Source organism: Paenibacillus sp. 23TSA30-6, assembly GCF_014858585.1.
Lineage (GTDB): Bacteria > Bacillota > Bacilli > Paenibacillales > Paenibacillaceae > Paenibacillus.
This window is the reverse complement of sequence record NZ_SLTL01000008.1, coordinates 1-115,343: the sequence shown is the minus strand read 5'-3', so window position 1 is coordinate 115,343 and position 115,343 is coordinate 1. Positions and strand designations below refer to the sequence as shown.

Annotated in this window: 108 protein-coding genes and 5 pseudogenes (1 of these 113 running past the window's edge); 27 read left to right on the top strand and 86 right to left on the bottom strand. The window is 45.8% G+C overall.

Features of this window, described 5'->3' with window-relative positions; genetic code table 11:
- The 15 genes from cydB to E0698_RS09495 all read right to left on the bottom strand — a co-directional run.
- Positions 1 to 644, bottom strand: the 5' portion of a protein-coding gene (cydB, locus tag E0698_RS09565) for a cytochrome d ubiquinol oxidase subunit II (RefSeq protein ID WP_134912569.1). Its footprint begins 370 nt before the window's first position; the window shows 644 of its 1,014 coding nt (coding positions 1-644); its start codon is at positions 642 to 644; its stop codon lies off the left edge, out of view.
- A complete protein-coding gene (locus tag E0698_RS09560) occupies positions 631 to 2,037 on the bottom strand; it encodes a cytochrome ubiquinol oxidase subunit I (RefSeq protein WP_192511407.1) in 1,407 nt (468 codons plus the stop codon). The genes cydB and E0698_RS09560 overlap by 14 nt, the downstream gene beginning before the upstream one ends.
- 409 nt (positions 2,038 to 2,446) lie before the next feature.
- Entirely contained in the window at positions 2,447 to 4,015 is a 1,569-nt protein-coding gene (locus E0698_RS09555; RefSeq protein ID WP_192511406.1) for a response regulator transcription factor, read from the bottom strand.
- Entirely contained in the window at positions 4,008 to 5,798 is a 1,791-nt protein-coding gene (locus E0698_RS09550) for a sensor histidine kinase (RefSeq protein ID WP_192511405.1), read from the bottom strand. Before E0698_RS09550 ends, E0698_RS09555 begins: the two co-directional genes overlap by 8 nt.
- Positions 5,799 to 5,961: 163 nt before the next feature.
- Positions 5,962 to 6,543, bottom strand: coding sequence for a peptide deformylase (gene def, locus E0698_RS09545; RefSeq protein ID WP_044644521.1), 582 nt, complete (start codon positions 6,541 to 6,543; stop codon positions 5,962 to 5,964).
- 289 nt (positions 6,544 to 6,832) lie between these two features.
- Positions 6,833 to 9,349 (bottom strand): glycoside hydrolase family 3 N-terminal domain-containing protein, encoded by a 2,517-nt coding sequence (locus E0698_RS09540; RefSeq protein WP_192511404.1) that lies wholly within the window; start codon positions 9,347 to 9,349, stop codon positions 6,833 to 6,835.
- A 2-nt stretch (positions 9,350 to 9,351) separates the two neighbouring features.
- Positions 9,352 to 10,617, bottom strand: coding sequence for a PTS sugar transporter subunit IIC (locus E0698_RS09535; RefSeq protein ID WP_192511403.1), 1,266 nt, complete (start codon positions 10,615 to 10,617; stop codon positions 9,352 to 9,354).
- Positions 10,618 to 10,652: 35 nt separating this feature from the next.
- Positions 10,653 to 10,967, bottom strand: coding sequence for a PTS lactose/cellobiose transporter subunit IIA (locus tag E0698_RS09530; protein ID WP_044644523.1), 315 nt, complete (start codon positions 10,965 to 10,967; stop codon positions 10,653 to 10,655).
- A 43-nt stretch (positions 10,968 to 11,010) separates the two neighbouring features.
- Complete coding sequence (locus E0698_RS09525) at positions 11,011 to 11,325, bottom strand: PTS sugar transporter subunit IIB (RefSeq protein WP_192511402.1); 315 nt, start codon at positions 11,323 to 11,325, stop codon at positions 11,011 to 11,013.
- 16 nt (positions 11,326 to 11,341) lie between these two features.
- Positions 11,342 to 13,279 (bottom strand): BglG family transcription antiterminator, encoded by a 1,938-nt coding sequence (locus tag E0698_RS09520; protein WP_192511401.1) that lies wholly within the window; start codon positions 13,277 to 13,279, stop codon positions 11,342 to 11,344.
- 215 nt (positions 13,280 to 13,494) lie between these two features.
- On the bottom strand, positions 13,495 to 14,469 hold the full coding sequence (locus E0698_RS09515) for a polysaccharide pyruvyl transferase family protein (RefSeq protein ID WP_044644526.1): 975 nt from the start codon (positions 14,467 to 14,469) through the stop codon (positions 13,495 to 13,497).
- A complete protein-coding gene (locus tag E0698_RS09510) occupies positions 14,444 to 15,823 on the bottom strand; it encodes a lipopolysaccharide biosynthesis protein (RefSeq protein ID WP_192511400.1) in 1,380 nt (459 codons plus the stop codon). Before E0698_RS09510 ends, E0698_RS09515 begins: the two co-directional genes overlap by 26 nt.
- 72 nt (positions 15,824 to 15,895) lie before the next feature.
- Positions 15,896 to 16,849 carry a glycosyltransferase family 2 protein gene (locus E0698_RS09505; RefSeq protein WP_192511399.1) on the bottom strand — a complete coding sequence of 318 codons (954 nt, stop codon included), beginning with the start codon at positions 16,847 to 16,849 and terminating at the stop codon, positions 15,896 to 15,898.
- Positions 16,850 to 16,889: 40 nt separating this feature from the next.
- Positions 16,890 to 17,831: a glycosyltransferase family 2 protein gene (locus E0698_RS09500; protein ID WP_134912560.1), complete on the bottom strand. Its 942-nt coding sequence runs from the start codon at positions 17,829 to 17,831 to the stop codon at positions 16,890 to 16,892.
- A 202-nt stretch (positions 17,832 to 18,033) separates the two neighbouring features.
- Complete coding sequence (locus tag E0698_RS09495; RefSeq protein WP_192511398.1) at positions 18,034 to 18,834, bottom strand: DUF1836 domain-containing protein; 801 nt, start codon at positions 18,832 to 18,834, stop codon at positions 18,034 to 18,036.
- A 223-nt stretch (positions 18,835 to 19,057) separates the two neighbouring features.
- On the opposite strand from E0698_RS09495, the gene E0698_RS09490 reads away from it, so the two are divergent.
- Both E0698_RS09490 and bacA read left to right on the top strand, forming a co-directional pair.
- Positions 19,058 to 20,428, top strand: coding sequence for a hemolysin family protein (locus E0698_RS09490; protein WP_192511397.1), 1,371 nt, complete (start codon positions 19,058 to 19,060; stop codon positions 20,426 to 20,428).
- 128 nt (positions 20,429 to 20,556) lie between these two features.
- Positions 20,557 to 21,354 (top strand): undecaprenyl-diphosphate phosphatase, encoded by a 798-nt coding sequence (gene bacA / locus E0698_RS09485; protein WP_134912555.1) that lies wholly within the window; start codon positions 20,557 to 20,559, stop codon positions 21,352 to 21,354.
- A gap of 128 nt (positions 21,355 to 21,482) precedes the next feature.
- Here bacA and E0698_RS09480 read toward each other — a convergent pair whose 3' ends face one another.
- The 7 genes from E0698_RS09480 to E0698_RS09450 all read right to left on the bottom strand — a co-directional run bounded on the left by E0698_RS09480 (position 21,483) and on the right by E0698_RS09450 (position 27,565).
- The gene (locus tag E0698_RS09480) at positions 21,483 to 21,809 is read right to left on the bottom strand and encodes a thioredoxin family protein (protein WP_044644532.1); all 327 of its coding nucleotides are present in this window, start codon (positions 21,807 to 21,809) and stop codon (positions 21,483 to 21,485) included.
- A gap of 207 nt (positions 21,810 to 22,016) precedes the next feature.
- A complete protein-coding gene (locus E0698_RS09475) occupies positions 22,017 to 22,928 on the bottom strand; it encodes an aldo/keto reductase (RefSeq protein WP_134912553.1) in 912 nt (303 codons plus the stop codon).
- A gap of 243 nt (positions 22,929 to 23,171) precedes the next feature.
- Positions 23,172 to 24,155, bottom strand: a complete 984-nt coding sequence (locus E0698_RS09470) for a siderophore ABC transporter substrate-binding protein (protein ID WP_192511396.1) — start codon at positions 24,153 to 24,155, stop codon at positions 23,172 to 23,174.
- A 12-nt stretch (positions 24,156 to 24,167) separates the two neighbouring features.
- Entirely contained in the window at positions 24,168 to 24,926 is a 759-nt protein-coding gene (locus E0698_RS09465) for an iron ABC transporter ATP-binding protein (protein WP_192511395.1), read from the bottom strand.
- On the bottom strand, positions 24,920 to 25,870 hold the full coding sequence (locus E0698_RS09460; RefSeq protein ID WP_192511394.1) for an iron chelate uptake ABC transporter family permease subunit: 951 nt from the start codon (positions 25,868 to 25,870) through the stop codon (positions 24,920 to 24,922). Before E0698_RS09460 ends, E0698_RS09465 begins: the two co-directional genes overlap by 7 nt.
- Positions 25,860 to 26,813 carry an ABC transporter permease gene (locus E0698_RS09455; protein WP_192511393.1) on the bottom strand — a complete coding sequence of 318 codons (954 nt, stop codon included), beginning with the start codon at positions 26,811 to 26,813 and terminating at the stop codon, positions 25,860 to 25,862. The genes E0698_RS09460 and E0698_RS09455 overlap by 11 nt, the downstream gene beginning before the upstream one ends.
- Before the next feature lie 221 nt (positions 26,814 to 27,034).
- Entirely contained in the window at positions 27,035 to 27,565 is a 531-nt protein-coding gene (locus E0698_RS09450; protein WP_192511392.1) for a GNAT family N-acetyltransferase, read from the bottom strand.
- A gap of 238 nt (positions 27,566 to 27,803) precedes the next feature.
- Here E0698_RS09450 and E0698_RS09445 point away from each other — a divergent pair, with 238 nt between their 5' ends.
- Entirely contained in the window at positions 27,804 to 28,775 is a 972-nt protein-coding gene (locus E0698_RS09445; protein ID WP_192511391.1) for a ring-cleaving dioxygenase, read from the top strand.
- 163 nt (positions 28,776 to 28,938) lie between these two features.
- Here E0698_RS09445 and E0698_RS09440 read toward each other — a convergent pair whose 3' ends face one another.
- The 6 genes from E0698_RS09440 to E0698_RS09415 form a co-directional block, all read right to left on the bottom strand.
- Positions 28,939 to 30,636, bottom strand: coding sequence for a M3 family oligoendopeptidase (locus tag E0698_RS09440; protein ID WP_192511390.1), 1,698 nt, complete (start codon positions 30,634 to 30,636; stop codon positions 28,939 to 28,941).
- Positions 30,637 to 30,832: 196 nt separating this feature from the next.
- Positions 30,833 to 31,642 carry a pyridoxine/pyridoxal/pyridoxamine kinase gene (pdxK, locus tag E0698_RS09435; protein WP_134912533.1) on the bottom strand — a complete coding sequence of 270 codons (810 nt, stop codon included), beginning with the start codon at positions 31,640 to 31,642 and terminating at the stop codon, positions 30,833 to 30,835.
- A 187-nt stretch (positions 31,643 to 31,829) separates the two neighbouring features.
- A complete protein-coding gene (locus tag E0698_RS09430; RefSeq protein WP_192511389.1) occupies positions 31,830 to 33,236 on the bottom strand; it encodes a DNA-binding protein in 1,407 nt (468 codons plus the stop codon).
- A gap of 128 nt (positions 33,237 to 33,364) precedes the next feature.
- Positions 33,365 to 33,679 carry a copper amine oxidase N-terminal domain-containing protein gene (locus E0698_RS09425; RefSeq protein ID WP_238353928.1) on the bottom strand — a complete coding sequence of 105 codons (315 nt, stop codon included), beginning with the start codon at positions 33,677 to 33,679 and terminating at the stop codon, positions 33,365 to 33,367.
- 4 nt (positions 33,680 to 33,683) lie between these two features.
- Positions 33,684 to 33,830 (bottom strand): hypothetical protein, encoded by a 147-nt coding sequence (locus E0698_RS09420; RefSeq protein WP_192511388.1) that lies wholly within the window; start codon positions 33,828 to 33,830, stop codon positions 33,684 to 33,686.
- Between the two features lie 29 nt (positions 33,831 to 33,859).
- Entirely contained in the window at positions 33,860 to 35,821 is a 1,962-nt protein-coding gene (locus E0698_RS09415; protein WP_192511387.1) for a bifunctional 2',3'-cyclic-nucleotide 2'-phosphodiesterase/3'-nucleotidase, read from the bottom strand.
- A 236-nt stretch (positions 35,822 to 36,057) separates the two neighbouring features.
- Here E0698_RS09415 and E0698_RS09410 point away from each other — a divergent pair, with 236 nt between their 5' ends.
- The 4 genes from E0698_RS09410 to phnE (E0698_RS09395) all read left to right on the top strand — a co-directional run bounded on the left by E0698_RS09410 (position 36,058) and on the right by phnE (E0698_RS09395) (position 39,581).
- Complete coding sequence (locus E0698_RS09410; protein WP_192511386.1) at positions 36,058 to 37,026, top strand: phosphate/phosphite/phosphonate ABC transporter substrate-binding protein; 969 nt, start codon at positions 36,058 to 36,060, stop codon at positions 37,024 to 37,026.
- A 133-nt stretch (positions 37,027 to 37,159) separates the two neighbouring features.
- Positions 37,160 to 37,930, top strand: a complete 771-nt coding sequence (phnC, locus tag E0698_RS09405; protein ID WP_025686132.1) for a phosphonate ABC transporter ATP-binding protein — start codon at positions 37,160 to 37,162, stop codon at positions 37,928 to 37,930.
- Positions 37,927 to 38,787: a phosphonate ABC transporter, permease protein PhnE gene (phnE, locus tag E0698_RS09400; RefSeq protein WP_192511385.1), complete on the top strand. Its 861-nt coding sequence runs from the start codon at positions 37,927 to 37,929 to the stop codon at positions 38,785 to 38,787. The genes phnC and phnE (E0698_RS09400) overlap by 4 nt, the downstream gene beginning before the upstream one ends.
- The gene (phnE, locus tag E0698_RS09395; RefSeq protein WP_025686134.1) at positions 38,784 to 39,581 is read left to right on the top strand and encodes a phosphonate ABC transporter, permease protein PhnE; all 798 of its coding nucleotides are present in this window, start codon (positions 38,784 to 38,786) and stop codon (positions 39,579 to 39,581) included. Before phnE (E0698_RS09400) ends, phnE (E0698_RS09395) begins: the two co-directional genes overlap by 4 nt.
- A 90-nt stretch (positions 39,582 to 39,671) precedes the next feature.
- On the opposite strand, the gene E0698_RS09390 is transcribed toward phnE (E0698_RS09395), so the two are convergent.
- The 13 genes from E0698_RS09390 to E0698_RS09330 all read right to left on the bottom strand — a co-directional run bounded on the left by E0698_RS09390 (position 39,672) and on the right by E0698_RS09330 (position 51,758).
- Complete coding sequence (locus E0698_RS09390) at positions 39,672 to 39,923, bottom strand: hypothetical protein (protein WP_238353927.1); 252 nt, start codon at positions 39,921 to 39,923, stop codon at positions 39,672 to 39,674.
- A gap of 136 nt (positions 39,924 to 40,059) precedes the next feature.
- Positions 40,060 to 40,935 carry a sulfate ABC transporter permease subunit CysW gene (cysW, locus tag E0698_RS09385; RefSeq protein ID WP_134912521.1) on the bottom strand — a complete coding sequence of 292 codons (876 nt, stop codon included), beginning with the start codon at positions 40,933 to 40,935 and terminating at the stop codon, positions 40,060 to 40,062.
- Between the two features lie 75 nt (positions 40,936 to 41,010).
- Positions 41,011 to 41,844, bottom strand: coding sequence for a sulfate ABC transporter permease subunit CysT (gene cysT / locus E0698_RS09380; RefSeq protein WP_149095220.1), 834 nt, complete (start codon positions 41,842 to 41,844; stop codon positions 41,011 to 41,013).
- Positions 41,845 to 41,871: 27 nt separating this feature from the next.
- Positions 41,872 to 42,933: a sulfate ABC transporter substrate-binding protein gene (locus tag E0698_RS09375; RefSeq protein ID WP_238353926.1), complete on the bottom strand. Its 1,062-nt coding sequence runs from the start codon at positions 42,931 to 42,933 to the stop codon at positions 41,872 to 41,874.
- Positions 42,934 to 43,308: 375 nt separating this feature from the next.
- Positions 43,309 to 43,992, bottom strand: a complete 684-nt coding sequence (locus E0698_RS09370; RefSeq protein ID WP_192511384.1) for a hypothetical protein — start codon at positions 43,990 to 43,992, stop codon at positions 43,309 to 43,311.
- 120 nt (positions 43,993 to 44,112) lie between these two features.
- Positions 44,113 to 44,607: a hypothetical protein gene (locus E0698_RS09365; RefSeq protein ID WP_192511383.1), complete on the bottom strand. Its 495-nt coding sequence runs from the start codon at positions 44,605 to 44,607 to the stop codon at positions 44,113 to 44,115.
- 340 nt (positions 44,608 to 44,947) lie between these two features.
- The gene (locus tag E0698_RS09360) at positions 44,948 to 46,249 is read right to left on the bottom strand and encodes a pyrimidine-nucleoside phosphorylase (protein WP_192511382.1); all 1,302 of its coding nucleotides are present in this window, start codon (positions 46,247 to 46,249) and stop codon (positions 44,948 to 44,950) included.
- Positions 46,250 to 46,281: 32 nt separating this feature from the next.
- Positions 46,282 to 46,989: a purine-nucleoside phosphorylase gene (gene deoD / locus E0698_RS09355; protein WP_044644556.1), complete on the bottom strand. Its 708-nt coding sequence runs from the start codon at positions 46,987 to 46,989 to the stop codon at positions 46,282 to 46,284.
- 65 nt (positions 46,990 to 47,054) lie between these two features.
- On the bottom strand, positions 47,055 to 48,236 hold the full coding sequence (deoB, locus tag E0698_RS09350) for a phosphopentomutase (protein WP_192511381.1): 1,182 nt from the start codon (positions 48,234 to 48,236) through the stop codon (positions 47,055 to 47,057).
- A 32-nt stretch (positions 48,237 to 48,268) separates the two neighbouring features.
- Positions 48,269 to 49,447, bottom strand: a complete 1,179-nt coding sequence (locus E0698_RS09345; RefSeq protein WP_149095225.1) for a NupC/NupG family nucleoside CNT transporter — start codon at positions 49,445 to 49,447, stop codon at positions 48,269 to 48,271.
- A gap of 76 nt (positions 49,448 to 49,523) precedes the next feature.
- Entirely contained in the window at positions 49,524 to 49,919 is a 396-nt protein-coding gene (locus E0698_RS09340; RefSeq protein WP_044644559.1) for a cytidine deaminase, read from the bottom strand.
- 30 nt (positions 49,920 to 49,949) lie between these two features.
- On the bottom strand, positions 49,950 to 50,612 hold the full coding sequence (gene deoC, locus E0698_RS09335) for a deoxyribose-phosphate aldolase (protein WP_192511380.1): 663 nt from the start codon (positions 50,610 to 50,612) through the stop codon (positions 49,950 to 49,952).
- A gap of 210 nt (positions 50,613 to 50,822) precedes the next feature.
- Positions 50,823 to 51,758: a sugar-binding transcriptional regulator gene (locus E0698_RS09330; RefSeq protein WP_134912505.1), complete on the bottom strand. Its 936-nt coding sequence runs from the start codon at positions 51,756 to 51,758 to the stop codon at positions 50,823 to 50,825.
- Between the two features lie 221 nt (positions 51,759 to 51,979).
- Here E0698_RS09330 and E0698_RS09325 point away from each other — a divergent pair, with 221 nt between their 5' ends.
- A complete protein-coding gene (locus tag E0698_RS09325; protein ID WP_192511379.1) occupies positions 51,980 to 52,393 on the top strand; it encodes a chemotaxis protein CheW in 414 nt (137 codons plus the stop codon).
- A 99-nt stretch (positions 52,394 to 52,492) separates the two neighbouring features.
- Here E0698_RS09325 and E0698_RS09320 read toward each other — a convergent pair whose 3' ends face one another.
- Together E0698_RS09320 and E0698_RS09315 are read right to left on the bottom strand one after the other, a co-directional pair.
- Complete coding sequence (locus E0698_RS09320; protein WP_192511378.1) at positions 52,493 to 53,611, bottom strand: slipin family protein; 1,119 nt, start codon at positions 53,609 to 53,611, stop codon at positions 52,493 to 52,495.
- A 222-nt stretch (positions 53,612 to 53,833) separates the two neighbouring features.
- The gene (locus E0698_RS09315; protein ID WP_238353925.1) at positions 53,834 to 54,106 is read right to left on the bottom strand and encodes a hypothetical protein; all 273 of its coding nucleotides are present in this window, start codon (positions 54,104 to 54,106) and stop codon (positions 53,834 to 53,836) included.
- A 409-nt stretch (positions 54,107 to 54,515) separates the two neighbouring features.
- Here E0698_RS09315 and E0698_RS09310 point away from each other — a divergent pair, with 409 nt between their 5' ends.
- The gene (locus E0698_RS09310; RefSeq protein WP_192511377.1) at positions 54,516 to 55,934 is read left to right on the top strand and encodes a helix-turn-helix domain-containing protein; all 1,419 of its coding nucleotides are present in this window, start codon (positions 54,516 to 54,518) and stop codon (positions 55,932 to 55,934) included.
- A 988-nt stretch (positions 55,935 to 56,922) separates the two neighbouring features.
- On the opposite strand, the gene E0698_RS09305 is transcribed toward E0698_RS09310, so the two are convergent.
- Positions 56,923 to 57,555 (bottom strand): hypothetical protein, encoded by a 633-nt coding sequence (locus E0698_RS09305; protein ID WP_192511376.1) that lies wholly within the window; start codon positions 57,553 to 57,555, stop codon positions 56,923 to 56,925.
- A gap of 107 nt (positions 57,556 to 57,662) precedes the next feature.
- On the opposite strand from E0698_RS09305, the gene E0698_RS09300 reads away from it, so the two are divergent.
- The gene (locus tag E0698_RS09300; RefSeq protein WP_192511375.1) at positions 57,663 to 57,992 is read left to right on the top strand and encodes a DUF3139 domain-containing protein; all 330 of its coding nucleotides are present in this window, start codon (positions 57,663 to 57,665) and stop codon (positions 57,990 to 57,992) included.
- Between the two features lie 389 nt (positions 57,993 to 58,381).
- Here the strand turns inward: E0698_RS09300 and ribD are convergent, their stop codons facing one another.
- The 3 genes from ribD to E0698_RS09285 are packed head-to-tail and all read right to left on the bottom strand — an operon-like array spanning position 58,382 to position 61,379.
- A complete protein-coding gene (gene ribD, locus E0698_RS09295) occupies positions 58,382 to 59,482 on the bottom strand; it encodes a bifunctional diaminohydroxyphosphoribosylaminopyrimidine deaminase/5-amino-6-(5-phosphoribosylamino)uracil reductase RibD (RefSeq protein WP_192511374.1) in 1,101 nt (366 codons plus the stop codon).
- Entirely contained in the window at positions 59,479 to 60,243 is a 765-nt protein-coding gene (locus E0698_RS09290) for a GTP cyclohydrolase II (RefSeq protein ID WP_192511373.1), read from the bottom strand. Before E0698_RS09290 ends, ribD begins: the two co-directional genes overlap by 4 nt.
- A gap of 32 nt (positions 60,244 to 60,275) precedes the next feature.
- Positions 60,276 to 61,379: an FAD-dependent monooxygenase gene (locus E0698_RS09285; RefSeq protein WP_192511372.1), complete on the bottom strand. Its 1,104-nt coding sequence runs from the start codon at positions 61,377 to 61,379 to the stop codon at positions 60,276 to 60,278.
- Positions 61,380 to 61,732: 353 nt separating this feature from the next.
- Between E0698_RS09285 and E0698_RS09280 the strand changes: the two genes are divergently transcribed.
- Positions 61,733 to 62,065, top strand: coding sequence for a winged helix-turn-helix transcriptional regulator (locus E0698_RS09280; protein ID WP_044644569.1), 333 nt, complete (start codon positions 61,733 to 61,735; stop codon positions 62,063 to 62,065).
- A gap of 128 nt (positions 62,066 to 62,193) precedes the next feature.
- Here E0698_RS09280 and E0698_RS09275 read toward each other — a convergent pair whose 3' ends face one another.
- The gene (locus E0698_RS09275; protein ID WP_192511468.1) at positions 62,194 to 62,577 is read right to left on the bottom strand and encodes a winged helix-turn-helix transcriptional regulator; all 384 of its coding nucleotides are present in this window, start codon (positions 62,575 to 62,577) and stop codon (positions 62,194 to 62,196) included.
- A gap of 160 nt (positions 62,578 to 62,737) precedes the next feature.
- Between E0698_RS09275 and E0698_RS09270 the strand changes: the two genes are divergently transcribed.
- On the top strand, positions 62,738 to 63,256 hold the full coding sequence (locus E0698_RS09270; RefSeq protein WP_192511371.1) for a DJ-1/PfpI family protein: 519 nt from the start codon (positions 62,738 to 62,740) through the stop codon (positions 63,254 to 63,256).
- A gap of 35 nt (positions 63,257 to 63,291) precedes the next feature.
- Here the strand turns inward: E0698_RS09270 and E0698_RS09265 are convergent, their stop codons facing one another.
- Positions 63,292 to 64,359 carry a DUF1835 domain-containing protein gene (locus E0698_RS09265; RefSeq protein ID WP_192511370.1) on the bottom strand — a complete coding sequence of 356 codons (1,068 nt, stop codon included), beginning with the start codon at positions 64,357 to 64,359 and terminating at the stop codon, positions 63,292 to 63,294.
- A 115-nt stretch (positions 64,360 to 64,474) separates the two neighbouring features.
- Here E0698_RS09265 and E0698_RS09260 point away from each other — a divergent pair, with 115 nt between their 5' ends.
- Positions 64,475 to 65,179: a DUF1275 family protein gene (locus tag E0698_RS09260; RefSeq protein ID WP_192511369.1), complete on the top strand. Its 705-nt coding sequence runs from the start codon at positions 64,475 to 64,477 to the stop codon at positions 65,177 to 65,179.
- A gap of 7 nt (positions 65,180 to 65,186) precedes the next feature.
- On the opposite strand, the gene E0698_RS09255 is transcribed toward E0698_RS09260, so the two are convergent.
- Together E0698_RS09255 and E0698_RS09250 are read right to left on the bottom strand one after the other, a co-directional pair.
- The gene (locus tag E0698_RS09255; RefSeq protein WP_192511368.1) at positions 65,187 to 66,362 is read right to left on the bottom strand and encodes an alanyl-tRNA editing protein; all 1,176 of its coding nucleotides are present in this window, start codon (positions 66,360 to 66,362) and stop codon (positions 65,187 to 65,189) included.
- 22 nt (positions 66,363 to 66,384) lie between these two features.
- The gene (locus E0698_RS09250) at positions 66,385 to 67,260 is read right to left on the bottom strand and encodes a LysR substrate-binding domain-containing protein (RefSeq protein WP_192511367.1); all 876 of its coding nucleotides are present in this window, start codon (positions 67,258 to 67,260) and stop codon (positions 66,385 to 66,387) included.
- Positions 67,261 to 67,377: 117 nt separating this feature from the next.
- Between E0698_RS09250 and E0698_RS09245 the strand changes: the two genes are divergently transcribed.
- From E0698_RS09245 to E0698_RS09230, 4 genes are all read left to right on the top strand, one after another.
- On the top strand, positions 67,378 to 68,538 hold the full coding sequence (locus tag E0698_RS09245; protein WP_192511366.1) for an MFS transporter: 1,161 nt from the start codon (positions 67,378 to 67,380) through the stop codon (positions 68,536 to 68,538).
- 118 nt (positions 68,539 to 68,656) lie between these two features.
- Positions 68,657 to 69,187 (top strand): MarR family winged helix-turn-helix transcriptional regulator, encoded by a 531-nt coding sequence (locus E0698_RS09240; RefSeq protein WP_192511365.1) that lies wholly within the window; start codon positions 68,657 to 68,659, stop codon positions 69,185 to 69,187.
- Positions 69,188 to 69,319: 132 nt separating this feature from the next.
- Positions 69,320 to 70,639 carry an HlyD family secretion protein gene (locus E0698_RS09235; protein WP_192511364.1) on the top strand — a complete coding sequence of 440 codons (1,320 nt, stop codon included), beginning with the start codon at positions 69,320 to 69,322 and terminating at the stop codon, positions 70,637 to 70,639.
- Complete coding sequence (locus E0698_RS09230; protein ID WP_192511363.1) at positions 70,623 to 71,873, top strand: ABC transporter permease; 1,251 nt, start codon at positions 70,623 to 70,625, stop codon at positions 71,871 to 71,873. Before E0698_RS09235 ends, E0698_RS09230 begins: the two co-directional genes overlap by 17 nt.
- An 88-nt stretch (positions 71,874 to 71,961) precedes the next feature.
- On the opposite strand, the gene E0698_RS09225 is transcribed toward E0698_RS09230, so the two are convergent.
- Positions 71,962 to 72,522 (bottom strand): NAD(P)H oxidoreductase, encoded by a 561-nt coding sequence (locus E0698_RS09225; RefSeq protein ID WP_044644578.1) that lies wholly within the window; start codon positions 72,520 to 72,522, stop codon positions 71,962 to 71,964.
- A gap of 164 nt (positions 72,523 to 72,686) precedes the next feature.
- On the opposite strand from E0698_RS09225, the gene E0698_RS09220 reads away from it, so the two are divergent.
- Positions 72,687 to 73,082 carry a winged helix-turn-helix transcriptional regulator gene (locus tag E0698_RS09220; protein ID WP_192511362.1) on the top strand — a complete coding sequence of 132 codons (396 nt, stop codon included), beginning with the start codon at positions 72,687 to 72,689 and terminating at the stop codon, positions 73,080 to 73,082.
- 100 nt (positions 73,083 to 73,182) lie between these two features.
- Here E0698_RS09220 and E0698_RS09215 read toward each other — a convergent pair whose 3' ends face one another.
- Positions 73,183 to 73,767, bottom strand: coding sequence for a LysE family transporter (locus E0698_RS09215; RefSeq protein ID WP_192511361.1), 585 nt, complete (start codon positions 73,765 to 73,767; stop codon positions 73,183 to 73,185).
- 112 nt (positions 73,768 to 73,879) lie between these two features.
- Here E0698_RS09215 and E0698_RS09210 point away from each other — a divergent pair, with 112 nt between their 5' ends.
- On the top strand, positions 73,880 to 74,434 hold the full coding sequence (locus E0698_RS09210; RefSeq protein ID WP_134912472.1) for a helix-turn-helix domain-containing protein: 555 nt from the start codon (positions 73,880 to 73,882) through the stop codon (positions 74,432 to 74,434).
- 3 nt (positions 74,435 to 74,437) lie between these two features.
- On the opposite strand, the gene E0698_RS09205 is transcribed toward E0698_RS09210, so the two are convergent.
- Positions 74,438 to 76,027 (bottom strand): alkaline phosphatase family protein, encoded by a 1,590-nt coding sequence (locus E0698_RS09205; protein WP_192511360.1) that lies wholly within the window; start codon positions 76,025 to 76,027, stop codon positions 74,438 to 74,440.
- Between the two features lie 139 nt (positions 76,028 to 76,166).
- Here E0698_RS09205 and E0698_RS09200 point away from each other — a divergent pair, with 139 nt between their 5' ends.
- The 3 genes from E0698_RS09200 (at position 76,167) to E0698_RS09190 (ending at position 78,938) form a co-directional block, all read left to right on the top strand.
- The gene (locus E0698_RS09200; RefSeq protein WP_337916194.1) at positions 76,167 to 76,826 is read left to right on the top strand and encodes a class I SAM-dependent methyltransferase; all 660 of its coding nucleotides are present in this window, start codon (positions 76,167 to 76,169) and stop codon (positions 76,824 to 76,826) included.
- Positions 76,783 to 77,556 (top strand): alpha/beta fold hydrolase, encoded by a 774-nt coding sequence (locus E0698_RS09195; RefSeq protein ID WP_192511359.1) that lies wholly within the window; start codon positions 76,783 to 76,785, stop codon positions 77,554 to 77,556. Before E0698_RS09200 ends, E0698_RS09195 begins: the two co-directional genes overlap by 44 nt.
- 155 nt (positions 77,557 to 77,711) lie before the next feature.
- Positions 77,712 to 78,938 (top strand): sugar efflux transporter, encoded by a 1,227-nt coding sequence (locus E0698_RS09190; RefSeq protein ID WP_192511358.1) that lies wholly within the window; start codon positions 77,712 to 77,714, stop codon positions 78,936 to 78,938.
- A 9-nt stretch (positions 78,939 to 78,947) separates the two neighbouring features.
- Here the strand turns inward: E0698_RS09190 and E0698_RS09185 are convergent, their stop codons facing one another.
- Positions 78,948 to 80,165 carry a macrolide family glycosyltransferase gene (locus E0698_RS09185; protein WP_192511357.1) on the bottom strand — a complete coding sequence of 406 codons (1,218 nt, stop codon included), beginning with the start codon at positions 80,163 to 80,165 and terminating at the stop codon, positions 78,948 to 78,950.
- A 237-nt stretch (positions 80,166 to 80,402) separates the two neighbouring features.
- A pseudogene (locus tag E0698_RS09180) lies at positions 80,403 to 80,891 on the bottom strand (pectinesterase family protein); the annotation flags it as partial.
- Between E0698_RS09180 and E0698_RS27450 the strand changes: the two are divergent.
- Positions 80,868 to 80,945: pseudogene (locus tag E0698_RS27450) on the top strand (AraC family transcriptional regulator); the annotation flags it as partial. The pseudogenes E0698_RS09180 and E0698_RS27450 overlap by 24 nt on opposite strands.
- Positions 80,946 to 81,174: 229 nt before the next feature.
- On the opposite strand, the gene E0698_RS09175 reads toward E0698_RS27450, so the two are convergent.
- From E0698_RS09175 to E0698_RS09115, 13 genes are all read right to left on the bottom strand, one after another.
- On the bottom strand, positions 81,175 to 82,212 hold the full coding sequence (locus tag E0698_RS09175) for a threonine aldolase family protein (protein WP_192511356.1): 1,038 nt from the start codon (positions 82,210 to 82,212) through the stop codon (positions 81,175 to 81,177).
- Positions 82,199 to 82,627: a MarR family winged helix-turn-helix transcriptional regulator gene (locus E0698_RS09170; RefSeq protein ID WP_192511355.1), complete on the bottom strand. Its 429-nt coding sequence runs from the start codon at positions 82,625 to 82,627 to the stop codon at positions 82,199 to 82,201. Before E0698_RS09170 ends, E0698_RS09175 begins: the two co-directional genes overlap by 14 nt.
- 208 nt (positions 82,628 to 82,835) lie before the next feature.
- The gene (locus E0698_RS09165) at positions 82,836 to 83,303 is read right to left on the bottom strand and encodes a hypothetical protein (protein WP_134912458.1); all 468 of its coding nucleotides are present in this window, start codon (positions 83,301 to 83,303) and stop codon (positions 82,836 to 82,838) included.
- A complete protein-coding gene (locus E0698_RS27445) occupies positions 83,296 to 85,335 on the bottom strand; it encodes a prolyl oligopeptidase family serine peptidase (protein ID WP_192511354.1) in 2,040 nt (679 codons plus the stop codon). The genes E0698_RS09165 and E0698_RS27445 overlap by 8 nt, the downstream gene beginning before the upstream one ends.
- Before the next feature lie 56 nt (positions 85,336 to 85,391).
- Positions 85,392 to 86,396: an ABC transporter ATP-binding protein gene (locus E0698_RS09155; protein ID WP_192511353.1), complete on the bottom strand. Its 1,005-nt coding sequence runs from the start codon at positions 86,394 to 86,396 to the stop codon at positions 85,392 to 85,394.
- The gene (locus tag E0698_RS09150) at positions 86,393 to 87,370 is read right to left on the bottom strand and encodes an ABC transporter ATP-binding protein (protein ID WP_192511352.1); all 978 of its coding nucleotides are present in this window, start codon (positions 87,368 to 87,370) and stop codon (positions 86,393 to 86,395) included. Before E0698_RS09150 ends, E0698_RS09155 begins: the two co-directional genes overlap by 4 nt.
- Before the next feature lie 26 nt (positions 87,371 to 87,396).
- A complete protein-coding gene (locus E0698_RS09145) occupies positions 87,397 to 88,329 on the bottom strand; it encodes an ABC transporter permease subunit (protein WP_192511351.1) in 933 nt (310 codons plus the stop codon).
- A 17-nt stretch (positions 88,330 to 88,346) separates the two neighbouring features.
- Positions 88,347 to 89,264 (bottom strand): ABC transporter permease, encoded by a 918-nt coding sequence (locus E0698_RS09140; RefSeq protein ID WP_134912448.1) that lies wholly within the window; start codon positions 89,262 to 89,264, stop codon positions 88,347 to 88,349.
- An 85-nt stretch (positions 89,265 to 89,349) separates the two neighbouring features.
- On the bottom strand, positions 89,350 to 90,903 hold the full coding sequence (locus E0698_RS09135) for an ABC transporter substrate-binding protein (RefSeq protein ID WP_192511350.1): 1,554 nt from the start codon (positions 90,901 to 90,903) through the stop codon (positions 89,350 to 89,352).
- A 70-nt stretch (positions 90,904 to 90,973) separates the two neighbouring features.
- The gene (locus tag E0698_RS09130; protein WP_192511349.1) at positions 90,974 to 92,158 is read right to left on the bottom strand and encodes a M20 metallopeptidase family protein; all 1,185 of its coding nucleotides are present in this window, start codon (positions 92,156 to 92,158) and stop codon (positions 90,974 to 90,976) included.
- A 50-nt stretch (positions 92,159 to 92,208) separates the two neighbouring features.
- Positions 92,209 to 92,934, bottom strand: a complete 726-nt coding sequence (locus E0698_RS09125) for a FadR/GntR family transcriptional regulator (protein WP_192511348.1) — start codon at positions 92,932 to 92,934, stop codon at positions 92,209 to 92,211.
- A gap of 245 nt (positions 92,935 to 93,179) precedes the next feature.
- Positions 93,180 to 93,350 carry a hypothetical protein gene (locus E0698_RS09120; protein WP_023990428.1) on the bottom strand — a complete coding sequence of 57 codons (171 nt, stop codon included), beginning with the start codon at positions 93,348 to 93,350 and terminating at the stop codon, positions 93,180 to 93,182.
- A gap of 19 nt (positions 93,351 to 93,369) precedes the next feature.
- Entirely contained in the window at positions 93,370 to 93,564 is a 195-nt protein-coding gene (locus tag E0698_RS09115) for an H-type small acid-soluble spore protein (protein WP_025723179.1), read from the bottom strand.
- A 199-nt stretch (positions 93,565 to 93,763) separates the two neighbouring features.
- Here E0698_RS09115 and E0698_RS09110 point away from each other — a divergent pair, with 199 nt between their 5' ends.
- Positions 93,764 to 94,951 carry a macrolide family glycosyltransferase gene (locus E0698_RS09110; RefSeq protein WP_192511347.1) on the top strand — a complete coding sequence of 396 codons (1,188 nt, stop codon included), beginning with the start codon at positions 93,764 to 93,766 and terminating at the stop codon, positions 94,949 to 94,951.
- Positions 94,952 to 95,026: 75 nt separating this feature from the next.
- On the opposite strand, the gene E0698_RS09105 is transcribed toward E0698_RS09110, so the two are convergent.
- From E0698_RS09105 to E0698_RS09075, 7 genes are all read right to left on the bottom strand, one after another.
- Positions 95,027 to 96,442: a glycoside hydrolase family 32 protein gene (locus tag E0698_RS09105; protein ID WP_192511346.1), complete on the bottom strand. Its 1,416-nt coding sequence runs from the start codon at positions 96,440 to 96,442 to the stop codon at positions 95,027 to 95,029.
- Positions 96,443 to 96,525: 83 nt separating this feature from the next.
- Entirely contained in the window at positions 96,526 to 97,353 is an 828-nt protein-coding gene (locus E0698_RS09100; protein ID WP_192511345.1) for a carbohydrate ABC transporter permease, read from the bottom strand.
- Positions 97,353 to 98,237 carry a carbohydrate ABC transporter permease gene (locus E0698_RS09095; protein WP_134912438.1) on the bottom strand — a complete coding sequence of 295 codons (885 nt, stop codon included), beginning with the start codon at positions 98,235 to 98,237 and terminating at the stop codon, positions 97,353 to 97,355. The genes E0698_RS09100 and E0698_RS09095 overlap by 1 nt, the downstream gene beginning before the upstream one ends.
- Before the next feature lie 40 nt (positions 98,238 to 98,277).
- Entirely contained in the window at positions 98,278 to 99,603 is a 1,326-nt protein-coding gene (locus tag E0698_RS09090; protein WP_192511344.1) for an extracellular solute-binding protein, read from the bottom strand.
- 163 nt (positions 99,604 to 99,766) lie between these two features.
- On the bottom strand, positions 99,767 to 100,744 hold the full coding sequence (locus E0698_RS09085) for a LacI family DNA-binding transcriptional regulator (protein ID WP_192511343.1): 978 nt from the start codon (positions 100,742 to 100,744) through the stop codon (positions 99,767 to 99,769).
- Between the two features lie 163 nt (positions 100,745 to 100,907).
- Positions 100,908 to 101,216, bottom strand: coding sequence for a hypothetical protein (locus tag E0698_RS09080; RefSeq protein WP_149095258.1), 309 nt, complete (start codon positions 101,214 to 101,216; stop codon positions 100,908 to 100,910).
- Positions 101,217 to 101,347: 131 nt separating this feature from the next.
- Entirely contained in the window at positions 101,348 to 102,700 is a 1,353-nt protein-coding gene (locus E0698_RS09075; protein ID WP_192511342.1) for an alkaline phosphatase, read from the bottom strand.
- A gap of 764 nt (positions 102,701 to 103,464) precedes the next feature.
- Between E0698_RS09075 and arsM the strand changes: the two are divergent.
- The 3 genes and pseudogenes from arsM to bglS form a co-directional block, all read left to right on the top strand.
- A pseudogene (arsM, locus tag E0698_RS09070) lies at positions 103,465 to 103,764 on the top strand (arsenite methyltransferase); the annotation flags it as partial.
- Between the two features lie 24 nt (positions 103,765 to 103,788).
- On the top strand, positions 103,789 to 104,274 hold the full coding sequence (locus E0698_RS09065) for an arsinothricin resistance N-acetyltransferase ArsN1 family A (RefSeq protein WP_192511341.1): 486 nt from the start codon (positions 103,789 to 103,791) through the stop codon (positions 104,272 to 104,274).
- A 377-nt stretch (positions 104,275 to 104,651) separates the two neighbouring features.
- The gene (gene bglS / locus E0698_RS09060; RefSeq protein WP_149095261.1) at positions 104,652 to 105,365 is read left to right on the top strand and encodes a beta-glucanase; all 714 of its coding nucleotides are present in this window, start codon (positions 104,652 to 104,654) and stop codon (positions 105,363 to 105,365) included.
- Positions 105,366 to 106,167: 802 nt separating this feature from the next.
- Here the strand turns inward: bglS and E0698_RS09055 are convergent.
- The 10 genes and pseudogenes from E0698_RS09055 to E0698_RS09005 form a co-directional block, all read right to left on the bottom strand.
- Positions 106,168 to 106,431 (bottom strand): muconolactone Delta-isomerase family protein, encoded by a 264-nt coding sequence (locus E0698_RS09055; protein WP_134912408.1) that lies wholly within the window; start codon positions 106,429 to 106,431, stop codon positions 106,168 to 106,170.
- Between the two features lie 14 nt (positions 106,432 to 106,445).
- Positions 106,446 to 107,144 (bottom strand): SDR family oxidoreductase, encoded by a 699-nt coding sequence (locus E0698_RS09050; RefSeq protein ID WP_192511340.1) that lies wholly within the window; start codon positions 107,142 to 107,144, stop codon positions 106,446 to 106,448.
- 94 nt (positions 107,145 to 107,238) lie between these two features.
- Positions 107,239 to 107,978: pseudogene (locus E0698_RS09045) on the bottom strand (SDR family oxidoreductase).
- Between the two features lie 130 nt (positions 107,979 to 108,108).
- Positions 108,109 to 108,246, bottom strand: coding sequence for a hypothetical protein (locus E0698_RS09040; protein WP_192511339.1), 138 nt, complete (start codon positions 108,244 to 108,246; stop codon positions 108,109 to 108,111).
- Between the two features lie 162 nt (positions 108,247 to 108,408).
- Positions 108,409 to 109,191, bottom strand: coding sequence for an SDR family NAD(P)-dependent oxidoreductase (locus tag E0698_RS09035; protein ID WP_192511338.1), 783 nt, complete (start codon positions 109,189 to 109,191; stop codon positions 108,409 to 108,411).
- Between the two features lie 580 nt (positions 109,192 to 109,771).
- Positions 109,772 to 110,350: a TetR/AcrR family transcriptional regulator gene (locus E0698_RS09030; RefSeq protein WP_134912401.1), complete on the bottom strand. Its 579-nt coding sequence runs from the start codon at positions 110,348 to 110,350 to the stop codon at positions 109,772 to 109,774.
- Positions 110,351 to 110,553: 203 nt separating this feature from the next.
- Entirely contained in the window at positions 110,554 to 110,757 is a 204-nt protein-coding gene (locus tag E0698_RS09025; protein ID WP_192511337.1) for a hypothetical protein, read from the bottom strand.
- Positions 110,758 to 110,988: 231 nt separating this feature from the next.
- A complete protein-coding gene (locus E0698_RS09020) occupies positions 110,989 to 111,513 on the bottom strand; it encodes a hypothetical protein (protein ID WP_192511336.1) in 525 nt (174 codons plus the stop codon).
- Between the two features lie 479 nt (positions 111,514 to 111,992).
- Positions 111,993 to 112,831: pseudogene (locus tag E0698_RS09015) on the bottom strand (IS4 family transposase).
- A 581-nt stretch (positions 112,832 to 113,412) separates the two neighbouring features.
- Positions 113,413 to 115,343, bottom strand: a 1,931-nt coding sequence (locus E0698_RS09005) for a condensation domain-containing protein (RefSeq protein WP_238353924.1), incomplete at its 5' end; no start/stop codon positions are given.

The following is a 115,343-nucleotide window of genomic DNA, read 5'->3' as shown; positions in this document are numbered from 1 at the left end:
TAAGTCCACACCACCATACCAGCCAGCAAAATACCTAATATCGGAAGGAATTTAGACGCAATCACACGGGCACGATCCCGCACTTCTCCAATCGTCCGTAGGGAAATAAACGTCAGCCCATGCATCAGGCACATCCCCACCACGGTCAGTCCAATCCATACCGTATATCCGTTAAACACATCGGAGAATCCGGCTTTCAAGTCCATGTTTTGCTGAATAGGTACACCCTTTACCAAAGCCGCAAAAGCCATACCGAACAGCATCGGCGGCAGAAAGCTGCCAATCAGAATGCAGGCATCCCACGTCCCTGTCCACCATTTTCCTTCTGCCTTACCCCGGAACTCAAAGGAAACTCCGCGTAAAATCAAACCAAGCAGAATAAGTACAAATACCAGATAATATCCGCTGAACATCGTCGCATACCAGTGTGGGAAAGCCGCGAACATCGCACCCGCTGCTGTGATCAGCCATACTTCGTTTGCATCCCAGAATGGACCAATCGTATTGATCATCAAGCGTTTTTGCTGGTCATTACGCGGCACCAGACCTGTAGCCATACCCACGCCAAAATCGAAGCCCTCCAGGAAGAAGAAGCCGGTGAACAGCACAGCAATCAATAAGAACCACAAATCATTTAACGTCAATGGTGTCACCCCCTTGAGCGAATGGATCATGGATTACCGTTTCCTGATATGGTTCGATATCCGGACCTTTGCGAGCTGTACGGACAAACAGGAATGCCAGCACACCCGTTAAAATTAAATACAATGCGGTAAACGAGATCAGTGAGAACAGCACTTCCCCTGCCCCAACGGTAGGCGAAACCGAATCTTTGGTTTGAAGTAAACCAAAGACAGTCCAAGGCTGACGCCCCACTTCCGTCATGATCCAACCCGCAGTATTCCCAATGAATGGAAGTGATATACCGAGCATCATCAAGCGGAAGAACCAGCGATGCGAACCCTCCAATTTTTTACGGAATGTCAGATAAGCTCCGTACAAGGCAAGTGCAATCATCGCACATCCGGCTGCAATCATAATGCGGAAACTCCAAAATGTAGTACGTACCGGCGGGATATAGTTGCCCGGTCCGTAAGCTTGTTCATATTGTGCCTGAAGCTCATTCATCCCCAATACCGCGCCGGACAGCTTGTTATACGACAACAAACTCAGGGCAAAAGGAACTTTAATCTCAAAGGTATTTTCCTTCTTTTTAGGATCAATACGTGCGATAACCGTCCAAGGGGCCGGATCGCCGCTGTTTTCCCACAAAGCTTCACTGGCAGCCATCTTCATTGGCTGTGTTTCTACCAAATATTGAGCCTGTCCGTGACCAAACATCGGAATCAGCATCGAACTAATCAATGCGACAATAATACTCACTTTGAAAGAAGGCTTGAAAAAGTCCAGATTCTTTTTGTGCATCAGCTTCCATGCGCTAATTCCCGCGACGAGAAAAGCACCTGTGGCAATAGCTGCAAACAGTGTGTGTGGAAACTCCCACAACAGTTGTTCGTTCGTCAACAGAGCGGCAAAATCTTTCATTTCTGCGCGGCCATTTTGAATCTCATATCCTACTGGACGCTGCATGAATGAATTGGCTGCCAAAATCCACAAAGCAGACAGCATCGTACCGATGGATACCAGCCACATACAGGTTAAATGGACTGCTTTGGACAGACGTTCCCAGCCGAATACCCACAATCCGATAAAGGTTGATTCCAGGAAAAAGGCAAGCAGTGCCTCAATCGCCAGCGGCGTACCGAACACATCACCGACAAACCGGGAAAAGTCCGACCAGTTCATCCCGAACTGAAACTCTTGCAAAATTCCGGTGACGACGCCCACTGCAAAGTTAATCAGCAGAAACGTTCCCCAGAATTGAGCCATTTTTTTGTACAAATCATTTTTTTTGATTACATACATGGTCTCCATAATTGCCACCAACAACGACAATCCAATGGAGATCGGCACATAAACAAAGTGAAGAATCGTTGTGGTCGCAAACTGCAACCGTGCCAATTCTAATATGTCCATAATGTTATTCCTCCCCCTGCGCTTCTCTTAAGAATGAATGTTAATAATTAGGTTCTGAAGCCTTTCTTCATCCTTGTGATAGTATTCACATTATTACATATGGAACGATCACTTTTTAGGAATAGCCCCCTCAGGCATCTTCATTACGGAATCTCATAACCCGGCTTAAGAATATCATCATTATATAGAATAGCTTTGAATGAAATAGAATCGAAAGTGTGAACATCGTGTCAAAACTGTGTCGTAACGATGGCGAATTTATGAAAACAACTCAAATCTTCTAGTTAGTGTGACATTTTCGATTGATCTGTCCAATTTTTTTTCCATGAAAAAAAGCCTCTCTTCGTTCGGAGACTTTTGCTCCGACATCCGCAAGAGAGACTTCATCAATTTAACCTATGGGAGCCCATCAACTGCCATCCGTCCCTTCGTTCTTCTGAACCCGATTACGGTAGGAGGAAGGCGACATCCCCGCATATTTTTTGAATTTGCCATGAAAATAATCGGCATTGGCATATCCGACCCGTCCTGCCACCTGATGCACCCTGATTCCCTGTGCAAGCAGTTCCCTTGCCCGCTCGATCCTCACCTTGTCCAGGTAAGCGTTAAAGGCTTCGCCTGTATGACTTTTGAACAATTTGCCCAAATAGCCGCTGTTGTAATTAAACATATCCGCCAACAGCTCCAAGCGCAGGTTCTCATCATAATGGCTGTGAATGAAATCAATCAATTGTTTCATGATCGTTTCTTTACCGCCCGAATCGGTCTGACCAATCCATTGCAGCACATGCTCTAGCGACCGATCCACCAGCTCACCCAAGGTTGAATAAGCATATACATCCGTAATCAAGCGCGAATGCTCCTCCAGCACCGTCCGGCTCTGCTCCTGTCCAGCCGCATACTTGTTCAGCGCCAAGGTAAATGTCTGTGCAAACGCCGCCTTGATTGCAGCTTCTGTACGATAGATCTGAGGAACTTGGACCTCCATTTCCTTCAATACACGTATTGCAGCTTCACGATTCGCCATATCCAACGCGTAGTATAGCTTCTCTGCATAACGCATAGAGTCCGAGGTTTTATCAGTCGTTTCACACATTTCCTCGTCCGAAGTCTCCAAATCATGCAGGTCACGGGTAAGCATCACCCTTTCCGCACGGAACAGGAAAGTACGCTCCAGTAGACGCAGCGCCTGCTCAAAAGAGCTTGGAATATCATGTAGTCTGCCCACCGGATCACCAGCAGCTACGTATATTTCCGTTGTCCACGGCTTTAGTGCCTGTCGCCAGGAAGCCAGCAACCGAACAGCATCTTCTTGTATTTCCACCGTGGCAGGGAGTAGCAAGCCTGTATAAATTCCGGCTTCGAATACAATCCCCCTGCCCTGCTCCTGGCACATTTCCATTAGCCGCAGCTTTGCTGCTGACTGCCGGGCTTGCCGATCCCAGTCGGGTATCCGCAGATCCAGCAGTACGACCTGATAGCTTCCCCAATCCAAAGCGGGTGGCGCTGGATGCTGGTCAGGATGTTCAGGAAACAGCAGGGTTTCGATCCAATCGCGCTCATGGGGAGGCGGGCTCCCCCACTTGCCGTCTTCTTTTTCACTCTCAATGCTTCGCCGTACCCGTTTCAGCTCTGTCGTCATTTCTTCTTCGTCCACAGGTTTCAATAAATAACCATCCACGCCAAAGCCCATCGCCTGCCGCGCATAATCAAAGTCCGCATAACCGCTTAAAATGAGAAAATGAAACGGCTCGCCGTTCATTTCGCGTATGCTCCGTATGACCTCCAGCCCGCTCATCCCCGGCATACGAATATCAACAATGACCAGCTCCGGCCGGTGCTCCTTAAATTTATCCAATGCTTCGCGCCCGTTCCCTGCGGTATCTATAATATGGAAGCCGCAGTCCCTCCAATCAATAATGGAGGTCAATCCTTCACGGATCGCAGGCTCATCATCCACAATCATCGCTTTATACATTCGACTCCTCCTCCCTGGGTATTGAAAAGGTTACGGTTGTTCCTGCCTGCGGTACGCTCTCCATGTGCAGACCATAACATTCGCCATACATCAGCGTCAGACGCTGGTGAATATTGCGCAGCCCGATACTGCTCCCTTCTGGCTCATCCGTGCCCATTATACGGTCCAGCAGACGGGACAACTGTTCTGCTTCCATGCCAATCCCATCGTCAGCCACTCTTATTTGCAGCTCTCGTAGCTCCATCGAAATATCGACTTTTACGGTAACGGGTTCTTCCTTGTTTTCAAGGCCATGAATAACCGCGTTCTCTACCAGCGGCTGTATGATTAATGGAGGAATGGACAATTCCTCAGCGCTTTCTGCCAGATTCACTTCATAGACCAAACGATTTCCAAACCGGAACTGCTGAATTTGTAAATAGGATCGTACCATATCCAGTTCCTGACGCACCGTCGTTTTACCGCTGCCAATCTCCAGATTCCGCCGCATCAATCTGCCAAGCAATCGTACCGTCGTTGCAATCTCCGCTTCCCCGTTCAGATGTGCCTTCATGCGAATGGACTCCAGCGCATTAAACAGGAAGTGCGGGTTAATCTGGCTGGCCATCATCTTTAGTTTGATATCCTTTTGCGCCATTTCGAGCCTGTTATTTTTCTCACTCGCTTCATAAACCTGCCCCATCAACTGGCGGATGCTGGCAACCATATAGTTGAAACGGCGGGACAAATCCCCGATTTCGTCCATCCCCTCCACGCTGGACACGACATGGAAATCCCCCGCAGCCACCTTACCCAGCTCATGGCTCAACCGCTGTAGTCTTTTGGTGATCAGCCAGGAAATCATCGTAATTAGAACCAATGCCATGACCAGCACCGCAAGAACACATAATGCGCCGATCAAGCTGATCCGGTTCGCTCCCTGTACAATGTGTTCCGTCGAAAACACCGAAATAATCGTCAATCCGCTCACACTGGAGGCTGGCAGCAGCTCATCCACAATAATGTTCGAGGATTTCCCGTTTATTTTCGCTTCATATATACCCTTACCCGCACCCTGTACATCAAAGCCCAAATGCAAATCCGCCAATGTTTGACCCACGGACTGTGTATGGGTAGCCGCGACCACGATTCCGTTGCGATCCACAATCAGCGTTTCAAACGGTTCCTTGCTGAGCATATGGTTCAGCTCCGTCTGACTCAGCGCAATCATCAGAACTCCCTTGGTGTTGTATTCCGGAAAGGGAATTTGCCGCACCAGACTCAGCCGGTTTACCGGGTTATCATCCTTATCCTGAATATAAAACCAGTTAATCGCCGTCCCCCCCAAGGCAGTCTGGAACCACTTCTGCTGCTCAATACCAGAATCTACAGGGATAAATTCCAGATTATTGACAAGCGTCGAATTATACGAATAAAAACGGATGGTCGCAATCTCTCTATACTGCTGTACATACTCATTAAAGTCCTTGTATTGATGATACGCATTCATCAGCTCTACCATGCCCGAATAACGGCGGTTCGCCATCTCCCTCAGCCTTTTATCGAACATCAGCCCATTTGAAATATCCGTGGGTACACGCAATAAATTCGCAGTCTGGCTCTTGATCTTTTCCACGTTGTTCACCGTTTGGGCAATTGCACTGTCCAAAGCCTGCTCCCGCAAATAAAAGGTGACACATCCGCCCACCACCAGCACCGGGATCATGACAATCAGCACGTAGGAGAACAGCAGCTTATTTCGCATACGCATATTATTCATCAGATGCCGAACTCCACGATACATGCCATCCCCCCGTTAGATAAGCGCTTACATTATTATGTATTCCTTAACTCACTGCATCACGATGTACATGATTCCAGTTTAAAGCTTCGCAACCTCTATATCTATATTTTTTTGCAAAATAAAAATGTGGCGAACAGAGTCACCACACTTTACGGATCATGAACTATTCACGCACAAAAGGTTCGATATGCACACCCTGCGGCAGCTTTTGAGGATCGTCCGGGTTAATACGGTCATAGAACATGATGCCGTCCAAATGGTCCATCTCATGCTGTACCACAATCGCCGGATAGCCTTTGAAAGTCAGCAGTTCCTGCGTTCCGTCCGGCAAATTGGCCTTAATGCGAATTTTTTCATAACGCGGGACATATCCGGGTATGTAACGATCCACTGACAAGCAGCCTTCGCCCTGTTCCAAATAAATCATGGACGTCGAGTGGCTGACCAGCTTCGGATTAAACAGCGCATACTCAACCGTTTTGTCTCCATCCTGATAATAGACAGCACACATTCTTTTGTTCAGACCTACCTGGTTGGCTGATAATCCCACACCCGGACGCAGATCATAACGGGTTGCCAGCTCTTCATTTTGACTATTTTTCAGATAATCCATCATCCACCGCATCTGTTGAAGATCCTCTTCACGCAGCGGCAGGCATACCGGATCAACCTTCGTACGCAAAATCGGTTCCCCTTCGCGCACGATATCCTTCGTGAGAAGCATGTCCATCGGTAGATTGCTCATTCATCAGCCTCGATTCATTTTAATAAATATACTTTCATGTGATCCTGCGAAATATGGAGGGGGAATTCCCGGCTTTGCTGCAAATTTTATCCCATAAATTATATCTATTCATGAAATGAATTGTCAAAAAGATAAACAAGAAAAGAGACTTACATATCGCACTAAGTGATTTGTAAGTCTCCTGATCTATGATAGCCATACAAGCCCTGCTATAAATAAGTCGATACCAAAGAACGGAATGGGCACAATAACGATAATGCGCCCCTCCGACCATGTAGTGGCTTTTTTCTTAATCCAACAGCTCGAACGCAGCTTCCTGGACGTCTCTTGAATTAGTGCCGATCCATACTTTAAAATCTCCAGATTCTGCCTGAAAGGAGCCATCCGAAGTGTTGAATTTCAAATCATCCTCTGTAATGGTGAATATAACCTGCTGACTTTCACCCGCAGTCAGGGAAATTCGCTTAAAACCTTTAAGCTCTTTTACAGGCCTTACGACACTGCCGACCAAATCCCGAATGTACATCTGTACAATTTCTTCCCCGCAGTATTCGCCTGTATTAGTAACGGTGACACTCGCTGTGATACTACCTCCGCGATGTAGATGCTCGGAATTAAGGACTACTTCAGAATATTTAAAAGTCGTGTAGCTCAAGCCATATCCGAAAGGATATAAAGGCTCATTGGATGCATCCAAATATTTTGAAGCATATTTTCCTTTTCGTTCTGTAGCAGGTCTACCGGTATTGTAGTGATTATAATAAATCGGAATTTGCCCCTCATTATACGGAAAACTCATGGTGAGCTTGCCAGACGGGGTATAGTCTCCATACAATACATCGGCGATGGCATGTCCAGCCTGTGAACCGAGGTACCATGTCTCGACGATGGCATCCATATGCGTCTCAAACCAGTCTAACAACACAGGACGACCATTTGTAAGTACCAATACCGTCGGTTTGCCCAGCTTTACGATTTCTTGAGCTAGCTCCAGTTGTGCTTCTGGCAGTGAAATTTTCGTTTTGGAAGCCGCTTCGCCGGAATGCTCGCTTTCCTCACCGAGAGCCAAAACGATGACATCGCTATAAGCAGCGGCTTCAAGCGCTTCGGTAATTCCACCCTCAATTTTATGTTCAACGGCACAGCCTGCCACCACTGTAACAGAATCGTTCGCCGCAAGCTTGGATAGTACCCCTTCCAGCAGACTTACCGTTTGTTCTCCATAATTGGAGAATTGCCAGGAGCCCAACAAATCTTTACTAAGGGCAAACGGTCCAATTAAAGCGAGCTTTTGACCCGTCTTCTGTAAAGGCAGCACTTGTTTGTTTTTTAACAGCACAATGGACTTTCTCGCCAACGATCGGCTCTCCTCCAAATGTGCTTGAGACATGTATAGCCGTTCAGCCTCTTCCGGCCGGATGTAACGATACGGATCGTCCATAATTCCAATCTTGTATTTATAAGTAAGGATTCTGCTTACTGCTGCATTGATATGTTCTTCCGAAACCTGGCCTTCTGCCACCAGTTCAGGCAAAAACTTGGCATACATCTGTGTGACCATTTCGATGTCCAGCGTAGCATCCAGAGCTTGCTTGGCAGCTTGTTTGTTATCTTTGGCAACCCCGTGGACTGCAAGCTCCGAGATGGAACCATAGTCGGAAATAACCATGCCCTCAAAACCAAGCTCTTTTCTTAATAGCGTATTCAATATCTGTTTATTTCCGGCAATCGGTATGCCGTTATACGTGTTAAACGAGTTCATAACAGAGCCTGCGCCAGCAGCTAATCCAGCCTCAAAAGGAGGAAGATAGGTCTCTCTTAACCGCTGTTCCGATATATCTACCGTATTGTAATCTCGACCACCCTCAACAGCACCGTATGCGATGAAATGCTTGAGGCAGGCAATGATAGAGTTCCTGTCGGATAAATCTTCGCCCTGGAAACCTTCGACCTGAGCTTTGGCTATTTGTGAGCCCAAATAGGGATCTTCGCCCGCCCCTTCTACTACACGACCCCAACGAGGGTCGCGCGTAATATCCACCATGGGTCCATGGTTATAGGTCACGCCGGAGGCCGAGGCTTCCTTCGCTGAAATCGCAGTCGCCCGTTTGATCGCCTCCAGATCCCAGCTACAGGACCAAGCCAAGGGAACCGGAAAAATCGTTTGATAACCATGAATAACATCGGCATTGAAAAACAGCGGAATTTTCAGGCGTGATTTCTCTACTGCAATTTTTTGCAGTTCATACACCTTGTTCATATCAAAGGCTCCAAGGATGGAGCCTACTTTACCTTCTTCCACCAGTTTCTGCGGTGTGTCTGAAATGACCGTGTTGCCAAAGGAAAAAGCTGAGGCTACCGTTTGGCTCATTTGACCGATTTTTTCTTCTAACGTCATTCGGTCTAGCCATTCCTTAACGGCTGCATCAATTTCCGCAGCACTTCTCTGAACGGGTTCGGAGTGTTTTTCTTCCTTAATTTTCTGTTTGAGTCCTTCGAGCAACGAGGGGCCTTCCCCTACAGTTCCCGCCAGTTTGATGCTTCCTAACTTGGGAAAATCAATAGAACCGTTGCATTTTCCCGCCTCAAAGCCCAGTTCCAAGGTCACTTCTTTGCCAGCCAGCAGAGCAGACCGTCCGACGGCCTTCAACTTTTTCTGATCCACCGAAACTTTAAAGAACTCCACGTTAAAGTTCATAGGCTCCATTTTCATATTTACGGTATAGCCATGGTCGTTGGTAATTCTAAAAATGAACTTCATATTCAATACATCAGTTTGTACAATACAGTTCCAAATTCCTAACATGTTCAGGCTGCACCTCCCAATTCTTCCTTCTTCGCATGCTTATCAAGTGACTTGAAGAAAGGATAATAAGTAACAAGAGATATGAGGATCAAAAATACCTGAAACAAGGCAACCCTCCAGCCACCGGACATAAATCCGTTAATAATAGGTGGAAGACCCAAAGGTACTTGCAGTCCCAGACGAGGCAATACATCCATCGTAGTTAGGAAGTAGGCCAGTGTGTAACTGATGATTGGACTGACGATGAAAGGAATCGCCAATACCGGGTTTAAAATAATCGGAGCACCAAAAATGGTCGGTTCACTGATCCCAAATATAGCCGATGGAAAAGCAATCTTGCTCAACGCTTTATAACGTTCACTTTTAGCCACAACCAGAAGAATAGCCAGTCCAATCGAACAGCCTGCTCCAATTCCGTACACCAACATGAAGTTCATGCCCACAATGTTCGGAAGAGGTTGTCCTGCGGAGTAGGCGGACAAATTCTGTAAATCCAGGGCCATAAAGATGGGCATCATCACCGACAAACAAACCATTCCTCCGTGAATCCCTACGACCCACAAGATTTGGCTCAAAAGCCCGATCGTCAGAATAAAAGCCCAATACGTTCCTCCCAGATTTTGAAGAGGGGTCTGCAGGAGATGATAAACAAAGTTATGAATATTTCCATAGGAAGTTACATTGAACAAGCCATTAATACACAAATCAACCGCGATAATGACGAGTCCCGGGATCAGCCCGGCAAAAGATTTTGCAACGGACGGTGGAACGCCATCCGGCATCTTAATGGATATTCCCTTTTTAAGAAGCAAAGCATATAATCTGCCTACCATTAAACCCATAATAATAGATATAAATAATCCGGTTGCTCCCAGCCACTGAAACGGCAAGGAAAATGCTCCATCCTTACTCATATCCAATGGAGTGACGACTAAAAAGCTCAGCAAGGCCAGTATGCCTGCATTCAGTCCGTCTTGCTTATAATTTTTGGACATGCTGTATGCAATACTAAATACGGCATAGAGAGCGATCATGTCTGTAGTCAACTTGGTCGCCAACTGAAGGTAATTTTTCAATCCCGTGTCTGTAATAAAGCTTTGATAGGCATCTATGGGCAGAGCATTAACTAACGCCGCAATGGAACCTACGAAAATAATCGGCATCGTCCCCATTAAGCCCTTGGAAATAGCATCGAAGTATTTATTATCTTGTAATACTCCCGCAAATTGCTGTAGTTTTTCAGTGAAGGACTCTATTGAAATTGCCATATGGCTGCGCCTTCTTTCTCGATGTTTGTATTTTTTTAATGGTGCAATTCATAAAATACTTCAATTAATTCCTCAATTAAATCAATGGTTAATAAAGAGTTCATTAAATGATCCTGTGCATGTACAACCAGCAGATTCATTTCCAGCTTTTGATCGTCGGCTTCCTGCTGCATCAGCTTGGTCTGCACTTTATGTGCTTGAACCGATTCCTTGGAGGCTTCCTTAATCAGTGCTCTGGCTTGTTCAAAATTCCGTTTTCTCACTTCACCGAGTGCGGCAAATGCCTTTTTGTTGGCTTCGCCGGAGTGAAGAATAATTCCCATAATATGTTGTTCTGTCTCTGTCTCCATATTCCATCCCTCTTCTTTCTTTTTTATTTGTCACATATTTGGATCATAAATTGTTTTTATGAACTAACTCAATTGCAAACTCAACTACTTTTTTTCCGTTACCCATTCCGTAATCAAGAGAATTAATGACAGCAATCGGCTTACCGTAAGAACCGTACTCCTTCTCGACTCCCTTGAGCTTGTGACTCACCTGCGGTCCCAATAAAACCACATCAAAGTTGTTAATGTAATCGGATAACTCTCCAATCGGATGAGCCTCAATGACCCAATCCTGTTGATCTGGCTCAAGGGACTTTTTCATTTTGCTGACCAATATACTGGTAGACATTCCTGCGGCACAAACTAATAAAATATTCATAATAAACGATCTCCTTTTACATTAAATTTTCCATAAAAGCCTGAAAATTTTCCGCGCTTGTGAGCGCTTTGACATGGTCTGTTTCCAAAATTCGTTCAATCATGCTGTACAATCGGTTCAGCTCTTCTTTTTCCTTCGGATTAATGGCCACCAGCATCACCAGTTTGATTTTTCTGCCTTCATGCTTGATCGGCTCCTCCAGCACCCCTACCGAAATAGCTGTTTTGGTGGAGATATAATCCATCGCATGTGGCAGAGCAATTAAATTTGCCAAAACAGTGGACTGCATCTGCTCCCGCTCAATGACAGATTGATAGAACTCTTCACCATCGCTAATCATGTGCTGCTCTAACAAATTTGCTGTTAATGTACGCAGAACTTGAAAGTAATCACCCGGCTGTCTAACGTATTCAAATAATCCCTCGCTGAAAAAAGAATGGCCGTTCCCTGATTCGTGACTGTTCTGGCTGTGAATGCGAATAGGACTTTGTAAATATTTCTCGATTTTATTCAGGTCTGACCGGTTCAGCAACGGATTGACCTGCAACACAGGAATGCTTGTGTCCGCCTCTATGGGTACCGTAGTCACTATAAAATCAACCTGCCCCAAGTCCCCATTCAATACCTGTTCAAGCTGATACATAGAGTACCATCCCAAAATGTTCAGCCGTTCACCGTAATAGGACAACAGCTTGCGGTATAAAAGCTGAGCCGTTCCCAAGCCTGAGCCGCACATAATGGCAACCACAGGCTTGTCAAACACTTCTTCCAGCGCCACGGCAAGGTGTAATGAAATGTAGGTCAGCTCTGATTCATTAATCGTTAGCCCATACCTTTCTTTAATGATAGGTACAAGGACATTCGATAGCTCAAAGGCAAAAGGATACTTTCTTCGCGTTTCCTCTTTTAAGGGGTTAATCTCAAAAGTATGCGTTTTCAAACGATAGATCAGTGGACTTATATGTTGAATAAGATTATGGGTCAAATTCTCATTGTTCAGAAAATTAATACCAAATTTACTTCGTATCTCGACCAATAAGTGCTTCACAATGTCAACGGCTTCTTGGTTCTGTGTATGTGAATCATCATTTTTCACATTTAACAGCCGCTTGGATTGGAAGCGTTGCTGTAGATACTTCAGTTCATTTTCCTCCGGTTCAGCCATAAGCTTGCTCATACCCGCCAAGACAATTTTCACAATATCCGGGTCCAGCTCTTCCTCAATCTGTTGATCTATAATAAATCCCGTCTGGCTGCGCTTCATGCTGATAAAAAAATCTATAAACAAGGAGAAAATGTCCTGATCGGTTAGGAAGTACCCGTAAGAATTAAGCATATTCATAACTAGCTTCTGGAACTCAATAAGATCATCATAGACATGGGGTTCCTTGAACAGATATTTTATGCGATTCATAATTTCCAAGTGCTTGCCTGTTGTCCCCTGCTGTAGAGCATGGTATAGAAGCGCCCGCTTGGAAATTTCATTTCCCGACAGCAATAAGCCTTTGGTTTGAGATACCGTTAACTGCAAGCTTGGAAAGCTATGAACGACTTCACTCACTCGCTTGATATCATAATTAATGGTCGTCTTGGAAACGTAGATATCATCGGCTATAGTTTCCATCGTTATATAGTCGGTTGAAAACAAGAGCTTGAGCACGATATACACGGTTCTTTCAATAGGCGTATTCGGTACATCCGTCTCCTGATCCGTGAGATTGAACTCCTCGAAAATACCTCTAATGATTTTCTTATCTCTGGGCTCGATATAATAGCCGACTTGCTTCGATGAATGAATCTGGACTTTATATTTAGACAATTCGTTATTCAGCAGCTTAATATCCGAACGAACGGTTCTGGCACTGACCAAAAATTCTTTCGCAATGGAACTGCCGGTAAGTGGATCGTTTCCAAAGAGAATACGAAGAAGTATACTGATTTGACGATTGTTCATTGATGATCTCCCCCCTTCCACCACACTTTGCCCATATCACCTTCCCTGTAAACTCTATGAATTCATTGTAAACGACAAAGGATGTCAGAGATATTAAACGAATTTCCTATGACATTAGGAAATGATAAATAATCAGCTTTCCAAAGTAAAAGGCCCCCTGAGCCAGTAAATGGTCAGGAGGCTTTTTGGGAGTTTATGGTGCGGAGGAATAGAGATTAAGACGGCTGCTCCAGCGCATCAGGTGTATCGCTGAACAGCTTCGCTTTGGGATTGGGCTGTGTCCAGGTGTTATAATACTGCGAGTTTTTGCCGTACGAATTATCAATGACGACATGCGGCATATCGAGCAGGCAGGCCAGGATATGACCGTGCAGCCGTGAGGTGCGCACCTCGCGGTAAGAGCTGAACAGCGTAACCGCCTTGTTCATGAGGTGGTCGGTGTACTTGTACCAAAAGGTACGTGTAGGCAGCGGACCGCCGATTTTCTTGTCCAGACGGTAAAACTTCTGGAAGTAGACGATCCCTTTCACTTCCAGCGGAGTGAACAGAGTATCCCAGTCCAGACGGTGGGCGGCATCTGCCTCGTCGTCGAATTGCTTTTGCCCTCCTACGGTTTCAATATCCGTGCGCAGGAAGTACAGTACGTCCTTGACCGTTTCCGTAGTCGGCTTCAACGGCCAGAGCTGGTGCGCCATGTCCGGGCATAGCGTGATGCTGCACTGATTCAGCTTCTCCTTGGCCCACTGATATGAACGTGTATCCCGCACAAACATATGTAGATCCGGGTGAGCATTGAACAGCGCAGCGACCTCATTCCCCTTCTGTTCAGATTGAAAATGGATCGTCTGCGGCATGATTACAATGCGGTGGCTCGGAAAATCCCGTACGATGCGTTCCCGCAGATTTTGGTGATTTGAATATAAATCACCGAAATTGCCACCTCCGTGACACACGATAATCCAGTCTCCCGGAATTTGAAGCTGATCGGGAATATCCATAGCACTGTAACGGGCACGAACACGGATACCGTTATCCTTGAAGAACGCCTCGGTGCCTTTCATGATGAGCACGTCCCCACCGTTGTTATACACGGGGTAGTCAACATAAATGATGTTCGAACCTTGGGGGACTACGTCGAGAATGACGCTCAGCTTATTTTTCAGTTTAGCCATGGGATGCGAATTCGGCATCTTTCAGTTCTCCCTTCCTGCGCTTCTTTTGTATGGTCTGAATGACAAATGTGATATCACTTTTATCAAAAATGATCCGTGATAACGGAACATCGAAAAACATGGGGAACGAGAACAGTGAGAACGCCAACCGTACACAAGCGCCTACGAGCAAAGCAATCGCAATGCCGTCCAGACCAAAGATCGGTGTACAAATAAAAAATAGACCGACGGTGATCGCATAGGCTACAATTTGCCGGAACAGCACCAGCCCTGGCCGACCCAGTGCGTTGAAGGCCGAAGCCAGAATCCATGAGCCGCCTCCGATGATGCACTCCAGTGACAGCAGATAGAAGGTTAACGATGCTTCCAGAAAAGCGGGGCCGTACAGCAAGCCCAGCATGTATCGTCCAATGAACAAAGCAGGCACGATGACGATCAGCATCGCAGCCATGGAGATGCGAAAAGCACGACCGACGGTTTCGACAATTTTGCTGTGCTCCATTCCAGTCACCTTCGGAAAGGTTACATTCGTAACAGCGTTCTGCACCACATTGAACACACGCGACAGAGCATAGACGACAGAGTACAGACCAAACGCCTTGGGGGACAGCAGCGCCACGATGACGATTTTGTCTGTTTGGGTGGACAGCGTCCCCATCAATTCCATCCCGTAGACTCTCGCTCCATAGCTATAATAAGGGCGGAGCACCTGGCGGCTGGTGAACAGGCGGAAAGTACGCAAATTCATATGCTTGCGCAAACGGAAGAACGCCCATACCAGCGCAAGGAAACTCGCGGCAAAATTCACGGCCCCTGCCAACTGCACATTGAGCAGCCCCATCAGCCATAATGTCACCAGACCGATGAAGTTCAGCAGCGGATAGTAAAACAGCAGACCGTTATATACGCTAAACCGATCCAGTCCTTGCGACAATGCCGTTGTCAGTGCCGTAAGCACCGCCAGCGGAACCGCCGCCGCACAATAGAGCTGTGACAGGTGAACGATATCCGCACCATAGCCGTTCAGCCATAGCGGCATACATATCCACGCTACAGCTCCCGCCAGCAAGCTGGCAGGCAACTGAATCCACAGCGACAGCGCCACCAGCTCCTCCGTCGTGCCTGTTTTCTTCTTGAGGTTATAAATCAGCGACGTAGGCAAGCCGAAGCTCAGCACGCTACCGATCAGCGTAGGCCAGAACAGAACCGCCGCCAGTTCTCCTTTCCCCTCGACTCCGAGCATACGTGCGGTCAGGATGGAAGTCAGGGTCGTGACGATCAGCACGAAAAAATTGTTAAAACTCGTGCGCATGATCGTTTTGGCGAGACTGTCACCCGTGAATACTTTCCTTGCTGCTGTCCATGTGCTCATGTTACGTCCAACTCCTGTTCCTTATTAAGCCTCTCGTCTCTATGTTCACATCGCGCTCCTGCCGCACCTCCATCAGCCTACCGTTTTTTTGGAATTGCGTTCAGGCAGCTGATCTCCGCCAACAGGCTCCTCCGGACTTGAAAAAATCGCCTTCAGCGCTTTTCTGTAGCCTTGAATGGCAGTATGATTTTTCTTGGGCTTCTCTCTCAAAATTTGATACAGCGTCGTCCAATACAGCGCAGCATAGCCAATCGGACCAGATCGCTCGTCCCGCAGCAGATGAATATGATTCATCACCCGCATATAAGTGACCTGCTCCATATTGTCGCGCGAGGACGGCGATTCGTGGTGAAGGAGCGTAAGCGCCGGGTTAATGTACAGCGGGCCGCTTTTCATGGCAATGCGCGACAGTAACAGGTCTTCCCCTACGCTATAGCTTTGCAGCCAAGGTACCGGCTCCAGACTGCGAATCGCCTCACGACGAAATGACATATTGCAGCCGTGAAAAAACTCGGTTCGAAACGTCTTTTTCGCCTTGTGCCAGTTGTACATCGAGCCGGATTGACCGCTGAGAGACAGCTTGCCTTTGGACAAGGACTGCTGGAATGATAGCAGGCAACGAATGGTCCCCATGAAGCTGTTGCTCATTCCCTTCGCAATGCCACCGACACCAGCGGCCTGCGGATAAGCCTCATAGGTGCGTATCAGCTCGTTCAAATAGTTGTTTGGCAGCTCAACATCATCGTCAAGAAACAAAATGATGTCGCCCTGCGCAAGTTCAGCTGTCTTTACACGAGATAACCATAATCCCGGCTGCTCCTTGCGATGATATCGGTAGGTAATTCCCGCTCTGCCCAACTGACGTTCATAACGTTCCAGCACATGCCTCGGCAGTTCTCCATCATCAATAATCCACAGCTCGGTTTCACATGCCTCCGGTGCCCCACCAATAGCTATTGAATTAATGCATCGGGTCAGATCGTCAACCCGATTTCGGGTGCACAGGGCAATGGACAAGCTTAACATCATACTCCCCCTTTATCCTGAAAATGTGTGTGGAATCAGATTACTGAACCGCCGGGCCTAAATATTCGTTATATTTTTGCTTGCGCGGGTTCAGAATGAACAGCACCCCCTGCTTGTATCCTTCTGCGGCATTAAAGTTACGGCGTAGTATTTCCTTGAACATCAGGTAGGACAAGGTCCATAAAAGCGCTCCGTACTGGATGGCTCCCGCCTTTTTCAGAGCAAGAAAATAATAGTGATTGATCGCTGTAGCCTTGGCTACTTTGCCCGCCTTATCGCGCGAGCTTGGGGATTCGTGATGAATGATCGTCAAGTCGGGATTGATAACCAGTTTGCCATAACGGCTCGCCAACTGGCACATGTACAAATCGTCAGCCACGGCATAGCTGGTCATCCACGGATACGGCTTCATATCCCGAAGCGCATCCCGCCGGAACGACATGTTGCAGCCATGAAAAAATTCCGTATCAAAAACCTCCGTCGCTTCTCCCCAGCGCAGCAATGAACCTGCCAGGCTACTGGGCGAAAGCTTGCCAAGAGACGGAGACATCTGAAATGTCAAAATGCCCAGCAGCTTCCCTGCCCGGCTCGAATGTAGTCCCTTTGCAATCCCTCCAACACCCACAATCGTTTCATCCTGATCATAGGTATCGAGCAAGCGCCGGATATAGAGTTTATCATCCAGTTCGGCATCATCGTCAAAATACAGCACGATATCATACCGTACGAGAGACAACGCTTCATAGCGGGACAACCAAACGCCGGGACGACTTTTTTTATGATACTTCAAAATGCCTTGAGACAAGCCGGATACCATGTCACGGTACAGCTCGACCTGTTGGTCGGAAATATCGCCGTCATCCACAATCAGCAGCTCTACAGCCGTATGCTCCAGCTGCTGCTGTCCTGCAATAGATTGTATACAGCGTGTCAGATCTTCGATCCGATTGCGGGTACAAATGATGATGGAGACATCGGACATGCCATTACCTCCTGTGTGTATCCAGATGCTTTGGAAGAGATATTCTAAGTTTTTCCAATTGCTGGATGATATATGTTTATTGTATCTTTGACAGCGTTTTAGTGTATATACCTCTTTTGTATACTTTTTCAGTCTCCAAAAGGGTAGACAATACTCGAAAAAGGGCAAAAAAATAGGATCGGCTTCTAGCGCCAATCCTGATCTACCCTTGAAAGTCCAGAAACAACGTTGCATTCACATACCTGCGTGCCATGGACAAAAAATAACTATTTTGCACCGATACCGCAGCTACCAGCAATGTATTCCGAACGGCTTGACACTGGATAGGGGTCAAATGCTGCAAACGACTCGTGTATTGATCTGCCGCCTGAATCAGCAATTCCTCCGTCGCACCTTCCTGACGCTGCTGCCCTGTAGCGGAATTCCCGTTTTCTTTGGCAAGCACGGCTCCTGCCACATCCAGCAGTTGATCTCCATTCGCATCCAGCTCCTCAAACAAGGTTGAATAAGCAGCGTACAAATCGACCGGCTGGATTAGATCATCCGTATCATCCTCCGGCTGTTGGAACAGGATATGAAATAACTGACGGATGGATTCAAAATCAAGGCATGATTTCAAATCCTCCACAATGAGCAGCAGTGCGGCCTGGTTGACTGAATATTTTTTACCGATCTTCGGTGATCCGAGAAATTCCTTGAAGTCGCGTTTGACCCAATTCTGCATAGAGGCCAATGAAACATGACTATACTCGACCAGTTGGCCGAGAGAAACGATTTCCTGTAGCGAAAAAGCTGCGCTGTGTTTGCCCTTGATAATTTTATCCAGCACAGGCGTTACCTCAGTATACAAAAATGTCGGCATCGTACTGCCGGGACGGCCCGGATGGATATGGGTGCGTCTCCAGGCATCCTGAAGAACGGCCAACGGCTGCAATTCGCGGCGACCTTCCATCGCCAGCAGCAAATGGGCCATATCACGGCGTGTGAGGGTAAAAGACTCCATCTGCTTTCCTCCCTTTAAACCATTTCAAGTTCATTTGAACTCATCATACGCCCATAAACTAGGCTTGTAAAGTGAAGCAATGGTCCGTGCGGGTTCTGTTTCGCCTTATTTTCCGTACAAATTGGAGGCAGGTGACCTGCTATGATTGGATATGAACCTTGTATATTTGCTTTTAAGTTCTTAAAATAAGTTCAAGTGAACTTAAAATGGAGTTCATTAAAAATTGAACGAAAAAGGGATGAGTGAAAATTACATGGGTATAGGTGTCAGTCTATTTTTGTTCGCGGTGTTGATTATATTTAGTGCTTTCTTCGTGGCTACCGAGTTTGCGATTATTAAAATCCGTTCCAGCCGGGTCGATCAGCTGGTAGTGGAGAACCGTAAAAACGCACTGGCGCTACAAAAGGTCGTCAATAATCTGGACGGCTACCTGTCCGCCTGTCAGCTTGGTATTACGATTACAGCGTTGGGACTCGGCTGGCTCGGTGAACCGACCGTGGTCAAATTGCTGGAGCCTCTCTTTCAACAGCTCAACATCAATGGGGAATTTTCACATATCCTGGCCTTTATTATTTCATTTGTCATTGTAACTTACCTGCACGTGGTTATCGGTGAACTGGCTCCCAAAACGCTGGCGATCCGCAAAGCGGAAGCAGTAAGCTTGTTGACCTCCCCGGTCATCGTATGGTTTAACCGGATTATGTATCCGTTTATCTGGCTCCTGAATGGCTCGGCCAACCGTTTGGTTCGTTTGTTTGGTCTTCAACCGGCAAGCGAGCATGAGGAAGCGCATTCTCAGGAGGAAATTCAGATCATTTTGTCCGAAAGCGTGGAAAGTGGTAAGATCAATAACACCGAATATGGCTACGTGAATCGTATCTTTGCTTTTGACGAGACCGTTGCCAAAGAAATTATGGTGCCACGTACAGATATGGTATGCTTGTTTACGAATCGCTCGCTGAAAGAAAACATGCTGACCATTCACGAAGAGCAGTATACCCGTTTTCCGGTGGCGACAGAGAACAAGGATCAGATCATCGGTATGATTAATACCAAGCAGTTGTTCCTTGAGTATGACCGCAACCCTGAGCTTGATTTCAATAGTCTGATTCAACCGATCCTGACTGTTCCGGAAGTTATACCTGTCAACACGCTGCTCAAACGCATGCAGAAGGAGCAGGTTCATATCGCCCTACTCGTCGATGAATACGGCGGAACCTCCGGTCTGATTACTATTGAGGACATTTTGGAGGAAATTGTTGGCGAAATCCGTGACGAATTCGATAAGGATGAACGGAAGGAAATCGAGAAATTAACGGAGAACAGTTATTTGATGGATGGCAAGGTGATGCTTTCCGATTTGAGTGATCTGACTGGCTTGACGTTGGACGATGAGGACGTGGATACTGTCGGAGGGTGGGTGTATAGTCGGGTTCCGGAACCGAGACAGGGCAAGGAATTCATAGAAGATGATGTGAAATTTATCATTCGTGAAATGGGTAAAAATCGTATTCGACGAGTGGAGATTATTCTGCACAATGAATCTCCTGTATCCGAGTTGGAAGCGGAATCTGACACTTCTTCCCAGGAGTGAACCGCTGTGACCTGAGCGGCTTGCACTGTGCACTTGACACTTGCGTTCACTCCTACTGAAATGACATACTTCCAGGGCAAACGGCTTAGGCCGTTTGCCCTGCACGCGTGTAAGGAGGAACTAATAAAGTGGATATTTTATCATCTATTATTATGGGTATTATTGAAGGGCTGACAGAGTTTTTGCCGGTCTCTTCGACGGGTCATATGATCCTGACGGCTGATCTTCTGGGGTTAAACACGGAGAATGATACAGTCAAAACGTTCGAGGTTATTGTGCAGTTGGGTGCTGTGCTGGCGGTTGTCGTATTGTACTGGCGCAGGTTCCTAAGCTTATTTGATTTCAGACGCAAAATCTCGAGCCAGCCACGTCTAAACCTGTTACATATTATTTTAGCCATGATCCCAGCGGGGCTAATTGGCGTACTGTTCCGTGATGTAATCAAGCAGTACCTGTTTGGTCCTGAAACGGTTTTGTACAGTTTGGTTATCGGGGGCCTGCTAATGATCGCAGCTGAGAAATTTCATCCGCCTATTAGATCACATACGCTGGATGAGATCACATACAAACAAGCATTTACCATCGGTATGTTCCAAGTCCTAGCTCTATGGCCAGGATTCTCCCGTTCAGGCTCAACCATGTCTGGGGGCCTATTCGCACGTGTAAGCCATACGGCAGCCGCGGAATTTACATTCCTCGTATCTGTTCCGGTCATGCTGGGTGCATCGGGTATTGATATGATCAAAAGTATGGATCATCTGTCTATGAGTGATTTTCCGGTGTTCGCGGCAGGCTTTATCACTGCCTTTATCGTCGGAATGCTGGCGATCAAAACGTTCCTCGGTCTGCTCAAACGCTTGAGCCTGACTACATTCGCCATTTACCGCTTCGTGCTGGCGGCTGTGTTCTTTTTCATTATTTTATAAGCCGTTGTTTGGTACCGATAACTAAAAAGGGATATCCATATGGCCTGAATGATCAGTCCTTGGATATCCCTTTTACTATTTTGCTGAAAGGAAAGATAGTCTGGAACTATCTCTATTATTCGTTCTGATTATTGTTTTGATTCCAACGTGGTCAGGTATTCGGAGATTTGTGCTGGCGTCTTGGCATATTTGCTGTGCAAATGAGCAATTTTTTCGCCGTTACGGAAAACGAGCAGGCTCGGGATTCCACGTACCTGGTTTTCTTCAGCAATCGGCTGGAATTTCTCAGCATCAAGCGCAAAAAAGCGCTTATCTGCATTTTCCTCGATAATGCCACCCATGAATTTATCCAGTGTTTTGCAATCCGGACACCAGGTTGTATCAAATTTTACGACCGTCAAGCCGTCACCGTTAATCAAATCCTGATACTGCTGCTGTGATTCGATGCGTTCCATTTGTTGGTTCCTCCTAGAGTATATTTATGAACGTCTCCATAACCAAATATGGATTATAAACCTGAGCTTATTCTTATATTGTAATGGTTCTTTCATATATTGCAACTATGGCAAGTACACGTTCAAAAGTATGAACCAATTTATCGGCTGGCAAATCGCATTTCCAACCGTGTGACAAAGATCCCCTCTGCCCTACGTGTGCTCATATTAACGGTATTGCGCATCATAGCGGTTAGCCCGGCTAATTTGCTGTAGTGCCTCCCGCTCCTGCTTGGATAACGGCGGGATACTGGCTGCTGCGATATTATGCTCCAATTGTCCCCGTGAGCTTGCACCCGGGATGACAGCAGCAACAGCCGGGTGAGACAGGCTATAACGGATAGCTGTCTGCCCCATGCTGCGCTCTGCACTCGTAAATGCCTTTAATTGCTTGCGTAAGTCCAGCAGCTCTGCCTCTTCGTAGTCCAGATAGCCCTTGGCTACCTTGCCTTCTCCTTCGTCGGTCAATACGCCGCTGGCAACAGGCCCGCGTGCAATGACGCTGATTCCCCGATCCTGAAGTAATGACAGTACCTCTTCCTCTGCCCGACGGTCCAGCAAGCTATATTGATTCATGACGCTGACGATATTCGAACGCTCGACATATTCACGGATGACGTGAGGACGAATCGAAGAAATGCCATAATAACGGATGACCCCCTCCCTTTTGAGCTGTTCAAAAGCTTCAATCGTTTCGTCGATGGGATCGTCAATCGTCCCACCGTGAAGCTGATACAGGTCGATATAGTCCGTTCCCAGACGGCGCAGGCTTTCTTTGACCGCAGACAGAATATACTCCTTGGACGGGTCCCACCCCCAGCCCACTTGGCCCGGCATACGCCGATTACCCACCTTGGTCGCCAAAACGACATCTTGACGCCGTCCACGAATTGCTGCCCCCACAATTTCCTCATTACGTCCGTGATGGTATAAATCCGCCGTATCCAGCAGGTTCACGCCCCGATCCAGCGCTTCATGGATCAGGTAAACACCTTGCTGTTCCTCCGTACCGACCGACATACAGCCCAAGCCAATCTCGCCTACCAGCAAATCCGAAGACCCCAGACGATTTTTCTTCATCTATTGGTTCCCTCACTTTCATTAGCGTTTAACATTAAATTTTGAATATTACTCTATTATACGCAAAAAATAACCCCAAAGGGCATAGAGACTCCACGATCTCCAATCCTTTGGGATTATTGCATAAAGTCCATATTACATTCGTGCTATCGGAACAACCACTTGATGGCCTCGGGGAATTGACACTGGAAATCTAGATGACCTTTCATCGTATGCAAATCTCCATCGTGTACAAGTTATCCATTACAGCGCGGCATCCATTTCCTTGATCATTTCGGACACGGATTCCAGACCATTACCTGACAAGTACCAGTAGTTCGGGTCAAGATACACAATATGACCGTTTTTAAATGCATTGGTTTTCTTCACCAGCTCGTTTTCAATCGTTTGTTTGCCTGTAACCTGTTCCTTGCCTTCCTCTACCACGACTGCTCCACGGTCAACGACAAAGATGTAATCCGGATTTTTTTGCTGTACGTATTCAAAAGAAACCTTTTGTCCATGCGTGGATACTTTAATGTCAGGATCCACAGGGGTTACGCCAAAAGCATCATGAATGATACCGAAGCGGGATTGTGAGCCATATGCGCTCAGGCTTCCTTCATTCGTCAGCACGATCAGTCCTTTAGCTTTGCTCGCTACCGCCTTGTCATGTACGGCCTTGATGGAGCTATCAATCGCAGCCAGTTCCTGCTTGGCAGCATCCTCTTTGTTGAAGATTTGACCCAGTGTTTCAACGTTTTTCTTAAAGGAGTTTATATAATCCTTGGTGTCTACAGCCAACGAAATGGTTGGTGCAATTTTGCTCAATTCTTTGTACGCATCTGCTTGTCTGCCACCGATGATGATCAATTCAGGAGACAGATCGCTGATCTTCTCGTAATCCGGTTCAAACAGCGTGCCTGCACTTGCATATTTGGAATCTTTATATTTGCTCAAATACGTAGGAAGATCCTGCTGCGCTACCGCCGCAACGTCAACACCCAGCTTATCCAATGTATCCAATGAGCCAAAATCAAAAACAACGACATTTTTCGGGTTAACTTTGACTTGGACCGGGTTTTCATCCAGTGCATGTTTAACCTCGATGGTTTTGGATTCTGTTGTTGCAGCAGAAGATGAACCGTTGCCAGTCGCTTCCTGTGTAGCTGGAGCCGCTTTGCCACAGGCTGACACGATCAGTACCAATGCAAGCATGAGCGTTAAAAACATCATATTTTTCTTCATTTAACATTCCCCCTAAGTGAAATAAACGCAAATTTTATGTTCCCCGATCTGTTGAATCGGAATATCCATATCGTACAAATCCTTTAATACCTGACTATCAATCATTTCGTCAGCGGTTCCCTGCTTCAGCAGCCTGCCGTCCTTCATCCCCACAATATAGTCCGAATAGCAGGATGCGAAATTAATGTCGTGAAGCACGACCAGAATCGTTTTGCCGAGATCATCCACCAAACCGCGTAGCGTTTTCATAATCTGAACCGAATGCTTCATATCCAAATTGTTCAGCGGCTCATCGAGCAGTATGTATTCTGTGTCCTGAGCCAAAATCATGGCAATAAAAGCCCGCTGTCGCTGTCCCCCACTAAGCAAATCAATATGCTTGTCCTTCATATCCTCCAGCCCCATGTAGGCCATAGACTGCTCCACCATTTTGCGATCCTCGCTGTTCAATCTACCCTGGGAATACGGAAAACGGCCGAAGCTGACCAGCTCCTTCACGGTTAAGCGGATATTGACATCATTGGTCTGTTTTAAAATGGATATCTTCCGAGCCAGCTCCTCACTTTTCGTCAGGCTCACGGCCTGCCCGTCAATCAGGATTTCACCCTCATCGCTGTCTGTCAGACGACTGATCATCGACAACAAAGTGCTTTTTCCCGCGCCGTTAGGTCCAATAAAGGAGGTAATCGTGCCTTTCGGTACAATGACGGATACCTGATCCACCACATTTTTATTCCCGTAGCGTTTGGATACGTTTTTGACTTCTACCATGATTTATTCTCCCGCAGCAAAAGGTACAGGAAGTACACCCCCCCGATAAAGTTAATAATGACGCTGACCGTTGTCGATAAGTCGAATACTCTCTCTGCCAGCAGTTGGCATCCTGCCAATGCAATGACACTGACACAGATGGAGGCCGGAATAATATATCTGTGCCGATAGGTCTTCATTACTTGATAAGCCACATTGGCCACAATTAATCCTAGAAACGTAATCGGTCCGACAAGTGCCGTGGAAATGGAGATGAGAATCGCTACGATCACCAGCAATCTTTTAATAATAAAACCGTACGGTAATCCCAAATTAATCGCATGCTCCCGTCCGAGCGACAGCACATCCAGATACTTGATGAACCTCCACGCATAAGCGAATACGAGCACAAGAATCACGACGGACAGCCACAGCAGCTCAGTGTTCACATTGCTAAAGCTGGCAAAGCTTTTGTCCTGAATCTTGGCATATTCGTTCGGATCAATCAGCACTTCCATAAAGGTAGATAAACTGTTGAACAGCGTGCCGAACACCAGTCCGATCAGCAGAAGTACATAAATCCCGCGTCCGTCCTTGCGAAAAATTAATTTGTACAATAAACCCGCGAACAGCACCATCAGTCCCACAGATAATAAGAAATTCAGCTCCCGGCTAGTCGAAATGAACGGCACGGAGCCAAATGCAAAAACAATGGTCGTCTGAACCAGCATATACAGTGAATCCAGTCCGATAATGCCCGGGGTCAAAATTTTGTTATTGGTAATCGTCTGGAAAATAACCGTTGCAAAAGCAATCGATCCACCTGTCAGGATGAAGGCTGCGATCTTTTTCAATCTTCGCGGCAGCGCGTAGTGCCAGTTATGCGGAAGATCTATAAACACGAAAGCAGCAATCAACAGAAGCGCGGCAGCGGCTAATATGCCGATTTTTAATTTAGGATTCATAAGCCCTTCTCCTCAACAGCAAATACAAGAACAACGCGCTTCCGATCACACCAACCGTAAGCCCTACAGATATTTCATACGGATAAATGATGACCCGTCCCAAAATATCGCAAAACAGCACAAAGACGGCGCCCAAGGTCGCGGTATGGGCCAAACTTTTTTTCAGATTATCGCCCATATACATGCTGACCAGATTGGGTACAACCAGCCCCAGAAAAGGGATCGTTCCCACGGTCAATATGACTACGGAGGAAACCAAAGCCACGATCACCAGACCAACGTTGACGGTGCGCTTGTAATGTACGCCCAAATTTGCCGCAAAATCCTCGCCCATGCCTGCAATTGTGAAACGATTCGCATATATGTACGCTAATGCAACCAAAGGAACACTAAGATACAGCATCTCATAGCGACCACTCATCACCAGTGAAAAATCACCCTGCATCCACGAGGAAATGCTCTGGATCAGATTGTATTTATAGGCGAAAAAGGTCGTCACCGAATTTAAAATGCCCCCGAACATTAAACCGACCAGCGGGATAAATACCGGGTCCTTGAAACGGATTTTATCCAGTATTTTCATGAAAATCAGTGTCCCCGCCAGGGCAAACCCGAAAGCCGTCAGCATCTTCGTCCAAAATCCCGCCGCTCCAAACACCATAATAGCCATCAGCACACCCAATCGTGCCGCATCCATCGTCCCTGCAGTGGTGGGAGATACAAATCGGTTCCGGGTAAGCTGCTGCATAATGAGCCCACAGATACTCATATTCGCCCCTGCGATAATGATACTGATCAAACGTGGGAATCTGCTAATCAGGAGTACCTGCGCCTGATCCTCGGTTAAGTGGAACACATCAAGTGGAGTTACATCGTGAACACCGATAAAAACCGAGGCGAAGGCCAGTACCAGAACAGCCAGTATTAAATAACGCAATTTCATGTTCTAACCAAGGGAGCCTGTTCTCCAACAACCTGTACCAAGCTTCGGCCCTGTCCTCCCCTCCAATAATGATAATCATTATCAAAATGAACTAGCATAAATTATATCAGTCCTCGCGTATCTGTCAAATCTTTTGAAATGAACAAAACATGGAAAAAAAGCCGTCAGGAGCATTCCCAACAGCTTGATCTACTTGATTTTAAAAATTTTGAATCAGGAGCTTACGACTTCCACTCTTCCCGTAAAAGCCCCATTCGGATCGAATCATAATACTCTCCATTATAATATCTGCACTTTCGAAGCCGGGCCTCCAAGGTCATCCCTAGCTTCTCCCCAACCTTCATCATCCGATAGTTTCCTGACCAGGTTGTAAAGCCTACTCTTACTAGAGGTAGTGTATTAAACAAATGCGTGATCCACAGTCGCAATGCCCTGGTACCAAACCCACCGCTCCAATACTGTGAATCAAAGATACCTATCCCCATTTCAAGCCATTGGGAAGGCTTATGCTCCCAATAGTAGCTAACCGATCCAATGATCTTACCTTCCACTTCAATGAGCCAAAAGTCATCTTGCCCGATTCGCTTTTCCTTATCTTTTAAATAATCATCAAAAGAAAGTGTCTTATGTTCATAATAAGGTGCATCCCACTGCTTCCATTCCGGTGCTTCTTCTTTATAAGTTAACGTCCAAAGAGCCTGTAAGTCTTCTTCTGTAACGGGCCTAATGGTTAAATCCTTATCCGTATACAACGAACACACTCCTTTTAAATAAATTCCCAATCTGCTTTTTAGTATTTATTTTACATGATTATGCATTATTTTGTATTTCTTTTCCCCTACAGTTCTTGGAGCCAGGATACGTAATTTGAGTTGACAATCGCTCCAAAATAATATATCTTAATATCAAGACAATAAATATTAAGCAACGTTTACTACTGTTCATTTCGCTTTTACATGCTAATCATATAAAACCAAGGAGGACAATGACATGAAACTGTTAGGATTGCATCACGTTTCGGCGATTACGGCGGCGGCGGCTAAGAATGTTGATTTTTATACTCAGGTAATGGGTCTTCGACTCATTAAGAAAACGGTGAACCAGGATGATGTGAGCGTTTATCACCTCTTTTATGGAGATGAGCGCGGAACGGCTGGCACCGAAGTCACTTTCTTTGAGATTCCGCATGCTGGGCAAACTCGTACGGGGAATAACAGCATTTCGGCGCTTTCCCTGCGGGTACCGAATGACAAGGCACTGGATTACTGGAAAGACCGTTTCGAGCAATTGGATGTAAAACATGGTGAAATTACGGATCAAGCGGGACGTTTGGCGCTTTCGTTTGAGGATTTTGAAGGGCAGCGCTTCTTCCTGGTTTCGGATCAGCATGACAACGGAGTGCGGGGCGGTACGCCTTGGGAGAAAAGCCCTGTCCCTGCTGAATACGGCATCGTCGGACTTGGCCCGGTTCATCTGACCATTCCAAAAGCGGAGAACACGATCCTCATTCTGGAACAGGTGATGGGCTTCCGCAAAAAGGGCTCCTATCCTTCCACCGTTGCTGGGCAGCCTGATGTGGTCATCTATGAAACCGGCGAAGGTGGAACCGGGACCGAGGTTCATCTGGAAGAACGTAACGATCTTCCACAAGAGCGCCCGGGACGAGGCAGTGTGCATCATGTAGCCTTCCGTGTTGAAACTGAGGAAGAGCTCAAACAATGGGTAGAGCGTATTAACCAACTGCAAATTTCCAGCTCAGGGTTCGTGGATCGCTTTTACTTCCGTTCATTGTATTTCCGTGAGCCGAACGGCATTTTGTTTGAATTGGCAACCGATGGACCCGGCTTTGATACGGATGAAGAACTGGAGTTTCTGGGTGAATCGCTGGCGTTACCGCCATTTTTGGAATCGCGTCGCGCCTCCATTGAAGCCAACCTCAAACCGCTGAACACCAAGATTTAATAGAGTTATTTCAACTCCAAAATCACACAAAGCCGGGGACTTCTACATCATGTAGAGGGTCCCGGCTTTTTTCATGCAACAGCTCTGTTTCCACCCAAAAGGACAGCTCATCTGCAAGCCTTTAGGCCTTCACAGGTAAGCGAAATGCCCTTTTTGGTTAAGCTTACAGCTTTTTATCGTCCACGCTATTCAGCCAAGCTTCGATTTCTCCGATCACAGAAGCGATACATCCATCCTGGAACGGCGAGATCAGACCAGCCAGCTCCACCAAGCCGGTAAAAGAACGACTCCCCCCGGCACGGCACAGCTTCAAGTAATCTTCCCACGCAGCTGTCCGGTCGATGCTCATACGTTTCCAGAATTGGAATGCGCACAATTGTGCGAGTGTGTAGTCGATATAGTAGAACGGAGATTGGAAAATATGTCCCTGCTTATGCCAGAACCCGCCCCGCTCCAGATACTCGTTGCCTTCATAGTCCAAATGCGGTTTATACTTGCGTTCAATGGAGCGCCATGCGCTTTTACGTTCGGCTGGCGTCCAGTCTGGATGTTCATATACGGCATGCTGAAATTCATCCACAGCTACGCCGTAAGGGACAAACAACAACGATGAGGACAAATGTTCAAAGTGATATTTATCCGTATCGTCCTCGAAGAACAGCTTCATCCAAGGCCATGCGAAAAACTCCATACTCATGGAATGAATTTCAGCCGCCTCCATGGTTGGCCAGTGGTATTCGGGGATTTCAAAATGCCGACTTTCGTACACCTGAAAGGCATGGCCCGCTTCATGCGTCAACACATCGATATCACCGGATGTACCATTGAAGTTGGAGAAAATAAACGGCGTGCCATACTCGCTCAAAAATGTGCAGTAGCCTCCGCTTTGCTTGCCCTTTTTGCTAGTCAGGTCCATCAACCCACGTTCGATCATAAAGCTGAAAAATTCATGTGTTTCCGATGAAAGCTCCTCATACATACGCGCTCCATTATGAATGATCCACTCCGGATCGCCTTTGGGTGTAGGATTACCTGACAAAAAGTTAAAGCCTTCATCATAATAGCGAAGCTGATCCACTCCGATCCGCTCGCGTTGGCGTTCCTTGAGCTTTGTTGCCAGCGGAACGATATGTTTCAGCACTTGTTCGCGAAAATTGGCAACCATAGTGGCATTGTAATCGGTACGACCCAAACGGGCATAGCCCAGCTCTACAAAGTTATCGTAGCCCAGCTTGTGCGCCATGCGCGTGCGTACCTTAACCAGTTCATCGTAAATTCGATCCAGTTCATCCTCATGCTCGCTCATAAATTGATACTTGGCCTCGGAGGCCTGTTTGCGTGTCTCCCGGTTGGTATCCATTTCAAAAGGCAGGAGCTGCGACAATGTGCGTTCTTCTCCCTCGAACGGGATCTTCGCTGAAGCAATAAGCTGAGCATATTCGGAGGTCAGCTTATTTTCCTGCTGCAAATCCTCAATAATATCCGGGTGGAACGACTTGAGTGATACCTCGGCAATACTGAAAAGCTGGCTGCCCCACTGGCTCTCTAGCTCGGCTCTGAACGGCGAGTCCACCAATGCACGATAGTAATCGGTTACATACTCCTGAATGACTGGCATGAAATCATCAGCGTACTCTTGCTCTGCTTTGTAAAATGTGTCCTCCGTATCAATGGAGTGCCGAACCTCTACTAATTGCAATTGCGTTTCCACGTTACTGCGCAGCTTATTAATGGCATGAATAACTTCATTTTGACGCTCTACGCTGTCCGCTTCACGAAACTGCTGCAAAAGCGTTTTAAACCGCTGTTCAATTTCAGCTTGCTCTGGTCGGGTATAAGCCATTTGGCTGAATAATGTCATTGCTTCGAGTCCTCCCTAAATTTAATAAATCTGATGCTTATTATACAGTACGACTAGAGTAAACAGGAAGATATAATTCCAAAAAAATACATCAAAAACCGCAATACCAAGTATTGCGGCTTAAAGACTCTAGCCTAAACGCTAACTATCGGAGATGCACTACCTAATGCAGCCATTTTATAAGTGCATTCATGCTTTAATGATTTTGCAAACGATGTGCCGCATGCAGAGTCGGACCAACGAATTCGTTCAGCTTGAAGCTGCCTTCAATCGCCTGTGTAATGAATTTTTTGGCCTGATCCACCGCTTCACGTACAGTCAGCCCTTGGGCCAAGCCAGCCGTTACCGCTGCCGAAGTTGTACAGCCTGCACCATGGGTGAAGCTTGTTTTCACAACATCCGCCTCGAACCAGTCGAAGGTAATTCCGTCATAAAGCAGATCCATCGCTTTACCTGCACGGATTTTGCCACGGTCCTTAATCAGCACGTGCTTCGCCCCGCGCTCATGGATAATCGCCGCTGCTTCCTGCATCTGTTCCAGCGTCGTAATGGGTCCGTTCTTCGCCAGTTGCGAAGCCTCGAATAAATTCGGCGTGACCAGGTCAGCGCCCGGAATCAAAAATTCCAGCATTGCTTCTGTATTTTCCGGCTGAAGCACTTCATCCGTACCTTTGCAGACCATAACCGGATCAATAACAACCCGTTTAAGATCATGCTTGCGCAGATGGCTGGCAACCAGTTCAATAATATCAACGGAACCGAGCATACCCGTTTTCATTGCGTCAAATCCAATACCTTCCAATACCGTACGCAGTTGTGCTTCTACCACATCCAACGCAACAGGATATACAAGATGGTCCCACGTTTTGGGTTCCATCGCAACTACGGTTGTCAATACAGTCATTCCATATACGCCAAGCTCCTGAAAGGTTTTCAGGTCTGCCTGAATACCCGCGCCGCCGCTGGTGTCGGAGCCGGCTATCGTTAATGTTTTGGGAATCGTCATTTTCACATGCTCTCCTTCACTTACTGTGCTGCATTTATCCTAATCCCGCATGGGAAACTTGTCAACGCGCAATGCGTTCTTCCTATGCTAAAAGTCACAGAAAAGAATAGAATTAAAAAACGAGAACGTTCCCTTTTGACCAGGAGCATTCTCGCTAGAATGGGATATATATTTTGAATTCTAAAGATTACAAATACCCGCCGGTGCTGTGATCATAGGCATGATTCTTTTCATTTTCACGCACGCCCAGGCAAAACTTCTGATACAAATGCTGCTGTTCCGGGGTAGAAAAGTTCCGATGCTGCTCAAACAAAGCCATGCAACCGATAATATGCTCAGTATAGCTGTTGTCTACAGACAACTGTAAGCAATGCAGTGTTTGCCCCAGTCCCTCTGCATAATCGCCCTTCCGAAAATGATATTCGGCATACACCTTGCAAAAGGAGGCGAAGCGGAATGCATTAAAATGCTTGCGGTAGTGAGTGTCCCATTGATCCGGTGCAAGCTCCCAGAAGCTCTTAAGTTGCTCGCTGAATAGTCCCAGCTCGGCATCCACAAAGTAACCGAACCTGTTCGCTGATTCAAGCAGCGTATTCAAGCCTTCCAGCGTCTCGTCCGGATGCTCGCGCAAATACGTAATATATTCATAAATTGCAGAGGTATTGCCCATTTTAATTTCGATACAAAGCCGATTGCCTTGAGCGTACACACGATGCATGTCCACTACTTTCTGACCTTCCTCATCCAATCCTTCAAACCAGCTCAAATCTGCATACCCATCAATCCATTTCTTGGATTCCTCATACCTGCCCTGAAACTCATAGCAGCTGGCCTTGAGCAGATGACCCTGTGCATAATAGTAGACAAGCGGTTTGAGCAACTCCAGATGCTCATCTCCAAAGCGGTTCCGATTGCGGTATAGCGCATGAGCCAATTCTCGCAGCTCGTCCGCATACATTTCCATCTCGGACCATTGCATTTTTAACGCAAACACTTGAGATAGCATATGTAAGCCTTCCAATGCATAATTTTCCGGCAACCGACTACGGTACAAGTGGAATTGCACAGCAGCCTTCAAGCTCCGCTTGTTATCCTTGATCTGAATCTGGAATATACGGAAATAGCTGATCGCTAACCGCTCGGAGTGGGTATACTTCTCACTCTCGATAACACAATTGTACAGAAGCATGGCCGCTTCATATCTCTCGTCCTCAAACATCGCTTCTGCGGTATCAAAAATAGCCGGAATGTTCGATAAATCATCCATCAGATAGTCAAGTACACTGCAAATACATTCCAGCTTGTTCAGCTCCGAACAACGGAGCAGAAACGGACGCAACCTTCTCCAGTGTGGTAAGGAATGAATAAAACATTCATCTACATACATCTCGAACAAAGATCCTTCTTCCAAACCCATCGCCCCGGTAATCAGATCAAGCTGATTGACTGAGATAGGCCGTGGTGGGTTCCGGTTAAGTATGCCGCTAAGTGTACCCGGATTTACTTTGGACGCATCTGCGAAACATTGCATGGAAATACCTTCACGCTGAATATACTTTTCAATTTCTGCACGAATCGTGGTGTTTTTTTCCAAAGGGACACCCCCTCCATCAAATGATGGTGACTTTTTCATTACCTTTTAAACCAAAATTTGTTTAATCAAAGTATATGTCTAATCATAACGGAGGTCAATAACTTAAACGCGACTCAGGACATATAAAATTACGAATTTCGTACGATTTTAAATGATCCGTGTGCAAAAAGACCGCCCCCGGAGGGACAGTCTTTGCTAACATATGATGCCATAGGCTCATGTCCGCCTTTTTCTGTGTTCCGTTCACGTCGGACAATGTTTTTGCCTACCCAGAATTTCAGTGTATCGTTCCCGGCTTTCACCCATACCATTTGCGTTTTTGCATCCCATTTCACTTGAGCGCCAATACCTTCACCCAGGTAACGCAAAGGGATGTACGTCTTACCGCTCCATATGAACGGAATGGTGTCCATTTGTGTCGTTTTATCATTAATTTTCAGCATATGGCTATCCACTTTCATCCAGACAGTCGTCATGCGCTGGATTCATCGTATCGGATGGAGCAGGAGCTGCGGGTTCCGATGGTGTAGTTGGTTCAACAGGCGCAGATGCAATTTCTTCTGCAAATTTGTCACTATTTTGCGTTTGGATCACTTTAAAATTAAATTTTTTTTCAAAAAAATTCAGGATCGCCCGAAATCCAGAGCAAATTTGGCGTATCCCTCCGCGGTTAATCCTTCATAAAGCAACTCTGAATGGGCTTTGGCGGCATCCGTTGCTTGCGGTGAGGTCAGGAACGTCACACGCGGGCGGCCCGGCCATGGCGCGAGGGACCAGTGACCGTCTGCTTGGGGCGTCAACGTCTTCATATGCCGTACATATTCGGTTAGCACATGCCGATTCTCATCCGGTGAAGCGAGTACGATGCGTTCCCCGCCCGGATTGACCAATGTAGAGGAAAACGCGCGATAGTTGTTCGTGACGACCAAATAGCTTCGCTGCATATCCAATGGTTCTCCATCCAAGGTCATATGAAGGATTCTGTGCGCACTCGCCTCCTTCAATATTCCAGCAGCATCATATCTGGCGGGCTGCGTCACATCAATCTGGTACCTGATCCCGTCAATGATATCGAAGTTAAAGCTCGGAAAATCCGAATCAATCAGCTCCTGCTCCTGTTCTGCATACGGATCAATTTGTCGGAATTGTCCGGCAGACCATTCGAGCCATTCCCGAATTTCTGCCCCGGTCAGCCGAACGACATGCAGTGTGTTTGGAAAATTGTACAGATCGGCGATATGCTTGATTGCCAAAGTCCCCGCCGGAATATCGGTATAATATGAAGGGCCATATCGGCCGCCTGTTTTAAAGGGAGCCGCTGCCGACAGCACAGGCAAGCCTTCGTACTCACTCCCCTGCATCTGCTGCTTCACATACCACATTTGTGCGTCGTTCACGAGTTGAACGGAAGCATCGTCCATCACCTGGGCAAAATAGCTGTTTACTGCCACCGTTGTGCTACCAACAGGAGCGCGGATATAATCCAGCGTCCCGGCATGCTCTTCCGCAACCGCCTGCTGAATGGCAGCATCCGGCTGCACCAGCGCTTGCTTGCGTACCGAATCATACACCGGACGTACCTCCGCAGAAGAGGCCGCCACTTGCCACGTTCCATCCATAAGGGTCAGGTCCAGATCAATGATACCCAGATGATCTCCCCAAAAGCCCGGCTCCACCGCCGGAATATCATGGATGGTGCCTCGCTCCGCGTCCACACCCGTTTGACCAACGAACGAAGGGCCGGGGAATACTTTATGTGCATGACCAAACAGAATCGCGTCAATTCCTTCCACCCTGCTCAGATGCAGCACCGCATTTTCCATATACGGCGTTTCAGGAATATCTTCAAAACCCGCGTGAGGCATGGCAATGATCAGGTCGGCTCCCTCGGACTTCATTTGTGGAATAAACCGTCTCGCGGTCTCCAGCATGTCCTTGACGATGATTTTCCCTTCCAGCCAAGCCTTGTCCCATTGCATAATTTGCGGAGGCACAAACCCGATAATCCCCACCTTCAACAGATGCTTGAAGCCTGCTCCATCCTCCACCGTCTTGTCCAGTATCAGATAAGGTGTAAAGTAATTTCGTTCTTTTTCCACGACTGTATGGCTATCTGTAAAAATATCTTTCTTCGTATCTATATCTGTATCCGCCTGAATATAGATGTTGGCATTGATATAAGGAAACTTGGCTCCTTGAAGGCAAGTCTGCAAATATTCCAATCCATAGTTAAATTCGTGATTCCCGATATTGGCCGCTTCGTACTCAAGCAGATTCATCGCTTTGTAGGCAGGATGCACGGCGTTCGGGTCCTGTTGGAGACGTTGTACTGCATAATCCCCCATCGGATTGCCTTGAATAACATCCCCGTTATCCAGCAGCAGGTGGTTAGGTACCTCGGACCGAGCCACCTGGATTAGACTGGCTGTTTGCGCAAGACCGTACTGCAACGTTTCCCGATCCGTATAATAATCGTAATTCCACAAGCTGACATGCAGATCGGTCGTAACCATAACACGGAATTTCACCCTCACAGGACATAGCGTCTGCTGTTGTACCTCTTTATTGATATCTGAAATATCCAATCCTGTTCTCTCCTTCAGCTTCGGTCATAGAGCTTGAACAAGTTTAACAGGGTACTGTTAAGAGAATGTTAAATGAATAGAAATGAGAGAGTATAAGATATATTTTACATACTTTTTACCAAAGTCAGGAATGTTTTTTACCCTAGTGCCCGGACTAGCTGTTAAGATTTGGTTTGTCACAGAATTTACAGACTTTTTCAATTTTTCGTTATTACTATTTTTAGGGGGAAATTATTTTGTTTAAAAAAGCACTGACCTTGTGCATGACTTTCACACTGGCTGCGGGTCTCGCAGCATGCGGCTCCAATGCGAGCAATAACAACAGCGCGTCCACTCCAGGCACAGATGGCACGAAAAGCGAAAGCACAGCCTATGTTCCTACAGAGTTAAAAGTACAGTTCGTTCCTTCCCAAAATGCAGATACGCTCGAAGCTAAAGCCAAGCCGCTCGAAAAGCTGCTGGGCGACAAGCTCGGAATTCCGGTGAAAGTAACCGTTTCTCCTGACTACAACACGATTGTGGAAGCCATGTCTTCCAAACAGGTAGATGTAGGTTTCCTTCCACCGAATGCCTATGTTCTGGCACACGATAACCGTAAAGCAGCAGATTTGCTGCTGCAAGCCCAACGCTACGGCATTGATGATGCCACAGGCAAGGACACAGCTGAAAAAGTAAACTTTTATAAATCGATGATCGTGGTGAAAAAAGATTCTCCGATTCAAAGCCTGGCTGACCTGAAAGGCAAAAAAGTCGGCTGGCAAAATGTAACCTCCTCCGCAGGCTATGTGTATCCCGCAGCAGAGCTGAAGAAAGCTGGCGTGGACCCGGACACGGATGTGCAGGGCGTAACGATCAAAGGCCATGATGCCGCTATCCTAGCGCTGCTGAACGGTCAGGTTGATGCTGTAGCTGTTTTCCAGGATGCCCGCAACACGGTGAAGAAGGAAATTCCGGATGTATTCGAAAAAACACGCGTCATTCATTACACCGCTAAAATTCCGAATGACACGGTCAGCGTTCGTTCCGATATGGATCAGGCGTGGAGAGACAAAATCAGCCAAGCCTTTATAGATATCGCCAAAGACCCGGAGGGCGGTCAAATCATTAAAGAAATTTATACGCATGTAGGCTATGAAAAAGGTGACGATAAAAACTTCGATTCTGTTCGTGAATATGCCGAAGCCGTCGGCCAAGCAGTTAAGTAATAGGAGCATACGCGTAATTGTAATGAAGCAGTAGCTACGAAACAGGATTTACGAATGACAGGGCAGCACCGTCCATGTATTCATGGCGGTGTTGTTTTCATTCCACCCCATCGGGGGAGAAAGTTGGGAGCATATGATCGAATTCCGCAATGTATCGAAAACATACCCGAACGGCACCAAAGGGTTGAACAATATTAACCTGACGATTAAAGAGGGCGAAATGGTCGTCATTGTCGGCTTGTCTGGTGCGGGCAAGTCCACTCTACTACGTTCCATTAATCGACTGCATGATATTACCTCCGGCGACATTGTTGTAGGCGGCAGGTCTGTCACATCTGCCGGAAGCAGCGAGCTGCGCCGCATTCGCCGTGATATCGGCATGATTTTTCAAAGCTTCAATCTGGTCAAGCGTTCCACCGTACTCCGCAACGTGCTTTCCGGCCGGGTCGGCTATCATTCGACGCTTCGGACCATTCTGGGCCTTTTTCCGAAGGAGGATATCGAGCTGGCACTAACCGCGCTGGAACGCGTGAACATTCGTGAAAAAGCCTATAGCCGGGCCGATGAGCTGTCCGGCGGGCAGCAGCAGCGCGTATCCATTGCCCGCGCTCTGGCGCAGGAGGCCAAGATCATTCTCGCGGACGAGCCTGTCGCATCGCTTGATCCGCTGACTACCCGCCAGGTCATGGACGACCTCCAACGGATCAACCGTGAAATGAAGATTACAACCATCGTTAATCTGCATTTCATTGATCTGGCGCGCGAATATGCGACGCGGATCATTGGATTGCGTGCCGGAGAGGTCGTCTTTGACGGCACGCCGGAGGAAGCTACGGATGACGCCTTCGCGGAAATCTACGGCCGGGCCATCAAGCATGATGAGCTGCTGGGAGTCGGATCATGAACCCCGACTCTACTGCGCGGACGCTCTCTTCGACGCCGCCGTCACCACAAGCCGGACCGCCGCAGCCGCAGCAATCCAAGCCGCCCGCAGGGCCGCCCCTGCCGGGGCGTTACAAGCGTTACGCCACCTGGATGATCTTTATCGTGGTGCTGGTGGCCTGCTCCATTCATACGGATGCTACGCCTTACCAGTTGATCGTCGGTTTGCCGGAGATGGGCAAATTACTGGGCGAAATGTTCCCGCCTGACTGGAGCTACCTGCCCACCATCTGGAAGCCGATGCTGGAAACCATCCAGATTGCCATTGTGGGCACGACGCTGGGTGCGCTGCTGGCTATTCCCGTCGCCCTGCTGTGCGCCTACAATATCATGCCGCGCAAGCTGATCTCGCTGCCGATGCGCACGATCCTGAACCTCGTGCGGACGGTTCCCGATCTGCTGTTTGCCTCCATCTTTGTGGCGGTGTTCGGCATCGGGCCGTTCGCAGGGATGCTCGCCCTGCTCTTCTTCTCCTTCGGCATCATTGCGAAGCTGACGTTCGAGGCCATTGAAGCCATTGATCCCGGCCCGCTGGAAGCCATGACCGCCGTTGGTGCGAGCCGCATTCAGGTGATTGCCTTCGGTGTCGTACCGCAGGCATTGCCCTATTTTGTGTCCTACTTGCTGTACACCTTTGAGGTCAATGTGCGCGCAGCATCTGTTCTGGGACTGGTCGGCGCGGGCGGTATCGGCCTGCTGCTCGACCGTTCGCTTGGCCTGTTCCGGTATGACCGGGCAAGCATCATCATTCTACTGACCCTCGTCATCGTTTTGGCGATTGATTACGGCAGTAACATGCTACGGAGGAAACTATTATGAATGATTCCACACTTCGCAGACCTCTTCGCTCCAGACTGCGTTTATGGGCGATAGCCATTCTGCTGATCATCATTTATATTTGGGCTTTCCGTGGGATGCAGTTCGAAGGATTGCAGGGAACCGCCAAAAACGTCTCTCTCGCTATACTGGACGGCTTTCTTCATCCTGACTGGTCATTCGTGTACATTCCTGAAGGAGAGGACTTGCTGCGCGGGCTGCTGGATACGCTGGTTATCTCCGTTCTCGGAACCTTCGTATCCGCATTCATCTGTCTTCCGTTTGCCTTCTGGGCATCCAGCAATATGACCCGTTTGCGCCCCTTGTCAGGCAGCGGTAAATTTGTACTCAGCGTCATTCGGGTATTTCCTGAAATGATTGTCGCGATCCTGTTCATCAAGGCCGTAGGCCCCGGCTCATTTGCGGGTGTGCTTGCCCTCGGTATTCACTCTATCGGCATGCTGGCGAAGCTATTTTCGGAAACGATCGAAAGTGTCGATCACGGACCGCAAGAAGCCTTGATCGCCTGTGGTGCCAACCGTTTGCAGGTGATTTTCTTCGCCGTGCTGCCGCAGGTGATTCCACAGTTCCTTTCGTATTCGCTCTACCGTTTTGAAATTAACATCCGTTCCGCTACCACGCTAGGTCTGGTCGGGGCGGGCGGTATCGGTACTCCGCTGCTGTTTGCGCTCCAAATGCGCAACTGGAACCGTGTAGGTGTCATTTTGCTGGGCATTGTAGTCCTGATCATATTAACGGATTTAATTTCCGGCTGGCTGCGCAAGCGGATTGTATAATCAACAAGATTGAAAATGCCAAAAAAGCCTCTCCTGTGTAAAAGGGACAACATTATGCTCCCATTACTCAGAAGAGGCTTTTTAGATTCATCAAATGGCCGCTACCTCGTCCATCACCCGCCGGATTTCCTCTGCCGTATTATAAAAATGCGGAGCCACGCGGATCACATCCTTCCGAGCCGAAACGATGATATTTTGACTTCTCAAGCGGCTCTCAACCGCCGATGCATCGGCTACCTCAACAGCGATGAGACCAGGTAAAGCTCCTTCCCCGGAAGGCAAACGTCTGCTTAACCCTTTGCGGCGGCAATACTCCATAGAAAATTCCAGCAATTCGCTCACGGAAATATAGCTGACGGTAGGACTGAATCCATATAAGTCATCTTAGAACAAGGGTCTCCCTTCCCATCTTATCGCCAAACATCGACGATAGACGCGAAGAGAGACCCTGTGGAATCAAGCACGTTCCTGCGTTTCATTAATGAACCCGTTTGCGTCCAAACCAGCTTTTAAGCACCAAGGTGGCGAGAGCCAGTAACAACAGCAGCGAAGCCACCGCAAAGGATGCCGAGAACTGATATTCGTTATACAAAATTTCCACATGGAGCGGCAATGTGTTCGTCTCTCCACGGATATGTCCCGAAACGACCGACACCGCCCCGAATTCACCCATCGCTCTCGCATTACACAAAATAATGCCATACAGCAGACCCCATTTGATATTCGGCAGCGTCACCTTCCAGAAAATACGCCAGCCGCGTGCGCCCAGCGTAACCGCCGCTTCTTCCTCCTGGTGTCCCTGATCCTCCATTAGCGGAATCAGCTCCCGCGCTACAAAAGGAAACGTGATGAACAGCGTCGCCAATATAATCCCCGGTAAGGCAAAAATAATTTTGATATCATGCTCATCCAGCCACGGCCCAAGCCATCCCTGTGCGCCGAATACCAGCACATACATCAATCCGCCGACAACAGGAGAGATGGCAAAGGGCAAATCAATCAGGGTGACCAGCAAGCCCTTGCCGCGAAATTGAAACTTTGTAATCAGCCAGGCGGCGGCTACGCCAAATACCGTATTCAACGGTACTGTTATTGCCGCCACCAGCAGCGTCAGCCGCAGCGCCGACATAGCGTCTGGGTCGCGTAACGCTTCAACATATACGCTCCAGCCCTGCTTGAGCGCTTCGGTAAGTACGATGATCAGCGGCAGTATCAGCACCCACAGCAAAGCCAGAAAAGCGGCACCGATCAGCGTCCACTTCACCCAAGGGGCTTCGGTTGTAACCCTGTTGGGCGGTGCAGATGAAGGCACAGGTGCATGGGTAAGCTCCTGTCCGGTTATCGCTTGTGACATGATGTTTCTTCCTCCTTAAACAGCGGATACACCGCTATCGTATGAATCAAACGCATACTGTCCTGCGTGATAACGTTAGACAGTACGCCGCCGCGACCAGCGCTGAATGCTGTTAATTACCAGCAGCAGCAGGAATGAAATGACCAACAGCATCAAGGCTACCGCCGTAGCTCCGGCATAGTCATTTTGCTCCAGCTTGGACATAATGAGCAGCGGCGCGATCTCGGTCTTCATCGGCATATTGCCGGAAATGAAGACGACTGAGCCATACTCCCCGATGCCACGGGCAAAGGCGAGCGCAAAGCCCGTCAGCAGCGGTGGTATCAGCTCGGGCACAATAACGCTGCGAAAGGTACGCCATCTGCCCGCTCCCAGCGTAGCGGCGACCTCCTCCTCGTCCTTGTCCAGCTCCTCCAGCACGGGCTGGACCGTCCGCACGACGAACGGGATACCAATAAACATCAGCGCGAGCGTAATACCCGTCTGCGAGTAGGCCATCTTCCAGCCAAGCGGTTCGAACAACGAGCCGATCCAGCCATTTTGCGCATATAGAGCTGTCAAAGCAACACCCGCAACCGCTGTAGGCAATGCAAAGGGCAGATCAATCACCGCATCAAAAATCCGTTTTCCCGGAAATTCATAACGCACCAGCACCCAGGCGATCAGAAAACCGAGGAACAGGTCAATCAGCGCCGCAGCCGCAGCGCACAAAAAGCTTACCTTGTAAGAAGCCAGTACCCTGACGTCAGTCGCCACATCCCAAAACTTCTCCCACGTCAATCCGGTTGAATTCAGGAGCAGCGCCGATAAAGGCACCAGCACTACCAGACTGAGGTACAGCACACTATATCCCATCGTTAACCCGAACCCGGGAAGTACGCGTTTTCGGGTGACTTGCACTTGACTCATGTTCTGTCCATCCCTCTCTACAATCCTTTAACTTCCAGGTACATAAATTTGGTCAAAGATGCCCTTGTCGCTAAAATGCTTTTGCTGCGTCTCCTTCCATGTTCCGAATACATCCTTCAAGGTCACCAGCTCCAGCTCGGGAAATTGATTCTTGAACTTCGCCTTTACGCTATCCAGCGTTGGACGATAATAGTTCTCGGCAGCAATGGTTTGCCCCTCTTCGCTGTACAAATATTTCAGGTACGCATCCGCTACCTCGCGTGTACCTTTTTTATCCACAACCTTATCGACCACCGCTACCGGAGGCTCGGCCAAAATGCTGATCGACGGGTATACGATATCGAATTTATCCGTACCCAGCTCCTTCACGGAAAGCAGTGCTTCATTTTCCCAAGCGATCAGTACATCACCAATTCCGCGCTCCACAAAGGTCGTTGTCGCTCCACGCGCACCGCTGTCCAGTACCGGCACATGTTTGTACAGCTCCTGTACAAACTGCTGGGCTTTAGCTTCATCGTTATTGTTTTTCTTGAGCGCATAGGCCCATGCCGCAAGGTAGTTCCAGCGGGCTCCACCAGATGTCTTGGGGTTCGGGGTAATAACCTGCACATCGCCGCGGATCAGATCATCCCAGTCTTTAATCCCTTTCGGATTACCTTTACGCACCAACAGCACAATGGTTGAAGTGTATGGAGAGCTGTTATGCTCATATTTATCCTGCCATCCCTCTTTAATCAGCCCTTTTTCCTGTAACGCATCAATATCGTAGCCCAGAGCCAGAGTAACTACGTCCGCATCCAGCCCGTCCTGCACAGAACGGCTTTGTTTACCAGATCCTCCATGAGATTGCTTGATCGTAACCTTCTGCCCTTTCTCCTTCTCCCAGTGAGCGGCAAACGCCTTGTTATACGCCTCATACAGCTCACGGGTCGGGTCATAAGAAACATTGAGCAGCTCCACATCCTTGGAACCCGCAGCAGAGCTGCCATTCGCCTGTGTTTCTCCTTTGCTTGCTCCGCAAGCACTTAACGTCAACGTCAAAACCAAAGATAGCCCGAGAATAAGTCCACTTTTCCATTTCCCTTTCATCAAGACCCTCCTAATTCTATGTAATTAATAAAAACAAATTCATTTGCGCCTGTTATTGACAGACGTATTCAAAAAAAAGAGCGGAGAATTCCCTGATGCAGCCCTGATAGGTCAAACCTGTCGCGTGGACAGTGTCTGCCTGCTGTTCCTAGAGGTTCTCCGCCATAATGGCGAGATTACACTTTAATTCTTTAATTCCTACCTGTTTAATGAGTTATGTAGATATAATACGAGAGTTTATGAGCGTTGTCAAACCTTTTTTTGGGATGGATGATCTGTGCTTCGCTAGCTTGAGGGGATCAGAGGGGATAAAAAGTCGGGAACATTCGAATGTTCCCGACTGCTTACAAGCTATTTTCTTACACAAGGAACTGCTTAATTGGCGACCGTTTCGAGATTGACGGAAAAAACTCCAAAAAGCTTCGGATTGTCTGTAGCTCTTCTCAACCACAGCTCGCCCGAGCCAACCATGACTCCCTGATAATTCACAAACAAGTCATCGGTCTTTTGATTCACCAAAGCCTCACGAATTGCGTCCGTAAAAATCTGATCGTATTTAGCAATAAACTCTTTCTTATTGGGAATCGTTAATGCCTTTTCACTGTCATTGACACGCAAAGGGTAGAAAATGTAATTGGCTACCTTTTCCTTCTCATTGTCGGCAACAGCCTTCTGCAACGCTTTGAACGTGTTCAAAAACGCATTAGGGTCCTGAATACCAGCTACTTCAAAAGGGTTGTGGGATGGATTGGCAGGTTTTGGAGAGGAAGAAGCATCCGACGAAGTAGCCGGGGCCGATGGACTTGACTTTTTCGTATCAGTTCCGTTGTTTTCCGCACTCTGACTCTCTTTCGCTGCTTTTTCATTTTCGGCTGAATCGCTACGATTCGTATCAGTTCCATTTTCAATCGCACTTGTACTGCTTCCGGTCTCGACGGTTTCAGCATTCTTATCCTGGCCGCAGCCAGCGAGAGCTACGAATGTAAGCGTAAGTAAAATGGCTGTGAAGGACAGCCTCCGTGACATTTTCTGATTACCGTATTCTTGGGTTTTGGGCACAACGGGTCATCCTTTCTGCTTCTTCTTTCTGCTCTGACCTATTCTGTTCATTAAGTCTTCAACCGTTCTATTGTAACATAGTAGACTAATGACCGCATGTCGTGCCCATATGGAAGGGGCTTACAGCGTAATATAAGCAAAGGTTTTGATTGTTCCTGTGGAGCCATCGTCGGTCACTACATGTAAAAACAGCTCGTTGGAAGATTTGCTTCCATCCTCATTCTGCTCCTCCGGCTTCACAAACAACAGATCATGCCGTTCTCCCGGCTGCAATCTTCGGCTGGAAAGTCCCTCCGTTTGGCCTTGCAAGCCAGAGGTAGCAGAGGATGTAAACTGGTACTGTATAGGCTGCTTCCCCATATTTTTGATACTCACGTACAACTTTCGTCCCTCTTCTAACCTAAAGGGCATTCCTGCCTCTCCCTCAAATTGCGTGGTCTGATCATGTACAATGCGCTTCGTTGCGCCCCCTTGCTCATTCTGCACACTTAAGGGAGCAGCCGGGTGCATCACACTCGCCGTTGATGTAGTATGCGTAGTCGTCGATAAGTTGGCAAAAGCGGCATATCCCACAATTGCCCCTGCAACCCCCATCCAAACCCACTTATCTACCATTTCATTTCCTCCTTCATAGAAAAAGCCTAGCTCATATCTATTATGAGTCCGACTGTCATATTTTTCAAACTTGATCAAAGCCATCCATGCCGTAGCGCTCTATCATTCATTCCGTAATAGTAGCTTAGACGTTCAGCGTGTTACGAGACTTTTTCTTATCCCATACACTATAAATCACAAATATAAATTCAGCACAGTACCCTCACTGGATATTGACAACAGCATTTTTCAATTCTTGTTCGAGAACGAGCACAACAAAAAAGCCGGAGACCCTCAGTTTAGAGGGCTTCCGGCTCGATAACCATACTACTATTGCGAGTTTATGAAAACGGCTTACTGCTTACTCTGTCACCGTTCCGTAGATCAGCACAGGTGCTTCGGCGTGATCCGCAATGCGGATGTTTGCGTAAATTTTCTCCAGCACTTGGGCCACATCTTCACGGTTCGCATGGATGGTAACCAGCGAATCACCCACTTTTACAGCATCTCCAACCTTTTTGTTCAGCATCAGGCCGACAGCCAGATCGATCTCGGATTCTTTGGTTGCGCGTCCTGCTCCAAGCAGCATCGCAGCCGTACCGATTTCGTCAGCCACGATTTCAGCGATCACACCATCCTGCTTCGCAGGCACTTCGATGAGATACTGCGCTTGTGGCAAGCGTTCCGGATGATCCACAACCGAAGCGTCGCCGCCCTGATTGGCAATAAACTCTTTGAACTTCTCCAGCGCTTTTCCGTTGCGAATGACTTCTTTGAGCTTCTCTTCGGCGTCTTCGAGGGAATCTGCTTTGCCAGCCAAAAATACCATCTGACTGCCCAAGGCCATACACAGCTCTTCCAGATCCTTTGGTCCTTGACCGCGCAGTGTATCAATCGCTTCTTTGACTTCCAGCGAGTTACCGATGGCAAGACCCAACGGCTGGCTCATATCGGAAATGACCGCCATCGTTTTACGACCGACGTTGTTACCGATGCTTACCATGGCATGTGCCAGTTGTTTGGCATCATCTACGGTTTTCATGAACGCGCCTGCACCTGTCTTCACATCGAGTACGATGGCATCGGAACCAGCAGCGATTTTTTTACTCATAATCGAGCTGGCAATCAGCGGAATCGAGTTTACTGTGGCGGTAACATCACGCAGCGCATACAGCTTTTTGTCCGCAGGCGTCAGGTTGCCGCTTTGTCCGATGACCGCAATTTTGCTGCGATTCACCAGATCCACGAATTCGTCCTTGCTGATTTCTACGTGGAAGCCTGCAATAGCCTCCAGCTTATCAATGGTTCCTCCGGTATGTCCGAGGCCGCGACCTGACATTTTCGCTACCGGAATATCCAAAGCCGCTACGAGCGGAGCCAGCACCAGCGTTGTCGTATCACCCACACCGCCAGTAGAATGCTTATCGACCTTCACGCCTTCAATCGCGGACAGATCAATTGTGTCACCTGAATGAACCATTGCCATCGTGAGATCCGCGCGTTCGCGCTCGGTCATATCTTTGAAGAAAATGGACATCGCCAACGCACTTACCTGATAGTCAGGAATTTCCCCTTGCGTGTAGCCTTGGATAATAAAATTAATTTCCTCGGTGGTCAGTTCTTTTCCATCACGCTTTTTCTCGATCAAGTCTACCATTCTCATATGTCATTTCTCCTCACTGTACGTATGATCGTTTACAGGGATATTGCTGTATCCAGGGCAACTTCCATCATTTCTTTAAAGGTCGTTTGCCGTTCTTCCGCTGTCGTTTCCTCACCTGTCAGCAAATGATCGCTTACCGTCAGAATCGTCAACGCATTTACGCCAAATTTGGCCGCCAGCGTGTACAATGCCGAAGTCTCCATCTCGACACCCAGTACGCCGTATTCCATCAGCTTTTGTGTAATTGATTTGTCATCACGATAAAAGCTGTCCGAGCTGAACACGTTGCCGACATGCATTTTCAAGCCCTTGGCAACACCGCGATCATAAGCGCCCTTCAACAAAGGGAAGCTGGCAATCGGTGAAAAATCATAGCCGCCAAAGATATGGCGGTTCATGCCGGAATCCGTACAAGATGCCTGTGCCAAAATAACGTCACGTACATGCACATGCTCCTTCATCCCGCCGCACGTACCTACACGGAATAAGTTTTTCACACCGTACTCGCTAATCAGCTCATTGACATAAATACTGATGGACGGCAGCCCCATTCCGGTCCCCTGTACAGACAGGCGTTTGCCCTGATACGTTCCCGTAAATCCGAGCATTCCGCGCACCTCGTTGTAGCAGGTCACGTCTTCCAGATAGGTTTCAGCAATAAATTTCGCCCGCAGCGGGTCTCCTGGCAGCAGAATCGTTTCTGCAATCTCTCCAGGCTTGGCTCCAATGTGTACACTCATATTTTTATTCCTCCGTTCCATTTGTCCGTGCTTATACTCTAACTTATATCCAGGTTTAGTCCCGATTATTGAAGTTCTGCCAAAAAGCTTGTTCCGTGTTCAGGCAGCTTCACACCAAAGTTATCTGCTACTGTCGCTCCGATATCCGCAAACGTTTTACGTACCGCAAGTTCCTTGCCTCCAGCTGCAAAACGTGGGGAGTACACCAACAGAGGCACATATTCACGTGTATGATCCGTTCCCCGATACGTCGGGTCATTCCCGTGATCTGCGGTGATAATCAGCAGATCTTCATCCGTCATTTTAGCGAATACCTCCGGCAGACGGACATCATAATCGTCCAAAGCCTGACCATATCCCTGCGGATCACGGCGATGACCGTATACGGCGTCAAAATCGACCAGATTCAAGAAGCTTAATCCGGTAAAATCTTCATCCAGCGTAGCCACCAGCTTATCCATACCGTCCATATTGGACACGGTGCGCACAGCTTTCGTCACACCCTCGCCGTCATAAATGTCGGAGATTTTACCCAATGCAATCACATCCAGGCCTGCATCCTTCAGTTCGTTCATTGTGGTACGACCAAACGGCTTGAGCGCATAATCATGGCGATTGGAGGTGCGGGAGAAGTTTCCTGCCTCACCTACGAACGGACGAGCAATAATCCGGCCCAGCATGTACGGGTCTTCCAGCGTGATTTTACGACAGAACTCGCAAATCTCATAAAGCTCCTTCAAAGGTACAACTTCCTCATGCGCCGCAATTTGCAGCACCGAATCCGCCGATGTATAGATGATGAGCGTTCCTGTTTTCACATGTTCCTCGCCCAGCTCGTCAATGATTTCCGTTCCGCTGGCAGGCTTGTTGCCGATGACTTTGCGGCCCGTATGCTCCTCAATGCGCTGAATCAGCTCATCCGGAAAACCATCAGGGAATACGCGGAAAGGAACCGCAATATTCAGGCCCATGATTTCCCAGTGTCCGGTCATTGTATCCTTACCGTTGGACGCTTCCTGCATTTTGGTGTAATACGCCAAAGGTTGCTCAGCGGCTTGCACCCCTTCAATAGAACGAATATTGGACAGACCGAGCTTACCCATATTCGGCATGTTCAGACCGCCGCGTTCGCGGGCAATATGACCCAGTGTATCTACATCGTAATCATCAAACTGGGCAGCATCCGGCGCTTCGCCGATCCCCACAGAGTCCATAACAACCAAGTGAATCCGTTTGAATTTAGACATGATGAAATTCCTTTCCTAACTCGCTGTTTTTTTTACAAAAACAACCCTGCAATCGTTGCCGACAGCACGCTAACCAGCGTCGCGCCGTACAACAGCTTCAGACCAAAGCGGGCCACCACATTCCCCTGCTTCTCATGCAGACCCTTCACAGCCCCGGAAATGATACCGATGGACGAGAAGTTTGCAAAAGATACGAGGAACACCGATACGATCCCGATTGTGCGATCCGACAAGCCCGTTTGCTTGGTCAGATCCAGCATCGCCACAAATTCGTTAGACACGAGCTTGGTGGCCATAATGCTGCCCGCCTGAACCGCTTCGCTCCATGGAATCCCCATGACAAAGGCGATAGGCGCAAACACATAACCAAGCAATGATTGGAAACTTATTCCAAGCGCCCAAGAGAAAATCCCGTTAACCATGGCAATCAGCGCCACAAAACCGATCAGCATCGCAGCTACCGTAATGGCGACTTTGAAACCGTCCATAATATACTCCCCGAGCATTTCGAAGAAGGACTGCTTCTCTTCCTCCTGAACCTCCAGCAAATCATCTTCCTTCTCAATCTTGTACGGATTAATAATCGAAGAGATAATAAAGCCGCCGAACAGGTTCAATACCAAAGCAGTAACCACATATTTGGGGTTCAACATTTGCATGTAGGCTCCCACAATCGACATAGACACCGTAGACATCGCAGACGCACACAGCGTATACAGTCGATGCTTTGGCAGGAGACCAATTTGCTTTTTAACGGAAATAAACACCTCGGATTGACCCAGAATAGCCGAAGCTACAGCGTTGTAGGATTCCAGTTTACCCATTCCGTTTACTTTGCTCAAGACAAGCCCGATATATTTAATAATAAAAGGCAACACTTTGACATATTGCAAAATCCCAATCAGCGCGGATATGAACACGATTGGCAGCAATACACCGATAAAGAACGGCGCCGCCCCTTCATTCGCAATCCCGCCGAATACAAAGTTAATCCCTTCCATAGCGTACCCAATCAGACTGTTAAACCCTTTTGCAAAACCTTTGACCAGAATTTCACCAATTCCTGTATTCAGCAATACAAAAGCAAGTGCCGCCTGCAATACAACCATAACCACCAACGGACGATACCTGATTTTACGTTTGTCACTGCTGGCAACGTAAGTAAGTGCAAATACAACAAGCAGTCCCACCAGAGCGATTACATATTTCATTTTATTTTCCCCCTCATTACATTAAGCGCTTACATTACCCATAAAAAGAATGTGCCCCAAACGAGGCATTCTTTTTTTATTTCCCCAGATCGGCAGGTCGGAAAGCACCCGGCAGCAGTTGATCCACCGTCCACTCTTCCGTGTTGCCATGAAGGTTGGTCAGATACACTTTGGTATCTGGTTGAGCAAATTCGGAAATCACCTGACGACAGGCTCCGCATGGAGACACAGGCCCTTCCGTATCTGCTACAATCGCAATGGCATCAATTTTACGGCAGCCTTCGGATACCATTTTAAAAATCGCTGTCCGTTCCGCACAATTGCATAAGCCGTAGGAGGCATTTTCCACATTACATCCTCGATAAATCGTGCCATCGCTTCCGAGAACCGCAGCACCGACCTGAAAATTCGAGTACGGAATATATGCCTGTTTACGCGCCTCAAGCGCTTCCTGAATCAATTGATCCTTCATCGCGAATCCCTCCATGACTTTAAAATGAACTTAGTAGGAAGATGTAGACTGCTCACCCTCGATGATTGTCACACCAGAACTTGCACCGATCCGGCTTGCGCCAGCTTCCACCAATTTCTGTACGTCTTCCAGACTGCGTACGCCGCCGGAAGCCTTAACACCAATCTCAGGTCCTACGGTTTTGCGCATCAAAGCCACGTCTTCCGCAGTAGCTCCGCCTGTAGAGAAGCCTGTCGAGGTTTTCACGTAATTAGCTCCTGCTTTGACGGACAGCTCGCAAGCCAGTACCTTTTCTTCATCTGTCAGCAAGCATGCTTCAATAATTACTTTTACCAGTGTACCCGCGGCTGCTTCCACGACTGCACGGATGTCCTGCTCAACGAGCTGTAAATCACGCGCTTTCAAAGCGCCTATATTAATAACCATATCAACCTCAGTCGCACCGTTAGCAATAGCATCCTTCGTTTCGAACGCTTTCGTTGCCGACGTATTGGCTCCCAACGGGAAACCGATAACGGTACAAATGTTCACGCCTGTTCCTGCCAGTTGCTCTGCGGAGTAAGCTACCCAGGCCGGGTTCACACATACGGAAGCAAACTGATATTTCTTCGCCTCAGCGGTCAATTTCGTAATTTCATCCTTCGTCGCGTCTGCGCGCAACAATGTATGATCGATCAATCCTGCAATGTTCATTCTTTAAACGCTCCTTCATTGGAAAGATAGTATGAGGACTGATGTCCTTTACTTCTCTGTGATAAGACCATCATAGCACGGCATTGAACATATGTAAAACGCATTTTGAAATTATGTTCAAGCCTCCGCATAAGACGTTTACCCACAGTTCAAATTACCCCATAGGCGCACGCCAAAACGGTATGTTTAGTCTGATTGAGGCAAAATGATCTACTGTAAAAGTGCCTGTGCCGTAAACTGATCTGTCACCAAAATATTGGCATACTTACCACGGAGCGATGCCCGGATAGCCTCTACTTTGCGCTGTCCTCCGGCTACGAGAATGGACTTCTCCTTCTTACGCAAATCAGGCAGATCAATACCAACGGTGCGACTGTTAATTTCCTGACTGCATATATTGCCCTCATCATCAAAAAAGCGTGAGCAAATATCACCCTTGCCGATTTTCTGTAACAGCTTCTGCTCCTCATGATTAAAATAGCCCAATCTAAACAGCAGCGCGTCCTCCTTGACCGTACCCACCGTAAACACGGCAATGTTCGCCTGCTTGCCAAGCTCAATGATACGCTGGATATGCCGATCCTCCTCGACCATTTTCTTGACGGCTTGACTGTCAAAAATCACAGGCAACGGCAAATACCGTGCAATCGTGTGAAAGGCTTCTGCGAACAAATTCACCGTCTCCACGGCATACGTATTGACATGTGAATGGCTTACGCCTCCTTTGAGCTGAACGACCTCGACGCCCTTAACCTGCTTTTGCTGGAGATGGAGCGCCACCGCATGCATCGTCGTTCCCCACGTCACTCCAATAATATCCGCATCTTGCACCGTTTCATGCAAATAATCGGCAGCTTTTTTGCTAATATGCTTCTTGATCTCCTGATATTCATTTAACGGCGAATAGCAGACCAGAGCGGTATCCAGCCCGTATTTCTTCTTGACCTGCTCTCCGAGCGCATCCATATCCTCCATCGGATCAACAATACTGATTCTCACATAGCCCTGTTCCTTGGCAGCTTGAAGCAACCGCGATACCGTGGGACGCGATACCCCGAGTCTGACTGCAATTTCTTGCTGGCTATAGTCGTTCAGATAGTATAATCTGGCTGCCTCGATACTTAGTCGCTGCTTTTCATGATCCATTCTACCTCAACCCGCTTATCTTAAAATGTAGTGCCACCAGACGCCATGCCTTGGCCATTTGGAAGATTTAACTGCTATTTTGTGATATTCTGTGAATAGAACCTGGCTACATAGCACCTTCAACTTTATCTTTCCATTTGTTAAAACGCAATAGTTACCCCATTTTACCGTCACTTCACAGCCTGTGGTAGTCTTATCTGAAATGTAAGGAGAATTGGCCTATGTCCGAATTTATTGTGTGCAGACTGGCGAGCAAAACGTTCGCTTTAAACTTTGTAGAAGTGGAAGAAGTCATGAATGCCAAGAAAGGAACACCGCTTCCTTTTTCCGAGTCATGGCACGAAGGAATGGTCACCATTCGCGGTGACGTATTTACGATCCTGAATTTGCGCAAAAAACTGCTGCTCCCTGCTTCAAGCGAGTCCTCCGAGGACAAAATGATTTTGCTCAGCCGGGCAAAAATTGCTCTGCTCGTCGATCAGGTGGAGGATACAGCTTCCGCCCTGGACAGCCAGTTGAAAAGCAACGAGGAAGAGTGGCAGCGTGAACTATTTCCTACCGTGCTGGAGCATCAGGGCACCCTCGTTCCAGTGATCGATATGGATGCTTTTCTCGCTTCGACCAAGACGAATTAAGCGTATTGATGTAAAATACCACCCAAAGCTTGAGCCGTCTCGCGCTCATCTTTTGGGTGGTATTTTACGTTAAGGGGCGTGAAACCTACCGCTATCCCTCTATACGGTCCCCTGTCCGTCTTTCATGTGAACCAGCGTGTTCAACTGTTCCAGCAGCGTATTCCCGCCAGTCAGTGAAATCGTACCAATCTTCTCGCAGATTTTTTCCAGAAACTCCAGCTCTTTGAGACGGTAAAGGGTGGCATTTTCGTCCATCAGCTTGGCGGTATTCAGCAAACTGCGAGTAGATGCTGTCTCTTCGCGCCGTGTGATGAGATTGGCTTGCGCTTTTTTCTCTGCCAGCAGCACCGTGTTCAAAATATCCTTGATATCCCCCGGCAAAATAATATCCTTCACCCCTGCCGACGTAAAAGTGACCCCATATTCGCCGCTTTGCTCATTCAGACGGGTCAAGACATATTCCGCAATTTCCTGCTTCATTTTCAGCAAATCATCCAGCTTCATCGTTCCGACATATTCTCGCAGCACCAGTTGGAGCATAATGTACATTTGCTCCTCGAATGCCCGGAATTCCAGCGCCCGCAGTGGGTCAACAATGCGATACTGACAGACGAAGTTCAGGCGTAGTGTGATTTTATCCTCAGTCATGATTTCCTGCCCCATCAGGTCCATCTGCTGCTGTCGCAAATCTATCGTTCTGATCTCCGTGTTCACCGTCGACATCCAGAAATAATATTTACCCGGCTTCAGCTCGCCTTGCAGCACGTTATCATAATACAGGAAGCCCAGCTCATAGCTTGCCACCTGAAGCGCCTTCCAGAAGCCCTGTGTCTTGGCCAAAAAGGCTTGCCCCAGCGCCTTATCAATCGCAGGCTGCCGGGTATCCGCATGAACAAAACGATGCTCCTTGAGCACGTTCCAAAAAGCATATTTACCAGCGGGCAGCAGTTCCACGAACCGATTATCCTCATAATGCAGCACATATTCATAATCCTCTACATCGACAACACTCAATTGCTCCAGCAGAACGGAATCCGTCAAAAACAAACGAATATCGTGATCCGGTACAAAAAATGGTTCGGCAACATTCAAAATTTCAACTGTTTCCTGCTGAAATGTCTTCAATATGTAAGTCCCCGGCAGCAGCAGCTTGTGGTAACTCCCCTTTTTAAACAGCAGCCCGCGCTCATCCGATTTAATCGTTATTTTCTTAAACATCGTATCACTCCTAATCGTTAAAATCCTCAGCTTAAAAGTATGCTTCTTTCTATGTATTGGCGGCTCCGCGGTCCATTTGATCTTCCGATCGCTGTTGCTGTGGAATTCCTAGGATTGTATAAAACATTCAAAGGTAGGAATTCCACTGCAAAGGCGAACGCTTCGCTTCTTCAGATTCAAATGGACCACTCCGCTGCTACCCGCCTTAAAATCAACACATTTTTAAAATGAGGATTCTTCATTTTTATTCGTTGTAGTAGGGTTAGTGACCCTTGCAGAGCATCCTCCGGTGTGGACGGCGGGACCAAGCTTGAGGAAAAAGGAAGGTGCCGCCTGTTCCCGTGTTGCGAAGATGGAATTCATCAGTCCAACATCGACTGTAAATTCGCACTCCCGAAGCCTCGGGGCCTGTCGGCGCTTGCTCTCTCCGGTATCCGCTAGCCGCATAGCCATCGCCCCGGCATCTGTCATGTGGACCAGACATGGGATACTCATTAGGGTCTTTGTAGTGGTTTTTTTCGATTTTTTGAATACTCTACCATGAGTCGCGTGGAAGGCGATTGGGATTCGAACCCTAATTTGGTGGATACATCAGATTTACAGGATACCTCACCCGATCAGGCAGGCACTGCGGGACCATTTGAAATCCTCACCTCGGTAATATCTTTCTGTATCAGCCTTTATCATTATCACGCACACCCGCACTTACGAACATGGCGAAAGTATTACGACTCCATAAAAAAGAAAAAAAAGACACTGAAACGTTCGTTCTGATTTTTTACATTTAATTGGTTATAATCTATGCGTATAAATAAAAAAATCTCATTGACACATGTTAATATTTGGATAATAATTTGAGGGTAGTTATAAATTTTGGATTTTTTGTATGAAGGGTGGTTATGACTTGGAACATACACCTACGATTTTAGCGGAGTTGGAAGATTATCTAAAGCAAAATGACTTGACTGTAGCAGAATTTGCGGAGCGTTCAGGTGTTCATCAAAGAACGCTTAATAATTGGATTCTTAAACATCGTCCTGTTGCTATACATCAGCTTGATCGAATGACGCTAGCTATGGGATTACCAGAAGGTTTTTTTTACGAACGATACATAGATCATTACATCATCGAACGTTCCCCGGATTGGCGGCGAATTGAACCGGTATTGTATCGCTGTGCTGAACTGGATAAGCTGGAAGCGATTCAGCGTATAGTTGGACACATCATGGACAACCTGCTCTATTCCCCGAAGTTATTTGATGTAGCAGAAAACTTATTCGCACAAGATCGGCATGCTGCTGCGTTGTTGCTCTATGAGGGGGTTGCGGAAGCAGAAAAGTACCAGCACTCTGAACGTTTGGCCATCTGTCAGTATCGTCTATTTACAATTCAGGTTGGGGACAATCAAAGCCGGAATCTCAAGGCAGCCACCCGATTTGAACCTTTTGTCGAACGTCTGGATGAGATAGAACAGCTAGATGCGTTAAAAGATTTGGCAAACGTATATCGTTCTTTGCAAGAATGGGACATGCTTTATGAAACGGCTCGAAAAATGAGAGCTAAGGCGGAAATTCAATATTCTATAAAACATCAGCAGAGGAAGCAGCAGCGCGAGGAGCCTGTTAAGAGGTTGAGTCGCCCCATGTTTGTGTACATCACCTATGCCGATCTACTGTGTGCTAGGGTCTGTGATGCTCAAGGCAATTATAAGCAAGCACTACAATTTACATTCAACTATGCTAATTTAGATTGGGTCATAGAGACGGACGAGAATACTCAACACTGGGTCAACCTGTTCAAGCACTGGGCACAAGCTAATACTATGGTGAATAAGCTTTTATCTGGAGATATAAGTGTGCTACAAGATTATGTTGAATATATTGATGCATCGGCAGATACAAAAGAAGAAGACCGGATTGTGCAACTTTTGAATATTATGATAGCGGCTAACCGATTCCATATAGATGTTGATGATGTTCTCTCACGTTTTGAACTGGACATTAATTCCTTTGCTCAACTACCAGCATCTACTGATATGTATACTCAACAAGTCTTACCGAATTATCTTGCGTATTTTGGTTATGAGTTGTCCTATTACTATCTATACAAAGGGATGTATAGTGATGGCTTTAAACATTTGAAGTCTGCCACGCTAAAAGCGATTATACTAAATAACGAAACTTATTTTATAAACTGTTTGGGATTATTCGAGTATTTTAAAGCCTACGCAATGGATGAAACAAAGCTAGAGTTTTCAAAATTTATTGAAAAGGTGTGGTTAAATAATGTTAAAAAAAATGGTACTGCTAATCGTCTCGGCTAGCTTTTTGTTTATTATAACTGTGCCTATGCAGCCGCATGAGCGTGGTCAGAGCATCCAACCTTTTGAACAACATGGTGGCGCTTAAACAGAAAGGAATAAGAGAAGTCCTCGCCGACTCGTTATGAAATAATTCCATAATTGTAGACACTTGGCTTAAGCTACTACAGAGGACTGTATTCGGTATTCTACCGAGGACAGTCCTTTGAGTCTTTTCTTTGGCTTTGCTTCATCCCATTAGACATTCACCCTATGAGTTATTCATCCCATTAACCATTCACCCTAATAAATATTAAGTGGCTCTTCGCTCTACTGGATGGGTAATGCCAATTAGAATAAAGTCATAGGTTGATCGGCTACAGACTAACCCTAGAAGGAGCAAACGGATCATGCTAAACAGGCAAGACAAACCTTCAGTGCTGAAAACTCTATCATTTTTTACGTGTGGGTCCAATTTACTGCATCTAATCATTAACCGTCTTGAATTTCATGAAGGTTATTCTAACTTTGTATCCAACACATTTACTTTATGGAAAATTTTCCGCCTCGGTATTTTGATTGAAGGTTGCCCTTCTCCTTTCATCTTCGTTACTCTTTCCAATTGTTCAAGTTCTCTAATCAGAATTATACAGCTAAAGCTTCTACGAAAATTTCGGGGAACTTTGAAATGATTTAGGTTCATTCGCCAAAGTTGACGGTTGAGAATTACATATCCCAATGTGGACAAAAAAGTCCATATTGAAAACACGAACTTATACGATAGTTTTGATAGAAATATCAATAATATAGCTAAACGTCAAATTGACGACTTGCTCAAACTGATCGATTATTTCGATAGGTTGGAAATCATGCGATGTCGCACGATTTGAATATAAAAATATCCAGTTACCGTAAATAGGGGGCAACTGGATAGTAAAATTGATGTTTTATTTGATGTGGCTATTCTTCTTCACAATAAAAAATTCGCTTACAATAATCTAAGGTTGATAGTTTAGTAAGTTTTATGAAAACTACCAACCGTAGAGTTATACTTGGCAATATCAGATGGTAATACGAAACCGATTGATGTTTGATAAAGGTTTGCAATGTCGTTCCCTGCTCCGAAATAATATGCCTGCCAAACAAATTTGGAACAATAACTATCAGCAACATTATTAAGTGTATGATTAAAAGTATAATTTTGCACCCTACCTATATTGTTCATTGCCCATCTGGCTGCGGAAAGGCCACCTCCACCATATGCATGCATGATTGTAAACGTGTTACCTTTAGAAAACCGTGAAATATAAGAATCTAAACTCTCCGAAATGCCGGGGCCGTATGGGTGGACATGGTAGATTCTATAATCAGTTCCTACAATTCCAACGTGACCAGCAAGGAAAGTAGAAAATGATTTAGGATTATAAATAATATCTCCTGCTTGAATAGTTATGTTAGTACCAGGATATTTCTCAGGAAGTTCAGCCGTTGGACTGATTATAGTTTTATCCTGCGAGTATGTAGATTGGGTGACAGAATTTGAATCATCAATCATTGATGAACTTGCATCTGCACTAGCAACGCCAGCAAATAGAAATGCAAAACAAATAATAAACAAAAATCCCAATGAATGTTTCAACTGCATTTACTCCAACATCCTCTCAATGGTATAATTTTAACAAAGTTAGTATACAACTGGTATAATGTTTTTTCAATATTTTTTTGAATTATAACCCAAAAAAGGAGATATTCATGAAAAAATATGGAGTAGCAATTTTTATAGTAATAATACTTGCAACCGTTTGGATGCTTAGTAATTACACTAAAAGTCATACTCAAAACGAAGTATTCAACTATCTTGTAAAAATTCAAGGATACAAACCATCTGAAATTTATTCAGTTGAAACTCAAATAGGTAAAGCTCCCTTAGTTAGTACACAAGTTATATTCAAGGATGAAACAAATGCAAGGTATTTTTATAAAAAAGAGCAAGGTGAAATTATTCAGTATAGCCAAGCCCCTGTTAAAGGAGTAGATGATGGAGCATATAGTTATAAACATAAAGAAAAAAAATCAAGCTAACTAATCAAGTCTCTTCGGTATTCGACATGGGTAAAATAGACTGCGATTTTATATGGAGAGGCGGTCATGATAAGTTGGATAGAATAGCATAGCGAAGAGCCAAAAAAGAATCTTCCAGGCTTTTTAGCCCTTCAGATTCTCAATCTTCGAAGTCTTTAAATCTTTAAGTCTTTTTGCCCTTCCCATACTCCACCCACATTTCGGAAAAATGAGTTGCTTTGTGGCGGGTAGTAGCGGAGCGGAGGGGTTGAATCTGGAGAAGCGTGAGCGTTCGCCTTTGCAGTGGGATTCTTACCTCTACATGTCTTATACAATCCGAAGAATCCCACTGCAACAGCGATCGGAAGATCAACCCCTTCGCGGAGCCTCTCTCCCACCCACAACCCCACTCATTTTTCCCGCCCAAAATACCCTTCTATTTTCCAGTCCACGCCAACCTGCGTTACGCTCAAATCTTGTAGCGCCACTGCATCGCTCATGGCGGACACCCCTTCTCCCCCGAGAAAGCCCGGTGCTGCACGCCCTCCAACCAGCTTCGGCGCAATATACAGCACGAGCTTGTCAGCCAGTCCTTGCTGCACGAACGAAGCGTTCACCTCGGCTCCGCCCTCCACGAACACCGAAGATACCTCCGCTGCGCCCAAAATATCCAGCATTTGCGGCAGGTTGACCCGATCACTGTTTTCATCCTGTGTCGGATATACCTTTACACCCAACTGTTCCAGCTGATCCCGCTTGCCTTCATCATAAGCACTTCCTGTAAATATCCAGGTAGGTGCCTCGCCATCTGTAATGACACGGGCATCCAAAGGAATACGTAGCTTGCTGTCCAGAATGATGCGAATCGGATTCCGGCCTTCCGGCAGACGAGTAGTAAGCTGCGGATTATCGTGAATGACTGTCTGTACACCGACCAGTATCCCTACATGTTCGTTACGAAGGCGATGCACATCTTCCCGTGCCACTTCGGACGTAATCCATTTGCTTTCCGAGGTCCGGGTGGCGATTTTACCATCCAGCGTCACCGCTGATTTGATCGTGACAAAAGGTCGCTTGCTTACGATATATTGGTTAAACACTTCATTCATGCGGACAGATTCCTGCTCACATACCCCGACGATGACCTCAATACCCGCATCCTTCAGGATTTGTACCCCTCTGCCCGAAACCAGCGGATTAGGGTCCAGCGCCGCAATAACGACCCGACGAATGCCAGCCTTCACAATCGCTTCCGCGCACGGGCCTGTCCGTCCATGGTGGGAACACGGCTCCAGCGTCACATAAATCGTCGCTCCCTGAGCATGTTCACCCGCCATACGCAAAGCATGAATCTCGGCATGTGGCTCGCCGGGCTTCAGATGAGCGCCGATCCCGACGATGCGACCGTTGTTAACAATGACCGAACCGACGAGCGGATTCGGTTCTGTTTGTCCCTTGGCACTTTTGGCATTTTCCAGCGCCAGGCGCATATATTTCTCGTGAGTGGTCATAGAACCTCCCTGAAATCGAAATCCCGCAAATGGCCGGACCGTTCCACCTTCGTATTCAAATAGCGTTCATTATATTGCGACACATCGCCCCACAACGGCATACGCCCTGCCACATTCATACCGGATTGCTTCAAAGCCTCCAGCTTTTTAGGGTTATTTGTAATTAAGGTTACCGGTTTTTGTCTCAGATGACGGAGCACACTAATCGCATCCGCATAATTACGAGTATCATCTTCAAAGCCCAATTGGTGGTTGGCTTCAACGGTATCCATGCCTTCCTCCTGCAAAATGTAAGCCATCGCTTTGCTGAACAAGCCGATCCCGCGTCCCTCATGGTTTGCCAGATAGAACAGCGCACCCGTTCCGTGCTCAACAATCATTTTCATGGACTGGTGAAGCTGAAATCCGCAATCACAACGCTTGCTGCCAAAAATGTCTCCAGTATGGCAAATGCTATGCATACGAACAAGCGCATTTTCCGACTGTTGAAGATCGCCATACACCAATACGCTCGATTGTTGTCCTTCTGCCAAATCCAGCGTGGACAAGCGTTTCACAATCGTGTCAGCGGTGGCATTCAGCAGGTCCTGACGATCTGCCTCATCCCGTACAGGCAACCAGCAGTACCATTGGAAAACAACTGTTTCCCCTTCCAAATTAACTGGCAGCTTGATCGGTCCTACCAAAATTGTCGAAGATTGCTCTCCGCGAATCGTTTGAATTTTATCGTTAAGTAGCGTAGCTACGTCTTTTTGGTTCATCTCTCTACACCATCCTTTATATAAGCTTACTTCTATATGATTTGATGTTCTGCTTGTAAAAAATGTTCATGAAACGTGGATTCCATCGTAAGCTGTCGTTCCTGAAGCTCGGTGACAGCCTGCCGCCGCCCGTCTTCGAACGCCTTTAGGCCCGCTACGGTATATCCACCCTCCTGACGCAAACGAAGAAACTCACTCGCCAGTACATCGGCATCCTTCAATGCTGCATTCAAGCCAAAAGCTCCGGTAGGTGTCATGGTATGCGCCGCATCTCCAATAAGGACCAGTCCGTTCTGCGACCACGTATCACTGCGGCTACTGAAAATATCCAACGGTACGAAGTCCTTCCACGAACGAATGTGATCATGCACGTTATGCTCCAGATCGGGAAATGCCTCCGCCAACAACTGAATGAATGGTTCAAATGACTGCTTAAACAAGGTAGGAAAGCTGCCTTCCTCTACATTCCAGCCAATCTGAATATAGCCCTCAGCCTGCGAAAATAAAGACAACTGCCGCCCGTTGACCAATGCCAGACGTGTGACAGGCTCCCATCCGGCAGGTGCCGTAATTTTGGCCCACAGCAGATCATAGCCGTGTCTGATATTCGTCACTGGCATCTGCGCCAGCTTGCGCACGGTCGAATAGCGACCATCTGCCCCGACAATCACAGAGCTGCGAATCGTAACCTCATCGCCGTTCTTATCGCGGGCGGTCAAGCCTGTGTAGCCATGCTCGCTGTTGCCTTCCAGCGCAGTCACCGTCGTACCCGCCAAATAACGGAAGGACTCATACGTAGCCGCCTGCTTGAGCAGAGCCTCCAAAAAACGAGGCTGTGGAATGTGAACCCCCACATTACCTTCCGCTGGCTCAATCGTCTTCACCTGCTGCTGATGCTCCCAATATTCGATTCTCGTCGAAGCGAGGACGTACTCCTCATGAATTTGTTCGAGCAGCTTATGCTTTTGGATCACTTGCTGACCCTCATCATTTAAAATTTCGCCGCGAAAAGCCTTTCCCGCCACGCTCTGCCGCTCAACCAATATCGTCGCAATACCTTGCTCCGCCAACAAACAGGATAACAAGGCCCCGGCTGGTCCCCCTCCAACTACGCACACTTCACATTCCAGCTTCATCTGACTTCCTCCTGCATACCAAAGCACTGGCCTCAACAATTAGTCCGTTCCTGTCAATTTAATTGCATCGTTATAATATCAAATTTTAAGCATTTTGCAACAATCCCAAGAGCGATTTCAAATCAGCAATATATAGATCGAAACGGTTTAGTTCGTCTATCTATTGTACTTTCGAGCGTTGGGAATCGAATGATGCAAAATGCTATATATACGTCCGTGTCGAATCCGACAAGTTACTTTATGTAACAAAGTATATTTATATCATTTGATTTCGTCAAGTAATAAATTTATGTAAAGTAAAATCATTTACTTTTAACAGTGGATCGTTAATAATAGGTGCATGAGGTGATCACATGAACATACCGCAAATGTGCCCACGGTTTGAAAAAGCTATGGAGTTACTGAGCAAGCGTTGGACGGTGTTAATCGTATTTCAGCTAACTAACGGTCCGCAACGATTTGTCGCGATTGAGAATTCAATTCCCAATTTAAGCGGGAAGGTCCTTTCCGATCGCTTGAAAGAGCTTGAGGAAGAAGGCATTATACTACGTATGGTCTATCCCGAAAAGCCTGTTCGGATCGAATACTCCCTTACGGATAAGGGACGCGATCTAGCTCCATTGTTTGATCATATCGGCACTTGGGCTACCCGCTGGGTTGAAGTTTTACCAGCAATTGAGCAGTAGTAACCTGCGTTAAACCAACACGGACTCAGACTGCTAACATGCCAAAGAACGCCTTTGCCCCGAGCACAATTCGTACTCATCACGCAAGGCGTTCTATTTTTCATATGACGGATTGCCCTATGATTTACTTATATATCGTCGCGTAGCATTTCCTCGCGAATAGACTGAACCCGCTTTTTTCCCCAATCATACATCATCTCGACAATCGGTAAAATCGTCATCCCCAGCTCGGTCATTGAATATTCCACCTTTGGGGGCACCTCGGGATACACTTCCCGGTGTACAATACCATCCTCCATCAATTCTCGCAGTTGATTGGTCAGCACTTTATGAGACAGCTTTGGAAACAGCCTTTGCAAGTCACTGAACCGGTGCGGCCCTTCCACCCCCAGATGCCATAAAATGACGACCTTCCACTTGCCGCTTAACACTGACAGCGTCAGTTCTTTTTCACAGTTATAGTCTCCGTTGACGATCTTCTCCCGTATTTCTTCTCTCAGCGTATCAGACATATATCGGTTAACTCCTTCTATTCCATCATGATCTTGCACCGTACTTGCACCGTAATAGTAACCTACAGGTAACCTCCGCACTTGAAAGTGCATTCTTCACAGCCGGACGAAGCCATTCTACAATAATAGATATCGTTTCACATTCAAGGAGGAATGAAGGATGAGTAAAAAGGCTCTTTTTATTATACCCCCGGAACGCTTTAATGAAGATGAATTGTTTAAACCGAAGGAAGCGCTGGAGCAAGCAGGCGTTACCGTTACGCTGGCCAGTACCCAAACAGGCGAAATTACCGGTGACTACAATGGGAAAGCAACCGCGAATCTGGTTATCACAGACGCGGTCCCTGCTGATTATGACGTAGTCGCTGTAATCGGCGGATCAGGCACGAATGATCATCTGTGGAACAACGCGGATCTCCAAGCCCTGCTGAAACAAACGCATGAGCGAAAAATTCTGTTGTCCGGCATCTGCGCAGGCTCTGTAGCCGTGGCTCAAACCGGGCTGCTCTCCGGCAGAACGGCAGCATGCTATCCAGTGGATGTGCAAAAGGATCAGCTCCAGACGCATCAAGTCGAATATGTGACTCAGCATGTGGTTGCGCATAGCGACATCATCACTGCTGATGGCCCGGACGGCGCACAGGAATTTGGCGAAGCCCTCGTTCATGCCTTGCAGTAGGTTCGAGCCGAGCCCCAACATTATAGGTAATACGATCAAGCATTTTCAGGCCCTTTTTTTATTGGACTTGGAGATGCTTTCTTTCTAATACTATAACGTCTCATGGCTCCTGGAACGCCTTTAATTTCCAGCATTCCCTCATAAATCAGGGCTCGAAGCCGATATTCGAAAAATTCATCTCCCATCTGCTGATCCAGGTGTCCCATAACTTCTCCGATCACTCTTGCTGATTTGATAAAATCAGGCTGTGCTTGCTGCTTGTGCAACTTATCCACCTTACTCAAAATATAGGCATCATAATAGTTTTCTTCTACATTAACGATGCTTCCATCTTTCCATATACGTAGCACCTCAGGCTTCATCGCCAGCTCACACCATTCTTCCGCCATTCGTTCTCTTTCTTCTGGTGTTAAAGAAATACCCTTGTCCTCTCGACTTAGAATAGCTTGTAGTTTGTCGGCAGGTATCTCGCCTGATCTTAAGCCTGTAGCATCCGGACGTTTAAATACGCGGCTGTAAGCATCTGCCGCATTTTTAATCCGAATATCGTTAGACATATTCCTCAGCAGGTACATGCTCAAACGAAGCCCCACCTGCTCAGGGGCATTGCTCCCCGTCCAGATCGTAATGTCCGCCTGTGCTGGAATAGCAGTAAACTGCTCTAGCAACAGAAAATCATCCCTTTCAGCATCCTCTTCATACTCATCATAAATATGATCTCTGAACCATTCCCGCCGTTGCCTACGCCCCATTTCCTGCTGAAGCTGCCACAATGGGCCGATGGCATAGTTATCCCGAAAAGAAATAACCCGATGTGTATCTTCCCATCCCAGTTGTTTGAGTGCTATTTTCATACTCCCAGCAAAAGAATCGCCAATCACAATATGCACCTGCGTGCCACCCTCGTCAGGCTCCCACCATGAGCGTCTGTTTTGAGTCTCAAGCAAGTAATCATATAACTCTGACACTTGCTCATACAAATCATCTTTAGAAGCTTCGTTCCGTTTCACAGCTTCTGTCACTTGTATGATGTCTATCAGCCATAATCTTTGTTCGCCCGCAGTCATGCTGCGAATTGCCTCCACAAATCCTTTATTCTCCATGACTTTTTCTCCTTTTGCACCTATTTTTCGTGCCGTAGTGTCCAATGGAATTGTCGAATCGGAATAGTCGTGCTATGTTAGAGGAATCGACGTTGTAGCATAGGAGGCTTCTGCCGTGAATATGAAGGGCAAAATCCATTTACATCAAGTAACGTCCGAATCGTTACGACTGGGCGCTTTACTTTCATTAGTAGGGGGTTTTCTGGACACATATACGTTTGTCGGAAGAGATGGTGTGTTCGCCAATGCTCAGACAGGCAATATCGTATTACTGGCTGTCAAAGCCATTCAGGGAAACTGGGGTCAGGCGTTAGCCCATATCCCGCCCCTGATCGCCTTTTCGCTGGGTGTTTTTGTAGCCGAAGGGATTAAGAGAAAATCCACCCACCGTCTGACACCGGACTGGGCCCGTGCCATTCTACTGCTGGAAATTTTCATTTTTTTCATCGTGGGTCTGATTCCGCAGGGGGTTCCCAATACGGTGGTGACGGTGATCGTCTCATTCGTTGCTTCTGTACAAATGACTTCCTTCCGCAAGCTCATTGATGCGCCGTACACTTCCACCGTCAGCACCGGGAACCTCAGATCTGCCACAGAGGCGGTGTATATCGCCATTACGACCAAGGACAGGAATGCTGCCATTCGCGCCATGCGTTACGGTGTCATCCTGATCACCTTTCTGGTCGGGGCTTTTCTGGGAGGGTTTTTGACGTTAGCTATTGGGGATAAAGCCATCTGGGGCGCTGTCGTGGCACTCATTTTTTCTTTTATTTTATTTACGGAAAAAGAACATAAGTGGAAGCTACCCCTGAGCCACTAATCCTGCATTAGCCCTGAATAAACTGTCGCTGGGCGGTTTCAAAAAAGTTCAAAAGGTCTTCACGGGACGAGAATGCTGCCTGAGCCGATTGGTTGCTGCCGCCACCCTTACCCTGAAACGCGCCCAGATGCTCTTTAAAGTATGCTCCGCAGGCAACATGCTGTGTGCCGTTATGCGTCAGAATGATTTTGTTTTCTGCTGTTGTGGCTAATAGTACAAGTAAATCATGTTCAGATGTCAGCTTGGCAGCCATTTGCTGTACTTCCAGAAAGGTTTTTTGTTCAAAAATATGAGCCAGAACCTGCCCCTGAACAGCAGAAAGCAGCTCTGCTGCCTGATACGAAGCATTTTCCTCTTGCAGGATGTCCACTTGCGCCTTGAACTGCTTGTGCTCCTGCTCCCACTTTTCAAAGCGGGTCAAAATATCCTTGCGCCCGGTGTTAAACCTCGCAGATAGCACGTCCAAAATCCGAAGACTTTCGTTAAAATCCTGAAGCGCGCGAAGGCCACATTTAAAATGGATTCTCACCAGCCCCTTTTGCTTCTCCCATTTCAGACATTTGATCATTCCAATTTCCCCGGTTCGGCCGACATGTGTACCGCCGCAAGCATTGTATTCAATACCTTCAATCTCGACAATTCGGATATTCTCCGTTACTTTAGGCATTTTTACAAGTGGAATGTCCTTCAATTGCTCGTTCGTCACTATATAACTTTGGATGCTACGGTTACTATAGATTTGCCGATTCACTTCCTGCTCGATGGCAGATAACTGCGCAGGTGTCAGTTCAGAACAGTTTACATCAATTGTGGCGTACTCTTGTCCCAGATGAAAGCTTTCCGTCTGCGCTCCCAGCAGCTCCCGACAAATCGCCGACAACAAATGCTGTCCACTATGCTGCTGCATATGATCAAATCTGCGCTCCCAATCCAACGTACAAGCTACCTTCTCACCCTCCGGCAAACATTCGACCTGATGCCAAATATCGCCCTCTTCCAGAAAAACATCCACCACCGGAACGCCCTGAATCGTTCCCGTATCACATGGCTGACCCCCTCCATGCGGATAAAAAGCCGTTTCCTCCAGCATAACAAAATATCCGCCGTCTCTTTCCATGCTGCGTGTAATATGAGTCTCCCACTCCGTAAGGGTCGGAGAAGAGTAATATAGTTTTGTCGTCATTCAAGGTTCCTCACTTTGGATTTCAATTTTTAAAAAACATCTCCATTTTTTGAATGAAGGCCTTTGCGGCTGGACTTACATATTTATCTACACGATAAAACATTTCTAAATGTCGGGTAGGTGCATGCTCGATCGGAATAGCACGAACCCCCAAGGACCCGAAGCTTTCAATCAGTTGGCTCGGCTGAATCGTAGCTCCTATGCCTTCTTTCACCAGTTGAAACAGGGACGTGGCTGATCCTGTTTCCATCAAAGGATGGATCAAAATGCCTTGATCTTCACACCAACGATCCACCAGGTCACGCCCGACAAATCCTTTGGGAAACATCACTAAAGGCACTTTGGCCAAATCTTCCGGTACCACCATATCTCTGTCTGCTAAATCATGTTCTGTATTCACATACAAGCTGTGCGTTTCTGTATAAAAAGGAATCCGGTGCAAACGATGATCCGAATGAATCCCCAAGCCTACTCCAATATCCACTTTATTATCAAGCACTTCATTGTAAATATCAATCGAGGGAATGACCTGAACCTTCGTATGAGGAAACTCCTTGTGAAAGCTGATCAGTACAGGAGTCAGCCGATAATCCAGGTCAGAGGGCAGAACCGCAACACGCAAATGACCGGTATGGAGATGGGTCAGATCAGATATGGCGTTTTTTGCATTTTCCAATTGCTGAATGACTTGTGAAGCGTAGTGCTCCAGAAGCTCGCCTGCTTCCGTCTTTACGGTTTTCTTGCCGATACGGTCAAACAAAGGGACTCCCACCTCATCCTCTAATACCCGTATTTGCTGACTCAGCGTAGGTTGCGAAATCCCCAGCTTGTAGGCAGCCTCGGAAAAATGCAGCTCTTTGCACAATCGGAGAAAATATTGCAATTGCCGAATTTCCATGGAATCTCGCCTCCAAATCATAGCTTATAACTATTGTTTATATAGAATAAATAGTATTGATCTATTATAGAACGAAATCTACAATGAGTTCAATGTTAAAGAAAAGAGGTGTTTTGTATGCGTTTGGTGTATCTCATCCTGATTATATTTTTTATCTCCTTAAATTTAAGACCCTCCATTACTTCCGTCGGGCCTTTACTGGATATCATTCAAGCTCATTTGGGATTAAGCGGGGTGACTGCCAGTTTAATTACGGCGCTGCCTATTTTCTGTATGGGCCTCTTCTCTCTCTCATCTATCTGGCTCCAGCGTCGCTTAGGTGTTGAAAGATCTTTGCTTGCAGCCATGCTGTTGATCCTCATAGCCACGTTCCTGCGCATGTTCGTTCATCATACTTCCTTCCTGCTCGCTACCGCTGTATTCTCTGGAATAGGTATCGGAATCGCAGGCCCCTTGGTTGCGGGGTTTATCAAAAAATATTTTCCCGAGAAACCAGGGTTAACCGGGCTTTATTCCGTTTCCATGGTAATCGGAGCAGCCGTTGCATCCAGCTTTTCTGTGCCACTTTTCCGACAAATGGACTCTTGGCAGCACGCTCTAAGCTTCTGGAGCATTTTAGCGGTTCCCGCTGTGTTACTCCTTCTCCCCCTGCTCCAAAAAAGAGAAGCTCCTGCAAAAAACCTGCGGAGTTCGTCTTTCTTGATCAGGAATAAACGGGTATATTTATTTACTTTATTTTTTGGCTGTATGGCGGCTATTTTTTACGCTGTGACTGCTTGGTTGGCCCCCATCGCGCAAGCTGCAGGTTTAGACCATGCTCAAGCCGGTATGGTGCTTACCCTATTTACCTTGATTCAAATCCCGGTAAGCTTTTCCATCCCTCTTCTTGCTGGTAAATCTGGAAACAGAACAACATGGCTGCTTCTATGTGGCATATCTGAATTGATCGGCATTGTCCTGCTGATGATACACTCTTCTCCCTGGGTAGCTGCTATTTTCCTGGGCATTGGAGCTGGTGGACTGTTTCCTTTAGCGCTACTTATTCCAATCGAAGAAGCAGCGCATACAGAAGAAGCCACCTCATGGTCTGCCATGATGCAATTTGGAGGATATTTGCTAGGTTCTCTGGGACCTGCCTTGATCGGTCTGAGCTTCGACCTGTTTCAAACGTTTGTGCCAACCTTGTTCATACTGGCTATGATCATATGTACGATGATGGTGGCGGGCATAAAAATAGGGAACAAATCTAAACTTCCGCTTTCCGATAAAATTTTATAAACTCCGTAAACAAAGAATCTCATCAAAATTTAGCTTGTAATTAAAATATTATTGTATTATGATTAGCCAGCTAACAAAATTTCGAATTGTAATAACTTCCAGTCGAAAGGAGAACCCTATGGATTTTGATTTACGGGATTTGCCCACTCGTGAAACACTTCAAGAATTTTCTATGCGTATTCCCGAGATTGATATCAAAGCCACAGAAGCCATGCTATTCTTTATGCGCGTATCCTCCAGTACTTTTAAAGTTAGCTTTGAGGGCTTTGAACAATTCGGTATATCTCATGGAAAATTTTCGATATTAATTCTCTTGTACCGAAACATGAACATAGGACTGATGGCTACAGAGCTTGCGGAAAAAGTGGGAATAAGCAAACCTACTGTTACCGGACTCATTGACCGCCTAGAGCGCGATGGTTTTGTCATTAGACAAAGTCACCCTTCTGACCGTCGTATGAGCATCGTTAAACTGACTGACCAAGGGACAGAATTGATGGAGCGGCTACTGCCTGTACATTTTACAAGCACCTCCAAGCTGATGAGCCACCTATCCACCGATGAAAAAGAGTTATTGCTGACGTTACTGCAAAAAATAGAACTCGGCATTCCCCAAGCACAAGAAATATATAAAAAAGCGAAACCATAATAACTCTAAAATTTAAATTTTAGTTAGCCGGGTTACTTTTTAATTTTAAAATAAATAATATCTACATACCCTATTATTTATTCTATCTTCATGCCTAAGCTAATTGATTACTTAAAGGAGCGTATTTACTCAATGAATCGCACACAAGTCACCAGTCTCATTATTCCTCTAATTTCTATTGCCTGTCTTATTGGCGGAGGTTTTCTACTTCAAACCAACGGACAAGACCAAGTCAATGCTTCACGATCTGTTAAAGGTACAACACTGAATTCGGACAGCATTCATGTATCCTTTGAACAAGTGGGCGGAAAAATCCTCAGTATTCCAGTAAAAGAGGAAACTCCCGTAAAAAAAGGTACTACTCTTATGACGCTGGACTCCAAAGATGTTGATTTGCAAATTGAACAACTGCGAACGCAAATTGCCCAGTTCAATACACAGATCAGCCAACAGCAAAAATCAATTGACTTAGGTTATGCACGAGCTGTAACTCAAGAAAAGCAGGCACAGCTTGATATTGCGCAATCTCAAGTAACTCAAAGTAAGAGTCACGCGGCATTGCAACGGGCGGAAGCGGCTGAGCGTCAAGCCACAGCAGCGGAAAAGCATGTCAATGATGGTGCTCGACATGAGGATATTCAGCAACAGCGAATTGCAGTAGCCTCCGCAACCAAAAGCGTTCAGACGGCCCAAACTAACTATAATCGTAACAAAGCACTATATGATGCAGGAAGTGTATCCAAAGCTGCATTGGATGATGCCGAGTCATCATTGACTTTAGCTAAAAATCAGTTGAGTCAGCAACAAGAGTCGCTGCAAAAGCTACTCAATGGCGCAACCGCAGAAGAACGAATGCAAGCCAAAGAGCAAACGACACAAGCATCTGTTGCTGTAAAACAAGCAGCGGAAGAAATTCGTGGTGCCCAATTGTCCGTGGATCGTTCCAAAACACAACTGGAAACCATTCAGCAAAGTCGTCAACAGCTAGTAGATCAGAAGCTGGCCGTTGATCTTCTACAGCAACAAAAGGAAACACAGGAAGTCCAGCTTAAAACGCTATTACTCAAAAAAGAACGTCTGGTGTTGAAAGCACCGCAGGATGGCAAGATCACTGCTATCAGTACCAAAGTGGGCGAAAATGTGGGACAAGGGTCTCCTGTTATTACTTTAGAAACCAACGAGTTATACTACGATCTCTACGTGAACGAAGACCAAGTGGGGAAATTTAAAGCCAATAAAGAAATCAAAACCCACATCTCCGCTCTAAATAAGGACCTGCAAGGTACTGTACGCTATGTTACATCTGCACCACAATTCGCTAATGTAAAAATGTCTCGTGAAAAAGGTGAGGCGGATACGGCTACATTCCAAGTACGTGTGTATGTACCAAAAGAGTCCTCTTTGCTACCAGGTATGACAGTTGAGGTGAATACTGATGAAATCTCTTCGTGATGAATGGACGTACCTGGTCCACTCCAAGTATCCGATCATAGCTATCATTTTCCCGCTGATTGCAGTGCTGGGATATTCACTGCTACTCCCAAGCAGCCAAATTAACGAAGCTAACGTAGTCGTGGTGGATCAAGATAACACAGCCTATAGCCGTGAGTTCATCCAGAAAATAGATGCCTCCCCTAATATGAACGTGGCTGAGGTTGTTTCATACAGTGACAACCCTGAACAATATTTTTATCACGAGAAATTTTTAGCTGTTATTTCTCTGCCGAAGGGTTTGGAGGCCAATCACAATCGTTCCCTTTCCAGTCGTGTGGGGCTGATTCTGGATAACACCAATGTGCAATCTATTACTTTGATTCGCACGGCCATGCAGGAAATTAGCGTATCCGAGAATATGGGGCTGTCCGTTCCAGCTATTATGAAAACCGGAATGAATGCAGAACAGGCCCAGGGAGCCCTAAATGGTATTGCTCTGGAAGTACGTTCTCTCTTTAATCCAACCAATGATTATCAGAATACATCAGTGCTTGCATTTACCTGTATGTTTTCTTTTATGATGCTTAATATTAACAGCTTGCCTCTGATTGCCAGACTAAGGGTTTCCCGAAGGCTGGCTGCAGAACTTCAAAATCCGTTCAATATATTGCTGCGTATTCTTCCTTACACGCTGTTTTCGACGGCAGGTTTAATCTTCTCTCTCGGAGTACTTAAAATGTTTGGGGGCAGTCGTTTCGAGGCCAATCCGGTTCTCTTTATCATTCCGGTTGTTCTGTATGTATTCGGTACAGTTTGTCTCAATATTCTGGTAGCATGGGGAGCCGCACATCCGGGAGTAGCCATCGGCAGAATGGTTATTGTACTCATGCCTGCTTTTGTGCTCTCGGGAGCCGTTCTTTCAAGATCGTTATTTCCGTCTTTAGCGATCCAAATCGGTGATTTCTTTCCATTTGCATGGCTGTACAAATTCGTGCGCTCGATGGGACTGCGTGGTGCGCCTTTACAAGAAATGCTTCCCGAACTTGGATCACTGTTACTATATGTCGGTGTACTCTCCATGCTGGTTATAGCCAGAGCGCTGTGGGAAAAGCAAAAGCTGGCCAAAAATGCTACAGGCGATGCTCCTGGAATGGGGGCAGCTCATTCCGCTGGTCCAACTAGCACGCCTGGCGGCGGGATCTCTGTTCAAGGAGGAGCTACAGTGCCTATACACGAGCCAATAAAAGGGTAGCTATCCCCAGTTCATACTTAAATAAAAAGCACCTTTGAAATCACTATAAAAGTGGTTTTGAAGGTGCTTTGGGATAGCTCTTTCAAGTTTACTTATATGCTCGACCTAATTGATAGGCGTGCTCCAGCAGACCTTCAATGTATTCTTTCGATTCGGACAAGGTATCGTAGAAGAACTCAACTCTGGACTCTCTTACTCTCGCGTAAACAGCAATCACTTTGTTCAAATAATTAGTAACTATATCGTGGTATTCATACTTGATCAAATGTTCTTTCGTTCCTCCCGCCAAGCACAGCCACAAGACCTGTTTTGTCTTGAACTCCTCAAGTAAACCTATGTTCCACACTTTATCCAGGTACCCTTTTAGCATGGAAGGAACACTGTACCACCATAGAGGAAACACAAAGACCAGAGCATCCGCAGCAGCAATTCTGTCCATCTCTCTCCGTGTTTCAGGAGCATATTGTTTATGAGGCGTATTCCAATCCAGCTCATCTGCCGCGCTATATACCGGATTAAACCCATCCCGATACAAGTCCAAAATATCTACCTCGTGCTTATTCTCCTTCAATCCCTCTACAAAACGATTCATGGCTGCAAGGGTAAGTGAATCTTCTCTAGGATGCGTAACGACCAATAGAACTTTCATGTTATCCGTAACCTTCTTTCTCCTCGTGATTGGTGTACCCTGTCTACAGATGCTATTATGGTTGATATATATGAAAGTGTGAAGTACGCACTTCAATGTACCGTAGGTACTTTAAGGTTCCTTAGTGCTTTTTTTGCACTACAGATCCGAGGGGAGAAAAACAAATGAAAGATAACGCCAAAACATATATGCACGGGATTGAAGCGACCTTGGAGGTCATCGGCGGGAAATGGAAAGCCACCATCCTGTATCATTTAACCAACGGCAGAAAACGTACATATGAACTCCGTCAGCTCATTCCAAAAATCACCCAAAAAGTGCTTACCCAACAGCTTAGAGAGCTGGAAAAGGACGAGATCATCCACCGCATTATCTATAACCAGGTCCCACCCAAAGTAGAGTATGAGCTTAGTGAATACGGATGGGATTTTAAAGATCTGCTCGATCGTTTTTGCTTATGGGGAGAAGAACACTTAGACAGGGTTTATGGTGATAAAACAACGGTGCTGGAGGAATATTCTGTGGAAGAGCCTTGTGTGGAAAAAAGTAAAGCAGAATGAACGGCCTTTTCGCCATCGCTTCATCTGCTATCCGCCTAAATACAAAACAGTCCCAATGAAGAGTTCCTTCAATGGGGCTGTTTGTATTACTTGCATGCCTTCATTCTACAAGGATCGAAACTGCACTATACACTAATAACAAAGCCATTATTATATTAAACTGACTTCTATACTTAGATAAGAACTTTTGAAAAACGGAGCCAAACACACTCCAACAGAATGTACTCATAAAACCAACAAAAGCTAGAAATAACGAATACATCATCAAGCTGAAATTTGAATGGTGATATGGAAGGATGAAGGTTGATATAGCAGTGATACCATATAAAATTCCTTTCGGATTGATAAATTGTAAAAGCATACCTGTTAGAAAACTGTTATTCTTGCCCCCATCATTATCTTTACCATTATCTTTACTCATAATTATTTTTACAGCCAGATATAGCATATAGGCTGCACCCAGGATCGTCATCACAAATTGAATTTTGGGAATGAAATTTTCAAGCAACAAATTAAAATAACTACTCAATAACATGATTACAAAGAAACCTGCACCTACTCCTGAACAAAATCCAATTGTCTTTTTAAGTCCGTATTTATTAGCAAATAGCATGGCCATAATGTTATTGGGGCCTGGCGTAAAGCTGGTAACAAACACATATAACAAAAACGATAATAAAGGCACTTTGGAACCCCCTCTTTGATGTATGCTATAATGTCCAAAAAGAACAATATAACGTCTTACGTTTTATTGTACAATACAGACGTTATATTGTACACAAGTACAGGAGGTATTTATGGAGACGATCAATCTGATCATTGCCAAAAACTTAAAAGCCTTTAGAGAGAATAAGAAATTAAGTCTGGAAAGGGTCGCAGAACTCACCGGAGTAAGTAAAACGATGATCGGTCAAATTGAAAGAGGCGAATCCAGTCCTACGATTACAACGATTTGGAAAATAGCCAATGGATTAAAGATTTCTTTTACTTCATTAATAAATAATCCACAGCCAGATACAAAAGTGATTTTAGGAAGTGAAATTCAAATATTAACAGAAGACAACGGAAAATATCGCGCCTATCCCCACTTCCCCTTCGAAGATGATAGACGCTTTGAAGTTTATTCAATCGAGATAGAACAAAACGGCTTCCTAAGTTCCAATTCGCACGGAGAGGGAACGGAGGAGTTCTTAACTGTCTTTGATGGAGAATTAACTGTCCGTGTAAATAACCTTGAATATACAATAAGAAGTGGTGATTCCATCCGTTTCAAAGCGGACAGACCCCATACCTATCATAATTCAGGTGAAACATTAACTCGATTAAGTTTGGTCATATACTATCCAATGTAAAACTTATCCGTTCACCAATTGCATAATCCAGTCTTTTATATCAACGATTCGCAGTGTTCTGGGCCGTGTATTCGTTCCGGAAATAATTAATGGGACAAGGGAATCTTTTTCATGTAGCGAACCATGAGCCCCTCCTCCGATGTGGGTAGGAGAACTTTCACCAACGAGTTCATATCCGGGTTGGACCGTGACGACAACGTATTTTCCTTCATGAGAATACATGGCCCCGTATAACCTCGCCAAAACGTCAGGATATTTTCCGTACTTGATCCGGCTGTTATTTATCGTAATATCCACAAGGTCCTTTTCGCCCGATAATGTCCATGATTGTCCATATTCATCGGTGAATTTTCCACCGGGACGATAATAAAACATGGAACTATTTTTCCCTCCTGTAACACGAATATTATTTTTATCGTCTTTCATTGCGATGATATCGAGCTTTTCCTCTTTTTGTAAGCGCTTCACTACATCGGATAACTCGACGTTATCATTAATCGCATAAACATAAGCCATTCGTTCATTCGTGGAAATGACAATTTGATCTTCTTTTTTTACTGATTGATTTAATTTTGCTATGCGGTAATGGTTTAACAGCGGCTCTATCTCAACAGTCGCTACCTGTCGATCATCATAAACAGCGCTTTGCGCACTGTCCCCCATGACAATCCATATAGCATTTTTTACAGCCTGTTCCCACGAACCGTATGCGTTAAGCACGGTTTGCAGCGCTTGATCCGCTTTTTCAATTCCCTCCAGCTGAGTCGGGCCTTTTTTATGCACCGAACTATCATTTTCTGGAAAGTATGCGATGGTTACGCTTGGAAGTTTTTTTTGATTGATTAGAAAAGCAGTATCTTTCGCGGAAAACTCGTCATTCATCCCGAATTTTTTCCACGGAGGAGTATTCCAGCTATTCTTTGGATCCAGTTGTGCAAAAGTTGCATAGGAAAACCATTTAGGTCCTGTTATTCTCAATTGTTCTGGCACACGGTTGCTGTTCGCTATGAAGCGAGGTACTTTTAAGTCATGTTCCGTTCTTCCTCTAAAAACAATAGCGTTGATTGATGCCGATTCTTTTCCTTTATCGGCCAGCTCTTCGTGAATTGTTTTCGTTTTTTTGTTCAAATGAACTTGATTTAACTGATAAATAGCATCCATAAATACTTGCATTTGATCTATCTTAAAGGCTTCTTTGACACCATTTCCGTAGAAAATCATGCGTTTCCTTGAGTCGCTGTACCACACAAGTCCGGGCACATGATGCCGGTCTGCATACGTCCCCGTTAATAATGTGCTGTCGATCGTCACGGACATCGTGGGAAATGAACTCACAACCTGCGGGAAGTATTGCCCTTTTTTAAGGAGATATTGCATTGCGGGTGCATGGCCTTGTTGAATCGCATCTTGCAATGGCTTTTTCATTAAAGAATCAATCATGATGAATATGACAGGTTTGGCCTTATTATTCACTGGGATATGGGACTTGATGCTTTGTTGATTTAGCTGTTGACTGGAGTCCGCCCTGCAACCGACGATTAGTAAACTTAAACTTAGCACTAGCACAATCGTGATTTTATACTTTATCCCCATTTGTGTATCCCCTTCTTTGAAAAACACAATTCCCTTGATGTTTTTATTTTTGCTTACACTAAAAAAAATTATTCCATGATTTTTTTTGAATAATAGGCCAAATTATCTCTAATGACTCGAATAATTAGAAAGATGGTGAATTCCCATTAACATTCCGTTCTCACCAAGACTTTATCATTGGTTTGTCCGTCCGAAATGGTTTACTAAAAAATATATCCATGATCATGTACATTCCCATTTTTCTTTTGATGGCCAAACTGTACTGGATTTTGGCTGCGGTACTGGGGCAAATTGCTCCATGTTTCACCCGTTGTATTATGTTGGGATTGATCCTGACGCCCAACGAATTGATTATGCAAAGCGATTATATAGCCACCATGCATTTCAAGTATTAAATAGTAAGAAGTTCTCATTTGATAATGAGTCGTTCGACTACATACTTATTATCGCTGTGTTACACCACATTTCTTCGGATGAAATATCAAGTTACATGAAGGAATTTCAAAGAATTCTAAAGCCTAACGGAACCATTGTCGTTATGGAGCCCTGTTTATCCAAGAAAAAACCGCTATGTAACTTGTTTATGAAATGGTACGACAACGGGGAGTATATTCGTAATGAAAAAGAATATATTCGATTGTTTAGAGATCAGAATTATGATTGTAGGGTCATAAAACGATTCCGAAAATGTTTTTTATATCACGAGTTATTTTTTTCAGTAAAACCAAAATCATCAATGGAAGGGGAATTAAACGATGACTACTACAAACACAAATGGATACTCGATGCACTATATTGATTCCGGAAAAGGAATCGCCATCCTCTTCATTCACCCTCCGGTACTCACAAGCTTAAATTTCACATACCAAATCCAAGGGCTATCGCCTCATTTTCGAACGATTGCTTTTGACATCAGAGGACACGGTAAGAGTCAGCCTTCCGAACAGACGGTTACTTACCCTCTAATCGCTCAGGATATTAAACAGTTGATGGACCGGATGAGCATTGATAAAGTTTTTTTGTGTGGATATTCTACCGGAGGCTCGATAGTGCTTGAATTTCTCCTAACTTATCCGGATCGGGCATGGGGAGGCATCGTTATCAGTGGAATGTCGGAAGTAAACGAATGGCGACTAAGAAACAAAATTTCTGTGGGCATTGCTCTCTCCAAAATCGGAGCAGTCGGTACGATTGCGATTTCTAATGCTTGGTCGCAAACTAAACAATTTTCTTTATTCCGTGAGCTATTCAACGATGCGAAACAGGGAAATCCCAGAAATGTCGAACAATATTACCGGTATAGCTTGAAGTACAACTGCACCTCTCGGCTCGGGGAAATTCATCTTCCTGTCCTGCTTGTTTATGGGGAAGATGATAAGCTCTTTCATCCTTATGCCAAATTGTTACATCAACAATTGCGGAATAGTGAACTTGTTTTCATAAAAAAAGTCGATCACCGACTTCCTACGAAGGCCGCCGGACCTTTGAACGAACTGATCAAGCAGTTCGTAGAACACTTCAGCCTTTAAGGCAAACCCTACAGGATAATTCCACGTACACCTATGCATCCGAATCTAAAAATAATGTTTATACAATGTAAATATACATATTATACTAAAATCATATATAGTTTAGATAGGATGGATATGTTTCTGCTTCTAAATCTGAAGGGGTGTAAAATGAAATGCTAAAGCGTATTCAAAATCTTTTTGTTATCCCTAACTACCCGCTATTCATGATCTGTATGCTATTGCAAGGTATGGCCATATCGATCAGCGCACCTTTTTTGGCTGTATATTTTACAACTACACTTGGCGTATCTGTTGGAACCTTTGGTGTTTTTACAGCTGTGACTTTGATTTGTGGTATATGGTTAAGCTCTCTGATTGCCAAACGTTCTGATACTGGATTGGATCGCAAACAAATTTTAGTGATTTGTACGTTATTTAATGCGATAGCATTTGCAGGATATCTTGTCATACAAAATTTTTATGTACTTTTTGTATATATGACTGTCTTCACAGGAATGGGAGCACCTGGAATGCCGCAGTTATTTGCTAGTGCACGTGAAGCGGTTGATCGCAGTGAAGCAGCAGATCATTCCTTTGCCAATTCAACACTTCGTTCTATGTTTTCCCTTGGTTTTATCACGGGGCCGCTCTTTGGGTCTTTCCTGATTGCACATACCGGTTTTAAAGGTATCTTTATAGGGACGACTTCTATTTTTATACTTATAGCTATTCTTCTATTCTGTTTTATTAAGCAATCCCCATCTCAGCTCAAAAGTAAGAATCAACCTTTACTCCATCACATAACATTGCATAAAAACATTGAAATTCTGATACCATTCTCAGTTCTCACTCTGCTCTATGTGTCTCACTGGATGAACAGTTTAAATATTTCCTTGTTTATCATTCATAATTTAAAAGGAGACATGAGTGACGTTGCTCTAGTATCCAGTATTTGCGCGGTTTTAGAAATACCTTTGATGATCATGTTGGGCATACTTGCTGCTAAATACTCCAACCGTCTGCTTGTATTTTGGGGAGCTATAACAGGGGTCGTCTATTATCTCCTCGTCCTTATGTCTACGGAGATGTGGCAGTTATTAGTGGGACAGCTTCTTCTAGCCTTCTTTGTTGCAGTGATTTCGGCCATTGGCATCAGCTACATGCAGGATTTGTTGCCCTCTCTTCCTGGATACGCATCGACGCTGTATTCCAATGCGACAACCATCGGAAGACTGGTGGGGAGCTTGATGGGCGGATTAACCGCTCAATGGATGGGTTACCGAAACACCTATTGGGTGTGTTTGGCCCTGATCCTCTGCTCCCTTGGTCTTCTGGCGATTTCAAAAAAATTAGAGTTTGAAAAATCGGCTGCTCTACAAGAAAGGAATCACAGTCTATAGTCTGGCACCTTATTTTTCTATTGTGGAGAAATGACTCATAATGGTATCTGCCGCATGTCTGTACCCGCCAGCCTGACGTAATGATTCGCCAATCACATGGGCCTGCTGTTTATAGGTTGAATGATTCAAAACCTCTAATAAGGCAGCTCTCAAAGTAGCGGGTGTAAGCTCTTTTTTATCCACAACAACACCCGCTCCCAGCTCCTGCACCCGATTAGCGACGATGGGCTGATCTGATGTTAAAGGAATCATGACCTGCGGCACATTGTAATACAGGGCTTCACTTGTACTATTCATCCCCGCATGTGTAATAAAAGCGTCTACATGCTGCAGCATTTCCAGTTGCGGAATATAGGGCTTGACAATAAAATTGTCAGGGATACATTTTGCCAATGGCTCCATATCTGTATAATTGCCTGAAGACAGCACAAACTGCACAGGCAAATCGCGAAATGCTGCAAAACAAAGCTTATAAAATTCCAAGTCTTTATTCAAAATAGTACCCATTGAAATGTAAACCGCCTGTGGATGCAGAACACGAAGTTGTTCGAACGGGAAAGATGGAGCATCTTTACGCGGTACAATAGAAGGACCTGTAAAAATAAAACTGTGATCCAGTTTTTCGGCTTGCGGTTGAAAGTAGCGGCTTGTGTAAACTATTTTTAAGCTTCCGACATGAGGAGCGATCTTGTCCATAGCCGGAGCGGCTACCTGAAGCTCATTAGCTAATTGATGCGTTATTTGCATCGTAGCCGTGTACAACTTTTTCACCTCCGGATCATTCTCATCCATGCCTTGCCCCGACCCCAGAGGCTCTACGAAAGCAAAAGAAGCGATAGAGCATATAGCAGGAATCCCCAGCTTCTCTGCAATAATCGTGCCTCCCCAGCCCATCAAAGAGTCAAAAATTAAATAATCATAAGTCCTGTTTTCTATAACTCTCAAAACCTCTGGAATAATCGGAAGAATCATACCTCTAACCATCATGTACACAAATTGATAATGATGTTTGTATTCTGCTGGCTTTAAATCAGAGTCTTTAGAAAAAGCATCATCAATAAAAGGGTAGGTTATCAGTTTTGCTCCCGTTTGTTGAATTCTCGTACGATATTCCTCCGTACACACATAATCCACTTCCTCACCACTGTCTACCAACCTTTTAACTAATCCTAATGTCGGATTAACATGACCTTCAGCTGGCGTGATCACTACTAACACACGTGCCATACCTTACACCTCCAACATAATAATAGATTTTAATTCGCAATAAATGTAAGGCTAGAAAGATAAAAATACATCTCTCACTTAATATATCTAGTATTTACCATAAAAACAAGTATTTTAACTATCGAGAGAAATAGAGCGATCAACAACATAATTGCAAAACACACAAATAAGCGAGGCTATTCGCTTGAAGCGAATACCCCGCTTATACATTGAACATCACATTTGAACGAAGCCGATTTATCTATTCAACTGTGGATTCCAATGATCTGTCCCGCTCAGAACAGCTTCAACTGTGTACTGGCTTGCTTCATCAGCAGTAAGCTGTTTGGCCCAAGGTACACGCCCGCTACTTCCTGCACCTGGCCCAAAGTTATCGAACTCTCCAAATCTTGCGGTCTGCTCATTGGATTCCTTGCCCCAATTGTTCCAGCCGCCCGGCTTGTTCTCTTCTGTTGAAGCTGCTGTCACATATCCAGCACGCAGGCTGTGTATGATCGAATTATCAAACACAACAGGTGAATTGCCAAATATAAAATCTACACTGCCACTGATGTAGCTGTCATTAAAATATTGTCTGCCACGGTTCACCAATAACGTATCCTGTAGTCCGGTAATCCTGACATTGTGATACTTACCACGATCACCTTCAGCATATAACGCCACAGCCTGCACCTGCCCGGTTCCTTCTGTATTGGCAACCGTCACATTCTCCACTTTAATAAAATCTTTAAAAAAATAACCGGGCTCTCCCCTCTTCAGTACCGCAAGCAGGTTCGGTAGATATTCAGTGTAAAGAATCAGACACCGATTTTATATATCTGCTTTTGTCTTGTTTTTCCATTCTTATATCCACTTGCTCTTTCATGGAATTGAAGTCAAACCGCTTTGGATTAAGTAAAATTACACAACAAAAAAACCATACTTCGCTGCAATACATGCAACAAAGTATGGCCTCTTACATAGTCGTTCTACATTTTTAAGATTGTATAAATCGCTTTCTTCATTACCCTTATCGCAATGCTTTAATATCCTGAATCAGCATTTCAACATTTTCTTTCTTCGTAGCCCAACTGGTACAGAATCGAACGGCACTATGTGTATCATCAACCTTTTCCCAAAAGGAGTAAGTATATTTTTCACTCAATGCCTTTAATATACGATCTGGTAAAATCGGAAACTGCTGATTGGTTGTAGAGTGATACTGAAAAGAAAAGCCTTGCTCAGATAATCCGTTTTGAAGCAACATTGCCATATCTATAGCGTGTTTGGAAATTTCAAAGTATAAACCGTCTTCAAACAAAGTTTCAAACTGAATGCCTAACATTCGCCCCTTAGCCAGCAGCCCTCCTTTTTGCTTGATCATGTATCGAAAATCTTTTTTCAATGTATCATTTATAATGACTACTGCTTCTCCCATCATTGCTCCAACTTTGGTCCCGCCGATATAAAATACATCGCATAGTTTTGCTATATCTGCGAAGGCTACATCGCTATCCTCTGCAACCAAGCCATAACCCAATCGGGCTCCATCTATAAAAAGCGGTAAACTACATTCCCGACAGACTCGACTTAACGCTTCCAGCTCGGATTTAGTGTAGATCGTCCCATTCTCGGTAGGGTAAGAAATATAGACCATACCGGGCTGGACGCTATGCTCGGGAGCAGCATCATTCCAGTGAGCGTCATACAGCTCCTTTACCTGTTCGGCCCGGATTTTCCCATCATCGCTTGGCACAGTAAGTACTTTATGGCCCGTCGCTTCAATCGCTCCGGTCTCATGCACGGCAATATGTCCAGAAACTGCAGCAATAGCACCTTGATGCGGACGCAAAATAGAAGAGATAACCGTCGTATTGGTTTGTGTACCTCCAACTAAAAAGTGTACATCTGCATTTGCGGAGTCACATGCTTTTTTAATATAGGCTCTGGCTTTTTCACAATGTTCATCCACACCATAGCCGCTAGTCTGTTCGTCATTCGTCTCCAATAACCGCTTTAAAATACGCTCATGGGCACCTTCCGTATAGTCACACTCAAATCGAATCATGTTGTACTCTCTCCAATTTCTCCAGTTTGTTCTGAATGAATATCATAGAAGTATGTAACTCTCTAATCTCTTCTTCGGATAGATCCTGAACCAATTTTAAAATTTGTTCATCAGACCTTTCATTCAGTTGGTGATAGAACGCTTTTCCTTTAGGTGTCAAACGAATCAGATTTGTTCTATTATCCACCGTAGAATTTTCCTTAACAAGGAAGCCCTCTTTGCAAAGTTTAGCTATGATTCTACTCATATAGCTGCGGTCAATTTTAAGAGAATCAACTAGCGTATTGGCTATACATGGCTCGATCATACCGATCTCTATCATGACGCGTGCCTCGGTAAAGGAATAGCCGCTATCCAGCACATGTTTATCTAATAAACCAAGTATATTAGTATAAAATCGGTTGAAACGTCTCATATCTGCTATGAACTCAGCATCTATATTGATTATAAACTCCCCCTATTTAGTGGACTTATGCAACAATTATATTAATATTTTTTTGTGGACTGTGTCAACGAAATATGATGCAATTCAATTTATCAATTAGCCCATAAAATAAAAAACAGTCCCGATCAAAAATGCTCATCAGGACTGTTAGGCGTAGCTATGGTAACTGATCTTCCCTTTAAAAACTGTCATCATTTCGATATAAAAGCTTAATACTTACGATTCTCTGCACGCTGCCTACTTCTCCATTGTCCTCCTCAATCACCTGCCACTGTCTGCCAATCAGCCCTTGCAAGGTATCCATTTCGACAGGATCAAGGTACAGACCCTTCAACATGATTCCATCCTGCTCATAATCTCGATCTATGATTCGATTAAAGCGAAAATGAAGCAGTCTTTTCAGTCCATTGATGTGTAAAAACTTAAATTCATAACCGCTGTGGATCGCTTCTTCCCACTCATCCCCCATGTCTTCTGCAGTTTGACAACGTTCTTTGAAATCCATTGTTTTTTCTTTCACTTTGCCGAGTAAAGGAGAAAAGTCCTGTTTTTTAATACACTCAATGATGACGTCTTTCTGCTCACCACTTGTACGTAAGTTCTCGATCAGAAAGGCCACTGGCATCGACAATTGCACTTTACTCATCAGAGTCAACTCCTTTACTCAAGTAGGAATTAAACCAGGACACCACTTGCTCAAAGTTATCTACACGAAGGGACGGTTTACCGCTCTTCAGCAAAGAATGATCGGACCCGGGATAGCGAATGAGGCGTGTTGTTTTACCCAGCCGCTTCAGGGCAGTATATAACTCATCCCCTTGTCCAACAGGGCAGCGCAGGTCTTCCTCGCCGTGTAAAATCAGCAGCGGAGTTTCGATGTTATTTACATGTGCCAGTGGGGACTTGGACCAGAGCAACTCAGGATCTTCCCACGGGTTAGCTCCAACAATTCCCTCCGTGTAGGAAATACCGATATCGCTCAACCCATAGAAGGATAGCCAGTTGGAGATGCAACGCTGCGTAACGGCGGCGCGGAATCGGTTCGTATGAGAAATGATCCAGTTGGTCATCAAGCCTCCATAGCTGCCGCCAGCCACGCCGAGCCGGGTTTCATTGATATCATCAAACTGGTTCAGCGCAAAGTCCAAGGCGTCCAGTACATCCTGATAATCTCCTCCTCCAAAGTCCCCCCGACAGGCTTGGGCGAAATCCTGACCATAACCGAAGCTGCCGCGTGGATTGGTCATCAGCACGGCATACCCCTGTGCAAGGAGCGTCTGCATCTCATGGCTGTACGCGCCGGTATACATCGCATGGGGGCCCCCGTGAATTTGTAAAATCAAAGGGACCTGATCCCCGGAGCCTAGTCCCGCTGGCTTGAAGATCCATCCTTGTACCTTGAATCCGTCCGAAGCCTCAAACCAAAATGTCTCTGGTGAACTCACTTGCAAGGAAGCCATGTAATCGTCGTTATGGTGCGTAAGCCGTTTCTCTTCCCCTGTCTCCAGATTCATGTGATACAGCTCTCCAGGCCGATCCGCATCAAGTGCAGCAAAGACCAGATAGCAGCCATCAGCAGATAACGTGTACTGATAGATATCTCTGTTGCTTCCAGCGGTCACCGCCTGAACACCTCCGTCTATAGGCATTCGGTATACATGGACAACACCCTTCAGCGTCCCAAGCACATACATTTCTGGCTTCAACCTCGCAGGAGCATATACCGGAGATGGAGACGGACCAAAGGATTTCATATCACTTAGGGCAAAGTTGCCGATTTGCATATCCAATTCAGGAAACAATAGTTCCGGGGCTCCCCCCGTAACAGGCACAGTATACAGTCGATTCTGGCTACCACTTCCATAAATACGATCGCTGGCGATCAGAGTCAATGATTTACCGTCCGGGGCATAAGAAAATTGGCTAATCGCCAGGCTGGAATCCGTAACTTTCACCAGATCACTGCCGTCGAAATCAATCGTATACACATCCGAAAACGAAAGCAGATCTGCGTCCAGCTTGTCATCTTCTACACGTTTGGACAAAAATGAAATTCGCTTGCTGTCTATGGACCATACAGGGTAAGAAGCATTCCAAGGCCCGGAGGTGACTGGAGTTACCCGGCCGTTTTCAAGCTCCAGTACAAATAAATGACTAAATAGATCGTTCCACCAGCCCGATCCCTCAGCTTTGGGAGTCGTACGATCCACGATACGCCCCCGCTCACCCGATTGTTTGCTATATTCCTCAAGCGCCATGACTTCCCGTTCGGCGTTTATACTAAGCATACTTGTGAATACAATATACTTCCCGTCCGGTGACCAGACGAATGCACCCACTCCCCGCTTCACCTCCGTCTGTCGCTGTCCCTCTCCACCTTCAGCCGGAACCGTCCATAGCTGCTTGCTTCCATCCGCCAGTCGTAAAAAAGCAAGCTGCGATCCATCGGGTGACCAAGCAGGAGCTGAATCCTTATTGCCATCGGTCAACAGCTTATCGTCGTTCCCAAGAAGCGATACGACACGGATGTGCGTATGGTAATCATTCTTTGAACGATCTATGCTTTTGTGGACGTAGGCAATCGTTCCATCGGGGCTTATTACCGGATCACTGACCCACTGATATCCGTATAAATCCTCCGGTACAATCGAGCGTTTTACAGTCGAGCGTTTATTCACGAGTAGCCCTCCTTTTTCCGTTAAATCATACTGCCTAACATACTGTCAAAGGTGATCTATTCGTGAGCCATCTGCTTATGCAGAGGAAAATGACAGGCCGCAATATGCCCCGGCGTATGCTCTTCGAGCAGCGGGCTTTGTTGGCGGCATATCTCTTGTGCGTACGGGCAACGCGTGTGAAAAGTGCAGCCCGAGGGCGGATTGGCAGGATTGGGGATTTCACCTGTCAAGGTTATTCGCTCTTTGCGCAGCCTCGGGTCTGGGACGGGTACTGCCTCAAGCAATGCTTTTGTATATGGATGCTGCGGCCTTGCAAACAACTCATCACGATCTGCAAGCTCCACGATTTTGCCCAAGTACATCACCGCGATACGGTCGCTAATATGCTTGACGGAGGGCAGACCGTGAGCGATAAAAATGTAGGTGAGCTGGAACTGCTGCTGAAGCTCTTTTAACAAATTCAAAATCTGAGCCTGAATCGACACATCCAGCGCGGATACAGGTTCATCGCAAACAATGAGCTTCGGCTTCATGGCAAGTGCTCTCGCTATGCCGATCCGCTGTCGCTGTCCACCACTGAATTCATGGGGATGCCGATCTGCCAAATGAGCACCTAATCCTACCGTCTGCAACAGTCGAAAAACTTCAGCTTTAAGCTCTTTCCCTTTAGCAATCCCATGTACCCGAAGCGGTTCGGCAACGATATCAAAGACCTTCATTCTTGGATTCAAGGAAGAGTACGGATCTTGAAATACAAATTGTAAATCCCGTCTGACCTTGCGGACTTCTTCGTCCGTTAAATCAGACAGGCTTTGCCCTTGAAAACGAATTTCGCCTGCCGTGGGTTCCAGCAGTTGTGTAATCATTTGTCCCGTTGTTGATTTGCCGCAACCCGATTCACCTACAATACCTAAGGTTTCGCCAGGCATCACCTTAAAGCTCAAACCATCAACCGCCCGTACATCACCGCTTTTTTTGGAAAACCAGCCCTTTTTCATTGGATAGTACTTTTTGAGACCATTCACTTCGAGAAGCGGTATTTCCTGTGCTGTCTCACTCATACTGACACCTCCTCCATCCGCAAACATCTGACATAGTGTCCTTGATCCTTGGCCTGTATTTCAGGATGAACCTTTGTACACTGTTCCTGGGCATAAGGACAACGGGGATGAAATGGACAGCCGCTCGGCATCTGCATCATATTAGGAACGGTACCGGGAATGGAATCCAGCCATTCTCTCTGTTCCGTAAGCTTAGGGAGTGATCCTAGTAACCCGATCGTATAGGGATGACCCGGCTTTTCGAACAAGTCAAATACGTTTGCTTCCTCAACTACTTCCCCGGCATACATCACGACCACCCGATCGGCCATTTCCGCGACGACACCTAAATCGTGGGTAATGAGAATGATGCCTGTGTTCTCTTCCTTGCTTAGCTTGTGGATTAAATTCAAAATTTGAGCCTGAATCGTAACGTCCAGTGCCGTCGTCGGCTCATCGGCGATGAGCAGTTTCGGCTGGCAGGCCAAGGCCATTGCGATCATGACCCGCTGACGCATTCCTCCAGATAACTGATGCGGAAAATAACTCACCACTTTCGACGCACCAGATATCCCTACCCTTTCCAGCATCTCTATACTTTTCTGCCGTGCTTCCGATTTGCTCAGTTTCTGGTGCTGCCGGATGACCTCACTGATTTGGTTACCAATTGTAAATACCGGATTCAGTGAACTCATCGGCTCCTGAAAAATCATGGATACCTTGTTTCCCCGATATTTGCGCATTTCCCCCCTGGACAGTTTGAGTAAGTCTCGGCCTTCAAGCAGAATCTCCCCGCCCACGACTTTACCCGGTGCAGCCACTAAACCCATAATAGACAAGGAGGTTACACTTTTACCGGAACCGGACTCTCCAACAATAGCTAATGTTTCGCCTGGGTTTACAGTGAAGCTGACACCATTGACCGAAGGAACGATGCCATCCTCCGTTTTAAAGTAGGTTTTCAAATGCTTCACTTCAAGCAATTTCGTGGTCATCTTTTCCGATCCCCCGCTTTCTGCTGTTATTCTTTCGCCTTCATGTGGGGATCTAACACGTCGCGAAGCCAGTCACCAAGGAAAATGACCCCCAGGACCGTAATGGTAATCGCCAGACCGGGAAAGGTTGCCACCCACCAGCTCGTGGCTACATACTGTCTCCCATCGCTCAGCATTCCACCCCAGGACACTGCCGGTGGTGTGATCCCTAATCCGAGAAAACTAAGAGAAGCTTCCATAATAATCGTTGTTGCCACGTTCATGCCGGAAATCACAATAAACGAAGACAAGACATTGGGTAAAATGTGCTTCAACAGAATCCTGCTATTTTTAGAGCCGATCGCCTTGGCTGCTTTGACAAAGTCTCGTTCCTTGATACTCAATACCTCGCCCCGAACAACCCTTGTATAAGAAACCCAATTCGTAACGCCAATAACAAAAATAAGCGTAGTCATGCCAGGCCCCACCACGGCCAGGACAACCAGCATCAGCAGAATGGCCGGAATGGCCAAAAAGGCGTCGGCAACTCTCATTATGGTGGCATCCACCCATCTACCATAAAACCCGGCGAGGAGTCCGAGAATTGCGCCAATCGTGCCTGAGACCAGAACTGCACCGACACCGACGATAAGCGAAACTCTCGCCCCGTATACGATACGGCTCCACATATCCCGTCCCAGATTATCTGTACCCAGCCAATGCTCCGGCAATCCACCTGCCAGCCACATGGGCGGCTTCAGACGATTCAGCGGGTCAATATCCGCAGGATTGTGAGTGGCCAGCAGAGGTGCAAATAGAGCTGTTAGGCTAACGAGCAGTATGATTACTGCACCGACCGTCCCAGTTTTACTTCGTAACAGCTGCTTCCATATGCGCCCGATACCGGACGGTTGTGTTTTCTTTTGGCCATTCAGGTCTAGGTCTGGGCCAAGGGCTTGTACATCATGAATGCCTGCCACACTTCCTCCTCTCCTCTCTAGTTGTATTTAATTCTTGGATCAAGCAGTCGGTAAACGACATCGGTTAAAATATTGCTGATGACCACAATAAAGGCAATCACAAATACAGCGGCCTGAACGATAGCCATGTCGTGCGTATTCACAGCGACGACAAGTAACTGCCCCAAACCCGGCCATGCAAATACCGTCTCTGTAATCAGAGTGCCGCCGATCAAGCTCGTAAATTGCAAGCTCATAATCGTGACGACCGGAATCAATCCATTGCGAAAAGCATGCTTTCCGATAACCACGATTTCGAGAATCCCTTTACTTCGGGCTGTTCGAATATAGTCCTGATTCAAAATGTCCAGCATACTAGAGCGAATGAGTCGGGTCATCTGTGCAGAAAGGCCGACACCCAGTGTAAAGGCCGGAAGTATTAAATGCTCCATTCCGCCCCGGCCGGACACCGGAAGCACTCCCAACATGACGGAGAATAATAAAATGAGCATAATCCCCATCCAAAAGTTAGGCATGGCCTTTCCGACTACAGATAAACTGGAAATGATTAAATCGGTAAAGGTATTACGTTTGACTGCTGAGATGACGCCCAACGGCACTGCAATGATGACCGCAAAAATCATGGCAGCTACTGCCAATTCAAAACTAGCAGGCAGCCGTTCCAACACTAATGGCAAAGCCGATTCACCATAGCGAAACGAGGTGCCAAAATCTCCTTGTAAGGCACTGCCAATAAATTTAATGTATTGCGTATATAAGGGCTGATCTAGCCCGAGCGCTTGTGTCAATATCGCACGATCCTCAGCTGTAGCGGTCTCCGGCAGCATAAGAGCTACAGGGTCTCCGGTTACCCTCACCAGGATGAATACAATAAGGGAGACAATCAGCAGTACAGGAATAACCTGCAGCAGTGATTTGGCGATATACGTTTTCAATCTGTCACCTCCGTAACAAGCAGGCTTTTTTTAAAAGGACGGGCAGGAACCTTCATTGAGGTCCCCGCCCGTTCACTTCTCTTCTTTATTTTGCAGGTGTAATATCCTCTGCGTAGAACATCTCATCGCTTCTCGGTTGGAAATTCACGCCGTTACCGGTGCCATATATCCCTTCCATTTGGAAAAGATAGACGGCTGGACGATCTTCCGCCAAAATCTGCTGCACTTGCTGATACTCTTTTTCACGCGAGGCCGTATCCAGATTCGTCAGTGCATGCTGCAACAGCTTCTCTACCTTCGGATTGTTGTAATCCGTTTCGCCTTTAGCCTCTTCTAGCAAATAGCGATTATAGTTGTTGGAAGCATCAAACAGGGAATTACCAATGCCGATCATAAACATTTCTTTAAAGGATTTGGAACTGTAACGCTCACTGAAAGCACTTGGCTCCAGTACGTCCAATTTAATTTTGAAGCCTTCTTTATCTAACATGGCGGCTACGACCTCGGCATACTCTTTGTATATTGAGGATACTGAAAGGGTTAATGTTGGGCCTTCACCAGTGTAACCCGCTTGCTTGAGCAGTTCTTTGGCTTTAGTCGGATCATATAATGTTTTCTCATACAGAGAAGGATCAGCACCAAAGTTGCCTGGTGTAACGGAAGTACGGGTTACAATCCCAGCACCGCCTGCGATGCTGTCTACGATTCCCTTTTTATCAATCGCAAGATCTATCGCTTCTCTCACTTTGGAGTCAGCCGTAACACTGCCTTGGCTTTGACGTAAAATCAATTGCAGCACACGCTGGATCGGAGCCTTAACGATTTTTTTACCCTCTTCGCCTTGAATACGTTCTATATCCGTGGAAGGGATACCAGATGCAATGTCAATCGAGCCTGCGAGCAGTTCAGATACACGCGTAGAGGCTTCTGGAATGGAACGAAAAACAACTTGATCCCATTTCGGCTGACCTTCATAATACTTATCGTTTTTAACCAGTACTACACGATCATCCTTAATCCATTGACTAAATTTATAAGGGCCTGTACCTATTGGATTTTTAAGGAATGCCTCTATCCCATTTTTCTCAATATACTTGGAAGGTAAGATGCCAGCTCCCATTTTGGATAAACGATTCAACAGCAACGGGTCTGGTCCGTCTGTTACGATGTCTGCTGTATGTTCATCTACCACTTTCACTTGTTTAATATTTTTAAAGTAGGAATTTTGTTTGAGTGTGTTATCCTTTGCAACTCTTTCTATCGTATACTTCACATCTTCCGCCGTGAATGGATCACCGTTATGGAAGGTAACCCCTTCGCGCAAGTGAAAACGCCAAGTCGTATCATTTACCTTTTCCCAAGAAGTTGCGAGTCCAGGTACTTTCTTCTGCTGACTATCATTTTTCAACAAGTAGTCAAATACGTTAACCAGAACGGCTTCACTCGCCGTATTGTTATTGTTATGAGGATCAAAGCTCTCAATATCCGTAGCATTCGCTATCGTCAGTACTTTACTGCCGGTCGATGTCGATGTTGCGGTGTCTTTACTACCGCCTGTGGATGGGGCACCGCAGCCTGCCAGGATCATCGCAGCAATCAGTAACGTAATCCCGCTTGTAAACCACTTATGTCTATTCATCTTGTCCACTCCAGTCCATTGAGGTTGTATATTGCCACACAGCTGCTTCTGAGCGTCTTAATCCCAATTTTTATTTTGTCTTCAAAAAATTCAGCGCTATGGCCGACATCATGGCTACTCCATAAGGCAGTACTGATTCATCCAAATCAAACTTGGGATGATGCAATGGATAGCTTGTATCTTCATCTCCTCTCCCCGAGCCCAACCGGAAGAAAACACCGGGTACCTGCTCACAATAAAAAGCGAAATCCTCCCCGCCTGTTGACGGTTTGATGTAGTTCCACTCCTTGGAGCCAAACAGTTGCTCACTGGTTTCGGTCATTAAATCAACCATATCCGGGTCGTTCTGAACAACCGGGTAACCAAGCTGATAATTTAATTCATACCCGGCCCCGAATGACTCACATACCCCACGAACCACCTGTTCAATTAGCTCAGGCATTCGACTGCGCAGTTCCGCAGATAAAGTTCGAACGGTGCCGATCATCTCTACTTCAGGTGCAATGGCAGCTCCCATATAACCGCCACTAATTTTACCAATCGTAATGACAATGGTTTCAAGTGGATCAACCAGACGGCTTGGAATATTTTGCAGGGCAGAAATAACCTGCGCGGACACGGCAATCGCGTCTATCCCCTCATGTGGACGAGCAGCATGGCCACCTTTGCCTATAATTTTAATCGTTAAGCTATCTGCGGATGCAAAAGCCACCCCTTTGCTGACCCCAAGTGTTCCTGTCTTCAAACCCGGGAACATATGTAGTCCTGCCATAGCATCTACTTTTGGATTTTCCAACACACCGTCATCGATCATAGCCTTGGCCCCGGCCAAACCTTCTTCAGCCGGTTGAAAGACAAATTTAATATTGCCTCGTTCCGGTCTCTCCAAATTAGCAAGTAACTGCGCGGTTCCCATCAGGATCGCTGTATGGGCATCATGCCCGCACAAATGTGCCTTACCCGGAATCTGTGAACGATAGGGAACCGTTTTTTGATCCTGAATCGGTAATGCATCCATATCTGCCCTTAGACCGATGGTAGGTCCCGGGCTTTTTCCTCGTAACAGACCCACAACCCCGGTTTTCCCTACCTGGGTTGTTACCTCCAATCCAAGGCTACGTAAGTGCTCAGCTACAATGCCCGACGTACGAATCTCTTCATAACCCGTTTCAGGATGGAGATGAAAATCCCTACGCCAAGTGATCAATTGCTCCTGAAGCGGTCTAGATAAAGCCAAAAGCTCATGTATATTCATGTTTTCACCATCCCTGCTCAAATCGTGTTCTTTTTTCTGTAGGACACCGTCTAGCCTTTTGCAACCAATCTTGCATAAATGGCATCTGCGGAATGTCCGATATGGTGCCTCATCACTTCCCGCGACTTCTCAGCATCCCGTGCCCGAAGTGCACTCAGAATTTCCGTATGGACGTCGTAGTTCACCGTCCGAATCTGATCGTCATAGGGCATGAGATCTAGCGATGGGTTAATTTTGGTCCGAATCTGCCTCACAGCGGCTTCACAAAATGGGTTGCCCGATGCCTTGGCAATGGCCAAATGAAACTTGACATCCAAGGCCCGAAACCATTCTCGGGTGCAGTCCGCTTCAATACTCTGATCCAGATAATGCTGAAGCAAGTCCAGTTCATCCGTAGTGATCCGCGTAGCCGCTAAAAAAGCCCCCTCAGGTTCCACAATCATCCGATATTCAAAGACCTTCAGCATATGCTCCCAATCTTTTGCGATTTCTGCTCGGGTACGTTTATGAGAGTTTGCTGTCACGGGAAGAACAAAGGTCCCTCCCTTGGCACCTACCCTCTTCTCAATGAGTCCCTTGGACTCCAATTGAGATAACGCCTCACGGACTGTAATTCTGCTGGCATTAAATATTTCTGCGAGTTCCCGCTCTGTCGGTAGTTGCTCCTCGCTAAGCAACTCTTTTAGAATAATAGCCTCCTCCAACTGCTCTCTAATAAAAACACTCACTTTTTTAGCTGATACTTTTTCAAAGCGCAGAGAAGTTTGGATTAACATATGAACACTCCGATCATAAATCTTTAAGGTCTAAACCTTATACCATTGTGAAAAACAAAAAAATATAAATCTGTTGTTATCATAATACCTAGTAAACCTATATGCAATACTTTTTTTAAATATTATGATGCTTTCGAAACAATAAAAAGAAGCAGCCCCTTGCAGAGCTGCTAAATCTTTGGTTATCCTTTATGCATCATATAAAAAGCACGCAACAGGTTATCCTGTGCGCGCTCGGTCATTCTCTATTTCTCCTCCAACTCATCCGGTACATCGTATTTATTGATATGTGAGGTTATTGCTGCAACTGCTTCGCTGGCATCCGTCGTGGCCGGCACTTCTCTAACCACATCATCCGTCTGGTCACGAAAATTCAAACGGTCTGCCTCGACTACTTTCTGTTGATTTGGTTTCATTTTTCATATCGCTCCTTTCTTATTCCAGTGCCTGATCTCGTTCCGTTAACGTGTACAAAGGTACTTCCCGTTCCTCTTCTGGATGGTTCAGCGCATAAATGCGTGCCGTCTCACTCTGCTCGTTCACATGCTGAATATAAATGGGTAACCCATCACACAACACATTCGCCATTATGGAAGAGGACGCTATTTCTTGCGCTCTTTGAACATTCACTTAGAAAAAACCTCCCTTGCTAAGTAGAGTTCGCCTTTACTATGCACGAGTTAAATATTTGTTATACACATTTCATGCCAACATGTGTTTCATAATTTTGAAAGGATATCATTTGAAAAAATAAATATTATTGTTATTATGGATTGAGAGATTCAGTGAAAACTGCGATCTTAATTGTAGAGAAAAGGAGTAATGATGAATGTTAAACATATTAATGGTTAACTTTCCGGCAGAAGGACATGTGAACCCTACGATCGGGATGACGCAAGCCTTTGCAGCACGAGGGGACCAAGTACATTACATTACAACTGAGAAATACAAGGACAGACTCGAAGCCGTTGGAGCAACGGTTCACCTGCATACCGATCTGATCAGGACTGCTTCTATTGATTCCGGTACTCCGGCTGGGTTGAGTGCATTTATGAATATTCATATTCAGACTTCGATGGACATATTAGCAATCACTAAGCAACTGTCTGAAAGCACTGATTTTGACTTTGTATTCTATGATAGATTCGGAGCTGGCGAGTTAGTTAGAGACTATTTGAAAATCCCTGGTATTGCTTCATCCCCATCTTTTCTGATTTCACAGAATCGGATGGCTACCAATCTCTTTCGCTCTAATAGAAAAGAGCCATTTCAACTTGATGAACAGGCCACGACCTCACTACATCTCATAAAAGAAAGATTCGGTGTTGCTCCCAAAGATATGGTTCAATTTATGAACAATACAGGGGCTCTAAACGTTGTATACACCAGCCGATATTTCCAACCAGACGCTGACAGCTTTGGTGAAGAGAATCTCTTTATTGGTCCCAGCTTCCCTGAGCGCAAAGGGGAACATTCTTTTCCTTTGGATGCACTACAAGATAAAAAAGTTCTGTATATTTCGATGGGAACGGTTTTGGATCATGTTGAGGACTTTTTCAACACCTGTATTGAAGCTTTTTCCGATTTTGAAGGTATCGTCGTGATTGCAGCTGGCGAGAAAGCTGACTTTACGAAAATCAACCCAGCCCCAGAGCACTTTATCATCTCGCCCTATGTTCCCCAATTGGAGGTACTACGTTATTCAGATGTATTTATTACTCATGGTGGAATGAACAGTGTGAATGAAGGAATTCACTTTAATGTACCCTTGGTCGTACTGCCTCAGGACAAGGATCAACCCATGGTCGCACAGCGGTTAACAGAACTTCAGGCTGGCTATCGAATAACCAAAGACCAAATCAATGTACAATCGTTAAGAGATGCCGTACATGAGGTAATGTCGAACGCGGCGTATAAAGAGGGCGTACAAAAAATAAATGATAGCTTCCAGCAATCTGGCGGTACAGAAGAAGCCCTCGCAAAAATTGATGCCTATCTTCAAAATAAGCTTGTGTAAATCACACGATCACAATCCTACAAAAAAACAGGAGCCCTGACCATCAATGGTCGGGTTCCTGTTTGTCATGCATTTCTATGTGGATATATCCCACTTCTGAAACGAAGCAATCGTACACTTTCCGCTCGCAAACGCTCGAATGCCCGTAGATTCCACTCCCGGATACACTCTTCCTGTGAGGACGTATTCACCGTCGCCGATGAATATTTCCACCGAGCTTTTATCAACAAAAACCCGAAGCTCCAGGCGGCCCTCGTTTAAGCCCAAAGGCACTCTTCTCTCTCCACCCGGGCCTATACCGGCACGTTCTCGGTTGAAACGGAACAGACCGTCATCGGGACGGTACGACAGTACAGTCTCCTCTTCGCTACCCACCCGCAGTTTCAAACCGAATTCATCGGTGTTACTGGACTCAAACTCAAATACGACCTTCAGTTCGTAGCTATCTCCGCGCGTGTCCATAATCTGCTCACCTGTCAGTAAGATATCCCGCTGCTCGAACAGATTGCATCGGTAATTCTTTACCTCTTCAAGCGGACGGAACAGCAGCCTGGCGCCGTCGATAACCGCTTCCCGCGGAAGACTCATCGCACCAGCCCAATGGTGCCCCTGCTGGGTCGGCATCTCCGACTCCCACATATCCATCCATCCGATGACGATACGCCGCCCTTTATCATCCAAGGTTGACTGCGGGGCATAGAAATCGAATCCGTGATCCACCTGAGCATACCGTTCTGCCGTAAATGTTCCGGCCGCAGAATTGAAATCACCAATACCGTACATGGTGGAATGCAGATTGTGGTAAGCTTCCCCCTGGGCAGGCATCCGCTGCGGGGACAGCATAAATACGTGCCGACCGCCGAGCGGGAACAGATCGGGGCACTCCCAATTATCGCCGAAGCGTCCGTCACTCACGGCTAGTACATTGACATACGTCCAGCTTTTCAGGTCTTCAGAACGATAAAGCAGTACAAGTCCGTTCCCTTTGGCATCATTAGAACCGAGAACGGCGTAATATTGATCTTCGTGCCTGAACACCTTAGGGTCACGGAAGTCTTTACGGCTGACCGTGTCTGGTACGGCGTCATAACCGATGACCGGGTTGCCCTCCCACTTTTCGAACGTTACTCCGTCTTCTGATACTGCGATTCCCTGCGACTGCTTGTAATCCTGATCTTTGTCAGGCCCGGTTACAACATGTCCGGTATACATCAGGACAAGCTTCCCGTCCTGCTCAATCGCACTGCCGGAGAAGCAGCCATCCTGGTCGAACTCACCGTCCGGTGCCAAAGCGACCGGCAGATAATCCCACTTCATAAGATCGCGGCTGACTGCGTGTCCCCAGTGCATCGGCCCCCATACTGATTTATACGGGTAATGTTGATAGAACAAGTGATACTGCCCGTTATATTGAATGAAGCCGTTCGGATCATTCATCCAGCCGAATTCAGCCATTAAGTGGTAGTTCAGCCGATAATCTGGCCGAAGCATATGCTTCGATTCAGAAATAAATTGATCTGCACTCTCTCTCGTATACGCTCTACTCTGTATGATAAGGCATCCTCCCTCTGCAGTTATTTAATCGAACCTTGCATAACACCCTGAATAATATATTTCTGGGCGAACAGATAGATGACAATGATCGGAAATATCGTCAGTACCAAACTTGCCATTAACGGACCGTAATCCACTGTATAGGTCCCATAAAAGTTGTACGTGGACAACGGAAGTGTCCTTTGCTCCGGATCGACCAGAATGAGGGAAGGTAGCAGAAAATCATTCCAGACCCACAGCACATTGAGAATGGAAATGGTGGCTGTCGTGGGCATCAGTACCGGAAACACGATTCGGAAGAATGTCTGAATCCGCGTGCAGCCGTCAATCAGCGCCGCTTCCTCCAGTTCCTTCGGAATGCTCTTCACGAATCCATGATAAATGAAGACGGCCAGCGAGCTTCCAAAACCGATGTACATGTAAATCAGCGACCACTTGCTGTTCAGCAGATCAAGTGAGCCGTAAATTTTCACCAATGGAATCATGATGGCCTGAAACGGAATGATCATGGAAGCAACCATCAGCATAAACGTATATTGGTTGAACTTGGTGTTGTTTCTGACAAAATAATGAGCCGTCATCGCCGCGAACAGTGAGATAAAGAAGACACTTAACACCGTTATGACCAATGAGTTGGTAAAGGCATCGATGTAATTCATTTTATCGAATGCATTCATATAATTGACCATATTGAAGCTCTCTGGAAGCGATAACGGGTCCGAGGTGATGGCCTTGTTTTCCTTGAACGAATTGATCAGCAGAAAAACAAACGGTACGATGAACAATATGAGCACGACTGTCAGCACAATAAATTTGATCACGGAGGAAGCGGCTTTTTTGCTTGTCATTACGCCTCCACCTCCAACTTCTTACTAAAATAAACCTGGAGCAGGGTGATGAGAGCAACCATCAGGAACAGCACGAATGCTTCCGCCTGCCCCACACCATAATCACGGGAAAGGAATGCCTTTTCATACACATGCATCGACACCATTTGAGTACTGCTGAACGGGCCGCCTTTCGTGAGCGCGAGGTTCACGTCATAGACCATAAATCCGCGCTGCAGGGACAAGAATATACATACGATGAAAGAAGGAACCATCAAGGGCAGCACCATTTTCCGCAGTCTGATCCAGCTGTTCGCCCCATCAATGCTTGCGGCCTCCATAATATCATTCGGCACACCGCTCAATCCCGCGATGTAAATGACCATCATGTAACCCACGTTCTGCCACACGGTTACAATCACGAGTGCCCAGAACGCTTTGTCGGGATCAGCCAGCCAAGTCGTGCTGAGCGACTGAATGCCGGCATGTTGTCCCAAATAGACAAGCACGTTGTTGAAGATGAACTGCCAGATAAAACCGAGTACAATGCCGCCGACAAGGTTGGGCAGGAAAAATCCCGCCCGGAAAATTTTCTGGCCCTTTAAACCTTTTATCAGCACATACGCCAGCATAAAAGCGACGACATTGATAAGAATAACGGTATAAAACACATACTCGAGCGTCAAGCCGAACGATTTCCAAAACTCATTATCCCGAAAAACGGCCAGGTAGTTTTGGACGCCAACCAGCGATAGTGTCGTGGAAATACCATCCCAGTTTGTGAACGTCAGATAGATGCCGTACAAAAATGGAATGATCATTACCGTTATGAAGGCAAACAAGGTTGGTCCGGTAAACAGCAGCCGTGACCGCAACCGGTTCCATACTCCTTTTTCCGCAATCATGATGATCCCTCTCTCTATTCCGGGTGATTTGAAAATAACCTTATTTTGCTGTTTTCCAGTAGTCTTCGATTTCTTTGACCAGTGTTGCGCGGTCGCCCTGTTTCGCCAGATATTTTTGCATGGAAGATCCTGTCTTGGACCAGTGATCGGCAGGCAGCGTGCTCATCGACTGCTCTGACTTGCCTTTTGCGATATAATCCTGGATGGACTTGCCAAGCGGGTCGGCCGCAGGCAGTGTAATATTTTTGAACGCCGGGATAATGTTCGCTTTGTTCACGAGGAAATCCTGGCCTTTCTCTTCATAGACGATCCAGTTCAGGAACTTTTTCGCCGCCTCCTGCTGTTCCGGAGTAGTCTTCTCCTTGTCAATGACAATACGTTTGGATACAGCGGACGAAATTTCCTGATTGCCGTAGTCATTGGCATTATTGCTGATCGGTACAGGCAGGAAACCATATTTTTTGTTAGCGGTATCAAAACTGCTGATTTGCGGCCATGCCCAGTTGCCCATGAACCAAATGCCAACTTCGCCTTTGCCGAGCAGCTCCGGTCCGCGTTCATAAGCTCCTGCCAGCGGGGAAGCCTGGTCGATATTGTATTTCATCATGACGTCGAATGTATCCATAAGTCCGTTAAATACCGGATTGTTAGCCAAATCAGCCTGGCCCGCTTTCAGTGTCGCCATGAATTTGTCCACTTTAGCCATGTCTTTGTTCTGGCCTGCATAAGCAAGAGGCAAATAATGAGCGCCAAGGGACCAGTCCATTGGTGAAATCACCAGTGCTTTCTTTCCGGATGTCTCGATTTGCTGAAACAGTTTTTCAAGGTCATTTCGGGTTTTAATTGTGGCGGGATCAAAGGTTCCGCCTACCGCTTTATCAACAACGGCTTTGTTGTAAATGAATCCGTAGCCTTCAACAGCCAGCGGAAACGCGTAATTTTTACCGTCAAATGTCGTAGCTTTCGTAGCGTTTTCAACAGTGTCCGCATTCCACTTTTCTCCGTTTAGATCGAGGATACGGTCCTTGAATTTCTCGACATCGCCTGTATCTAGCATCATCATGGTCGGTGGATTTCCGGATGCATACAATGCGGAGGCACGCTCAAAAGGCGATCCACCGTTCGGAACCGGCTGGATTTCAACAGTAATGCCCGGATTGTCTTTCTCGAATGCCTTGGCGGCATCCTCCAGCTGTGGAAGGATTTCACCTTTGGAGTTCAAAAGCGTAATTTTCACATTTTTCGAATCCGCTGATCCCCCTCCGGAAGCCGAATTACCTTCTCCACCGGAGCCACCGCATGCAGACATCACCATAACCAAAAGAAGCAGCATTACCATCCATTGAACTCTTTTGAATTTCCTCACTGTTGTCATCCCCTTATTTATATAATGGCTCTGAACACTTAAATAAAACGCTTACAAACGGATTATATGTCAAAGGTTTAACTTGTGTCAATCGTTTGACATGTTGAACTTTTAACATGTACTAAAAAAAATCTGTTCCCCTTGTTAGAGGAACAGATTTCATTCAGGTCGTTGCACGCTCAATCAGTTCAACAGGCAGCAGATTGACAGGCTGTACCTGCTCCCCCTCCGCCTGCCTGCGAATCAGCTCGACTGCCAGTCTGCCGATGTCTGCAGTCGGCTGTCTTACCGATGTAAGTTCCGGCGTCAGCCAGGATGCAGCGCTTACATCATCGAAGCCTACAATACGCACACTCCCCGGCACATGCCTTCCGGCGCGGATATATTCTTTCAACGCGAACGCGGCAATAATATCGCTTGTTGCGAACACCCCATCAACATCTGGATGTTCATGAATGAGTTTCGAGATGATTCGCTCGTACTCCTTCTGGTCAAACACATTCAAGTCCGTTTGAACGATCACATGCTGGACACTATGCTTGCCCACGACATCCCGGAATGCTTTGGTCCGCTCATTGGACAGCATGTTCAGCTCCAGATTTCCGCATATATGGGCAATTTTCCGGCAGCCTTTGCGAATGAGCAGCTCCGTGGCCAACTCGCCTCCACGATAATTATCCGAAGATATATACGGAATATACGGGTCAATCTGCCTATCAAATGTCACAATCGGTGAATTCAAATGGCGATACTCTTCTACTTCTAAAGTATGGCTACCCATAATGATGCCGTCTACCCGGTTTCGCTTCAGCATATCGATATATACTTTTTCCTTCACGGGATCCATATGCGAATTGCACAGCAGGACCTTGCAGTCATGCTGATAGGCATAATACTCGACCTGATTGGCAAGCTCACCGAAGAAAGGATGAGAGACATTGGGAATAATAAGGCCAATAATATTGGACTGCTTGCGTAGCAGAGATCGTGCTATTTCATTCGGTTGATAATTAAGCTCCTCCATTGCGTCGAACACTTTTTTGCGTGTAGTTTCGCTGATATATCCCCGGTTATTCATTACACGGGATACTGTAGTGACCGACACACCGGCTTTTAACGCTACATCGTGAATTGTCGCCATATTAACCTCTTCCCGCACAAAATAAATACATACAAACTATACTCTCTCCTCACCATTTCGACAACCTTACATAACGGCGGGTCTTCAAAATGGCTGTAAATGTTAGGTGACTGAACTTTGCGAATCCCAAATTAGAGGTTAAAATTGCTCTACAATCTTCAATTTAAAAACTGATACACTGTTTTTTGAGCACAACAAATAGCTTTATACGTGCCTCAGCTTGTGCAAGCTTCTTCTCCATCGACTGCTCTGCTGCGGGCCTTCCCGTGCTGCCTTTTCCTCGTTGCTCTTCCAGAAGACCTGCTTCACCTTGAGAAGCCAAGGTTTTCCTCCAACGTTTTAAGCATCTATTCGGATTCTCCCGTCCGATCATATCTAAGTTGAATCCTGCCTCGCTGAAGATGTCCGCAGGAGTTTTCCCCTCCTGATAGGCCTTTAGAGCTGCCAGCTCGGTAGACCAACGGTTCCCCATTTTGTATCCCCAACCTTTCAGTATATCGATTATAAACGCAAAGAGACCCGAGAGAAGTCACTTTTTTTTCAAAGTGTCCATCTTTCGGGTCACAGTTTATGAATCCAAATACCCTTTTTTTCTTTTGTTATTTATTTGCTTTTTTTCAGAATGTCAAAAATGTTCTTTGCATTATCTGTATTATCGATAAGTCCCGTAAACAATTCTTTCCCTGGCCCGTAAGCATAGACCGGCACATCTTCTCCAGTATGACCACCTGTTGTCCAGCCAGCAAATGAACGAGTGTTGAAGATGGCTTCAATGGCATTATCGATTTTAACTTCGTCCTTTGTAGCAGAAGCAGTTTTGACCGATTGAACTTCACTTTCTGTAAGATCTAAGGAGATATATTTCTTAAGTGTATCTTCAACACTTGCGCCAGCAACAATTTCTTTAGCCATAAAATCTGGTGTGCGCGTTGCTGCTTTAATTGGTGCTACATTAAAGTTATATTCTCCATTTGCACCGACCGAAAATCCGCCGGTAGAATGATCAGCAGTTGCAACTACTAATGTATTGCCGTCTTTCTTGGCAAAGTCGATCGCTGCTTTAAATGCTTTTTCAAAATCCGCCATTTCACTCATGGAAGCAACCACGTCGTTGTCATGACCTGCCCAGTCAATTTGGCTTCCTTCAATCATCAGGAAGAAACCATTATCATTTTTATTTAATCGACTGATTGCAGCATTAGTCATATCTTCTAAAGAAGGCGTTTCTTTGGCACGATCGATTGCTTTATCTAGTCCACCTTCGGCAAATAGACCGAGAATTTGATCGTTTTTATTGTTCAGCAATCCTTCCCGATCAGTGACATAACCGTAACCGGCTTTCTTGAACTCTTCAGTTAAGTTTCGGTCTTTACGCACAAAATTGCTTAGTCCACCACCAAGCAGGACATCCACCTTGTGCTTTCCATTAATTTTTTCATCAAAGTAATCATCAGCAATAGCGTTCATGTTTTTACGGCTAACATCATGTGCGCCAAATGCTGCAGGAGTAGCATGAGTGATCTCAGATGTTGCAACTAAGCCGGTAGATTTCCCGTTTTCCTTCGCTTGCTCTAATACCGTTTTGACATCAGTTTTATCGTTATCTACGGCAATGGCAGCATTGTATGTTTTAACACCGGCAGACATTGCTGTGGCAGCTGAAGCGGAGTCTGTTATATTTTGAGCCTCATCTTCCGGATACGTCGTTTGAGCACCTACAAGATACTGATCAAACTCTGTTTTTTCCATCAGGGGGGTTGCCGGGTTATCTTTCATATACCGATAGGCAGAAATATATGATGGACCCATGCCATCACCAATTAAAAAAATTACATTTTTAATTTTCTTTGTGTCTGAAGCTGCTTGTGCAGAAGCTCCTCCTGACACAACGGCAGTAACTGCGATTGATGACACCATAACGATAGGTAATATTTTTTTGAAAAGATTGCCAAACATAAAGTACCCCCTATTATTTATTCTGAGATTACCGATGATAATCGGCTAACACATAGATAATATTAGTATTCGTATATGAAGGGAGAGATAGTTTTATGTAATCAAAATGTAAAGAGGAAGAAATAAGTTGTTGGTCGAATATAGCAAAGCTTGTTTGGATAAAATGATGTACTTAATCCTCTTTTACCTTATATCCAAGGAAATAGACTAGCCAGGAGTCATCCTTTGCTTTTACACCTTCAAATTATTCCATTAGCAGGTACCCTTGTATGTGACACCCACAATATCATGCTTATATCTGAATGCCCTGTATGTGGAGAAGTACTGGCAAAAAGTACGGAGAGTTCCCAAAATCCCTTCTTTTTTTGCTCCTCTGGACATTCCCTAGAATGCGTTATTCCTAACAATAATAAGGTGTTTTTAACGATTGCATGTAAAAATCGTTTGTTACTGGATGAAAAAGTGAATTTTGATGCCATAGAAATGAAAGTAATTTAAGTTCAAATTACAAATATTTGCTTTTAGGACACAACTTTATTATCCGTAGACAAAAGGTTAAATATTAGGAGGTTTTCTTTAATTAGGGCTAAAATGACTAATTCAGCAGTATAAAAAATTGAGATTCTATATATTCTTCACAACTCACGCAAAGTCCATCATCTTCTTGGTTTAAAACCTTATCGCATCTCATACAAACTCCTAATGTATTTAATTCCCCACATTTAAGACATTCACCCATATTGTATTTAAAATGCTTCGTCGCTAAGGTGTTCAATGAAGCCTATCATGTTTTACAAGCTGGCGGCAGATTAGCGATTTCCGATATCATCACGACCACATAACTTCCTCCTGAAATAAAAAACGATCTAAATGAGTTGTATTCCGGCTGTATTTCCGGCGCCTCCTCATTGGAAGAAGTAAAATCCATGCTGCAGCAAAGTGGATTTACAAGTATTAGCATCGAACCTAAAGATGAATCCAAATCATTCATCAAGGATTGGGTGCCTGGAGCAAACGTGGATGATTATATTGTTTCCGCAGTTATAAAAGCCAAGAAAGCCTAATGTGCTTATGAGCGGGGGATCAGTATGCCAATATTAAACGTTCGAACAGCAACCTCAGAAGATTTAAACCGTATTTTGGACATTTACACTCAAGGGATTGAAGATCGGATAGCTACACTGGAGGTGGAAGCCAAAGACTTCGACTACATGACTGACTGGTTTAAAGTACATCAAAGTCGTTATACTGTTTTGGTCGCAGAATCGGATGGGATCGTGGTTGGCTGGGCTTCTTTAAATCGTTATTCTCATCGTTGTGCTTATGATGGCATTGCGGACCTTTCGATTTACGTAGACCGAACCTTCCGCAGTAAAGGCGTTGGCAGTGCACTTCATTTGGAATTAGAGAAAGAAGCCCGGAAAAACAATTTTTATAAGATTATCCTGTTTACCTTCCCCTTTAATGAAAACGGTCAAAGACTTTATCGGAAGATCGGTTACCGTGAAGTCCACGTTTTTGAAAAGCAAGAGGTTATGGACGGCCAATATATAGACGTAATGATTATGGAATAATTTCTCTAAACCATAAAGATAGCAAGACCCCCTTAAAAAGGTCTTGCTATCTTTTCTTTAATCATCCTTCTTTGATTCAACTTCCATAGCATGATGATGAAGCGCGGCGGAATCATGGTGCTGGCGCTCTAGTTATCGGCGTGAGTAGCGGCCCAGCGGTGCATTTTTAAACCACAACTTGATAAAATTTAGGTTTTTTTAAATTATGTTTCGAGCGTTAAGTTTGCTATAGTGTACGCCTCATTTTCAGGCTACAATGAAGATACCAAATATGGAAGCGTTTTATATTTTTTTCGGTAAGCCGGTCAATACTTGAAATAATGTATCATTGTCAGCCTTTTCTTTCATGTTTGGTCAATCTTTTATGGAGGTGTAAAATGAAGAAGAAATCTTGGTTCACTTTAATGGTCACGGGCATTGTCTCTCTGTTTTTTTCGGTAAGCGTTTATGCGGGGAATGTTTTTTGGGAACCACTTAATGGTTTCAATTCGGGTGCATGGCAAAAGGCGGACGGATATTCCAATGGGAACATGTTTAATTGCACTTGGCGTGCCAATAATGTCAATTTTACGAACGATGGCAAAATGAAGCTTGGCTTAACGAGTTCTGCGTACAATAAATTTGACTGCGGAGAGTATCGATCGACGAACACTTACAGATACGGCTTATACGAGGTCAGCATGAAGCCTGCTAAAAATACAGGGATCGTATCTTCCTTTTTTACGTATACGGGACCTACTGATGGCACGCAATGGGATGAAATAGATATTGAATTTTTAGGTAAAGACACGACAAAAGTGCAATTCAACTATTATACAAACGGGGTCGGTGGTCACGAGAAGATTGTTGATCTGGGCTTTGATGCATCAAGAGGCTTTCACACCTATGCATTCGATTGGCAGCCAGGATACATTAAGTGGTATGTTGACGGGGTTCTAAAGCATACGGCAACTACGAACATACCGAGCACGCCAGGCAAGATTATGATGAATTTATGGAATGGCACTGGTGTTGACGACTGGCTAGGTCCGTATAACGGAGCGAATCCGCTATACGCCGAATACGATTGGGTAAAATACACGAGCAATTAGCCCGTAGTACAAAAGCAGCCCTGTAGTGGCTGCTTTTTTTGATAATGCATTGATTCAGATATGTTCCGGCCATGAAGAAAATCGCTGGAAGTCTATCTAAAGCTGGCGATCACCGATGCGTAGCTTGAATATAATCAGGTATTTAATAAATCCCCAGTTTAACCCATACGTTTGCGGGTGGTGTCAGCGACGCTGGTACTACCCCGTATAAACCAGAAACAATTGTTGTTCCACTTTTATTTTCTCATGATATGCATATCGGGTAGCACCTATTTTGTACATCAAATGAAAATATTCTTTGCTCATAGGTAGGCTGGTTTTTAAACTGTTCGGAGTCTGCATAGAGCGATCCAGATTGAGGAATTGTTGAAGCACATCGTTACGAGCCATAGCGGTGAACACTCGAATTTTGACCTGTCTTGATGTGTTTCAGTAAACGACGCTATTTTCAATGAGTAATTGGCTTTTTAAGTTCTTTTTCTATCCAATAGTAGGTAGTATCCAAAATCTCACTCATGTCATCAAAGCATATATCTTCTCTATTAAGGAGTTCCTTGAATTTTGCTTCATTTCTTTCCAAATCCCGGCACCTGCGATGAAACGGCTAATGATGATGGACTAGGCTGCACCTGACAATTCCAGCTCTGGAAAACCATGCGCTCCGAAAATCAGAACATAGTTGAGCGCCAAAGGAAGCACATTCATGCCAATTGCAATTTGCATAGGCCCTTTCGTATTCCTGTACTGCGCAGAATGGCTCTCGCAATCAAATAAAGAACAACCGCAACAGCGCTCCCGCCCACTAACGCTTATCGTCGACTAGCGCGGTGTATTCTACTGCCATAAATTTATAAAACGGCAATGACTCCACAGCAACTCGGACCTCTTCTAAGCTGTCTCCAATACAAATGGACCAATGCTCGTCCATTGTGTGGGAAAGGTAAAAGGATTTGATTAGCCCCTGTTCCACTAATTCAGCAAATCGTGCTTGTTCCGCTGGTAACAGTTCCACAATTTCTTTCTCAGTAGTCGTTGGTTTGATTTTGACATGAACGAGAAAACGCATGTACACTCCTCCTTTTATTCAAACAATTGTGGGTACAGGGAAGAAATTCCTGCAGAGAGGCCCTGTTGTACATTTCGACTTGTATCATCAGCAACAATCTCGTAGAGATCGGATTCGATTCCATCGATCGCGATTTTAGCGATGTCCTTCGGAGATGTCTTAGGTGCTTGGATGCCAGCTGTCATATCGGTGTCCATGAACGCTACGTGCAATCCGGCAAGCTTAATGTTCTTAGGGGCTAAATCTAAACGTAATGCGTTTGTTATTCCCCATTGAGCGGATTTTGCAGCTGAATACGCGCCTGAGTTACCGATATTGATCCAAGATAATGCGGACAGGATATTCAGTATCGAACCTCCTCCATTTTTTTCAATAACGGGTGCAAAAGTGCGAATCATTGAAAGTGTGCCGAAAACATGAGTGTCGAATTCCAAATGAATATCGTCTAGCTCACCTGTGAGGAGAGAAGCGCCAGTGGCGGAACCTGCATTGTTGATTAGAAGGGTTGCATCACCAGCAACCTCAGCCGCAGCCATGACGGATTTCGGATCTGTAATATCGAGCTGCAGTGGAATAGCACCCGACAGATCAATTGTTTCCGGGTTCGCTCCAGCGTACACTTTAGCTCCCCTAGCTAGAAGTTCAAGAGCCAGCTCCTTGCCTAAACCTCGATTAGAACCACTGACAATAGCAACTTGTTTAGAAATATTCATTTTTTATTACTCCTTTTTTTTGGAGTTATTGTTCTTAAATTGGTATACATCCATCCATTTTGTCATCTACAGGGTGCTTTATCATAAAAGCGAATTACTGACCAGACGTCATATCGTTAACTTGGTTCACAAGAACGCTTTCGTTCGGGCCCGGATTATTACGATACATTTTTGCTGACTCCACCAGAACCTCATCTGTATCTGTACCAAGTACATTCATCGTTTCTTCAATGAATGCTGCAAGTGGCATCGCATTCGGATCATAATTGATCATTTGCGTTTGAACCAATGGCGGCGCAATTTCCAGTACTTTCACCGAGGTGTCTTTCAGGATGTAGCGCTGGGTCAGTGTATAGGAATGAAGCGCTGCTTTCGTCGCAGAATATATAGCCCCCTGTGCCACCGGTACGAATCCGAGTATCGAAGTCGTATTGATAATATAAGCTTCTTCTTTGGATTTCAAATGACCCTGTAGCGCAGCCGCCATACGAATCGGACCAAGCAGGTTTGTGGTGACTGTCTGAACCAAAATTTCTTCGTCAACCAACCCCGACGGATCTTCAGGCGTATAAATACCAGCGTTGTTAAACAATACATTAAGATCTGGGTATTCTTCAATTAACTGCTGGGCGACTGAATTTACGCTTGCAGGGTCCTGTATATTCAGCTCCACTGCAGACATGCCAGGATTCGCTTGGATGGTCTCCTCCAGACGCTCTTTACTCCGTCCTGAGATGATAACCTTGTTTCCAAGTTTGTGTAATGCCTCAGCTAATCCCCGTCCAATTCCCGAACCGCCGCCTGTAATAAAAACGTGTTTCCTGTTAATTTCATTTTAAATCCTCCTTAGTTTATAACTTATCTATTGCTTTCTCTTTTGAACCCTAGTTCTTGCTTTTAGCCTTCGTAAACTCTGAACCTGAATTTGTAAGGATGATTTGAGAACTATGATTCTTATGGAACATTATTTGCTTTTAGCTAACCAATCCACGGCTTCTTCCATAGAATCAAAGTTTTCAGTGGCGTAGCTTCCTGTAAGCTCTGAATCAAGTCGTTTTAAAAAGGATCTAGCAATTGCCTTTTCTGGCGTAATTAATGCCATATATTTCAATCCAGCTTCTTCTGCCTTTGGAAACCAAACTTCAGAGAACCATTGCTTATCCGCTCCTGATTTGCTGAGAAAAATATTGGATGCACCTTAACGGACTATTGGTACATTGTTGTCATATGTTAGGGATTGTCCAATCTATTCTATTAACTAGAATCAACGATCTACATGTTCTGTACGTGCTCTGATTTGACCTGTCATCATTTTTCGAGGTAAAAACCGTGGTAGGGATGTAATGAAACGATGAATTGCTCCTGGAATGATGAGTGTCTTGCCACGCAAGAAATCGCGATATGCCTCATCTGCCACCACTCCGACTTCCATAACACCGCTTTGGTACAGCTTGGAAGATCCCACGTCTGAACGATCGACGAAACCAGTTGCCGTTGGGCCAGGACATAGAGCCGTCACAGTCACACCCGTTCCGGTCAGTTCATTCTCCAGCGCCTCTGTGAATGAAAGAACGTATGCCTTCGTGGCAAAGTACACTGCCATTAGCGGTCCGGGGTAAAAAGCTGCTACAGAAGCCACATTCATTACGCCCCCTTGGCGCCGCTTAACCATATCCGGCAAGAACAACTTCGTCATAATCGTTAAAGCCTTGATATTGACATCAATCATATTCATTTCTTGTTCCAAATCTGTTTCCAAGAATGACCCATATAAGCCAAAGCCCGCATTATTGACCAGATAGTCGACGGCGATTCCTTCCTTTTTAAGCTCGGCAGAGATTTCTTCGGCCACGCCAGGTGACGTCACATCATTTGCGAACACCTTTACGTGAACACCGTATTTTTCTCGATATCCTTTTGCCAATTCTATAAGCTTAGCCTCGCTTCTTGCCACGAGGACCATGTTATGACCATCTTTGGCAAAGCGATCCGCCAACTCTTTTCCAATTCCACCCGAAGCACCAGTAATAAGTACAGTTTTTTTCATCTAGTATCCACCTCAATTAATTATTGTAAGTTTGTGACCTGATCACTATTTAGTGTGATGTACTACTATTAAATAGGGAACTTAACTTAAGCAAAGGCATTACCACGCAATTGGGAACGTTCATTCTATTAAATGCAAAAAAAACGTTGACTATATGACATCGTTTTATTTTACCAACCAAGGTTCTACAAATTCTTTGCTTCTAGCCATAAAACTCACTCCCAAAACTAAGGTAACACAATGTAAAGTATTTTTTGTTTTTTTATATGCTACATTTCTGAGAACCATTTCAACCTAAAGAAGCCTTAAGGAAGAAAAACAAGAAAGCAGCTGACCTTAACTGCCAGCTGCTTTCTTGTCTCTTTTATCTATCGATATTGCACACCAGCCATATCAATGATTATAAATTTGTACAAACATATAACTGGCAAACTTACATCGTGCTGATATCAATGACGAATCGATACTTCACGTGTGTAGGCTTAGTCAAGACTACTTCCTAATCTACCCCGACTGTTTCCCTCATTCTAAAAAGCGATTTGGGAATGATGATTCTATTATATGCAAAAAAATCAATGCATCAATTTTCTAAAAGTTCCATCGATACATTGACTATCCGGTTTAGTTTTTCTTTATCCGTCGAAGTTCTTGCCATTGCTCTTATGCCAACGGAGATATTGTGCAGGTATTCTGCCATTTTCTTGGCATCGTGATTAGAGGAGAATTCTCCATCCCGCTGTCCCCAAAGAATAATTTGCTCGAACATCTGCTCTGCTACCGTAAACAGTTCAATTGACCTGGTATCCACATCAGTATCACGTGCGGCCAGCTCCACCGCTGAATTCACGATTAAGCAACCAGATGGCATATCCTCTGATTCGCTGATCATAAAACCAAAAATTTTATGCAGTGCTTCCACTGCAGTTTTGGACGTTTTTACTTCTGCGAGCAATGTGGCGTTAACTTTGCTGCAGTATCGATCCATAGCCTGCAGAAACAGCGAATGTTTGTCATCGAATGTATCATATATACTTCTGCGATGAATTCCCATATGCTCGACTAGGTCACTCATCGATGTCTTCTCGTAACCTTGTTCCCAAAAGATCTTCATTGCTTTATCCAATACTTCGTTCACTTCAAACTCTTTACTTCTAGCCATATAAATTCCCTCCCAAAATTAATGTAACACATCGGGAACGATCAGTAAATAAAATAACTTCGATAATCGTACATGTAATCCAACTATGGATTTGGTGAAGTTGTATAATCTCTTTAGCCCCCTAGTGAACTTGGACACTAAGAGTGTATATGCACTACACTACTAGTGATAAGGGGCTGAGGAAATGACACGAAATAAACATTCTATAATAGTTTATTAATTCTCTTTTTTTGTTCGAATGATAGCTTGATTTTACTTAATTCTTTAAATAGTGAACTTATGGAAGGTAGATTACTATTCCAGCCTCCTGATTCTAATACTGAAAAAAACGTTTCGGCATAATACCAAAAGTCTTCTCCAAGAGCTTCACGTTTCCTTTTTATCTCTTGATACCCTGGAACTAACATACTTCGGTTTGGACATCTTTGTACTCTAATTCAGCAGATTTATAGATTGATTTTCCGCAAATAGTTAAAAGGTAGCTCAATTTATCTAAGTTTGGTTTCGCTAAAGTCTTTTTCCCATTAAGTTGACCCTTGTGAACATAGTCCTTAAGTGAATCAATTATATCCACCATTAAACCGATAAACTCTTCCTTCTGATCTTCCTTAAATTTTTTTACTCTCTCAATTAAATTGTCATAATAAACTGACAATTGGCTCTCGTTCGAGATATTTGAGAAGTGTATTTATAAGTAACGAAAGATGTGATACGCAACAATTAGCAATAATTTTCCTGATTATATACCTTTTATAAGGATAACTATTTGAAGGTGTAATTAAATATTCAAACTCACTCATTTTTAAGTTCTGAAGCCAATTTTCAAAATTCTCTTTTGTTGCCAAGGCTAAAGAATTTATAACAGTTTGAACTCTTCTGTCATCTAGTGAATTCAAACTATCTATTATTGGTTTAATATTAGTAGGTAATGGAACAAAGTAATCACCCCCTTCATCATATTCTTCGTAATCGAGTTCAGTTCCGTTAACGTCTTCTTTTCTAATTGTTGATTCTTCCTCTTCAATGTTATAAACCAGTTTACCAATTGCAGGTACAGGTATTATATCCTCTTCGTCTGTAATCGTTCTAACTTTATAAATTCCATTATCGTGCTTTATTACTTTTATTTGTTGTTCTAAGGCTTCCAAGGTATCTAGTGTCACGGGAGCCGCACAGTCTTCGTGCCATCATACGATATTAAAAACCCTAATGAGGTGAGCCTATTGTTCGTCAATTAACCGTGAGTGAGATAATGATCTGAAAACAAAAAAACTGGCACAAAAATCTCGACGGATAAGCCTTGAAAAAACAGCATCATTTTATGATAAATCTAAATGGGATTTATGCAGGAAATGCAGGATATAAAGAGAGTCTTAAAAATCTCAATTCAGCTTATTCGACCCCTTTTACAAAATAAAAAACTACCAAGCAGATTTGGGTGGTAGTTTTATCCAGTAGTTATTCCAATGCCTTAGATATTCTCACTAGCGTTGCATAAAACATTGACAGACAATTCAGATAATTAGCATCTACCATGAGAACCAAAAGGTCGAGCAGCCACTAAAGGTAGCCCTGTCCATTTGAAAATTTATGTATATTTACTTGGCTTTTGCGTCAGACAACGCCCTTCGGGCCGGCTCAGTTACGTGGGTTCTAACCGCTTTCGTCCTGCCGACTTGCGGCTCGGTTTTCGCTTCATACGCCCGATCCACTGTGCATAGGGCTTCCAAATCAGAGCCTTCAGCCACCGCTGGATTTGCAGGAGGGAGTGCTCTACGTTCGCGTCCAGTTTGGCCAGCATAAGCAGGCAAAAAGCGATGAGTGTCAGCCAAACCTGGTTGTGCACGGCCTGTTTGCTTGTTCCATAGAAATGCTTAATCTTCAGGTGCTGCTTCATCCATTTGAAGAAGGTCTCAATGGCCCAGCGGCTGCGGTACATCTCACTGATTTCATCGCAAGACAGATCGAAACGGTTGGTGAGCAGAATGAGAAAATTGCCCTGTGAATCGGTTGTTTCCATCATGCGAAGCTTGTGCTTCATCCGCTTTTGCGTGGAACCTACCAGCACCCATTCATCCATAGTGACCTTGCTGTCCTCTGGAATTTCAAGCGATTGGAGCGGTTCGATCACCGCGTTCTCCTTCAAGCGAGTCACGAAGTATATCCCGTCCGAGCAATAACGATCGAATGCTTTGTAGTCCACGTAACCGCGGTCAACACATAGGTGATTCCGGCATCTTCGATAAGGTCATCCATCTGTGTCCGGTCATTTTTCTTGGCTGTCGTAATGGTTGCCTTCTCTGGCAGGACCTCATGAGCATCTGCAAAAGCAAGGCGGAGGTGAAGCTTTATACCAGCCTTGGTCTTGCGAAAGTCGGCCCACTTGTACCTCCGCAAGCAAAGAGCAACGGTGGTAGAGTCGATAATCCGGAGTGCTTTGCGGTCTGCTATCGAACAGCCATGCCTAGACAAAATCTGCATAGCCAGCCGCTCGAAAACCTGCTGGAGCAGGTCCTGATCCACCTGATTATGCTTGCGGCATAATTGTGCCGGTGAGATCGATTCCAAGCCTAGCATTCCTGTTGAAATTCCTTACTCAGAACGTCGTCGGCTATCTCTCTCAGCCCTTCCTGCGGCCTATTTCGGCCATTGTATTTCGGAACTTTTCCCCTATGAGGTAGTAGTAAACGAGTAGCCGCTGCGCACGTTTTAGATATCTGTATTTCTTCCTGTAGTCTTCGTGTGCCTTTTGTTGTTCTTCTGGTGTCATAGTCAAAAGATTAAACTCGTCTGCAACGATCGGCAATTACTTCTTTTCGTTTTTCGGGTATTCGGATTTTATGGTGGAATTATCTCTGTTTAAATGGTTTGATTCTTAGTATACCGAAGGTAAACTACGATTTCTGTTGTGTTTTGTCGATTTTCCAATAAATTGAAATAGTTGCTCAGCGGCACTTGACGTCAGATTCCTGTGGTGGATTTTTCTCTTTCATTTGGAAAAAAACACCCGGCAAGGATGCGTACCGAGAGAAATACGGTATACACCCAAGCCGGGTAAGGGATTAGAAAATAATATCAATGGCCTCTAGCACATCTTGCTCCTGTTCGGATTGCCCGTTCAGGGAAATATCCTTCAACAGCACCGAAGGCTGTTCGCAAATTTGGGTGACGATCACGAGCAGGTCCTGAGCGAAATTGTCGATCAGATTGCGCGTAAACAACTTGGTGGCATATTCAAACTGCCCGTTCATTCCCTCATCCAGCATCGAAATGACCAAGGTAAGATCAAATTGGGAAACCGTATGAGTTTCCGGATAAGATTCGATCTTGATATCCCCGAAGCTTTGAACGTTATCTTCCTTGGTTTCCAGAGCAAACATGACATCGAATACAGGATTGCGGCTTTGATCTCGCGGCGCCTGCAGCTTTTTCACAAGCTCCTCAAACGGATAATCCTGGTGGTCGTAGGCCCCCAGCATCGTTTCTTTGACTTCGTTCAAGTAAGCGAGGAACGTCTTCTCCCCGGACGGATAATGGCGAATCGCCAAAGTGTTGACAAACATTCCGATGAGCGGCTCCAGGTCGGCATGTGTGCGGCCCGAAACCGGCGTGCCTACAATGAAGTCTTCTTGTCCCGAGTACTTGCTGAGCAGGATTGAATAGGCCGCCAATAACACCATATAAAGGGTGGCACCGTTCTCATCGGCGATGCGCTGCAAGCTGTCGGTCATCTGCTTGTCGATGCTGAAAGGTAGCACATCTCCCTCAAAGCTGCGAGCGGCAGGTCTGACAAAGTCCGTAGGCAGTTCAAGCGTCGGCAGTTCGCCTTCCAGCACGTCCAGCCAGTAGGCTTCCTGACGTTTCAGCCGCTCTTTTACAGGTTCGGACTGCTGCCAAGCGGCGAATTCCTTGTATTGAATCCGAAGCGGTTCCAGAGTCTCGCCGTTATACAGGCGCAGCAGCTCTTCGACGAAGATGCCCATCGACATGCCATCCGTGACGATATGATGAATGTCCAGCATGAGCAGATGCCGTTCCGCTTCCCATTCGACTAAGCCCACACGCAGCAGCGGCGGCCGCTCCAAATCAAAGACGCGCACAAAGCCGTCTACGATGCTCTTCGTTTCACTTTCCGTCGCTTTCGTATACTCGACGGCAAACTTCAAGTCCGGATAAATCCATTGTACCGGTTCGCCGTCGACCATTTCGAAGCCGGTTCGCAAAATTTCGTGACGAGCTATCAATCCTTTGAGCGCCGCCTCGAATTGATTCCGTTCCAAGCGCCCGACGAGAACCGTCATGCCGGACATGTTGTAGCTAAGCTCGGCGCCTTCCATCTGCTGCTGGATGTACAGCCGTTTTTGCACGGAGGAAAGCGGATAGTAATCCCTCTTATCCAGAACCGGAATGGAGAGGTGTTCCTGCCGCTCCAATTGGCTGATCGCTTCGGCCATCGCTTCGATGGTCGAGTGCCGGAACACATCGCGCAGCGGCAGGTCCACGCTCAGCTCCTTGTGCACCTTGCTGACCAGCGTCGTCGCCCGCAGGGAGTGCCCGCCGAGGTCGAAGAAGTTGTCCGTCACGCCAATCGTGACCGGCCCGAGCACGTCCTGCCAGATGGCGACCAGTTTCGCCTCCAGTTCGGTGCGCGGCGCCACGTATTCGCGGCCTGCGCTTGCTCCCCCTTCCGGCGCCGGCAGCGCCTTCCGGTCGATTTTCCCGTTCGGCGTCAGAGGCAGGCGCTCCAGCTCGACGAAGTACGACGGGATCATGTACCCCGGCAGCTCGCTGGAGATCGCCCGTTTCAGGTCTGCCGCCGTCAAGCCTTCTTCCGCTGTATAATAAGCGCACAAAGCTTTCTGACCTTCTTGATCTTCCCTGACGACGACGACCGCTTCCTTCACGCCACCTACACTCAGCAGCTGCGACTCGATCTCGCCCGTCTCAATCCGGTAGCCCCGGATTTTCGCCTGGTTGTCGATCCGGCCGATGA

Coding starts and splice junctions, on each gene's coding strand:
- E0698_RS09560 (WP_192511407.1), bottom strand. CDS start 2,037: ATGGACATATTAGAATTGGCACGGTTGCAGTTTGCGACCACAACGATT.
- E0698_RS09555 (WP_192511406.1), bottom strand. CDS start 4,015: ATGTATAAAGCGATGATTGTGGATGATGAGCCTGCGATCCGTGAAGGA.
- E0698_RS09550 (WP_192511405.1), bottom strand. CDS start 5,798: ATGTATCGTGGAGTTCGGCATCTGATGAATAATATGCGTATGCGAAAT.
- def (WP_044644521.1), bottom strand. CDS start 6,543: ATGAGCAATCTACCGATGGACATGCTTCTCACGAAGGATATCGTGCGC.
- E0698_RS09540 (WP_192511404.1), bottom strand. CDS start 9,349: ATGTTAGGAATTTGGAACTGTATTGTACAAACTGATGTATTGAATATG.
- E0698_RS09535 (WP_192511403.1), bottom strand. CDS start 10,617: ATGGCAATTTCAATAGAGTCCTTCACTGAAAAACTACAGCAATTTGCG.
- E0698_RS09530 (WP_044644523.1), bottom strand. CDS start 10,967: ATGGAGACAGAGACAGAACAACATATTATGGGAATTATTCTTCACTCC.
- E0698_RS09525 (WP_192511402.1), bottom strand. CDS start 11,325: ATGAATATTTTATTAGTTTGTGCCGCAGGAATGTCTACCAGTATATTG.
- E0698_RS09520 (WP_192511401.1), bottom strand. CDS start 13,279: ATGAACAATCGTCAAATCAGTATACTTCTTCGTATTCTCTTTGGAAAC.
- E0698_RS09515 (WP_044644526.1), bottom strand. CDS start 14,469: ATGCCGAATTCGCATCCCATGGCTAAACTGAAAAATAAGCTGAGCGTC.
- E0698_RS09510 (WP_192511400.1), bottom strand. CDS start 15,823: ATGAGCACATGGACAGCAGCAAGGAAAGTATTCACGGGTGACAGTCTC.
- E0698_RS09505 (WP_192511399.1), bottom strand. CDS start 16,849: ATGTTAAGCTTGTCCATTGCCCTGTGCACCCGAAATCGGGTTGACGAT.
- E0698_RS09500 (WP_134912560.1), bottom strand. CDS start 17,831: ATGTCCGATGTCTCCATCATCATTTGTACCCGCAATCGGATCGAAGAT.
- E0698_RS09495 (WP_192511398.1), bottom strand. CDS start 18,834: ATGGAGTCTTTTACCCTCACACGCCGTGATATGGCCCATTTGCTGCTG.
- E0698_RS09480 (WP_044644532.1), bottom strand. CDS start 21,809: ATGGAACGCATCGAATCACAGCAGCAGTATCAGGATTTGATTAACGGT.
- E0698_RS09475 (WP_134912553.1), bottom strand. CDS start 22,928: ATGAAGAAAAATCGTCTGGGGTCTTCGGATTTGCTGGTAGGCGAGATT.
- E0698_RS09470 (WP_192511396.1), bottom strand. CDS start 24,155: ATGAAGAAAAATATGATGTTTTTAACGCTCATGCTTGCATTGGTACTG.
- E0698_RS09465 (WP_192511395.1), bottom strand. CDS start 24,926: ATGGTAGAAGTCAAAAACGTATCCAAACGCTACGGGAATAAAAATGTG.
- E0698_RS09460 (WP_192511394.1), bottom strand. CDS start 25,870: ATGAATCCTAAATTAAAAATCGGCATATTAGCCGCTGCCGCGCTTCTG.
- E0698_RS09455 (WP_192511393.1), bottom strand. CDS start 26,813: ATGAAATTGCGTTATTTAATACTGGCTGTTCTGGTACTGGCCTTCGCC.
- E0698_RS09445 (WP_192511391.1), top strand. CDS start 27,804: ATGAAACTGTTAGGATTGCATCACGTTTCGGCGATTACGGCGGCGGCG.
- E0698_RS09440 (WP_192511390.1), bottom strand. CDS start 30,636: ATGACATTATTCAGCCAAATGGCTTATACCCGACCAGAGCAAGCTGAA.
- pdxK (WP_134912533.1), bottom strand. CDS start 31,642: ATGACGATTCCCAAAACATTAACGATAGCCGGCTCCGACACCAGCGGC.
- E0698_RS09425 (WP_238353928.1), bottom strand. CDS start 33,679: ATGCTGAAAATTAATGATAAAACGACACAAATGGACACCATTCCGTTC.
- phnC (WP_025686132.1), top strand. CDS start 37,160: ATGATCGAATTCCGCAATGTATCGAAAACATACCCGAACGGCACCAAA.
- phnE (WP_192511385.1), top strand. CDS start 37,927: ATGAACCCCGACTCTACTGCGCGGACGCTCTCTTCGACGCCGCCGTCA.
- phnE (WP_025686134.1), top strand. CDS start 38,784: ATGAATGATTCCACACTTCGCAGACCTCTTCGCTCCAGACTGCGTTTA.
- cysW (WP_134912521.1), bottom strand. CDS start 40,935: ATGTCACAAGCGATAACCGGACAGGAGCTTACCCATGCACCTGTGCCT.
- cysT (WP_149095220.1), bottom strand. CDS start 41,844: ATGAGTCAAGTGCAAGTCACCCGAAAACGCGTACTTCCCGGGTTCGGG.
- E0698_RS09375 (WP_238353926.1), bottom strand. CDS start 42,933: ATGAAAGGGAAATGGAAAAGTGGACTTATTCTCGGGCTATCTTTGGTT.
- E0698_RS09365 (WP_192511383.1), bottom strand. CDS start 44,607: ATGGTAGATAAGTGGGTTTGGATGGGGGTTGCAGGGGCAATTGTGGGA.
- E0698_RS09360 (WP_192511382.1), bottom strand. CDS start 46,249: ATGAGAATGGTAGACTTGATCGAGAAAAAGCGTGATGGAAAAGAACTG.
- deoD (WP_044644556.1), bottom strand. CDS start 46,989: ATGAGTGTACACATTGGAGCCAAGCCTGGAGAGATTGCAGAAACGATT.
- deoB (WP_192511381.1), bottom strand. CDS start 48,236: ATGTCTAAATTCAAACGGATTCACTTGGTTGTTATGGACTCTGTGGGG.
- E0698_RS09345 (WP_149095225.1), bottom strand. CDS start 49,447: ATGAAATATGTAATCGCTCTGGTGGGACTGCTTGTTGTATTTGCACTT.
- E0698_RS09340 (WP_044644559.1), bottom strand. CDS start 49,919: ATGAAGGATCAATTGATTCAGGAAGCGCTTGAGGCGCGTAAACAGGCA.
- deoC (WP_192511380.1), bottom strand. CDS start 50,612: ATGAACATTGCAGGATTGATCGATCATACATTGTTGCGCGCAGACGCG.
- E0698_RS09330 (WP_134912505.1), bottom strand. CDS start 51,758: ATGGATCATGAAAAGCAGCGACTAAGTATCGAGGCAGCCAGATTATAC.
- E0698_RS09325 (WP_192511379.1), top strand. CDS start 51,980: ATGTCCGAATTTATTGTGTGCAGACTGGCGAGCAAAACGTTCGCTTTA.
- E0698_RS09320 (WP_192511378.1), bottom strand. CDS start 53,611: ATGTTTAAGAAAATAACGATTAAATCGGATGAGCGCGGGCTGCTGTTT.
- E0698_RS09315 (WP_238353925.1), bottom strand. CDS start 54,106: ATGAGTATCCCATGTCTGGTCCACATGACAGATGCCGGGGCGATGGCT.
- E0698_RS09305 (WP_192511376.1), bottom strand. CDS start 57,555: ATGCAGTTGAAACATTCATTGGGATTTTTGTTTATTATTTGTTTTGCA.
- E0698_RS09300 (WP_192511375.1), top strand. CDS start 57,663: ATGAAAAAATATGGAGTAGCAATTTTTATAGTAATAATACTTGCAACC.
- ribD (WP_192511374.1), bottom strand. CDS start 59,482: ATGACCACTCACGAGAAATATATGCGCCTGGCGCTGGAAAATGCCAAA.
- E0698_RS09290 (WP_192511373.1), bottom strand. CDS start 60,243: ATGAACCAAAAAGACGTAGCTACGCTACTTAACGATAAAATTCAAACG.
- E0698_RS09285 (WP_192511372.1), bottom strand. CDS start 61,379: ATGAAGCTGGAATGTGAAGTGTGCGTAGTTGGAGGGGGACCAGCCGGG.
- E0698_RS09280 (WP_044644569.1), top strand. CDS start 61,733: ATGAACATACCGCAAATGTGCCCACGGTTTGAAAAAGCTATGGAGTTA.
- E0698_RS09275 (WP_192511468.1), bottom strand. CDS start 62,577: ATGTCTGATACGCTGAGAGAAGAAATACGGGAGAAGATCGTCAACGGA.
- E0698_RS09270 (WP_192511371.1), top strand. CDS start 62,738: ATGAGTAAAAAGGCTCTTTTTATTATACCCCCGGAACGCTTTAATGAA.
- E0698_RS09265 (WP_192511370.1), bottom strand. CDS start 64,359: ATGGAGAATAAAGGATTTGTGGAGGCAATTCGCAGCATGACTGCGGGC.
- E0698_RS09255 (WP_192511368.1), bottom strand. CDS start 66,362: ATGACGACAAAACTATATTACTCTTCTCCGACCCTTACGGAGTGGGAG.
- E0698_RS09250 (WP_192511367.1), bottom strand. CDS start 67,260: ATGGAAATTCGGCAATTGCAATATTTTCTCCGATTGTGCAAAGAGCTG.
- E0698_RS09245 (WP_192511366.1), top strand. CDS start 67,378: ATGCGTTTGGTGTATCTCATCCTGATTATATTTTTTATCTCCTTAAAT.
- E0698_RS09240 (WP_192511365.1), top strand. CDS start 68,657: ATGGATTTTGATTTACGGGATTTGCCCACTCGTGAAACACTTCAAGAA.
- E0698_RS09235 (WP_192511364.1), top strand. CDS start 69,320: ATGAATCGCACACAAGTCACCAGTCTCATTATTCCTCTAATTTCTATT.
- E0698_RS09230 (WP_192511363.1), top strand. CDS start 70,623: ATGAAATCTCTTCGTGATGAATGGACGTACCTGGTCCACTCCAAGTAT.
- E0698_RS09225 (WP_044644578.1), bottom strand. CDS start 72,522: ATGAAAGTTCTATTGGTCGTTACGCATCCTAGAGAAGATTCACTTACC.
- E0698_RS09220 (WP_192511362.1), top strand. CDS start 72,687: ATGAAAGATAACGCCAAAACATATATGCACGGGATTGAAGCGACCTTG.
- E0698_RS09210 (WP_134912472.1), top strand. CDS start 73,880: ATGGAGACGATCAATCTGATCATTGCCAAAAACTTAAAAGCCTTTAGA.
- E0698_RS09205 (WP_192511360.1), bottom strand. CDS start 76,027: ATGGGGATAAAGTATAAAATCACGATTGTGCTAGTGCTAAGTTTAAGT.
- E0698_RS09195 (WP_192511359.1), top strand. CDS start 76,783: ATGACTACTACAAACACAAATGGATACTCGATGCACTATATTGATTCC.
- E0698_RS09190 (WP_192511358.1), top strand. CDS start 77,712: ATGCTAAAGCGTATTCAAAATCTTTTTGTTATCCCTAACTACCCGCTA.
- E0698_RS09185 (WP_192511357.1), bottom strand. CDS start 80,165: ATGGCACGTGTGTTAGTAGTGATCACGCCAGCTGAAGGTCATGTTAAT.
- E0698_RS09175 (WP_192511356.1), bottom strand. CDS start 82,212: ATGATTCGATTTGAGTGTGACTATACGGAAGGTGCCCATGAGCGTATT.
- E0698_RS09170 (WP_192511355.1), bottom strand. CDS start 82,627: ATGAGACGTTTCAACCGATTTTATACTAATATACTTGGTTTATTAGAT.
- E0698_RS09165 (WP_134912458.1), bottom strand. CDS start 83,303: ATGAGTAAAGTGCAATTGTCGATGCCAGTGGCCTTTCTGATCGAGAAC.
- E0698_RS09155 (WP_192511353.1), bottom strand. CDS start 86,396: ATGAGTGAGACAGCACAGGAAATACCGCTTCTCGAAGTGAATGGTCTC.
- E0698_RS09150 (WP_192511352.1), bottom strand. CDS start 87,370: ATGACCACGAAATTGCTTGAAGTGAAGCATTTGAAAACCTACTTTAAA.
- E0698_RS09135 (WP_192511350.1), bottom strand. CDS start 90,903: ATGAATAGACATAAGTGGTTTACAAGCGGGATTACGTTACTGATTGCT.
- E0698_RS09130 (WP_192511349.1), bottom strand. CDS start 92,158: ATGAATATACATGAGCTTTTGGCTTTATCTAGACCGCTTCAGGAGCAA.
- E0698_RS09125 (WP_192511348.1), bottom strand. CDS start 92,934: ATGTTAATCCAAACTTCTCTGCGCTTTGAAAAAGTATCAGCTAAAAAA.
- E0698_RS09120 (WP_023990428.1), bottom strand. CDS start 93,350: ATGAAACCAAATCAACAGAAAGTAGTCGAGGCAGACCGTTTGAATTTT.
- E0698_RS09110 (WP_192511347.1), top strand. CDS start 93,764: ATGTTAAACATATTAATGGTTAACTTTCCGGCAGAAGGACATGTGAAC.
- E0698_RS09105 (WP_192511346.1), bottom strand. CDS start 96,442: ATGCTTCGGCCAGATTATCGGCTGAACTACCACTTAATGGCTGAATTC.
- E0698_RS09100 (WP_192511345.1), bottom strand. CDS start 97,353: ATGACAAGCAAAAAAGCCGCTTCCTCCGTGATCAAATTTATTGTGCTG.
- E0698_RS09095 (WP_134912438.1), bottom strand. CDS start 98,237: ATGATTGCGGAAAAAGGAGTATGGAACCGGTTGCGGTCACGGCTGCTG.
- E0698_RS09085 (WP_192511343.1), bottom strand. CDS start 100,744: ATGGCGACAATTCACGATGTAGCGTTAAAAGCCGGTGTGTCGGTCACT.
- E0698_RS09080 (WP_149095258.1), bottom strand. CDS start 101,216: ATGGGGAACCGTTGGTCTACCGAGCTGGCAGCTCTAAAGGCCTATCAG.
- E0698_RS09075 (WP_192511342.1), bottom strand. CDS start 102,700: ATGTTTGGCAATCTTTTCAAAAAAATATTACCTATCGTTATGGTGTCA.
- E0698_RS09065 (WP_192511341.1), top strand. CDS start 103,789: ATGCCAATATTAAACGTTCGAACAGCAACCTCAGAAGATTTAAACCGT.
- bglS (WP_149095261.1), top strand. CDS start 104,652: ATGAAGAAGAAATCTTGGTTCACTTTAATGGTCACGGGCATTGTCTCT.
- E0698_RS09055 (WP_134912408.1), bottom strand. CDS start 106,431: ATGCGTTTTCTCGTTCATGTCAAAATCAAACCAACGACTACTGAGAAA.
- E0698_RS09050 (WP_192511340.1), bottom strand. CDS start 107,144: ATGAATATTTCTAAACAAGTTGCTATTGTCAGTGGTTCTAATCGAGGT.
- E0698_RS09040 (WP_192511339.1), bottom strand. CDS start 108,246: ATGGCATTAATTACGCCAGAAAAGGCAATTGCTAGATCCTTTTTAAAA.
- E0698_RS09035 (WP_192511338.1), bottom strand. CDS start 109,191: ATGAAAAAAACTGTACTTATTACTGGTGCTTCGGGTGGAATTGGAAAA.
- E0698_RS09030 (WP_134912401.1), bottom strand. CDS start 110,350: ATGGCTAGAAGTAAAGAGTTTGAAGTGAACGAAGTATTGGATAAAGCA.
- E0698_RS09025 (WP_192511337.1), bottom strand. CDS start 110,757: ATGTTAGTTCCAGGGTATCAAGAGATAAAAAGGAAACGTGAAGCTCTT.